General features: G+C 43.6%; 113 protein-coding genes, 1 tRNA gene, 1 rRNA gene, 1 other RNA gene and 2 pseudogenes (1 of these 118 cut by a window edge). 98 read left to right on the top strand and 20 right to left on the bottom strand.

The genetic code is table 11. The features are described 5' to 3' along the window. The 9 genes and pseudogenes from pbp2a to A3GY_RS0108580 form a co-directional block, all read left to right on the top strand. A pseudogene (gene pbp2a, locus A3GY_RS09815) lies at window positions 1-1560 on the top strand (penicillin-binding protein PBP2A) (its annotated part extends 525 nt beyond the left edge of the window); the annotation flags it as partial. 48 nt (window positions 1561-1608) lie between these two features. Further along, window positions 1609-1761: a 50S ribosomal protein L33 gene (gene rpmG / locus A3GY_RS10160; protein WP_081601045.1), complete on the top strand. Its 153-nt coding sequence runs from the start codon at window positions 1609-1611 to the stop codon at window positions 1759-1761. An 11-nt stretch (window positions 1762-1772) separates the two neighbouring features. Beyond that, window positions 1773-1949 (top strand): preprotein translocase subunit SecE, encoded by a 177-nt coding sequence (secE, locus tag A3GY_RS0108615; protein WP_018031004.1) that lies wholly within the window; start codon window positions 1773-1775, stop codon window positions 1947-1949. A 116-nt stretch (window positions 1950-2065) separates the two neighbouring features. Beyond that, window positions 2066-2605, top strand: a complete 540-nt coding sequence (gene nusG, locus A3GY_RS0108610; protein ID WP_018031003.1) for a transcription termination/antitermination protein NusG — start codon at window positions 2066-2068, stop codon at window positions 2603-2605. A gap of 141 nt (window positions 2606-2746) precedes the next feature. Then, complete coding sequence (locus tag A3GY_RS0108605; protein WP_018031002.1) at window positions 2747-4036, top strand: DUF3114 domain-containing protein; 1290 nt, start codon at window positions 2747-2749, stop codon at window positions 4034-4036. Next, window positions 4033-4641 carry a hypothetical protein gene (locus tag A3GY_RS0108600; RefSeq protein ID WP_018031001.1) on the top strand — a complete coding sequence of 203 codons (609 nt, stop codon included), beginning with the start codon at window positions 4033-4035 and terminating at the stop codon, window positions 4639-4641. The genes A3GY_RS0108605 and A3GY_RS0108600 overlap by 4 nt, the downstream gene beginning before the upstream one ends. Window positions 4642-4730: 89 nt before the next feature. Beyond that, a complete protein-coding gene (leuS, locus tag A3GY_RS0108595) occupies window positions 4731-7232 on the top strand; it encodes a leucine--tRNA ligase (RefSeq protein ID WP_018031000.1) in 2502 nt (833 codons plus the stop codon). A gap of 244 nt (window positions 7233-7476) precedes the next feature. Beyond that, window positions 7477-9081: a glycoside hydrolase family 13 protein gene (locus A3GY_RS0108585; RefSeq protein ID WP_018030998.1), complete on the top strand. Its 1605-nt coding sequence runs from the start codon at window positions 7477-7479 to the stop codon at window positions 9079-9081. Between the two features lie 131 nt (window positions 9082-9212). Further along, a complete protein-coding gene (locus A3GY_RS0108580) occupies window positions 9213-10007 on the top strand; it encodes a transporter substrate-binding domain-containing protein (RefSeq protein WP_018030997.1) in 795 nt (264 codons plus the stop codon). 67 nt (window positions 10008-10074) lie between these two features. Here the strand turns inward: A3GY_RS0108580 and A3GY_RS0108575 are convergent, their stop codons facing one another. Further along, window positions 10075-10281: a hypothetical protein gene (locus A3GY_RS0108575; RefSeq protein ID WP_018030996.1), complete on the bottom strand. Its 207-nt coding sequence runs from the start codon at window positions 10279-10281 to the stop codon at window positions 10075-10077. Between the two features lie 311 nt (window positions 10282-10592). Between A3GY_RS0108575 and A3GY_RS0108565 the strand changes: the two genes are divergently transcribed. From A3GY_RS0108565 to A3GY_RS0108525, 9 genes are all read left to right on the top strand, one after another. Continuing rightward, a complete protein-coding gene (locus tag A3GY_RS0108565) occupies window positions 10593-11420 on the top strand; it encodes an amino acid ABC transporter substrate-binding protein (protein WP_018030994.1) in 828 nt (275 codons plus the stop codon). Between the two features lie 141 nt (window positions 11421-11561). Further along, entirely contained in the window at window positions 11562-12404 is an 843-nt protein-coding gene (locus tag A3GY_RS0108560; protein ID WP_018030993.1) for a MetQ/NlpA family ABC transporter substrate-binding protein, read from the top strand. A 61-nt stretch (window positions 12405-12465) separates the two neighbouring features. After that, window positions 12466-13839, top strand: a complete 1374-nt coding sequence (locus tag A3GY_RS0108555) for a M20/M25/M40 family metallo-hydrolase (RefSeq protein WP_018030992.1) — start codon at window positions 12466-12468, stop codon at window positions 13837-13839. After that, window positions 13832-14896, top strand: coding sequence for a methionine ABC transporter ATP-binding protein (locus A3GY_RS0108550; protein ID WP_018030991.1), 1065 nt, complete (start codon window positions 13832-13834; stop codon window positions 14894-14896). The genes A3GY_RS0108555 and A3GY_RS0108550 overlap by 8 nt, the downstream gene beginning before the upstream one ends. 1 nt (window position 14897) lies before the next feature. Beyond that, entirely contained in the window at window positions 14898-15587 is a 690-nt protein-coding gene (locus A3GY_RS0108545) for a methionine ABC transporter permease (RefSeq protein ID WP_018030990.1), read from the top strand. A gap of 49 nt (window positions 15588-15636) precedes the next feature. Next, entirely contained in the window at window positions 15637-16482 is an 846-nt protein-coding gene (locus tag A3GY_RS0108540) for an SAM hydrolase/SAM-dependent halogenase family protein (protein WP_018030989.1), read from the top strand. A gap of 18 nt (window positions 16483-16500) precedes the next feature. Continuing rightward, window positions 16501-17046, top strand: coding sequence for an ECF-type riboflavin transporter substrate-binding protein (locus A3GY_RS0108535; RefSeq protein ID WP_018030988.1), 546 nt, complete (start codon window positions 16501-16503; stop codon window positions 17044-17046). A gap of 26 nt (window positions 17047-17072) precedes the next feature. Next, window positions 17073-18749: an ABC transporter ATP-binding protein gene (locus tag A3GY_RS0108530; RefSeq protein ID WP_018030987.1), complete on the top strand. Its 1677-nt coding sequence runs from the start codon at window positions 17073-17075 to the stop codon at window positions 18747-18749. Then, window positions 18742-19575 carry an energy-coupling factor transporter transmembrane component T family protein gene (locus tag A3GY_RS0108525; RefSeq protein WP_018030986.1) on the top strand — a complete coding sequence of 278 codons (834 nt, stop codon included), beginning with the start codon at window positions 18742-18744 and terminating at the stop codon, window positions 19573-19575. Before A3GY_RS0108530 ends, A3GY_RS0108525 begins: the two co-directional genes overlap by 8 nt. Before the next feature lie 30 nt (window positions 19576-19605). Here A3GY_RS0108525 and A3GY_RS0108520 read toward each other — a convergent pair whose 3' ends face one another. From A3GY_RS0108520 to rsmG, 3 genes are all read right to left on the bottom strand, one after another. Continuing rightward, on the bottom strand, window positions 19606-20277 hold the full coding sequence (locus tag A3GY_RS0108520) for a potassium channel family protein (RefSeq protein ID WP_018030985.1): 672 nt from the start codon (window positions 20275-20277) through the stop codon (window positions 19606-19608). A 17-nt stretch (window positions 20278-20294) separates the two neighbouring features. Continuing rightward, entirely contained in the window at window positions 20295-21674 is a 1380-nt protein-coding gene (locus A3GY_RS0108515; protein ID WP_018030984.1) for a TrkH family potassium uptake protein, read from the bottom strand. 75 nt (window positions 21675-21749) lie between these two features. Further along, window positions 21750-22466, bottom strand: coding sequence for a 16S rRNA (guanine(527)-N(7))-methyltransferase RsmG (rsmG, locus tag A3GY_RS0108510; protein WP_018030983.1), 717 nt, complete (start codon window positions 22464-22466; stop codon window positions 21750-21752). Between the two features lie 89 nt (window positions 22467-22555). Here rsmG and A3GY_RS0108505 point away from each other — a divergent pair, with 89 nt between their 5' ends. Further along, window positions 22556-23122: a LemA family protein gene (locus tag A3GY_RS0108505; protein WP_018030982.1), complete on the top strand. Its 567-nt coding sequence runs from the start codon at window positions 22556-22558 to the stop codon at window positions 23120-23122. Window position 23123: 1 nt separating this feature from the next. After that, complete coding sequence (gene htpX / locus A3GY_RS0108500) at window positions 23124-24023, top strand: zinc metalloprotease HtpX (RefSeq protein WP_018030981.1); 900 nt, start codon at window positions 23124-23126, stop codon at window positions 24021-24023. Between the two features lie 135 nt (window positions 24024-24158). On the opposite strand, the gene A3GY_RS0108495 is transcribed toward htpX, so the two are convergent. Further along, complete coding sequence (locus A3GY_RS0108495; protein WP_018030980.1) at window positions 24159-26768, bottom strand: FtsX-like permease family protein; 2610 nt, start codon at window positions 26766-26768, stop codon at window positions 24159-24161. Window positions 26769-26773: 5 nt separating this feature from the next. Beyond that, window positions 26774-27481 carry an ABC transporter ATP-binding protein gene (locus A3GY_RS0108490; protein WP_018030979.1) on the bottom strand — a complete coding sequence of 236 codons (708 nt, stop codon included), beginning with the start codon at window positions 27479-27481 and terminating at the stop codon, window positions 26774-26776. Between the two features lie 98 nt (window positions 27482-27579). Between A3GY_RS0108490 and A3GY_RS09810 the strand changes: the two are divergent. From A3GY_RS09810 to A3GY_RS0108440, 10 genes and pseudogenes are all read left to right on the top strand, one after another. Further along, window positions 27580-28131, top strand: a pseudogene (locus tag A3GY_RS09810) (TetR/AcrR family transcriptional regulator); the annotation flags it as partial. Window positions 28132-28149: 18 nt separating this feature from the next. After that, a complete protein-coding gene (locus A3GY_RS0108480) occupies window positions 28150-28692 on the top strand; it encodes a YceD family protein (RefSeq protein WP_026161998.1) in 543 nt (180 codons plus the stop codon). Window positions 28693-29017: 325 nt separating this feature from the next. Continuing rightward, on the top strand, window positions 29018-29707 hold the full coding sequence (locus A3GY_RS0108475; RefSeq protein WP_018030977.1) for a response regulator transcription factor: 690 nt from the start codon (window positions 29018-29020) through the stop codon (window positions 29705-29707). Window positions 29708-29803: 96 nt separating this feature from the next. Continuing rightward, window positions 29804-30298: a transcriptional regulator NrdR gene (nrdR, locus tag A3GY_RS0108470; protein ID WP_018030976.1), complete on the top strand. Its 495-nt coding sequence runs from the start codon at window positions 29804-29806 to the stop codon at window positions 30296-30298. After that, the gene (locus A3GY_RS0108465; protein ID WP_018030975.1) at window positions 30285-31448 is read left to right on the top strand and encodes a DnaD domain protein; all 1164 of its coding nucleotides are present in this window, start codon (window positions 30285-30287) and stop codon (window positions 31446-31448) included. Before nrdR ends, A3GY_RS0108465 begins: the two co-directional genes overlap by 14 nt. Further along, the gene (dnaI, locus tag A3GY_RS0108460) at window positions 31449-32354 is read left to right on the top strand and encodes a primosomal protein DnaI (protein WP_018030974.1); all 906 of its coding nucleotides are present in this window, start codon (window positions 31449-31451) and stop codon (window positions 32352-32354) included. It abuts the gene before it with no gap. Window positions 32355-32364: 10 nt separating this feature from the next. After that, window positions 32365-33675 carry a ribosome biogenesis GTPase Der gene (gene der / locus A3GY_RS0108455; RefSeq protein ID WP_018030973.1) on the top strand — a complete coding sequence of 437 codons (1311 nt, stop codon included), beginning with the start codon at window positions 32365-32367 and terminating at the stop codon, window positions 33673-33675. Between the two features lie 137 nt (window positions 33676-33812). Then, window positions 33813-34439: a hypothetical protein gene (locus A3GY_RS0108450; RefSeq protein ID WP_018030972.1), complete on the top strand. Its 627-nt coding sequence runs from the start codon at window positions 33813-33815 to the stop codon at window positions 34437-34439. Between the two features lie 109 nt (window positions 34440-34548). After that, a complete protein-coding gene (glpK, locus tag A3GY_RS0108445; RefSeq protein ID WP_018030971.1) occupies window positions 34549-36051 on the top strand; it encodes a glycerol kinase GlpK in 1503 nt (500 codons plus the stop codon). 128 nt (window positions 36052-36179) lie between these two features. Next, complete coding sequence (locus A3GY_RS0108440; protein ID WP_018030970.1) at window positions 36180-36422, top strand: hypothetical protein; 243 nt, start codon at window positions 36180-36182, stop codon at window positions 36420-36422. 122 nt (window positions 36423-36544) lie between these two features. On the opposite strand, the gene serS is transcribed toward A3GY_RS0108440, so the two are convergent. Further along, window positions 36545-37819 (bottom strand): serine--tRNA ligase, encoded by a 1275-nt coding sequence (serS, locus tag A3GY_RS0108435; protein ID WP_018030969.1) that lies wholly within the window; start codon window positions 37817-37819, stop codon window positions 36545-36547. Between the two features lie 329 nt (window positions 37820-38148). On the opposite strand from serS, the gene A3GY_RS0108430 reads away from it, so the two are divergent. Further along, window positions 38149-39240, top strand: coding sequence for an acyltransferase (locus A3GY_RS0108430; protein WP_018030968.1), 1092 nt, complete (start codon window positions 38149-38151; stop codon window positions 39238-39240). Window positions 39241-39249: 9 nt separating this feature from the next. On the opposite strand, the gene A3GY_RS0108425 is transcribed toward A3GY_RS0108430, so the two are convergent. The 5 genes from A3GY_RS0108425 to A3GY_RS0108405 all read right to left on the bottom strand — a co-directional run bounded on the left by A3GY_RS0108425 (window position 39250) and on the right by A3GY_RS0108405 (window position 43759). Continuing rightward, window positions 39250-39627, bottom strand: coding sequence for a DUF956 family protein (locus A3GY_RS0108425; protein ID WP_018030967.1), 378 nt, complete (start codon window positions 39625-39627; stop codon window positions 39250-39252). A 241-nt stretch (window positions 39628-39868) separates the two neighbouring features. Continuing rightward, the gene (locus A3GY_RS0108420) at window positions 39869-40780 is read right to left on the bottom strand and encodes a PTS system mannose/fructose/sorbose family transporter subunit IID (protein WP_018030966.1); all 912 of its coding nucleotides are present in this window, start codon (window positions 40778-40780) and stop codon (window positions 39869-39871) included. A gap of 15 nt (window positions 40781-40795) precedes the next feature. Further along, window positions 40796-41611 (bottom strand): PTS mannose/fructose/sorbose transporter subunit IIC, encoded by an 816-nt coding sequence (locus A3GY_RS0108415; RefSeq protein ID WP_018030965.1) that lies wholly within the window; start codon window positions 41609-41611, stop codon window positions 40796-40798. A gap of 31 nt (window positions 41612-41642) precedes the next feature. Next, complete coding sequence (locus tag A3GY_RS0108410; protein ID WP_018030964.1) at window positions 41643-42632, bottom strand: PTS sugar transporter subunit IIB; 990 nt, start codon at window positions 42630-42632, stop codon at window positions 41643-41645. Between the two features lie 314 nt (window positions 42633-42946). Continuing rightward, complete coding sequence (locus A3GY_RS0108405) at window positions 42947-43759, bottom strand: Cof-type HAD-IIB family hydrolase (RefSeq protein ID WP_026161992.1); 813 nt, start codon at window positions 43757-43759, stop codon at window positions 42947-42949. Between the two features lie 213 nt (window positions 43760-43972). Here A3GY_RS0108405 and A3GY_RS0108400 point away from each other — a divergent pair, with 213 nt between their 5' ends. The 4 genes from A3GY_RS0108400 (at window position 43973) to lytR (ending at window position 47663) form a co-directional block, all read left to right on the top strand. Continuing rightward, window positions 43973-45433 carry an NCS2 family permease gene (locus tag A3GY_RS0108400; protein ID WP_018030962.1) on the top strand — a complete coding sequence of 487 codons (1461 nt, stop codon included), beginning with the start codon at window positions 43973-43975 and terminating at the stop codon, window positions 45431-45433. A 111-nt stretch (window positions 45434-45544) separates the two neighbouring features. Continuing rightward, window positions 45545-45988, top strand: a complete 444-nt coding sequence (gene tsaE / locus A3GY_RS0108395) for a tRNA (adenosine(37)-N6)-threonylcarbamoyltransferase complex ATPase subunit type 1 TsaE (RefSeq protein WP_026161991.1) — start codon at window positions 45545-45547, stop codon at window positions 45986-45988. Then, complete coding sequence (locus tag A3GY_RS0108390) at window positions 45978-46502, top strand: GNAT family N-acetyltransferase (RefSeq protein ID WP_018030960.1); 525 nt, start codon at window positions 45978-45980, stop codon at window positions 46500-46502. The genes tsaE and A3GY_RS0108390 overlap by 11 nt, the downstream gene beginning before the upstream one ends. A 9-nt stretch (window positions 46503-46511) precedes the next feature. Further along, complete coding sequence (gene lytR, locus A3GY_RS0108385; RefSeq protein ID WP_026161989.1) at window positions 46512-47663, top strand: glycopolymer--peptidoglycan transferase LytR; 1152 nt, start codon at window positions 46512-46514, stop codon at window positions 47661-47663. A 25-nt stretch (window positions 47664-47688) separates the two neighbouring features. Here lytR and A3GY_RS0108380 read toward each other — a convergent pair whose 3' ends face one another. Both A3GY_RS0108380 and A3GY_RS0108375 read right to left on the bottom strand, forming a co-directional pair. Beyond that, window positions 47689-47994, bottom strand: a complete 306-nt coding sequence (locus tag A3GY_RS0108380) for a hypothetical protein (protein ID WP_018030958.1) — start codon at window positions 47992-47994, stop codon at window positions 47689-47691. Continuing rightward, on the bottom strand, window positions 47991-48410 hold the full coding sequence (locus tag A3GY_RS0108375) for an HIT family protein (RefSeq protein WP_018030957.1): 420 nt from the start codon (window positions 48408-48410) through the stop codon (window positions 47991-47993). The genes A3GY_RS0108380 and A3GY_RS0108375 overlap by 4 nt, the downstream gene beginning before the upstream one ends. Before the next feature lie 63 nt (window positions 48411-48473). Here A3GY_RS0108375 and A3GY_RS0108370 point away from each other — a divergent pair, with 63 nt between their 5' ends. The 16 genes from A3GY_RS0108370 to A3GY_RS0108295 all read left to right on the top strand — a co-directional run bounded on the left by A3GY_RS0108370 (window position 48474) and on the right by A3GY_RS0108295 (window position 62373). Further along, window positions 48474-49199, top strand: coding sequence for an ABC transporter ATP-binding protein (locus A3GY_RS0108370; protein ID WP_018030956.1), 726 nt, complete (start codon window positions 48474-48476; stop codon window positions 49197-49199). 5 nt (window positions 49200-49204) lie between these two features. After that, on the top strand, window positions 49205-50239 hold the full coding sequence (locus A3GY_RS0108365) for an ABC transporter permease (RefSeq protein ID WP_026161988.1): 1035 nt from the start codon (window positions 49205-49207) through the stop codon (window positions 50237-50239). A 58-nt stretch (window positions 50240-50297) separates the two neighbouring features. Next, entirely contained in the window at window positions 50298-51080 is a 783-nt protein-coding gene (gene ccrZ / locus A3GY_RS0108360) for a cell cycle regulator CcrZ (protein WP_018030954.1), read from the top strand. A gap of 9 nt (window positions 51081-51089) precedes the next feature. Further along, entirely contained in the window at window positions 51090-51725 is a 636-nt protein-coding gene (trmB, locus tag A3GY_RS0108355; RefSeq protein ID WP_018030953.1) for a tRNA (guanosine(46)-N7)-methyltransferase TrmB, read from the top strand. A 64-nt stretch (window positions 51726-51789) separates the two neighbouring features. After that, window positions 51790-51876, top strand: a tRNA-Ser gene (locus tag A3GY_RS0108350). A 222-nt stretch (window positions 51877-52098) separates the two neighbouring features. Next, the gene (rimP, locus tag A3GY_RS0108345; RefSeq protein ID WP_018030952.1) at window positions 52099-52575 is read left to right on the top strand and encodes a ribosome maturation factor RimP; all 477 of its coding nucleotides are present in this window, start codon (window positions 52099-52101) and stop codon (window positions 52573-52575) included. A 35-nt stretch (window positions 52576-52610) separates the two neighbouring features. Further along, window positions 52611-53798, top strand: a complete 1188-nt coding sequence (gene nusA, locus A3GY_RS0108340) for a transcription termination factor NusA (protein WP_018030951.1) — start codon at window positions 52611-52613, stop codon at window positions 53796-53798. Window positions 53799-53816: 18 nt separating this feature from the next. Continuing rightward, window positions 53817-54113 (top strand): RNase P modulator RnpM, encoded by a 297-nt coding sequence (gene rnpM / locus A3GY_RS0108335; protein ID WP_018030950.1) that lies wholly within the window; start codon window positions 53817-53819, stop codon window positions 54111-54113. Continuing rightward, entirely contained in the window at window positions 54106-54408 is a 303-nt protein-coding gene (locus A3GY_RS0108330) for a YlxQ-related RNA-binding protein (RefSeq protein WP_018030949.1), read from the top strand. Before rnpM ends, A3GY_RS0108330 begins: the two co-directional genes overlap by 8 nt. 18 nt (window positions 54409-54426) lie before the next feature. Then, window positions 54427-57150, top strand: coding sequence for a translation initiation factor IF-2 (gene infB, locus A3GY_RS0108325; RefSeq protein ID WP_018030948.1), 2724 nt, complete (start codon window positions 54427-54429; stop codon window positions 57148-57150). Between the two features lie 63 nt (window positions 57151-57213). Next, on the top strand, window positions 57214-57570 hold the full coding sequence (gene rbfA, locus A3GY_RS0108320) for a 30S ribosome-binding factor RbfA (protein WP_018030947.1): 357 nt from the start codon (window positions 57214-57216) through the stop codon (window positions 57568-57570). Between the two features lie 101 nt (window positions 57571-57671). After that, the gene (locus tag A3GY_RS0108315; protein WP_018030946.1) at window positions 57672-58109 is read left to right on the top strand and encodes a CopY/TcrY family copper transport repressor; all 438 of its coding nucleotides are present in this window, start codon (window positions 57672-57674) and stop codon (window positions 58107-58109) included. After that, the gene (locus tag A3GY_RS0108310; RefSeq protein ID WP_018030945.1) at window positions 58106-60334 is read left to right on the top strand and encodes a heavy metal translocating P-type ATPase; all 2229 of its coding nucleotides are present in this window, start codon (window positions 58106-58108) and stop codon (window positions 60332-60334) included. The genes A3GY_RS0108315 and A3GY_RS0108310 overlap by 4 nt, the downstream gene beginning before the upstream one ends. Window positions 60335-60347: 13 nt before the next feature. Further along, complete coding sequence (gene copZ / locus A3GY_RS0108305) at window positions 60348-60548, top strand: copper chaperone CopZ (protein WP_018030944.1); 201 nt, start codon at window positions 60348-60350, stop codon at window positions 60546-60548. A gap of 107 nt (window positions 60549-60655) precedes the next feature. Further along, window positions 60656-61489 (top strand): Cof-type HAD-IIB family hydrolase, encoded by an 834-nt coding sequence (locus A3GY_RS0108300; RefSeq protein ID WP_018030943.1) that lies wholly within the window; start codon window positions 60656-60658, stop codon window positions 61487-61489. Further along, entirely contained in the window at window positions 61486-62373 is an 888-nt protein-coding gene (locus A3GY_RS0108295; protein ID WP_018030942.1) for a Cof-type HAD-IIB family hydrolase, read from the top strand. The genes A3GY_RS0108300 and A3GY_RS0108295 overlap by 4 nt, the downstream gene beginning before the upstream one ends. Before the next feature lie 113 nt (window positions 62374-62486). Here A3GY_RS0108295 and A3GY_RS0108290 read toward each other — a convergent pair whose 3' ends face one another. Next, complete coding sequence (locus A3GY_RS0108290; RefSeq protein ID WP_018030941.1) at window positions 62487-63044, bottom strand: TetR-like C-terminal domain-containing protein; 558 nt, start codon at window positions 63042-63044, stop codon at window positions 62487-62489. Window positions 63045-63171: 127 nt separating this feature from the next. Between A3GY_RS0108290 and A3GY_RS0108285 the strand changes: the two genes are divergently transcribed. The 20 genes from A3GY_RS0108285 to nadE all read left to right on the top strand — a co-directional run bounded on the left by A3GY_RS0108285 (window position 63172) and on the right by nadE (window position 83585). Further along, window positions 63172-64017, top strand: coding sequence for a DegV family protein (locus A3GY_RS0108285; RefSeq protein WP_018030940.1), 846 nt, complete (start codon window positions 63172-63174; stop codon window positions 64015-64017). Window positions 64018-64176: 159 nt separating this feature from the next. Further along, window positions 64177-65325, top strand: a complete 1149-nt coding sequence (gene nagA / locus A3GY_RS0108280) for an N-acetylglucosamine-6-phosphate deacetylase (RefSeq protein WP_018030939.1) — start codon at window positions 64177-64179, stop codon at window positions 65323-65325. Between the two features lie 43 nt (window positions 65326-65368). Further along, window positions 65369-65779 (top strand): EVE domain-containing protein, encoded by a 411-nt coding sequence (locus tag A3GY_RS0108275; RefSeq protein ID WP_018030938.1) that lies wholly within the window; start codon window positions 65369-65371, stop codon window positions 65777-65779. Window positions 65780-66048: 269 nt separating this feature from the next. Beyond that, window positions 66049-66966 (top strand): glycine--tRNA ligase subunit alpha, encoded by a 918-nt coding sequence (glyQ, locus tag A3GY_RS0108270; RefSeq protein ID WP_018030937.1) that lies wholly within the window; start codon window positions 66049-66051, stop codon window positions 66964-66966. Continuing rightward, a complete protein-coding gene (glyS, locus tag A3GY_RS0108265; protein WP_018030936.1) occupies window positions 66966-69005 on the top strand; it encodes a glycine--tRNA ligase subunit beta in 2040 nt (679 codons plus the stop codon). Before glyQ ends, glyS begins: the two co-directional genes overlap by 1 nt. Window positions 69006-69015: 10 nt before the next feature. Then, complete coding sequence (locus A3GY_RS0108260; protein ID WP_018030935.1) at window positions 69016-69270, top strand: DUF896 family protein; 255 nt, start codon at window positions 69016-69018, stop codon at window positions 69268-69270. A 77-nt stretch (window positions 69271-69347) separates the two neighbouring features. After that, a complete protein-coding gene (proB, locus tag A3GY_RS0108255; protein WP_018030934.1) occupies window positions 69348-70148 on the top strand; it encodes a glutamate 5-kinase in 801 nt (266 codons plus the stop codon). 3 nt (window positions 70149-70151) lie between these two features. Further along, window positions 70152-71402: a glutamate-5-semialdehyde dehydrogenase gene (locus tag A3GY_RS0108250; RefSeq protein WP_018030933.1), complete on the top strand. Its 1251-nt coding sequence runs from the start codon at window positions 70152-70154 to the stop codon at window positions 71400-71402. A gap of 63 nt (window positions 71403-71465) precedes the next feature. After that, window positions 71466-72416, top strand: coding sequence for a 16S rRNA (cytosine(1402)-N(4))-methyltransferase RsmH (gene rsmH, locus A3GY_RS0108245; RefSeq protein ID WP_018030932.1), 951 nt, complete (start codon window positions 71466-71468; stop codon window positions 72414-72416). A gap of 8 nt (window positions 72417-72424) precedes the next feature. Beyond that, window positions 72425-72748 carry a cell division protein FtsL gene (ftsL, locus tag A3GY_RS0108240; RefSeq protein ID WP_018030931.1) on the top strand — a complete coding sequence of 108 codons (324 nt, stop codon included), beginning with the start codon at window positions 72425-72427 and terminating at the stop codon, window positions 72746-72748. A gap of 3 nt (window positions 72749-72751) precedes the next feature. Next, window positions 72752-74995 carry a penicillin-binding protein PBP2X gene (gene pbp2x / locus A3GY_RS0108235; RefSeq protein WP_018030930.1) on the top strand — a complete coding sequence of 748 codons (2244 nt, stop codon included), beginning with the start codon at window positions 72752-72754 and terminating at the stop codon, window positions 74993-74995. Window position 74996: 1 nt separating this feature from the next. Further along, complete coding sequence (gene mraY / locus A3GY_RS0108230) at window positions 74997-76016, top strand: phospho-N-acetylmuramoyl-pentapeptide-transferase (RefSeq protein ID WP_018030929.1); 1020 nt, start codon at window positions 74997-74999, stop codon at window positions 76014-76016. Between the two features lie 78 nt (window positions 76017-76094). Then, on the top strand, window positions 76095-77438 hold the full coding sequence (locus A3GY_RS0108225; RefSeq protein WP_018030928.1) for a DEAD/DEAH box helicase: 1344 nt from the start codon (window positions 76095-76097) through the stop codon (window positions 77436-77438). Window positions 77439-77567: 129 nt separating this feature from the next. Then, window positions 77568-78386, top strand: coding sequence for a transporter substrate-binding domain-containing protein (locus A3GY_RS0108220; protein ID WP_018030927.1), 819 nt, complete (start codon window positions 77568-77570; stop codon window positions 78384-78386). A gap of 18 nt (window positions 78387-78404) precedes the next feature. Beyond that, window positions 78405-79208 carry an amino acid ABC transporter permease gene (locus A3GY_RS0108215; protein WP_018030926.1) on the top strand — a complete coding sequence of 268 codons (804 nt, stop codon included), beginning with the start codon at window positions 78405-78407 and terminating at the stop codon, window positions 79206-79208. Beyond that, window positions 79208-79951 (top strand): amino acid ABC transporter ATP-binding protein, encoded by a 744-nt coding sequence (locus A3GY_RS0108210; RefSeq protein WP_018030925.1) that lies wholly within the window; start codon window positions 79208-79210, stop codon window positions 79949-79951. Before A3GY_RS0108215 ends, A3GY_RS0108210 begins: the two co-directional genes overlap by 1 nt. Window positions 79952-79997: 46 nt before the next feature. After that, window positions 79998-80222, top strand: a complete 225-nt coding sequence (locus tag A3GY_RS0108205; RefSeq protein ID WP_018030924.1) for a DUF4059 family protein — start codon at window positions 79998-80000, stop codon at window positions 80220-80222. 64 nt (window positions 80223-80286) lie between these two features. Beyond that, complete coding sequence (gene trxB, locus A3GY_RS0108200; protein WP_018030923.1) at window positions 80287-81201, top strand: thioredoxin-disulfide reductase; 915 nt, start codon at window positions 80287-80289, stop codon at window positions 81199-81201. Between the two features lie 102 nt (window positions 81202-81303). Continuing rightward, window positions 81304-82764 carry a nicotinate phosphoribosyltransferase gene (locus A3GY_RS0108195; protein ID WP_018030922.1) on the top strand — a complete coding sequence of 487 codons (1461 nt, stop codon included), beginning with the start codon at window positions 81304-81306 and terminating at the stop codon, window positions 82762-82764. Continuing rightward, complete coding sequence (nadE, locus tag A3GY_RS0108190) at window positions 82761-83585, top strand: ammonia-dependent NAD(+) synthetase (protein ID WP_018030921.1); 825 nt, start codon at window positions 82761-82763, stop codon at window positions 83583-83585. The genes A3GY_RS0108195 and nadE overlap by 4 nt, the downstream gene beginning before the upstream one ends. Window positions 83586-83722: 137 nt before the next feature. Here the strand turns inward: nadE and pbp1a are convergent, their stop codons facing one another. Then, complete coding sequence (gene pbp1a / locus A3GY_RS0108185) at window positions 83723-85948, bottom strand: penicillin-binding protein PBP1A (protein WP_018030920.1); 2226 nt, start codon at window positions 85946-85948, stop codon at window positions 83723-83725. After that, window positions 85932-86537: a Holliday junction resolvase RecU gene (gene recU / locus A3GY_RS0108180; RefSeq protein WP_018030919.1), complete on the bottom strand. Its 606-nt coding sequence runs from the start codon at window positions 86535-86537 to the stop codon at window positions 85932-85934. The genes pbp1a and recU overlap by 17 nt, the downstream gene beginning before the upstream one ends. Before the next feature lie 76 nt (window positions 86538-86613). On the opposite strand from recU, the gene A3GY_RS0108175 reads away from it, so the two are divergent. The 5 genes from A3GY_RS0108175 to A3GY_RS0108160 all read left to right on the top strand — a co-directional run bounded on the left by A3GY_RS0108175 (window position 86614) and on the right by A3GY_RS0108160 (window position 90706). Beyond that, complete coding sequence (locus tag A3GY_RS0108175; RefSeq protein WP_018030918.1) at window positions 86614-87135, top strand: SLOG family protein; 522 nt, start codon at window positions 86614-86616, stop codon at window positions 87133-87135. A 103-nt stretch (window positions 87136-87238) separates the two neighbouring features. Next, window positions 87239-87565: a cell division regulator GpsB gene (gpsB, locus tag A3GY_RS0108170; RefSeq protein ID WP_018030917.1), complete on the top strand. Its 327-nt coding sequence runs from the start codon at window positions 87239-87241 to the stop codon at window positions 87563-87565. Window positions 87566-87577: 12 nt separating this feature from the next. After that, window positions 87578-87938, top strand: an RNA gene (rnpB, locus tag A3GY_RS10155) — RNase P RNA component class B. 58 nt (window positions 87939-87996) lie between these two features. After that, window positions 87997-89148 (top strand): THUMP domain-containing class I SAM-dependent RNA methyltransferase, encoded by a 1152-nt coding sequence (locus A3GY_RS0108165; protein ID WP_018030916.1) that lies wholly within the window; start codon window positions 87997-87999, stop codon window positions 89146-89148. 13 nt (window positions 89149-89161) lie between these two features. Beyond that, on the top strand, window positions 89162-90706 hold the full coding sequence (locus A3GY_RS0108160; RefSeq protein ID WP_018030915.1) for a cell division site-positioning protein MapZ family protein: 1545 nt from the start codon (window positions 89162-89164) through the stop codon (window positions 90704-90706). 73 nt (window positions 90707-90779) lie between these two features. On the opposite strand, the gene A3GY_RS0108155 is transcribed toward A3GY_RS0108160, so the two are convergent. After that, window positions 90780-91262, bottom strand: a complete 483-nt coding sequence (locus tag A3GY_RS0108155) for an S-ribosylhomocysteine lyase (RefSeq protein ID WP_018030914.1) — start codon at window positions 91260-91262, stop codon at window positions 90780-90782. Between the two features lie 142 nt (window positions 91263-91404). Here A3GY_RS0108155 and A3GY_RS0108150 point away from each other — a divergent pair, with 142 nt between their 5' ends. The 13 genes from A3GY_RS0108150 to A3GY_RS0108090 all read left to right on the top strand — a co-directional run bounded on the left by A3GY_RS0108150 (window position 91405) and on the right by A3GY_RS0108090 (window position 105623). After that, window positions 91405-93012, top strand: a complete 1608-nt coding sequence (locus tag A3GY_RS0108150; RefSeq protein ID WP_018030913.1) for a ribonuclease Y — start codon at window positions 91405-91407, stop codon at window positions 93010-93012. Window positions 93013-93080: 68 nt separating this feature from the next. After that, the gene (gene gmk, locus A3GY_RS0108145; protein ID WP_018030912.1) at window positions 93081-93707 is read left to right on the top strand and encodes a guanylate kinase; all 627 of its coding nucleotides are present in this window, start codon (window positions 93081-93083) and stop codon (window positions 93705-93707) included. Between the two features lie 22 nt (window positions 93708-93729). Next, window positions 93730-94047, top strand: coding sequence for a DNA-directed RNA polymerase subunit omega (gene rpoZ / locus A3GY_RS0108140; protein WP_018030911.1), 318 nt, complete (start codon window positions 93730-93732; stop codon window positions 94045-94047). 39 nt (window positions 94048-94086) lie between these two features. Then, window positions 94087-96471: a primosomal protein N' gene (locus A3GY_RS0108135; protein WP_018030910.1), complete on the top strand. Its 2385-nt coding sequence runs from the start codon at window positions 94087-94089 to the stop codon at window positions 96469-96471. 60 nt (window positions 96472-96531) lie between these two features. Then, window positions 96532-97467, top strand: a complete 936-nt coding sequence (gene fmt, locus A3GY_RS0108130; protein WP_018030909.1) for a methionyl-tRNA formyltransferase — start codon at window positions 96532-96534, stop codon at window positions 97465-97467. Next, complete coding sequence (gene rsmB / locus A3GY_RS0108125; protein ID WP_018030908.1) at window positions 97457-98785, top strand: 16S rRNA (cytosine(967)-C(5))-methyltransferase RsmB; 1329 nt, start codon at window positions 97457-97459, stop codon at window positions 98783-98785. Before fmt ends, rsmB begins: the two co-directional genes overlap by 11 nt. 39 nt (window positions 98786-98824) lie before the next feature. Then, on the top strand, window positions 98825-99568 hold the full coding sequence (locus A3GY_RS0108120) for a Stp1/IreP family PP2C-type Ser/Thr phosphatase (protein WP_026161987.1): 744 nt from the start codon (window positions 98825-98827) through the stop codon (window positions 99566-99568). Further along, window positions 99565-101397: a Stk1 family PASTA domain-containing Ser/Thr kinase gene (gene pknB / locus A3GY_RS0108115; RefSeq protein ID WP_018030906.1), complete on the top strand. Its 1833-nt coding sequence runs from the start codon at window positions 99565-99567 to the stop codon at window positions 101395-101397. The genes A3GY_RS0108120 and pknB overlap by 4 nt, the downstream gene beginning before the upstream one ends. Before the next feature lie 104 nt (window positions 101398-101501). Next, on the top strand, window positions 101502-102200 hold the full coding sequence (liaF, locus tag A3GY_RS0108110; RefSeq protein ID WP_018030905.1) for a cell wall-active antibiotics response protein LiaF: 699 nt from the start codon (window positions 101502-101504) through the stop codon (window positions 102198-102200). Then, complete coding sequence (locus tag A3GY_RS0108105; RefSeq protein ID WP_018030904.1) at window positions 102197-103201, top strand: envelope stress sensor histidine kinase LiaS; 1005 nt, start codon at window positions 102197-102199, stop codon at window positions 103199-103201. The genes liaF and A3GY_RS0108105 overlap by 4 nt, the downstream gene beginning before the upstream one ends. Beyond that, window positions 103194-103835 carry a response regulator transcription factor gene (locus A3GY_RS0108100; protein WP_018030903.1) on the top strand — a complete coding sequence of 214 codons (642 nt, stop codon included), beginning with the start codon at window positions 103194-103196 and terminating at the stop codon, window positions 103833-103835. The genes A3GY_RS0108105 and A3GY_RS0108100 overlap by 8 nt, the downstream gene beginning before the upstream one ends. Before the next feature lie 34 nt (window positions 103836-103869). Next, a complete protein-coding gene (locus A3GY_RS0108095; RefSeq protein WP_018030902.1) occupies window positions 103870-105267 on the top strand; it encodes a Cof-type HAD-IIB family hydrolase in 1398 nt (465 codons plus the stop codon). Continuing rightward, on the top strand, window positions 105267-105623 hold the full coding sequence (locus A3GY_RS0108090; RefSeq protein ID WP_018030901.1) for a S1 RNA-binding domain-containing protein: 357 nt from the start codon (window positions 105267-105269) through the stop codon (window positions 105621-105623). The genes A3GY_RS0108095 and A3GY_RS0108090 overlap by 1 nt, the downstream gene beginning before the upstream one ends. Before the next feature lie 63 nt (window positions 105624-105686). Here A3GY_RS0108090 and cysK read toward each other — a convergent pair whose 3' ends face one another. Continuing rightward, window positions 105687-106613 carry a cysteine synthase A gene (gene cysK / locus A3GY_RS0108085; protein ID WP_018030900.1) on the bottom strand — a complete coding sequence of 309 codons (927 nt, stop codon included), beginning with the start codon at window positions 106611-106613 and terminating at the stop codon, window positions 105687-105689. 229 nt (window positions 106614-106842) lie between these two features. Between cysK and A3GY_RS0108080 the strand changes: the two genes are divergently transcribed. After that, a complete protein-coding gene (locus A3GY_RS0108080; protein ID WP_018030899.1) occupies window positions 106843-107046 on the top strand; it encodes a cold-shock protein in 204 nt (67 codons plus the stop codon). A 45-nt stretch (window positions 107047-107091) separates the two neighbouring features. On the opposite strand, the gene A3GY_RS0108075 is transcribed toward A3GY_RS0108080, so the two are convergent. Next, a complete protein-coding gene (locus tag A3GY_RS0108075; RefSeq protein ID WP_018030898.1) occupies window positions 107092-107721 on the bottom strand; it encodes a YigZ family protein in 630 nt (209 codons plus the stop codon). A gap of 66 nt (window positions 107722-107787) precedes the next feature. Here A3GY_RS0108075 and A3GY_RS0108070 point away from each other — a divergent pair, with 66 nt between their 5' ends. From A3GY_RS0108070 to A3GY_RS0108030, 8 genes are all read left to right on the top strand, one after another. After that, window positions 107788-109086 carry an ATP-dependent helicase ComFA gene (locus A3GY_RS0108070; RefSeq protein ID WP_018030897.1) on the top strand — a complete coding sequence of 433 codons (1299 nt, stop codon included), beginning with the start codon at window positions 107788-107790 and terminating at the stop codon, window positions 109084-109086. After that, window positions 109086-109748: a ComF family protein gene (locus tag A3GY_RS0108065; RefSeq protein ID WP_018030896.1), complete on the top strand. Its 663-nt coding sequence runs from the start codon at window positions 109086-109088 to the stop codon at window positions 109746-109748. Before A3GY_RS0108070 ends, A3GY_RS0108065 begins: the two co-directional genes overlap by 1 nt. Before the next feature lie 76 nt (window positions 109749-109824). Continuing rightward, complete coding sequence (hpf, locus tag A3GY_RS0108060; RefSeq protein ID WP_018030895.1) at window positions 109825-110376, top strand: ribosome hibernation-promoting factor, HPF/YfiA family; 552 nt, start codon at window positions 109825-109827, stop codon at window positions 110374-110376. 143 nt (window positions 110377-110519) lie between these two features. Continuing rightward, a complete protein-coding gene (locus tag A3GY_RS0108055) occupies window positions 110520-111650 on the top strand; it encodes a hypothetical protein (protein ID WP_018030894.1) in 1131 nt (376 codons plus the stop codon). A gap of 9 nt (window positions 111651-111659) precedes the next feature. Further along, the gene (locus A3GY_RS0108050) at window positions 111660-113321 is read left to right on the top strand and encodes a zinc ribbon domain-containing protein (protein ID WP_018030893.1); all 1662 of its coding nucleotides are present in this window, start codon (window positions 111660-111662) and stop codon (window positions 113319-113321) included. A 298-nt stretch (window positions 113322-113619) separates the two neighbouring features. After that, on the top strand, window positions 113620-114006 hold the full coding sequence (locus A3GY_RS0108045) for a hypothetical protein (RefSeq protein ID WP_018030892.1): 387 nt from the start codon (window positions 113620-113622) through the stop codon (window positions 114004-114006). Between the two features lie 55 nt (window positions 114007-114061). Further along, window positions 114062-114298 (top strand): hypothetical protein, encoded by a 237-nt coding sequence (locus tag A3GY_RS0108040; RefSeq protein WP_145980030.1) that lies wholly within the window; start codon window positions 114062-114064, stop codon window positions 114296-114298. 233 nt (window positions 114299-114531) lie between these two features. Further along, a 16S ribosomal RNA gene (locus A3GY_RS0108030) occupies window positions 114532-114679 on the top strand; the annotation flags it as partial.

The raw sequence follows: 114679 nt of genomic DNA, 5'->3' as shown, positions 1-114679 counted from the left end.
AATGGTGTTTGGGGGATTGAAGATGCCAGTCAAAAGTATTTTGGGGTATCTGCCAAGGATTTGACCTTGGATGAGGCCGCCACCTTAACTGGTATGTTGAAGGGGCCAGAGATTTACAATCCGCTTTATTCCATTGAAAATGCTACGAATCGACGTGATACTGTCCTTCAGGTAATGGTTGATGCGGGCAAGATTAGTCAGGCAGAAGCTGATGAGGCTAAATCTATTGGTATGGCCAATCGTCTTAGTGACACCTATGTTGCTAAGGATGATGATTACAAATACCCCTCCTATTTTGATGCGGTTATTAATGAAGCCAAGTCTGTTTATGGCTTGAGCGAGAAAGATATTGTAAATAACGGCTATAAAATTTATACCGAACTGGATCAAAATTACCAAAGCGGTATGCAGATTACCTTCGATGAGGACAGTCTCTTTCCAGTAGCAGAGGACGGAACAAGTGCTCAGGCCGCTAGTGTGGCTATGAATCCGAAAACGGGCGGTGTCAGAGGTTTAGTCGGTCGTGTCAATTCAACCGAGGATGTCACCTTTAGAAGTTTCAACTACGCTACACAGTCAAACCGAAGCCCGGGTTCTACCATAAAACCACTGGTTGTCTATACTCCGGCGGTTGCCTCAGGCTGGTCCATTGATAAACTGTTGCCCAACACCGTCCGTGACTTTGACGGCTACAAACCTAGTAATTATGGGGGGATTGAGACGGAAGATTTGCCCATGTATCAGGCTCTGGCTAATTCTTATAATGTTCCGGCCGTCTATACGCTGGACCAGCTGGGCATCAACAAAGCTTTTAGTTACGGGAAAAAATTTGGTCTGAATATGGACAATGTTCCTAAAGAACTCGGGGTCGCTCTGGGAGGCAGTGTCACCACCAACCCCTTAGAAATGGCTCAGGCCTATGCGACCTTTGCCAATGGAGGAATCATGCCTAAGGCTCATCTGATTAAGAGAATCGAAACTGCTAATGGTAAGGTTGTCAAAAAATTTACCCAAAATGCCAAACGGATTATCAGTCAGTCCGTTGCGAACAAAATGACCAGCATGATGCTGGGAACCTTCTCAAATGGTACAGGGGTTAATGCCAATGTCTACGGCTATACCTTGGCCGGAAAAACGGGAACAACTGAAACAGACTTCAATGCCAATTTAGCCAGCGATCAGTGGGTCATCGGCTATACACCCGATGTGGTCATCAGCCAGTGGGTCGGCTTTAACAAGACAGACGAAAGCCACTATCTGAGCGACTCCAGTGCAGGAACGGCCTCTTACATCTTTAGTACTCAGGCAAGCTATATCTTGCCTTATACAAAGGGAAGCCAATTTAAGGTGGAAAATGCCTATTCAGCAGACGGGATTGATTCGGTTTATAAACCGACTGACAGTTCCAGCCAGACCAACAGCGACTCCCAAAGCATTATTGACAGCATTCAAGAACAAGCCAATCAGGCAAAAAATGATATCCAAAAGGCCGTTGATGATTCAGGAATTGTTGATAAGGCCAAAGAGATCTGGGACGGGGTTGTGGATTACTTCAGATAGCTTGCAAGAAATTCTCAATCATGTTAGAATGGACTTTACGGAGGCAGTATGGCACAGAAAAAAGCAAGTCTAGCCTGTGCAGAGTGCGGATCGCGCAATTACTCGATTGGAGTCAGCAGCAATCCCAGACCCAAACGGCTGGAAGTTAATAAATATTGCAAATATTGCAAGCGATATACCTTGCATAAAGAAACACGATAGGAGAAGATAAGGTGAAGTTTATCGGAGGCGTTTTTACAGTTTTAAAAGAGACCACATGGCCGACGCGCAAGCAAGCATGGCATGATTTCATCTCGATTTTAGAGTATTCAGCCTTTTTTACCCTCTTGATTTATCTCTTTGATAAATTGCTGAGATTAGGTTTGGTTGATCTTTTGAACCGCTTTTAAGGAAAAAATAAATAAGGAGAGGGCTCGCCCTTTCCTTTTTTAGACTTTGTGATATAATAAAGACAAGAAAAACACCAAAAGCCAGCAAGGCTTTTTTATTGAGGAAAGGAAAGCAGATGTTAGATAGTTTTGATAAAGGTTGGTTTGTTCTGCAGACGTACTCTGGTTATGAAAATAAGGTTAAGGAGAATCTTTTACAGAGAGCGCAGACTTATAATATGCTGGAGAATATCCTACGGGTAGAAATTCCGACTCAGACGGTTAACGTGGAAAAAAACGGCAAGTCAAAAGAGATTGAGGAAAATCGTTTCCCAGGTTATGTTTTGGTTGAAATGGTTATGACGGATGAGGCTTGGTTTGTTGTTCGTAATACGCCAAACGTGACTGGTTTTGTCGGCTCACATGGTAACCGCTCAAAACCGACCCCTCTTCTTGAAGAGGAAATCCGGGCTATTTTGTTGTCTATGGGTCAAACGGTTGATGTGATTGACACCAATATTAAACCGGGTGATGTGGTTAGAATTATTGACGGTGCTTTCATGGGGCAAGAAGGGCGTGTCATCGAAATTGAAAATAATAAGGTGAAGATTATGATCAATATGTTTGGCAGTGAAACAGCCGCTGAATTAGAATTGTATCAGATTGCTGAACTATAAGGCCTAAAAGATAGGGCTGGACAGAAAGTCATTTAGAGACTTTTGTTCAGCCCTTTTTAGCTCTTCGGATAGCGAATCTGTTTTTTATCTGTTTTTTGACAGACGACATTTTTGCCGACCTCTTTTTGTTATAATAAGATTATGAAAAAGCGCAAGGTTTTCCTTATCATTCTAGCTTGTCTGATAGCGGCAGGCGGTTTATTGTCAGATGGAACGGTGCAGCAGATGGTAGCGGCATCTAAGCGTCAAAAGGCGCTCACGTTTCCTAGAGATACGGCTGCTTATATCAGAACCTTCCCCCAGCAGCTGACAGCAAAGCAGCAAACAGACTTAAAACTGATACTGGAGAAGGGAAGAGAAGAACTGAGGCAGAAAGGGTGGAGCGACCAGGCGATTGTTCAGGTATTGTGGGAGAAGCCTGATAAAAAGGTAGCCTCAAGTCAGCTTGGCCAGCTCTTCACCAAGCGTCTGACTGACAGTCAGCTTTTTGGAAGCAAAGTATTCCAAGCTTTATGGGGGATTGATGCTAAAAAACTGAAGCCGACCAATGCCAAACGTCTGCTAAAAATGGCTGTTACAACGGTTGCTCTGCCGGATGACTTATCCGGCACCAAAGAAGAAACCCAACAGCTGCTTAGCCGTTTTTCTAAAGAACTTAGCCCAGATGATTCTTTTTGGTCAGATTTTTCCAAGGCTGTCCGAGTCGCCTATCCTAAACTCAGTTTTGCCAAAGGCGGGGTTCTGGAGCGCAAGCTTCACCAGTTTCGCTATGTTATATCTGCTCAGCAGGCTCAGTGGGTTCGGGACAATTACCGAAAACAAGGCATGTCGGATGCTCAGGCTCTGGCACATCACATGAGGGATTTGGATGAGGCAAATACACTGTTAGAAAAGATAGGCGTCAGCAATTCGGACTATTATTACGACTACCAGTTTGGGGAGTCATCACGCCTGCATAATAAACTGGCAATTGATAGCCGAAATATCAACCGTGTTCAAAAATATCTTCCCGATGGCAAAAGACGGGTAAATTTTAAAATCGTGATGCATTTTTACACGGAGTTTATTCTGGATAATGAAGGGCATTTTGTCAATGAATTAGATCCTGAAGGGACAAATGAAAATGGCGTTATTAACGGTGCCAGCTTTAACTATGCCAGTGAGAACAACCGACAGCATCGTTATCTGGACGTCTATCCGACAAAGACACATGACCCTCAATTTAGGCGGAATTCCATGAAAAAAAATGGTATCGCCTATAAGGCTCCCAATAAGGTTGGGCAGCCGTTCTCAAAGAAGCGCCGGAGCAGCTGGACCGATAGTTATTTCAATAGCAAAGGTGTTTATGCGTTCAAGGGACGCAGTATGTATCAGAGTGTCAAAGCCGAGATTGAGGCCTATAAGAAATTAGTTGAAGGGAGCCAGTCATGACATCGAAACGAAAAACAGGGTGCTTAGCCATTTTTGCAGTTGTCTTGTTCTTATTTGGCGGTGCTGCCTATTGGATTTTGTGTTTTTCCGAAGAAAAGCCCGTATCATCACTAACCATTGGCAAGACTTATGACGCTTACGACAGGTTCAAACTCCTAAAAGACAACCGCTGGGTGATGCTGATTGATGACAGTGACTACACACAGCAAGAACTGGAAGATGCCCAGATCGATAATTATCCTGAAGAAGTCTACCCTAGCAAAATCTTTATTGAAGGAAGTTATGTTCGAAAAGGCGACAGCTATTATTTTAAACGCCTAAGGTCGGTAACGGTTAAATTTGCGTCTGTAAAGGCTGTGGATAACAAGGTCATCTTTGAAAAAAAGATTACCAAAGAGGAAGATCCTAATTTTATGGAGGAGCCACTTTTGGTTAAGTCGAAAGGAAAGATGATTTATCGGGATATGTCGACTGCGACCAACGAAGAAGGAGCCATTGAAAAAATGACCGAAGACATTGAGGTTTTGGAAGCTGATGAAGCCATTCCTTCTTCTATCGAAGCTTTTCTGAAAGCCTATACTTATAAGCCTAAAAGTAAAAGATAGGTGGTTTCACCTATCTTTCTTTAGAATTTTTTCAGTCCTAAAGCTAAAAAATGGTATAATAAAAACGATATTATATTTTGGAGAATCTAATGGTTTACTATAATCACAAAGCAATTGAGAAAAAATGGCAGAGCTTTTGGGCGGATCATCACACCTTTAAAACAGGAACAGATGCCTCAAAACCTAAGTTTTATGCCCTGGATATGTTCCCTTATCCATCTGGTGCGGGTCTGCACGTAGGCCATCCAGAGGGCTATACTGCGACCGACATCCTCAGCCGTTACAAGCGGGCCAAGGGATACAATGTCCTTCATCCCATGGGCTGGGATGCCTTTGGTCTGCCAGCGGAGCAGTACGCCATGGATACAGGCAATGACCCGGCAGACTTTACAGCCCAAAATATTGCTACTTTCAAGCGTCAGATTAACGCCCTTGGCTTTTCTTACGACTGGGACCGTGAAATCAACACAACAGACCCCAACTACTACAAGTGGACCCAGTGGATTTTCACCAAGCTCTATGAAAAGGGCCTGGCCTATGAAGCTGAAGTGCCTGTTAACTGGGTAGAGGAACTGGGAACAGCCATTGCTAATGAAGAGGTCCTTCCTGATGGAACCTCAGAGCGTGGTGGTTATCCCGTTGTCCGCAAGCCTATGCGCCAATGGATGCTGAAAATCACAGCCTATGCCGAGCGCCTGCTCAATGATTTGGAAGAAGTCGACTGGCCAGAGTCTATCAAGGACATGCAACGCAACTGGATTGGTAAGTCAACCGGTGCCAATGTCACCTTCAAAATCAAGGACACCGACAAGGACTTTACCGTCTTCACCACTCGTCCAGACACCCTTTTTGGGGCGACCTACGCTGTCTTGGCCCCTGAGCATGACTTGGTTGACAGCATTACCTCGCCAGACCAGGCAGAAGCAGTGGCCGACTACAAGCGCCAAGCCTCTCTCAAATCTGACCTGGCCCGTACAGACCTTGCCAAAGACAAGACAGGTGTCTGGACAGGAGCCTACGCTATCAACCCTGTCAATGGTAAAGAAATTCCAATTTGGATTGCCGACTATGTCCTAGCCAGCTACGGAACAGGTGCCATCATGGCCGTTCCTGCCCATGATGAGCGTGACTGGGAATTTGCCAAACAGTTTGATTTGGAGATCATTCCCGTTCTGGAAGGTGGCAATGTAGCAGAGGCGGCCTTCACAGAAGACGGTCCCCATATCAACTCAGACTTCCTAGATGGTCTCAACAAGGAAGATGCCATTGCCAAGATGGTGAGCTGGCTGGAAGAAAAGGACTTGGGTGAGGAAAAAATTTCCTACCGCCTCCGCGACTGGCTTTTCAGCCGCCAGCGTTATTGGGGTGAGCCCATTCCAATCATCCATTGGGAAGACGGGACATCCACAGCTGTTCCAGAAAATGAATTACCTCTGGTCTTGCCAAAGACCTCTGACATCAAGCCTTCAGGCACTGGTGAGTCGCCACTTGCCAACCTGACGGACTGGCTAGAAGTGACCCGCGAAGATGGGGTCAAGGGGCGTCGTGAGACCAACACCATGCCGCAATGGGCAGGATCAAGCTGGTACTACCTGCGCTATATCGATCCACACAACGACGAGAAATTGGCTGACGAAGACCTGCTTAAACAATGGCTGCCAGTTGACATCTATGTCGGCGGTGCCGAACATGCCGTTCTTCACCTCCTCTATGCTCGTTTCTGGCACAAGTTCCTCTATGATATCGGTGTCGTTCCAACCAAGGAACCCTTCCAAAAACTCTTTAACCAAGGGATGATTTTGGGAACCAGCTACCGTGATGGCCGTGGGGCTTTGGTTGCGACCGATAAGGTGGAAAAACGGGCTGGCTCCTTCTTCCATGTCGAAACTGGCGAAGAACTGGAACAGGCGCCAGCCAAGATGTCCAAATCCCTGAAAAACGTGGTCAATCCAGATGATGTTATCGACCAGTACGGAGCTGATACCCTGCGGGTTTATGAGATGTTCATGGGGCCGCTGGATGCGTCTATCGCTTGGTCTGAAGAAGGTTTGGAAGGGGCTCGTAAATTCCTCGATCGGGTTTACCGTCTTCTGACCAGCAAGGAGCTAATAGCAGAGAACAGTGGCAATTTGGACAAGGTTTACCATGAAACCGTCAAGACGGTGAGCGAGCACATCGAAGGGCTCAAATTCAATACCGCCATCGCCCAACTCATGGTCTTTGTCAATGCTGCCAACAAGGAAGACCAGCTCTATGTCGAATACGCCAAGGGCTTCATCCAGCTGCTGGCACCATTTGCCCCGCACTTGGGTGAGGAACTCTGGCAGATGGTAACAGGCAGTCAAGAGTCCATCTCTCATGTGGCGTGGCCAAGCTATGACGAAAGCAAGCTGGTAGAGGACGAAGTGGAGATTGTCCTCCAGATTAAAGGAAAAGTACGTGCAAAACTGCTGGTTCCTAAAGATGCCAACAAAGAAGACTTAGAAGCCATGGCTCTGGCAAATGAGAAAATCCAAGCTGAAATTGCTGGCAAGGATCTTGTGAAGGTGATTGTGGTTCCAAACAAACTCGTCAATATCGTTACCAAGTAACGAGTGTCTCGTTTGTTTGTCTATTTCCCACCTTTCACAGTTTATTCCCAGACTGTGGAGGATAAATCTATGAAAAGACAGTCTATCAAATGCTTCAAGGCCTTTCTGGCCGTGGCCGAGAATTGTCCGGTAAAAATAGCCGAAAGCTCGCCTTCGGGCGGCTTTCTTTTCAATATTTATGCAAGCGATTGCGTATACGCATGCGTTGAATACTTGAAGAAAGAATGATAAAGGAGTTTATATCATGCAGAAAAAATGGTGGCATCAAGCAACAGTCTACCAAATCTACCCACGCAGCTTCATGGATGCTAATGGAGATGGCATTGGCGATCTAAAAGGAATCCTTTCAAAGCTGGACTACTTAGAGAAACTTGGTATTACCGCCATTTGGCTGTCGCCGGTTTACCAGAGCCCCATGGATGATAATGGCTATGATATTTCAGATTATGAAGCTATCGCTGAGATTTTTGGCGATATGTCAGATATGGAAGAGCTGCTAAGAGAAGCTAAAAATAGAGGAATTGCCGTTATTATGGACTTGGTGGTCAATCATACTTCCGATGAACATGCTTGGTTTGTAGAGGCTAAAAAAGACCCGCAGAGTCCTAAGCGTGACTATTATATCTGGCGAGAGGAGAAAAACGATTTAGCATCAATCTTTGGTGGGTCAGCTTGGGAATACGACGTCTCATCTGGACAGTATTACCTTCATTTTTTTGGCCAAAAGCAGCCCGATCTCAACTGGGAGAATCAGGAACTGCGTCAAAAAATTTATGAGATGATGACATTTTGGATTGACAAGGGTATCAGCGGTTTTCGGATGGATGTGATTGACATGATTGGTAAGCTCCCTGACCAAAAAATTGGCAGCAATGGACCTAAACTCCATGATTATCTCCAAGAAATGCATCAGGCTAGCCTCCTTGACAAAGATTTAATGACCGTAGGCGAAACATGGGGAGCCAGTCCTGAGATTGCCAAGCTTTATTCGAAACAAGAGCGTCAGGAATTATCCATGGTTTTTCAGTTTGAGCATATCGGTTTGCAGCATAAGGAAGGTCAAAGCAAATGGGATGTCGTCAGTCTAGATGTTCCAAAGCTTAAGCAGGTCCTATCCAAATGGCAGACAGAACTTGGACTTGAGGACGGCTGGAACTCACTGTTTTGGAATAACCATGACCTCCCTAGGGTTCTCTCTATTTGGGGAAATACAGGCCAGTACCGCGAACAGTCTGCCAAGGCATTTGCCATTTTGCTGCATTTAATGAGAGGGACGCCATATATCTACCAAGGGGAGGAATTGGGGATGACCAATTTTCCTTTTGAGCATTTTCATCAACTGAATGATTTAGAAGCACTAAACTATATCAGGGAAGCACAGGCGCAAGGGACGTCAGACCAGACCATCTTAGACAGCATTCGAATGGTCGGCCGTGATAACGCCAGAACCCCAATGCAGTGGGATAGCAGCAGCAATGCTGGTTTTAGTGTCGGTCAGCCTTGGCTGCCTGTCAACCCCAACTATCAAACCATCAATGCTCAGGCTGCTTTGGAGGATCCCAACTCGATCTTTTATACCTATCAAAAGCTTATTTCCTTGAGGAAAGACTGTGACTGGCTGATCGATGCCGACTATCAGCTCTTAGAAACAGCAGATGCCGTTTTTGCCTATCTGCGCCAGACAGCAGAGGAGAGTTATTTGATTGCCGTTAATCTCTCTGATACGCCGCAGCCTTTTTCAGCTGCTTTTGCCATCAAAGAAACAGTAATTGCTAATTGCACCACACCAAAAACCCTAAACAATATGGTTTTGGGGCCGTGGGATGCGTTTTGCCTTAAGGTGGATTAAACGTTCTCTTGCTATCATGAGCTGGTAAAAGCCTTTTACTGATAAGATTTTCCTATGACGATGATAGAAAAAAGCTATTATCCAAAGTCTTTGAAAGATGATAAGATAGATCTAATCAGTAGGAGGTTGGTATGAAAAAAGTTATGGTTTTAGGGTTAACAACCCTATCATTGGTTGTTTTTCCACATGTTGTGGCAGCTCAGGAAAAGGAGACTGTCGTGGCGACAGCAGGCGACATCAAGCCCTTTTCTTATGAAAACGGTGGCAAATTAACCGGCTATGATATTGAAGTGCTCAAGGCTGCCGATAAGTATATGACAAATTACCGTTTTTCCTTTAAGAAAACAGCTTGGGAGAGCATTTTTGTCGGACTAGACAGCGGTCACTACCAGGTAGCAGCCAATAACCTCAGTTATACCGAGGCGCGTGCGACAAAATACCGTTACTCTCTTCCCATAGCAGCTAACCCGCTAGTGCTGGTTGTTCCAGAAGGATCTGACATCAAATCGCTCGATAACATCGGTGGTCGAACCACTCAGGATGATACAGGAACATCGACGGCTAAGCTGGTGGAGGACTGGAATAAAGAACACAGTAGTAAACCGTCGAAAATCACCTATTCCGGTGAAGATGTCTCCAAACGTCTCCTTGATTTGGAGAATGGGGAATTTGATTATTTGATTTTTGATAAAATTTCCGTTGAGACTATTATCAAGCAAAAAAATCTTGACTTAAAGGTACTGAAACTCGATCTCTCTGCCAATCCGAATAATTACATTATCTTTTCTTCTGACAGCGGAAAATTGCAAAAAGAATTTGATAAAGCCCTAAAAAAACTCTATCAGACTGGCCGTTTGAAGAAACTCAGTCAGAAATATCTAGGTGGCAGTTATCTCCCCAGTAAAAAGGAGTTAGGGCTTAACTAAAGCAGTACGTCTATTAAAACAAAAGCCCCTTTTTCTGCTTAAGCAAAAAGGGGCTTGTTCATTATTTTTACTTGTCATCGGAAGACTTGTCGTCTTGAAGCCAGTCATGGTACTTTTCAACCAGGTTGACTGCCATCTGTGAGACGAAGGCAAAAGAGAAAGCATCTGACCCTTCCAGCTCCGTTTCAGAAAGTTCGATTTTCGTTTCATCGTAAATCTGCCTAAGACTGTCTTCGGATAAGGTTTGTTTGAAGGCTTCAAATTCTTTGTTCATACGCGGACCTCTTCTCGTTTATCTTACTTTTATTATAATCCATTAATCTCCAAAAAGCTATTCCAAAGAGGCTTTCCTTTTGAGGACTTTTTGCCAAATTCAGTCCTAAGACCGATGCCTCACTCCCAAAGAAGAGGTATACTATAACCATTCCTAAAACTTTTCTTTTTCAATAAAACCAGCTGGCAGTTCCAACTGCCAGCTGGTTTTTTGTTCTGATAGAAATTGCCTATCACTTGATAGGAATAATCTAATAGGCAAGGTCTGAAATTAGTGATAAGATAGTAACATCACATCCTTGGAGGACGATTATGAAATTGAAAACAATAGTCAAAGTGGGGAGCTTAGCGCTTTTATCAGCTTTGGCAGTGACAGCAGTCACTTCTAAAAACGAAGCTAGTGCGGCTTCTAAAAAAGAAACAGTTACGCTGGCGACCGTTGGAACGACCAAACCCTTTTCTTATGAAAAAGATGGCAAATTGACCGGCTATGACATTGAAGTAGCACGTGCGGTCTTTAAAGGCTCTAGCAAGTACAAGCTGAAAATTCAAAAAACCAGCTGGACCAGTGTTTTTTCAGGTCTGGACAGTGACAAGTTCCAGATTGGGGCTAATAATATCAGTTACAGTGAAGAGCGCGCAGCTAAGTACCTCTACTCTAACCCAACAGCAACCAATCCTCTGGTTTTAGCTGTGAATAAGGATTCAAAGATTAAATCTTTTGATGATATCGCTGGTAAATCAACTCAAGTGGTTCAGGGAACTTCAACGGCTAAGCTGCTGGAAGACTACAACAAAGAACATCCGGATGCTAAAACAGAAATCAATTACACCAGTGAAGAAATTGGTCCAATGCTACTTAATGTTGATAACGGGAAGTATGACTACAAGATTTTCGAAACGCAGACGATTAAGACCATCGTTAAAGAGCAAGGTTTGGACAATATCAAGATTCGCGAGCTCGACCTGGACAGCAATGACAAACCTTACGTCTACTTTGTTTTTGCCCAAGATCAAAAAGACTTGCAGACCTTTGTTAATAAGCGCATAAAAACACTTTATGATAACGGTACATTGGAAAAACTGTCTAAGAAGTTCTTAGATGGCAGCTATCTTCCTGACAAGGCAGATATCAAATAAAAAAATCAGGCTTGCCTGATTTTTTTAGAAGTTGGTGTTATAGTTATAAACTATAACGACGTCTGTGTAATAACAATTTGAAAAGACAAACTTCTTATGAGAGAATAATAGCATTGAAAAAAGAAAGTAGGACTTAAATAAATGAAATTGAAAAAATGGTTAGGTTTGGGTGTCTTGGCACTCGCAGCGGGTGTTTTCTTGACAGCCTGTGGTCAAAATGATTCAAAGAATACCCTGACAGTTGGTGTGATGACTATGACCGATTCCGATGAGAAGCGTTGGGATAAGATTCAGGAACTTCTTGAGAAAGATAATATCAAACTGAAATTTAAGCAGTTTACCGATTATTCTCAGCCGAATAAAGCTCTGAAGAACGGTGATATTGATATTAACGCTTTCCAGCATTATAATTTCCTGAATAACTGGAATAAAGAAAACAAAGCCGATTTGGTAACGATTGCTGAAACTTATATCAGTCCCATCCATCTTTTCTCAGGTACCGAGGCTGGTAAGGCTAAATACACAAAGGTTTCTCAATTACCTGAAGGTGCACAAATTGCGGTTCCAAATGATGCGACAAACGAAAGCCGTGCCCTCTTTGTCCTTCAGGCAGCTGGCTTAATTAAACTGAATGTTTCTGGTGATGCTCTGGCGACCAAGGCTAATATCACATCAAATCCGAAAAATCTGGATATTAAAGAAGTTGATGCCAGTCAGACAGCGCGTGCGCTTTCTTCAGCAGATGCTGCAATTGTTAATAACAGCTATGCTGTACCAGCTAAAATTGACTACAAAACCTCTCTTTACGAAGAGAAGGTTGATGACAGTTCTAAACAATGGATTAACGTCATTGCAGGTCAAAAGGACTGGAAAAAATCAGATAAGGCCGCAGCGATTAAGAAGTTGGTAAAAGCCTACCACACCGATGCGGTTAAAAAAGTGATTAAAGAAACATCAGACGATATTGATCAACCCGTTTGGTAAACAATAAAACAAGACGAGGGCGTGTGTCAGCACGCCGTTTTGTCTTTTAGGAGAGGAAGTCATGGCGTTTTTAAGCGAAAAGGAACTGATTAAAGCCTTTAGAGATGACGAGATTGCTCAGCATTATTTTGAGGTTTTGCGCCATCTCATTTCAAAAAAATCGATTTTTGCTCAACAGGTGGGGCTCCAAGAGGTTGCAGCCTATTTAGGAGAGACCTTTGCAAATGCTGGAGCGGAAGTGACCATTGATGAGACCTATGAGGCCCCTTTTGTCATCGCTAAGTTTAAGAGTCCCAAACCAGATGCCAAGACGATTATCTTTTACAATCATTATGATACCGTACCAGCAGATGATGATCAGGTCTGGACCAATGATCCTTTTACATTGACGGTTCGAAAAGGCTATATGTATGGCCGGGGTGTTGATGATGATAAGGGGCACATTACTGCCCGCCTGACAGCTGTTCGCAAATACCTGCGCCAGATTGGTGACTTACCTGTCAATATTACCTTTATCATGGAAGGGGCAGAAGAGTCAGCCTCTACTGATTTGGAGAAATACTTGGCTAAATACAGAGACCGTTTGCTGCCTGCAGACTTGCTGATTTGGGAGCAGGGCACAAAGAATATTCTGGGACAGCTGGAAGTTACGGGAGGTAATAAGGGAATTATCACTTTTGACCTGTCTGTGTCCAGTGCAGAAGTAGATATTCACTCCAAATTTGGTGCCGTCATCGAATCGGCATCATGGTATCTGCTAAATGCGATATCAAGTATGAGAGCCGCAGACGGTCGTATCCTCATTGATGGTATCTATGACCAGGTCATTCAGCCAAATGAACGTGAACTGGAGCTGGTTGATAAATATGCTCTGGAAAATAGTGACAGTTTGCGAAGATTATACGACCTCAGACTGCCTAGCCTCAAGAAGGACAGGAAAGCCTTCCTCAGAACCTATTTCTTTGAACCAGCTCTTTCTATTGAGGGACTTTCCTCAGGTTATCAGGGGCAGGGGGTCAAAACGATTCTGCCTGCGACAGCCAAGGCTAAAATGGAGATGCGGCTTGTGCCGGGTCTGAGTCCTCGGTATGTCTTTGAAAAAATCAACAGTCATCTGCGACGTCATGGTTTTGAAAAAGTCAAGGTGACTTATACCTTAGGGGAGGAATCTTATCGCAGCGATATGAGTCATCCGGCTATTCTGAACGTGATTCAGTTAGCGGAGCGGTTCTACCGTCCAGGTGTTTCCGTGCTTCCGACGGCAGCTGGTACTGGCCCTATGCACATGGTTTATGAGGCCTTAAAAGTCCCTATGCTGGCCTTTGGTTTGGGTAACCCTAACAGCCGTGATCATGGTGGGGATGAAAATGTCAGCCTAGCTGACTACTATACCCATATTGAGTTAATTAAGGAGTTAATAAAAACGTATGAGTAAAGCGATTATCGAATTAAATCATATTGATATCACCTTCCATCAGAAAAATCGTGTCATTGAAGCGGTCAAGGATGTCACTCTCCATATTCAGCAGGGGGATATTTACGGCATCGTCGGTTATTCGGGCGCCGGAAAATCAACTCTGGTCCGTGTCATCAATCTGCTTCAGACCCCAACAGATGGCCGTGTTTTAGTGGATGGGGATACGACCTTTGCTGATCGCAAGGTTCAGCTGACCAGTGAGGAATTGCGTCAGAAACGTCGTCAAATTGGCATGATTTTCCAGCACTTCAATCTGATGGCCCAAAAAACAGCTCGTGAAAACGTGGCCTTTGCCTTGCGCCATTCGGGTCTCTCTAAGGAAGACAAAGAGAAAAAAGTAACTGAACTCTTAGAGCTGGTTGGTCTGTCAGACCGTGCGGAAAATTACCCTGCTCAGCTGTCAGGGGGACAGAAACAGCGGGTGGCGATTGCGCGTGCTCTGGCCAATGACCCCAAAATTTTAATTTCAGATGAAGCAACTTCAGCCCTTGATCCAAAGACAACCAAGCAAATTTTAGCGCTTTTGCAAGAGCTAAACCAGAAGCTAGGTCTGACCATTGTCATGATTACCCATGAGATGCAGATTGTCAAGGATATTTGTAATCGGGTGGCTGTTATGCAAGATGGCCGTTTGATTGAGGAAGGTTCGATTTTGGATATTTTCTCCAACCCTGTTCAGCCTCTGACGCAGGACTTCATTACAACGGCGACGGGAATTGATGAAGCCCTATCTAAGATTGAAGAGCAAGATCTGGTGAAAAACCTGCCGGCCAGCAGCCTTCTGGTTCAGCTTAAATATGCAGGTTCATCAACTGATGAACCCATTCTTAACCAGATTTACAGCCGCCATCAGGTGACAACCAATATTCTATATGGCAATATTGAAATTTTGGAAGAAACCCCAGTTGGTGAGATGATTGTTGTCCTTGACGGAAACCGCCAAGGACTTGAGGCGGCTTTACAGGAACTGAAAGCCTCTAACCTGCAAGTAAAAATACTAAAGGAGGGCGTATAAGATGGATGTGATTAAAGAATACCTTCCTAATGTCTATGAATTAGGACTTTTTGGAGATACTGGCTGGCTGACAGCTTTGGGGAGCACCCTTTATATGACCATTGTGCCTTTCCTTATTGGCGGAGCCGTTGGTCTGATCTTTGGTCTGCTTTTGGTGCTTATGGGACCAGGCGGTGTTATTGAAAATAAACCAGTTGCTTGGGTAATTGACAAGGTGACATCGACGTTCAGAGCCATTCCTTTTGTTATTTTAATCGCTGTTCTAGCGCCGCTAACTTATCTTATCCTTCAGGACAATTTGGGGGCGACAGCCGCTCTAGTTCCTCTCTCATTTGCGACCTTTCCTTTTTTTGCTCGTCAGGTTCAAGTGGTCTTTTCCGAATTGGATCGCGGAGTGATTGAGGCGGCTCAGGCTTCAGGCGCAACTTTTTGGGATATTGTCAAAGTCTATCTTGGTGAAGGTCTGCCGGATCTTATTCGCGTATCAACGGTGACCTTGATTTCCCTTGTTGGTGAGACGGCCATGGCTGGGGCTATCGGTGCCGGCGGTCTGGGGAATATAGCTATTTCTTATGGTTATAACCGTTTCAACAATGATGTGACTTGGGTGGCTACTTTTATCATTCTTCTTTTGATTTTTACTATTCAGTTTGCCGGAGATGCTCTGACCCGTAGAATCAGTCATAAGTAAAAAGGATGCTTTTAAGCATCTCAATCAACAGAAAGGTTATTTGCTTTAAATGAGTCATAATTTACTCGTCTTACAGTCAGATTTTGGTCTGGTGGATGGTGCGGTTTCAGCGATGATTGGGGTCGCCCTTCAGGAAGAGCCCACCTTAGTTATTCATCATCTGACACACGATATCACTCCTTACAACATTTTTGAGGGTTCCTACCGTCTTTTTCAGACGGTAGAATATTGGCCCGAAGGCACAACCTTTGTTTCAGTGGTTGATCCTGGGGTAGGTTCTTCCCGCAAGAGCGTTGTTGCTCTAACCCAAAAAAATCAGTATATTGTCACACCAGATAATGGAACACTGTCTTATATCAAAAAGCATGTCGGTATTAAGGCTGTTCGGGAGATTTCGGAGGTTAAAAATCGTCGAGACAATACCGAGCTGTCTTATACCTTCCACGGCCGTGATGTTTATGCATTTACAGGAGCTAAACTGGCTAGTGGGCATATTAGTTTTGAAGATGTCGGGCCGGAATTGTCAGTTGATGCAATTGTTGAGTTGCCAGTAGTGGAGACAGTCCTTGAGGACAATTTAGTTCGCGGAGCGGTAGATATCTTAGATGTCCGCTTTGGTTCCCTCTGGACCTCCATTACCCGAGAAGAGTTTTATTCGCTGGAACCTCAGTTCGGTGATCGTTATGAGGTGACTATCTTCAACAATGATATGCTGGTTTACCAGAATCAGGTGACTTACGGCAAGTCTTTTGCGGATGTCCGCATTGGCCAGCCGCTCATCTATATCAACTCACTTTATCGCGTTGGTCTAGCCATCAATCAGGGCTCCTTTGCCAAAGCCTATAATGTCGGTGTCGGACCACAATGGCATCTTGAAATCAAAAAAATAAACTAAGAGGAGAAAGAGAACATCATGAAAAATAATACGATTAGATCGGTTGTTGCAACAGGTATCGGAGCTGCCCTTTTTGTCATTATTGGCATGTTTATCAGTATTCCGCTGTTTTCAAATACGAGCATTCAGCTGCAATATGCTGTCCAAGCCCTTTTTGCAGTCCTTTTTGGACCAGGTGTCGGGTTTTTTGTTGGTTTTATCGGACATGCGTTAAAAGATTTTATTCAATTTGGATCGCCATGGTGGTCTTGGGTTGTTTCAAGCGGTCTTGTCGGACTTTTTATCGGATTGGCCAGCAAGCGATTTAAGGTCGACAAAGGTCTTTTTGCCACTAAGGATGTGGTTACCTTTAATATTGTTCAGATCTTGGCTAATCTTTTGGCCTGGGGAGTCATCTCGCCGCTTGGTGATATCCTGATTTATAGTGAGCCAGCCAATAAGGTCTTTATTCAAGGCCTCATTGCAACCTTGGCTAACGCTATTACGATTGGAATTGGGGGGACTCTCTTAATTCTGATTTATGCTAAAACACGCACTCAGTCCAACAGTCTTTCCAAAGACTAAGAGATTTCAGAAACTAGAGAAAAACGATGACCTCCTTTATTGAATTACAGGATTTTTCTTTCAAATACGATGCCCAGGCTGAACCCACACTCAAACAGATCAACTTGCAGATTGATAGGGGACAAAAAGTTTTAATCATTGGGCCATCAGGCTCAGGTAAATCGACCTTGGCACATTGTCTGAATGGTCTGATTCCAAACACCTATCCCGGCCAGCAGACAGGAACTCTCACAATAGGCGGGAAAGAGTCCTTTAACCGATCGATCTATGAGAAATCAAACTTAGTGTCAACGGTTCTTCAGGATCCGGATGGCCAATTCATTGGCTTGACGGTTGCAGAAGATGTTGCTTTTGCTTTAGAGAATGACTGTCTGGAGCAGGCTGAAATGTCTGAAAAAGTCAAAGACTGGGCTCAGCGTTTGGCGCTTAGCAGCTTTTTGAAGCACCGACCTCAAGATTTGTCTGGCGGTCAGAAACAGCGCGTTAGTTTGGCAGGGGTCTTGATTGATGAAAGTCCGATTTTACTCTTTGATGAGCCGTTGGCTAATCTGGATCCGAAGTCAGGTCAGGAAACGGTCGATTTGATTGATAAGATTCATCAGGAAGAAGGAACGACCACGATTATTGTAGAGCATCGTTTAGAAGATGTTCTTTATCGGTCGGTAGACAAGATTATTCTTATTAATGACGGGCATCTTCTTTTTGATGGCAGTCCAGATGAGCTATTGAAAACCAAGTTGCTGGCTGAAAATGGTATCCGTGAACCTCTCTACCTCACTGTTTTACGACAGCTAGGCTTTGATCTGGAAAAGGCGCAAAACTTAGCTGATTTGTCGCGGCTGAATCTCTCAGAGGTAAACTTTCAAGCTCAGTATCAAAAGTCTCAGACAAGAAAAGATGCCCCGATCTTGGAAGTCTCGAATCTCCATTTTGGTTACCAGGAGCATGCGCCTATTCTTAGAGATCTTTCCCTATCCATTCATCGGGGAGAGCGTATCGCCATCGTTGGAAAGAATGGGGCTGGGAAGTCTACGCTGGCAAAATGCCTCTGTCAATTTCTGGAGCATAGCGGTCAGCTTCATTATTTAGGAAAAGATATTAGTCAGGACTCCATCAAAGAGCGTTCAGAGCGCATAGGCTATGTGCTGCAGAATCCTAACCAGATGATCAGTCAGCCTATGATTTTTGATGAAGTTGCGTTGGGGCTGCGGCTTCGCGGTGTCTCAGAAGAGGAGATTGGCAGGCGAGTAGAGGCTGTTCTTAAAACCTGCGGGCTTTTTGAGTTTCGGAAATGGCCGATCTCAGCCCTTTCCTTCGGACAGAAAAAAAGGGTAACAATTGCTTCTATTTTAGTCTTGAATCCGGGTATCATCCTGCTTGATGAACCAACAGCAGGTCAGGACAAGAAACATTATACGGAGATTATGAGTTTTCTTGATGAGCTTAATCAGCAGGGGCACACGATTGTCATGATTACACATGATATGCAGCTCATGTTGGAGTATTCGGATCGAGCTCTTGTCATTGATCAGGGACAGGTCATAGCTGATCTGCCACCGATTGAATTATTTAGCCAAACAGCTATTTTAAAGCAGGCAAATTTGAAGCAGACCAGTCTTTTTGAACTGGCTGAAAAGTTAGCTGTTGATCCCAAGGCCCTAACAGATTATTATATTCAGATTGGAGGGCTTCTTCATGGCTAAAGGTTTTATTGGTTTTCAGGATGGACAAGGTTTCCTTTATAGTCTGTCTGGAGCTAGCAAGTTGATTTTCTTTCTGCTGGTTTCTATTGCCTGCATGACCACTTACGATACGCGTCTGATTGCTGCGGTGGGGCTTTTTTCGCTCTTCTTATTTAAACAAGCAGGTATTCACTTCCGACAAGTCTTTTTTGCACTGACTTTTGTTGCTGTATTTGCACTTTTAAATTTAATCGTGGTTTACCTGTTTGCTCCTGGTTATGGGGAACAGATTTATGGTCATAAGACCATTTTGCTAGATGGAGTGGGGCCTTTTTATGTAACCAGTCAGGAGTTGTTTTACCTCTTGAATTTACTCTTAAAATATTTCTGTACAGTTCCTCTGGCCCTTCTCTTTTTAATGACGACCAATCCCAGTCAGTTTGCGTCCAGCCTTAACCAAATCGGCCTGTCTTATCGGGTGGCCTATGCTGTAAGTTTGACCCTGCGTTATATTCCTGATGTGCAGGAAGAATTTGTGATGATTAGGACGTCCCAAGAGGCACGTGGGTTGGAGCTGTCTGCCAAAGCCAATCTTTTTCAGCGGATTAAGGGAAACCTTCAAATCATTGTCCCTTTAATTTTTAGTTCTTTGGAGCGGATTGATGTGGTTTCAACAGCGATGGAGCTTCGCCGTTTCGGAAAAAACAAGAAGCGAACCTGGTATAGCAGACAAGACTTCAAGGTCTCAGATTACGTGGTTATCAGTTTAGCAGTTGCGATTTTTTTGCTCAGTTTGATGTTATTAGTTCTTAACGAGGGGCGTTTCTATAATCCTTGGCAATCTTAAAAGCCGTTCTGAAACAAGAACGGCTTTTACCTATCTAAAATAACCCAAATAATCAAATTTTTCAAAGGTTTGAGAGCTTGAGACAGCTACCAAGATGCTGTCTTCTATTAAAGGTGCTTCAATAGGGATATTGGTGGTCAGAGGTTCTCCTTTGGAGGACCGAATACCAATAAGATTGAGGTCAAATTTGGAGCGGATATCCAAATCTTTGATGGATCTACCTACCCAGGCCTTAGGAACCTTGAATTCGATAACAGAGATATCCCCTTCCAGATAATAGATATCACCGATGGATTGGCGAAGCAGGCTTGAAGCCAAGTTCTTACCGGATTCACGTTCGGGAGAGATGACGTGATCGGCTCCGACAGCGTAAAGGACTTCTTCGAAGGTACTGCTGCGTGCCTTGGTTACAATGTGGGGGATTTTTAATTTTTTACAGTTGCGGACAGCCAGAACGGAACTTTCAAGGTTGTTCCCTGTTGCAATGACAACGGCATCACACTGGTCGATCCCCGCCTTTTCAAGAAGTTCTAAGTCGGTAATATCACCGATAACAGCTTTACTGACAAGGTCAGCAATCTCGGTAACATTGTCTTCTTTGCTGTCAATAACGATAACCTCTTGACCAAACTGGCTCAACTCTTCGGCGACGGTTTGGCCGAAGATTCCCAGTCCTAACACACCAATTATTTTTGTTTTCATGATTTAATGCTCCTTTCTTAGGCAATTGTTAAATCAGTTTCGGCATAGCGAATGTTTTTTTCCGGTTTGTTCAGTAAACTCAATAAAACAGTGATGGGGCCGACCCGGCCAAAGAACATGAGGGCCATGATAATGAAACGGCCTGCAGTGGAAAGGTTGGGCGTCACATCCATCGAAACCCCCACCGTTGCCAGAGCGCTGATGGCTTCAAAAAGCAAGGAGAAGCTGTCAAGTTTGGGTTCGGTGATCAGAAGCAGGAAATAACCAGACAGCAAGGCCAAGAAAAAGAAAATTAAGATCGTCAGTGTCTGTCTGATAAGGGCTTGTGGAATTGATCGGTTTCTAAAAACGACCTGTTTTTGTCCCTTTAGTTCGGACTTAAAGAGCAGAAAAATCAGGGCTGCTACGGTCACCTTGATACCACCAGCGGTTCCTCCGGGAGCACCACCGATAATCATTTGCAGCATATAAAGAAGATTGGTACTCTTGTTGGCGGCTTGATAATCAATCGTAGCAAAGCCTGCGGTTCGCATGGTAACAGACTGGAAGAAGCTCACCATACCTTGCTGAAAAGGATTCAGACGAGCTAAGGTGCCAGGATTGTTCAGCTCCAGCAGCCAGCCGGAGACTGTCCCCAGAAGCAGAATAGTCGCAGTTGTGTAAAGCACCAACCGTGTGTGAATGCTCAACGGTTGGAAGGCCAGTTTAAAATGGCGAGGCTTTTCAAGCCAATAAGCTTTGAAGCGTCGGACAAGATCTAGCCAGTTGGCAAAGCCCAGACCGCCTGCAATGATAAGAAAGGCAACCGTGATATTGACGATAGGATTGGTAGCATAAGCGGTTAGACTCGTGGTACTGAAATTGTCAAAACCAGCATTACAAAAGGCCGATACCGCTAGAAAAAGACTGTTAAAAATACCGTGTCCCCAGCCAAAGCGAGGGATAAAATCAATCATGAGGATTAAGGCTGCCACTCCCTCTAGACAGAAAGTTAGCTTATAAATGAAAAAAAGATAGGGGCGCAAGCCGCTGCTATTGCTCCTGCTTAAGGCTGACTGAAGCAGGGACTGGTCAGACAAGGTCATTTTTTGTTTGAGGCTGTAGTAACTGAGTGAAACCAAGGTTACCAAGCCCAGTCCTCCAATCTGCATGAGCAGCATGGCCGTCAGCTGCCCCAAACCATTGTAGGCCTGACTGACAGGAACAACCGATAAGCCTGTTACACAAACCATCGAAACAGTATTAAAAAGATGGTCCAAATAAGTGGTAGCAGGAGCATTGCTATTGTGCATCAAGGGCAGAGAAAGGAGGAGGCTTCCGATTAAGATAACCAGCAAAAAGCTGGCGCTCAGCTGCTGGGTGACGGTTAGTTTACGTCTTGAAATGCTTTCGATCATATTTATCTCCTGAAATCAACTAGCCTTATCATAGCAAAAACCAGTAAAAAGACCAACTCCCAAGGGTTGGTTCTGTTATGACAAGGGTTTCTTATTAGGCAATCCGGCCTTGCGAGGGTACTTGTTGGGGGTTTCTTTTTTCTTGCTGACGAGTGTGAGATTGCGGGAGTCTCCATTGGGAAGCTGGTAATCCAGACTTGTTTCGACTTTTGCAAAGAGGGTTTGCAACGCTGGCTGAGCTTCTTGGAGTTCGTCTTCGGCAGCGCTGGCTTTAAGCGCAATGAGCTGACCGCCTACTTTTAAAAATGGAATGGTTAGCTCGGCCAAGACCTGCATACGGGCAACAGCTCTGGCGGTTACCAGATCAAATTGTCCTCTGAAAGCCTTATTCTGGCCGTAATCTTCAGCGCGTCCATGATAAAAGGCAACACCGTCAAGTTCAAGCTCCTCAGCCAGGTGTTTCAAGAAGGTGATTCGTTTATTGAGAGAGTCAATAATGGTGACCTTCAATTGAGGAAAAAGAATCTTCATAGGCAGACTGGGAAAGCCGGCACCGGCTCCAATATCGAGCAATTTGAGATTTTGATCTTGGAGATGTCCCTGAAGAATAGGGGCAACCGAGTCGTAAAAATGTTTGAGGTAAACCTCATTCTTATCCGTAATTGCGGTTAGATTGATCTTTTGATTCCATTGGACCAAAAGGTGAAAATAGGTCTCAAAGGCCTGTTTTTGTTTTTCAGTTAGTACAATGCCTTGTGCAGCTAAGGCCTGATAAAATTCTTGGGGGGTCATGGGCTCTCCTTCTCTAATCATCATTTATTCTAACATAAAAGCTTAATTTCTGATATAATAGAAACAAGAATTTGAAGGAGAGAATCTTTATGGTATGGATTTTGTTAATTATAGTGATTGCTTTGATTGGCTGGGTTATTTTGGCCTACAATGGCTTGGTGAGAAGCCGCATGCAGACTCAGGAGTCTTGGAGTCAGATTGATGTTCAGCTCAAACGCCGAAATGACCTGATTCCTAATCTAATCGAAACGGTCAAGGGATATGGAAAATATGAGCAAGAAACCTTGGAAAAAGTAACCAGCCTCCGCCAGCAGGTGGCTAATGCTTCCACCCCTCAGGAAGCGATGGTTGCTTCGGATGCGCTTAGCAGACAGGTTGCAGGTATCTTTGCTGTTGCAGAGAGTTACCCAGATCTGAAAGCCAATGCTAATTATCTGAAACTACAAGAAGAATTGACCAATACTGAAAATAAAATTTCCTATTCCCGTCAGTTATTTAACTCAACAACAGCTAATTACAATGTGAAATTGGAAACTTTCCCGAGCAGCATTGTTGGAAAATTGTTTAACTTCCAGCCGAGCAAATTTTTGGAAACACCTGCCGAAGAAAAGGCTGTTCCCAAAGTGGACTTTGGAGCAAATGGCTTAGGAGACTGATATGCTGTTTGAACAAATTGCAAGTAATAAGCGCAGGACTGTCCTGCTCTTATTACTTTTCTTTCTGCTTTTAGGAGCTATCGGGGCAGCTGTTGGCTATCTTTGGCTGAATAATTGGATTGGAGGGCTGCTGATTGCCCTTATTATTGGCAGCATCTACGCCATCAGTATGATTTTTCAGTCAACCAATGTCATTATGTCCATGAACAATGCGCGTGAAGTAACAGCAGAGGAAATGCCTGATTATTACCATATTGTCGAGGATATGGCAATGGTGGCCCAGATTCCTATGCCGCGTGTTTTTGTGATTGAGGATCCATCTCTGAATGCTTTTGCAACAGGATCCAACCCCGGCAATGCCGCTGTTGCGGCAACAACAGGCCTTTTAGCGGTTATGAACCGGGAAGAATTAGAAGGGGTTGTGGGTCACGAAATCAGCCATATCAGAAATTATGACATTCGGATTTCGACGATTGCGGTTGCCCTAGCTAGTGCGATCACCCTTATTTCTAGTATTGGAGGGCGCATGCTCTGGTTTGGCGGCGGCAGCAGACGCCGTTCGGACGATGATGAAGGCGGAGATTATCTGCAAATTATCCTCCTGATTTTGTCACTGCTGGCGATTATCCTTGCTCCTTTGGCAGCCAGTCTAGTTCAGCTGGCCATTTCACGCCAGAGGGAATATCTGGCAGATGCCAGTTCTGTTGAATTAACCCGTAATCCTCAGGGAATGATTTCGGCACTTTCTAAATTAGAACAGTCAGAGCCCATGCGGCAACCGGTTGATGATGCCAGTGCAGCGCTCTTTATCAATGATCCTAAGAAAAAATCGGGATTTAAATCACTCTTTTTTACCCATCCGCCGATTGCCGATAGGATTGAGCGTTTGAGACAGATGTAAAAGGCGATATCAAAAAAGAGAGTGGGACAAAATCGATTAATCGTCATGAAATGGCGATTTCGATTATGGATCCCACCCCGCACAGTTTAATTAGAAGAGTTTGAGACTTGTGTCCCAAACTCTTTTGATTTAGGTTTAATCAACAGATTTTAGCGCTTCTAGCATATCAATACGCTTAATGTGCCGATTCATAATCGCCATCACGATGAAACTAAAGAGAATAACGGCAACTGTTGAAATGAGTATATTTGTCCAAGTAATCCCAGGAATTGAGAAGATATGTTCTGGCGGGATAACCGTCATGACATATTTATGAAGGAAGTAGCCTAATCCAATTCCTAGAAGAATGCCGATGGCTGTTAGCAGGAAAGTCTCTTTAAAGACATAGAGCAGGGTTTCTTTTTGATAAAAACCAAGCACCTTGATAGTGGCCAACTCCTTTTCACGCTCAGCCACATTGATGCTGGTGAGGGTATAAAGAACGATATAGACCAGTAAGATGGAGACAAACACAATGATGAGGATGATATTGGTCAGCCCGCCCAGAAAGTCACTGACTGTTTGACGGATAACCTTACTTTGGACAACTGTCAGACTGGCATCATTCTGATTAAGTTTCTTGGCCAAGGTTTCAGCATTTTCCTTTGTTTTTAGAAGGTAGGCATTGCTCTGGTAAGCAGTTCCAAAAACCTTTTGATAGTAAGTTGGCGTCATATAAATCATATGTCCGACATAATTGCTGGTGATAGAGCTGACCTTAATATGATAGGATTTGCCTTGACTGTCTTTAATGGTAAGGTAGTCTCCTTGCTCAAGGTTGAAGGCTTGTGTCAGCTTTTTGGAAAGAATAGCCCCGTCATTGGTCAGACGGTGATCTAGCTGAATGTCGTTTTTAAAATCCTTGCCCACAAAGAGTTGGATGGACTGACTGTCTAAGAGCTCATCGGATTTAGCGCTGACCGTCTCATAACGGATGCTTGTCTGGCTACTTGAGTGTGTCTTAACTAGATTTTGATAAGAAGACAGACTCTTAGAGTCGGGGTTATAGACAGCAATCATATCATAGGTTGAAATCGTTTCGTACTGTCTATGAGGCAATTCAATCAGACTGTCTCGGATACCGATACCCAGAATTAACAGAGAAATGGATCCCATAACCCCAAAGATGGTCATAAACATTCGAGATTTATAGCGAAATGCATTACGAAGGGTGACCTTATTGGAAAAGGATAAGTGCTTCCAAATCAAAGGAATACGTTCGAGTAAGATTGTATTGGTGACAGCAGGAGGCTTCGGCAGCATCAGGTCAGCAGGTTTCTCCTTCAGCTCTTTTTTGGCTGCCAAGTAGGCCGCCAGAAGAGTACTCATAAGAGCCAGTCCTAAAGAAATAAGCAGGAGAGGGATATTGTAAACAATCGTCATTTTGCCGAGTTGGTAGGAGCCATCCGCAAAGATGCTATAGATACGATTCGGGAGGAAGTAGATTCCCAGCAGACTCCCGCCAACAGTCCCTACCAGAGCTGATAAGGTACTGTAAAGGGTAAATTCTCCCATAACTTCCTTCTTGTAGAAGCCCAAAGCTCGGAGAGTTCCCATTTCAGTTCGTTTTTCAGCGACCATTCGTCTCATAGTGGTAAAGGAAACCATGAGGGAAATCGCAAAGAAAATAACAGGAAGAACCAGAGCTAACGCATCCATCCGTGTAGCTGAGCTGCCATAGTCGGAATAACCATGGGCGAAATCAGAGCGCTCTTGGGCGCTTACTTGGATGAGACTAACTTGCTTTTTCTTTTGAGCAAGGTCTGATTTGGCTTCAACTAATTCTGTTTTTGCCTGAGACAGCTGAGCAGCTTGCTTGCTTAAACGGCTCTCTTGGTCAGCCAACTGGGCTTGTAGCTCAGGGGAAGCTGCCGCAGCCTGTTTTGCTGCTTGGAGCTGTTCTTGAGCGGTTTTCACTGTTTCTTCCTGTTGAGCCAAGGTCTTTTCGCTGCTGACTAACTTTTCTTCGGCAGCAGTGATGTCTGTTAAGGATTTGTCCTGCTTAGCTTGTGTCAGCTGGCGCGTAATCTTCTGTACCTTTTCTAAATCGGCGTAGGCGGCATTAGAATACTCTTGAGTATAAGCAGATAAGTTCTGCGTGTTGGTAAAGGTTAAGCGGGCGAGGTTATCAGAGACCGTCATATTGGAACTTGGGACAATAGCGAAATAAGACAGTGTCCCATCTCCTACGTTGGTCTGCCCTAGAGATGTTCGCGACATAAATTCAGAAGAGCGGACAATACCGACAACGGTCAGCTTTTTGACCTTCAGGTCATCACTGGTAATGCTTATCGTATCCCCGATTTTCTGATTGAGCTGCTCTCCAATAGCTATTTCATTGTTTGTCTGAGGCAGCCGTCCCTGAACCAGTTTGGCTTTAGAAATGGTTTTTGGAGTGCTGATGACACGGATGCCCTTGCCTGATAAGACGGCATCAATTTGTTTGCCGTAAGTAATCTCTTTCAGATTGGCCACTTGTTCAAGTCGTTTCTTATCGCTATTACTGAAAGAAGTCGTCGTTTCTACTTGAATGTCAGCCAAATTCTCCTGTTTAAAACGATCAATGACGGTTTGCCGCATATCAGGGCCTGCAGAAAAGAGACCGACAAAAACAAAAATGGCTAACATAATTAAAAGAGTAACAGAGAGAAAGCGAGCCCAGGACCTCTGAAAGGTTCGTCTGATATTTTTCTTCATTGTTTTCATAAGACTTACCACTCCAAATCTTTGACAGGAATAGGCTTATCGTTGCGATAGTCTTCTTTGATTTGACCATCTGAAACCTCAATCACATGGTCGGCCATAGGCTTGATCAGCGAGTTATGCGTCACAATAATCACGTTCTTGCCGCTTGTTCGCACGTAATCTTGGAAGAGCTGAAGGATTTGTTTGCCAGTCTTATAGTCTAGGGCACCTGTCGGTTCATCTGCTAAGAGCAGTTTGGGATTTTTGGCCATGGCTCGGGCAATCGAAACCCGCTGCTGTTCTCCGCCGGACATTTGAGCCGGAAAGTTATGGAGACGTCGCCTAAGCCCGACGTTTTTCAGCATTTCTTCTGGGCTTAGTGAATCGTGGACAACCTCACTTGCCAATTCAACGTTCTCAAGAGCTGTTAAATTGGGAACTAAGTTGTAGAACTGAAAAACAAAGCCGACATCCAGGCGGCGGTAGGTCGTCAGTTCTCGGCTGCTTAAGGTCGTCAGGTTTTTATCGCCGACGAGAACTTGTCCGCGGGTCGCTTGGTCCATTCCGCCAAGAATATTGAGGAGGGTCGATTTACCCGCGCCAGAATTACCAACCATAATGGTCAGCTCGCCTTTTTGGATATCAAAGTTAATGTTATTATTGGCACGAACTTCATCTTCTCGTCCTTCATTGTAGATTTTATAGACGTCTTTTAAGGAAATCAGATTTGACATTTAAAACTCCTTTTGTTAAGTTATGGATAGATTATACTATACAGACTGTTCATTTCAATGAACAAAAATAGACATTGTGTTCATTTGAGGGGGGGCTTATGACAGGCTATCAAACAAAAAGGAAGAATACCAAAACCTATTTACGGGAAGCTTTTTTTTCGCTTTTAGAAGAAAGGCCTATCAATCAAGTGACCGTCTCGGCCTTGACGAAGAAGGCAGGTATTTCTAGGGGGACCTTCTACCTTCATTATCTGGATATCAATGATTTTATTCAATCTATTAAGTCGGAGATTTATTCGGTCATTGAAGAGCACCTTCAAGACGACCTCTTCCATGATGCAGAGCTGTCCAAGCTCACTTTTTTGATTGACTATGTGGAAGACACCTTTGCAGTTTTTAAAGCCCTGATTGGAAAAAATGGGGATAAGGCATTTGAAGCCTATTTAATCAGAGCCATCAAACGCTTTATTTTAGGTCATGCGAAGGTGAGCTATCAGGATAAGACAATCCCTGAAACTTATGTCATTGATATCCTAACCATGAGTGTCATTGCCATTATTTATACTTGGCTTGATGAGGAAAATCCAAGGACAAGTCGGGAAATTATTGATATAATTGTTAAAACGAGGACCTTGTCGCCTGCGGATTTATATAGAAGGGAAAGTGTAATGTATACTTTAAATGAGATTAGAAAAGCATCGGATGGTATTTTGTTTGATGACACCTTTGATCTTGAGGCTGCCTTGAGGGAGCGCAATCCTGAGATTTTAGGCCTTGAAGGGCTAGAGGCCAAGGGAAAAGTAGTCTATGATGACGGTTTTTATGTGCTAGACTATTACTTGACCTATACCATTACCCTACCTTCAAGTCGTTCTTTAGAGCCAGTTCAGCGTTCGGAGCAGCTAATGGTTGAGGAAGTCTTTATTGAAAGCCAAGATGTGTCAGCTAAGAAAGACCTAGTGGAGGAGGAACTGGTCATTATTTTAGAGGATCCAGTGATTGATTTAAAAGAGAGTATCCTTGACAATATCCTATTAAATATTCCTTTGAAAGTTCTAACGCCTGATGAAGAAGCCAATGAAGAGCTGCCGTCGGGGAAAGACTGGCAAATTATCAGTCAGGCCCAGTATGAAGAACTGAAAGAGAAGAACAAGGAAGCAGAGAATCCTTTTGCAGCCTTGTCTAATTTATTTGACGATGAAAACCAATAGTAACATAGCATGTTGCTATTGGTTTTTTTGTTAAAGCATCTTCCAATGTAAAATAATTTCTGACTTCAAATTTATTTGTTAACCTTTTTTAATAATCAATAAAAATGCTTCGACAACGTATAATTATTTCTCACGCCTTTCACTAATAAGAAATTCTGATGAGAGGTCAAAAGTCCTTGGAAATCTTGGTTTTAAGGGCTTCTTCTTATTCGTTATATAACTGTAATAAACTTGTTATCTCTGTTTCACCTACAAATTATAGATTTTTTATAGAATAGTGTAAACATTAGAAAATATTTATTGTATGGCTATATAGGGGTTTTTTATGACAAAGAAGATTTTGATTATTGAGGATGAAAAGAATCTGGCTCGGTTTGTATCGCTGGAGTTACAACATGAAGGATATGAGGTCGATGTGGAGCATAATGGGCGCACAGGTCTCGAAAAAGCATTAGAAAAAGACTATGATTTGATTTTACTGGATTTAATGTTGCCCGAAATGGACGGCTATGAGGTGACCCGCCGTCTTTTCCTGGAAAAGACAACATACTTAATCATGATGACTGCCCGTGATTCAGTCATGGATATTGTAGCTGGTCTTGACCGTGGCGCAGATGGTTATATCGTTAAACCCTTTGCTATTGAAGAGCTTTTAGCCAGAGTTCGTGCGACTTTCCGCCGTCAAGATATGGAAAAAGCCAAACGTCTGCCACGCGGGGAAAATACTTACCGTGACCTGCAATTAGACCCGCAGAATCGAGCGGCTATTCGTGACGGGGAGACCATTCCTTTAACCAAACGTGAGTTTGATCTACTCAACGCTTTGCTGTCCAACATTAACCAAGTCATGACCCGAGAAGATTTGCTGGAGCATGTCTGGAAATATGAGCAAGAAACTGAAACTAATGTGGTTGATGTCTACATCCGCTATCTCCGCGGCAAGATTGATGTTCCTGGAAAGGAAAGCTACATTCAAACGGTTCGCGGTATGGGTTATGTGATTCGTGAAAAATAACGTTATCTTATGAGGGCACGCAATCTGCGTGCTTTTGTTATGAACTAAAGTATGATAAAATAAAGTATTAAGAAAAGCTAGAAATGAGGTGTTTTCATGCGTTGTCCTAAGTGTAACTATTTAAAATCCAGCGTGATTGACAGTCGTCAGGCCGAAGAAGGAACGACTATCAGACGCCGACGTGAGTGTGAACAATGTCAGACACGCTTTACCACCTTTGAGAGAATTGAGGAGCTGCCCCTGCTTGTGGTCAAAAAAGATGGCACCCGAGAACAGTTTTCAAGGGATAAGATTTTTAACGGTATTATTCGCAGTGCCCAAAAACGCCCAGTTTCAAGTTCTGCTATTGAAAAAGTTGTCGGGGATATTGAACGTCGCATCAGAAGTGACTACGACAGCGAGGTATCCAGTGAGGTGATTGGCAATCTAGTGATGGATGAGCTGGCTGAACTTGATGAGATTACCTATGTGCGCTTTGCCAGTGTCTATCGCAGTTTTAAAGATGTAGACGAGATTGAGGCCCTTTTGCAGCAGATTACACAGCGGGTGAGAAGTAAGAAAAAAGGTAAGTTGGACCATGAAGCCGATTGATGAATTTTTTTATTGCCGGCAAAACTATTTAACGCCGGACACCTCAAGTCTGATGCGCTTTTATTATCCTCTGATGGGAGATGGGGATCTGGGGCTTTATCTCTATTTCGCATCATTCTTTGATAACGGCAGCCAGCGCCACAAGTTCAGTGAGATTCTGAATCATATGCAGTTTGGGATGCAGGCCTTTGAAGCGTCATTAGCCAGGCTGACTGCTCTAGATCTTGTGGCTTTTTATCGCCAGCAAGGCGTCTACCTTATCCAGCTGAAACCGCCCCTGCCGGCAAAGGATTTTCTAGCTAATCCTGTTTATAGCCGGCAGTTAGAGCAAAAGATCGGTCAGGTTGCGTTGGGTTACTTGGCTCTGGAAGATTTATCTCAGGCAGAGGATCTTTCCAAGGATTTTTCAGAGGTCTTTGGAGGGGGTCGGCAGCTGAATCCTAAACAGGCTCCCAGCAGTAAGACCCAATTTGATTTAGACAGCTTTAAAAACCGCATGACGAGTGACGGTCTGCGTTTTTCTGATCCGACCAAGGATGTTTTGGGACTTAATCAGCTTTCTGAACAGTATCACCTGTCTTGGTATGACACTTATCTATTGGCAAAGGAAACCGCCCATCGGGGCGTCATTTCCTTGTCTAGAATGCGGGCGAAAAAAGAACAGCCGCAAGCAGCTTCTGGTTCACAGTCATTCTCGCCAGAAGAACTAGCAATCATTCAGGAGGCCAAGGGCAGTAAAGCCGAGCATTATTTGGCGAATATTAAGAAACTGCGCCATGCTACGATTACAGCAGATGAACGTCAATTATTGGATGATTTAGCTGAGATGTCTTTTTTAGATGAGGTCATCAATATGATGGTTCTATATACTGTCAACAAGAGCAAATCGGCTAATCTGAACAAAACTTACCTGATGAAAGTGGCTAATGATTTTGCTTATCAGGGTGTTTCAAGTGCAGAAGCGGCTCTTGAAAAAATGCGTTCTTTCAAAGAACCGCAGAAGAAAGCTTCAAAAAGCCGTCAACCTAAGAGCAACGTACCTGAATGGAGTAATCAAGAGTATAAAAACGAGACCAGTGCAGAAGAACAGGCTCGCTTAGAGGCGATTAAGCGCCAGACATTAGAACGCTTAAGAAAGGGGGAAGAATAGATGGATAGAATAGGACAAACCTTGGCCCAAAAAGCGGCAGGCCGCCCTTCTTTGAATCCAGATGAGCTGATGAAGGTTATCCTGGCTGACCAGGAAGTCGCAGACTTTATCACCAGTCATCAGCTGACCCAGAATCAAATTAAAATCAGCCTTCCTAAATTTAACCAGTACATTAATGAACGTTCCCGCTTTCAAAATCATGACCAAGCCTACATCGCAAAAGGCTACGAGCCCATCTTGGTGATGAATGAAGGCTTCGCGGATGTCTCTTATTTAGAAACCAAGGAGTTGATTGAAAGTCAAAAGAAACAGGCGATATCTGACCGGATCAATCTTGTCAGCCTGCCACGGTCTTATAAGCATATTTCTTTTGATGATATTAACCTAGATGATGTCAAGCGCCTGGATGTCTTTCAGGCTATCGTGGACTTTGTCGGCAATTACCCCACTCCCGAGCAAAAGGGGCTTTATCTTTATGGGGATATGGGTGTCGGTAAGTCCTACATGATGGCGGCGATGGCTCACGAACTCTCTGAGAAAAAGGGAGTGTCAACCACCTTGCTGCATTTCCCGAGTTTTACTATTGACGTCAAAAATGCCATCAATACCGGAACGGTTAAGGATGAGATTGATGCTGTCAAGAAGGCAGAAGTCCTCATCTTGGATGATATCGGTGCCGAACAGAGTACTTCTTGGATTCGCGATGAGGTGCTGCAGGTTATCCTTCAGTATCGAATGTTAGAGGAGCTGCCGACTTTCTTTACCTCTAATTACAGTTTCAAGGATTTAGAAGCCAAGTTAGCCAATATCAAGGGCAGTGATGAGAGCTGGCAGGCCAAACGGGTTATGGAACGGATTCGTTTCTTGGCCCAAGAAATTCACCTCCAAGGTGAAAATAGAAGATAAAGGAGATCCAATGGCTTTACCAACAGTTGCTATTGTCGGCCGTCCGAATGTCGGCAAATCAACACTTTTTAATCGTATTGCTGGTGAGCGCATTTCCATTGTAGAAGATGTTGAAGGGGTCACTCGCGACCGTATCTACACCAATGCTGAATGGCTGAACCGGTCATTTTCGATTATTGATACAGGTGGTATCGACGATGTCGATGCCCCTTTTATGGAACAAATCAAACATCAGGCAGACATTGCCATGACCGAGGCAGATGTCATTGTTTTTGTGGTGTCTGCGAAAGAGGGGGTTACGGATGCGGATGAATATGTCGCTAAAATTCTCTATCGGACGCATAAGCCTGTTATTTTAGCGGTTAATAAGGTTGATAACCCTGAGATGCGCAATGAGATTTACGATTTCTATGCGCTTGGCTTGGGAGATCCTTATCCTGTTTCTTCCGTACATGGTATGGGAACTGGAGATGTCCTCGATGCGATTGTGGAAAATCTGCCAACCGAATCAGAAGAAGAAAATCCTGATATCATCAGGTTCTCTCTGATTGGACGTCCAAATGTCGGCAAATCCAGCCTGATCAATGCGATTTTGGGAGAAGATCGGGTGATTGCAAGTCCCTTGGCAGGAACGACACGCGATGCGATTGATACACATTTTACCGATGATGAGGGGCAGGAGTTTACCATGATTGATACAGCAGGTCTGCGTAAGTCTGGTAAAATCTATGAAAATACGGAAAAATACTCGGTCATGCGCTCTATGCGGGCAATTGACCGTTCAGACATTGTCTTGATGGTGTTAAATGCCGAAGAAGGTATCCGGGAATACGATAAACGTATTGCTGGCTTTGCCCATGAGGCAGGTAAAGGTATGATCATTGTGGTGAATAAGTGGGATATGCTTGAAAAAGACAACCACACGGTAGCCAAATGGGAAGCCGATATCCGCGACCATTTCCAATATATTCCCTATGCTCCCATTATTTTTGTATCAGCAGTTACTAAACAGCGGCTCAATAAACTGCCTCAACTGATTAAACAAATCAGCCAGAGTCAGAACACCCGTATCCCGTCAGCGGTTCTTAATGATGTGATTATGGATGCTGTCGCTATCAATCCCACACCAACGGACAAGGGCAAACGTCTCAAGATTTTTTATGCGACTCAGGTCGCTGTCAAACCGCCAACTTTCATTGTTTTTGTCAATGAAGAAGAGCTGATGCACTTCTCTTACCTGCGTTTCTTGGAAAATCAGATCCGTGAGGCCTTCGTTTTTGAAGGAACGCCTATTAAGCTAATTGCCAGAAAGAGAAAGTAGTTCAAAACAGCTGGATCAACAAGAGCGGCGCTTAGCTTCGCCTGTCTGTGCAGTATGTTTAAATCTGATCAAAAATGAAAGGCCCGATCAGGGCTTTTTCTGCTAATCGTAACTATGGAGATAGAAAAGAGGTCACTATGTATCAATCCCTGAGATCTTATCTGCCCCAAGAAGGCAGGAGTTATTTGAAACCTGAAAAAGCCGGTCCTTTGGAAGAGGAAATGCGCCATTTGAAAAAGCTAGGTCAGGCTGCGCGTATAGAATTTACAGCGATTGTCGAGATGTTGGCTCCTAAGATTGCTCCGCTTGAAAAGACCCGAATCAGTCATTGGGCCAGTCAAGCACAGGTCTTAAGGCCTCATTTTTGGTGTTATTTTAAAAGTCCAGAAGATGCTGCAGATGATGTTGCCATGGCTGTCAGAATGTATGGGACGGCAGAGCAGTTTGGTATTTCTGTTGAAGTTAGCTTTATAGAGCGTAAAAAATCAGATCAGACCCTGCGTAAGCAAGCTAGGGTGCTGGATCTCCCGATAGCCAATCCGCTTTATTATCGCGTTCAGGAAAAGGATGAGATGTATTGTCTGGAAGGAACGGAAGCTAATCGCCAGCTTTTACGACAAAAACTGGCCGCTCAGGAAATCAGAAAGGTCTTGGTAAAATGGGATTTGCCAGTAACGGATAACCTTTCTTGGGAAGAGCTGACCGATCAGCTAGCGACTGGATTTGAGCGTCTGAAACCTTATTATGTTCAAGCGAAAGGTTAGGACGATGATAAGGGGGCAGAGGCTTAAAATATTTTGAAAGGGGACTCTTGCTTGTGAAATTATCAATGTCGGGTTATAATAATTGTAAACGCTATCAAAGGAGAAAGTCATGTCTGAAAAGTATATTTTAGCGATTGATGAGGGAACGACTTCAACGCGGGCAATTCTCTTTAATCAGAAGGCTGAGAAAGTTTATGAGGCTCAAAAAGAATTTCCTCAGTATTTTCCAGAGCCTGGATGGGTGGAACATGATGCCAATGAGATTTGGAATGCCGTCCAGTCAACGCTGGCAACCCTTTTTATTGAATCAGGTGTTAAACCGCATCAGGTTGCAGGGATTGGGATTACCAATCAGCGGGAAACGACAGTTATTTGGGATAAAAAGACAGGACTTCCCATCTATCACGCCATTGTCTGGCAGTCACGTCAGTCAAGCCCGATTGCTGATCAATTGGTGACGGAAGGTCACAAAGACATTCTTCATCAGAAGACAGGCCTCATCGTAGATGCTTATTTTTCGGCAACTAAAATTCGCTGGCTCTTAGATCAGGTGCCGGATGCCCAAGAACGAGCTGAAAAGGGAGAACTCCTCTTTGGTACCATTGATACCTGGCTCTTATGGAAGCTGACTGGGGGTAAGGTTCACGCGACAGACTATTCAAATGCCAGCCGAACGATGCTCTTTAACATTCATGATCTCAGCTGGGACCAAGACATCTTAGATCTTTTGAATATTCCTTCTACCCTTCTGCCCGAGGTTCGCTCTAATTCCGAAATCTATGGCGAAACGGTACCCTTCCACTTCTTTGGCAGTCGTGTCCCAATTTCAGGCATGGCAGGAGACCAGCAGGCGGCCCTTTTTGGTCAGCTGGCCTTTGAGGAAGGAGCTGTCAAAAACACCTATGGGACGGGCGCTTTTATTGTCATGAACATTGGTGATAAACCGATTCGGTCTGACCATAACCTGCTGACCACTATTGGCTATGTCATTGATGGCAAGGTAACCTATGCCTTGGAGGGTTCCGTTTTTGTGGCAGGGTCGGCACTTCAGTGGTTGCGCGATAAAGTGCATTTGCTGTCTTCGGCACCTGAATCTGAAGCAGCAGCAATACGGTCACAAAGTGATAATGAAGTTTATTTGGTTCCGGCCTTTACAGGCCTCGGGGCGCCTTACTGGGACAGTCGGGCTAGAGGCGCAGTCTTTGGATTAACCAGAGGAACAACAGATGATGATATCATTAAAGCTACTCTACAGTCTCTTGCCTACCAGACACGTGATGTCATTGAGACGATGCAGAAAGATACAAAAATAAGAATTCCTCTCTTGAAAGTAGATGGCGGAGCCGCGATGAACCAATACCTAATGCAGTTTCAGGCAGATTTATTGGCGATCCCGCTTGAAAGAGCAGCCAATCTTGAGTCAACCGCTCTGGGAGCGGCTTTCTTAGCAGGTCTTGCAGTAGGATATTGGCAGAGTAAGGATCAGCTTGCCCAGCTCTTCTCAGATGGTCAGCACTTTGATGTGCTGATGGACGACAAAGAGCGGGAAAAACTATATCAGGGCTGGCGAAATGCTGTTGCAGCAACCCAGTATTTTGCACGATTGGATTGAAGTGAGAAAGTCTTTGGCAAGGTAGTACTTAAGGTCTTATAAGCACCAGTTGATCTATGATTGGCAATGTTGAAATTGGATTTTAGAGGGTTATCAGCTACACTTCATGGCTTGAAAAGGAGAACAAAATGAAATCGTTTTTTAAAAAATCAGAAACTGCTTATGCCCCTTTCTTTCGAGTTTGTTTTTACCTATCGCTGGGTTTAATGGTTGTTGGTCTTTTACTGGGCCTCTACACTAGCCTCGTCTATAAAGTTCCTTTTTGGAATAAGACAAGCTGGGGATTGATTGGTCAATTTTTAGTTGTCCTGTTTTTTGTCTCTGTGGATCGACTAGAGGATAGGTACAGAAAAGGCAAGAATGACAAATAAAGGGATATGTTCAATTGAAATAGGGCTGTCTTGAATAAAGACGAGTTGACGATTAACTGAGGCTTCAAGGACTTAGATGAATTTATCAAAAAAGCTGGGACTTTTGTCCCAGCTTTTTGGTATTAAGGTTCGATACGTTCGAGTCCGCCCAGATAAGGCCGAAGCACCTGAGGAATAGTGACGGAGCCGTCTTCGTTTTGGTAATTTTCCAGAATTGCAGCAACCGTCCGACCAACAGCAAGACCTGAGCCGTTTAGTGTGTGGAGCAGTTTGACCTTATCATCAGCTTCATCACGGTAACGGATTTGTGCACGGCGGGCTTGGAAATCCTCCGTATTGGAACAGCTTGAGATTTCGCGATACGTTTCTTGAGCAGGAATCCAAACTTCCAAATCATAGGTCTTGGCGGCTGAAAAGCCCATATCGCCTGTACAAAGTGTTATCACACGATAAGGCAATTCCAGTTTTTGAAGAATATGTTCAGCATTGGCCGTCATTTTTTCCAATTCGTCATAAGAGTCTTCTGGTTTGGCAAACTTGATCATCTCAACCTTGTGGAATTGGTGGAGACGAATGAGACCGCGCGTGTCTCGTCCTGCAGAGCCAGCTTCGGAGCGAAAAGAAGGACTCATAGCCGTAAAGGAGATTGGCAAGTCTTTGCCCTCAAGGATTTCTCCGCGATAGTAGTTAGTCAGAGGAACTTCGGCTGTCGGGATGAGGACATAGTCGGTGTCAGCCAATTCAAAGGTATCTTCCTTGAACTTAGGGTATTGACCAGTTCCAAACATAGACTCATGATTCACCATGTAAGGAGGAATCACTTCGGTATAGCCTTCCTTTGCGTGTTCATTCAACATAAAGTTATAGAGGGCGCGTTCGAGACGGGCACCGACTCCCTTGTAGAAGAGGAAGCGAGATCCGGTCACTTTGGCGCCTCGCTCCCAGTCCAAAATCCCCAAATCTTCCCCTAAGTCCCAATGCGCTTTGGGCTGGAAAGTAAAATCGCGTGGCTCTCCCCAGCGGCGAATTTCAACATTATCATCCTCATCGGCACCGATAGGCACACTGTCGTGAGGGGTGTTGGGAAGACCGGTAACGATAGCTGTTAATTCCTGGTCAATTTCGGCTAATTCAGCATCCAAATCCTTAATAGCCGCCGCCAGTTTTTGCATGGCAGCAATTTGTTGGGAAGCATCTTCTTTTTGACGCTTTGCCTGGGCGATGGCAGCAGAAGCAGTATTGCGTTCGGCTTTAGCAGCTTCTGTCTTGATCAAAAGCTCACGCCTTCTGTGATCAAGTTCCTGCAATTCTAAAAGTGTCTTTTGCGCAACTCCTCGGTTGGCTAGTTTTTGAGCAACGGTCTCAAAATCACTGCGGATACGTTTCATGTCTAACATCAGTAATACCTCCAAATAAAAAACAGAATATGATATGCTGGAGCGCTCCGGCGCGGTTCCATCCAGCTTCACATTCTGTGCCCTTAATTGTTTATGTGTTATTAGATTCACGGTAGAATTTCAACTGTTGTCCATATCTGCTTGCAGCAACCGCAGACTTTCTGAAAAAGAGCAACCGTCTACTTATCCGTTGGATTTATTATACAAAAAAATGATGGGTTTGTAAATGCTATTGCCATTTTACAATTTTAAAACAGACTTTAACAAATTCATCTCATTTTGGTGAAAACGTCTCTTTCTTAATATGAATATGATAAGATTAGTGGGATATGATAACAACTACTAATGATGCTAAAAAAGACACGAATCCCTATAATCCAGGTGTTGATTTTCTTAGAATTTTTGCCATGTTCATGATTGTTGTCACTCATGTTCTAGGAAAGGGAGGGATCCGATCCAGTGTTGCCGGCGATCCAGATCCCCATTTTCTGATTACATGGGCTATTCAGGTAGCTGCTTATGGTGCGGTTAACTGCTACGCCTTGATTAGCGGTTATGTCAGCGTGAATTCCAACTATCGTTATTCTAAGTGCCTCACTCTGTGGCTGCAAGTTTTCTTTTATACTTTTGGTTTCACAGTCTTTTTTTCCTTGCTGCAAAAGCCAGTGACCTACCATGACTGGGTGGAGGCTATCTTTCCTGTTATTACTGGGGAGTATTGGTATATCACCGCTTATTTTGGTGTTTTGGTCTTTATGCCTTTTCTAAATTTGGGGCTTTCTAAGCTAAAAACCAAAGATTTGAAGCAGCTTGTTATCTTTGCTATTATCTTTTTTTCTGTACTCCCCGCTCTCTTTAATACTAAAGTTGACGAGTTCTCCTTTGCGAAAGGCTTCAGTATGAATTGGCTCATCGTCCTTTATATCATAGGTGCTTATCTGAGGCGCTTGGATTTGAAACGCGTCTTTAAAAAAAGGACGCTCTTACTGCTGGCCCTGTCTTCAATGACCGTAACTTTTTTTGCGAAATTCCTAATTGGTGATATTTGGTATTGGTATACATCGCCCAGCCTTTTAGCTGCTGCCTTGTCTGTTTTTATTTTCTTTGCGACTCTGGATATTAAATCGGATAGCCGTCTGATGGCTGTCATCAAGTTTCTGGCACCGGCTACGTTAGGGGTCTACCTCTTTCACCTAAATCCTCTAATGGTTCGGTTTGTCATTCGAGACGGTTTTGTCTCGTTTGTTGACGCTCCAATTTGGCTATTTCCTTTCTTAATTTTGGGAACTGCCCTTCTGATTTATTTCCTTTCGACTGTGGTGGAACTTTTACGGATGCGACTGTTCAAGACGCTTAAAATCGGGCAGCTGGCTCAAAAGCTAGATAACATTCTCCCCTTTGGTATCTATACAAAATCATAAAAAGCAGGTTTAATCCTGCTTTTTATTTTTTTTAGGCTTAAAAAATCGCCCCACTTGCTGTATCAAAGTCGGTAATTTGACAACCTTGTCATTGCCAATGGTTTCTCTGGCGATTTTTAAAATCTTTCCCGAATCTTTAGAGGCAAATAAAAATTTTCCCTTATCGGTGAAGATTTCAAAATGTCGGCTGACTTTTTTGCCAGAAACGTTAGCGCCGATCTGGTTGATGGATTCCCAAGGGATTTGAATGAAATCTTCAACATTAGCATCTGCGTAAAACTCTAGCGCCCTATTGCCAACAAGAAATTTTCCGACTTTTCCTCCTATGCCCAGATAAGAAACGCCGGTTGTCTGGAAGCTGACAGTTGTGTTTAAAGATTGTGCCATAATGTCTCCTTATTTCTAACCATATTTATTATATCAGAAAAATCCTATCTTGGATAAGGGAGTCAGCATTTTTTGGTCCAAGCTATTGTTGAAACGATCAAAAGGCAAAATCAGGCAGCAGGCTATTCTGCCACCTAATTGGTTTTTCGCTTACTCATCTTAATCAAAAAAACACAGCCCTTTAAACCTATCAAACGAGGATTAGAGGGGCTGTGTTTTGACTTAGAAGAAAGAAACTTTCTTACATAATACCTGCTAAACGAGCAAGGATACCTACTGCGAATAGAGCAATGATGATAGTGATTGGAGAAACTTTCTTTTTAAGCAGCCACATACATAGGAAGGTTAAGAGCAGTCCCATGAGGCCAGGAATGAGAGCGTCCAGCTGACCTTGGAGTGTTTGAGTTTGATACTTATCAAGACTCATGCCACCAAGTGCCTGACCGAGGATACCTTTTAACTCAGCTCCGGTCACACTGCCTTTTGGAAAGACGACATAAGCCCCTTCTGACAGCTGTTTGGCAGGAAGGTTCACGGTAAAGTTAATTGATACCCAGCGCTGAACCAAAACGGCTAAGATAAACATACCAAGGATAGAAGCCCCTTTGGTAATGTCTTGCAAGATACCGCCGGACATATCCTTTGTGATTTCAGAACCAGCCTTATAGCCGAACTCTTGTGTGTACCACAAGAAAGCCATACGGATGAGGTTCCAGCCAAAGAAGAAGATGAGCGGTCCGACAATGTTTCCGGTTTGTGCGAGAGAAGCTCCCAGAGCCCCTAAGATAGGACGAATAGTGAACCAGAAGACAGGATCTCCGATACCTGCAAGAGGTCCCATCATACCGATTTTCACCCCTTGAATGGCAGCGTCATCAATCTCAGCTCCATTAGCTTTTTCTTCCTCTAGGGCTAGGGTTACCCCAAGGATAGGGGCAGCGACATAAGGGTGGGTATTGAAGAATTCGAGGTGACGCTCAAGGGCAGCGGCCTGATCTTCTTTAGTGGTGTATAGTTTTTTAATTGCTGGGATTAAAGCATAAGCCCAACCCAAGTTTTGCATACGTTCATAGTTCCATGACCCTTGGAGGAAAGTTGAACGCCACCATACTTTTTGGCGGTCTGATTTTGAAAGTGTTAATTTTTCAGCCATGTTAATTCTCCTCTCTTAGTAGTCTTCTAGAATATCGCCGATTGGATCTCCGGAACCTGATGAAGAACCACCATTACCAGAACCGCCTTTTTTAGAAAGGTTGATGTAGATAAGGGCGATTGCAACTCCGACAACCCCAAGAGCGATAAGTGTCAATTCAGTCAAGGCTGCGAATACAAAACCAAGAGCGAAGAATGGCCATACTTCACGAGTAGCCATCATATTGATAACCATTGCATAACCTACGGCAACCACCATAGCACCGCCGACCTGCATACCGCCGTTGAGCCAATCTGGCATGAGACCGAGAATGTCTTTTACAACCTGGGCAGGAACAGCCAGAAGAAGTGCAGCCGGAACGGCAATCCGCAGACCTTGAAGAAGGAGTGCTGTAAAGTGAGCGCGTTCGACTGCTTTGAAGTTGCCATCTTTAGCAGCATTATCAGCTGTATGCACGAGGGCAACAGAGAGTGTCCGAACAATCATGGTTAGGAAAAGTCCTGCAACAGCAAGCGGAATAGCAGTTGAGTAAGCGAAGGTAATCCCTTTAGTAGTAAAGTCGCCTCCCTTAACCATGATGATAGCAGCGGCAACAGATGCAAGAGCCGCATCTGGGGCAACCGCAGCACCGATATTAGCCCATCCAAGTGCGACCATTTGAAGAGTTCCGCCTAAGATGATACCGGCTTCTAAGTGACCGGTAACGAGACCGATTAAGGTACAAGCCACTAAGGGTTGATGAAATTGGAATTGGTCCAAGATACCTTCAAGTCCAGCAAGGAAGGCAACAACAACGACCAAGACCGCAGAAATAATATTAATATCTGACATGTTATAATCCTTTCGTTTTCATAATGACGACCTATTGAACGTTTGCTTTTTTAATCAATTCAAACAAGTCTTTTTGAGAGTCGTTTGGTACTTTACGGACGTCGAATTTAACGCCTAAATCACGCAATTTTTCAAAGGTTGCCACATCGTCTTTGTCCATAGACAGAACGTTGTTAACCATTGTTTTACCGGTTGAGTGAGCCATAGAACCAATGTTCAGTTCTGTAATTGGCACGCCGCCTTCAATCGCTTCGAGAGCTTCTTGAGGTGTTTCAAACAGGATAAGTGCATGTGTGTTACCAAAACGAGGGTCTTTGGCCGCCTCGATGAGTTTCTTAATTGGAACAACATTAGCTTTGACATTTCCTGGTGCAGCCTGCTTAATTAAGCCTTTACGCAAATCATCCGCTGCGACCTTATCAGAGGCAACGATGATGCGGTCTGCCTTAGAGGCAGGTGTCCAGTTGGTTGCTACCTGGCCATGAAGTAGACGTGTGTCCACACGAGCCAGATTGATTTTAAGTTTGCCATCTCCGATGACTGTGCCTTCTGGGATAGCCCCTTGGGGTGCAGCCGTTTCTTTAGCAGCAGGCGCTGCTTCTTCTGGTTGAAGTGCTTCAGGAAGGACTTTGATGCCCTCCTTAGCCTCCTTGATAATATTTGCCGCTACTTTATCCACACCAGCAGTCGCATCCATCATGCGTTCTGTATAGCTTTGGATAAGCATGGGCAAATTGAGACCTGTGATGATGGCAAACTTACGGTCAGGGTTTTCCTCCATGACACGGCTTGCTTGGTTGAAAGGCGAACCGCTCCAAAGGTCAGCCAAAACCAGAATTTCATCATCAGCATCGAAGGCAGCAATGGCGTCATTGAACTTAGCATACAAATCATCTGGACCTTCACTTGGCATAAAAGTAACAACTTGTACTTTCTCTTGTTCACCGAAGATCATAGAACCAGACTGATGAATGCCAGCAGCAAATTCACCATGGCTTGCGATAACGATTCCGATACCCATTCTTGTTCTTCCTCCTTTAATTTATTTCTTTTTTAAGCTGAAAAAGAATAATCTCCATGCCAAAGGCCAATTCTTTTCCCTCTTAAAAAGATTAAGAACAACTATATTGTAAAACGTTTCCATTAAAAAAGCAATAGGTCTTGAAAATCTTTGTGGAAAAAGATTTTTTCTTTCAGAAATGGATGACAGCGCCTTCCTTTATGAGTGGCTTGGAAAGCCGATGTCAAGCGGATGTGGGGGTCGGAGAGGTTTTGTTTTTTATTTTACTATTATAAAATTCTAATCAAAAAGAACCTCAGGTTCTTCTGAAGTTCTTATAATAGTAATCGCTCAAGTTCTTTCGCCACGCCATCGTGGTTGTTATCAAACTGAGTTTGTCTGTCAGCGTAAGGCAGCAGAAGTTGGCTGGCGTTTTTCATGGCATAACCGATTGAAGCAAAAGCCAGCATTTGAGTGTCGTTGTGTTCATCTCCAAATGCAATCAAATCATCTTGCGAGAAATTGAGGCTTTTGAGCAGGTGTTTGAGAGCATAGGCTTTATTGACACCTTTAGGGGCAAATTCCAGAATATTCATAGGGCCGCCCCAGGTACTGATTTCCATGCCATTTTTAAAAAAGGCCCGCATCTCATCGGTGAGCTGATATTTGTTTTTCGCCCGAGTCTGCATCAGCAAAGCCAAAGGATCCTTAGTGATCTTTTGAGGCTCCAGTCGCATGTCATCGGTTATGGAAGCCACACCAAATAATTCGGGTTTAATAGCCTGCCGATGGCTGAAAGTCAGGTAAAAATTTTTGCGGTATTCGCTGGCAATAAAATCCACTTCAAATTCTTTTTGACAGTCCAAAACCTCAAAAAGGTATTTTTTATCAATATAAGCACGGTGTTCACCCGACCACTTTTTTTCTGGAATATGGGTCAGAGAACCATTGAAATTAATCATGGGGGTTTGCAGGCCTAGGATTTTATAATATTCTAGGGCCATGCGATAAGGGCGTCCAGTCGCAATCACGACTAAGTGACCTTGTTTCATTACTTGCTGTATGGTCTGAATGGTATAGTCAGAAATGGTGTTGTCGCTTTTGAGCAGGGTCCCATCTAAATCAAGGGCAATCACTTTTTTGTTCATAAGATGATTATACAGAAAAAAAACTCTGTAAACAAGATGAAACCTTGTTTGTCTAGAGATGATAAGGTTTGAGAAAGGGAGGGAGTCTATCCAAGTCCCATTTGGGAGTATGTTTTTTATAGACGGATAAAAATCAGCCAAAAGACTTGAAAGATGAACTTTTTTAATCTATAATGGTTTTATTGTTCGGAAAAAGGAGAATAAAACATCGAAATGGAAACGTTTTTTAAATTAAAAGAGAACAAGACGACTGTTCGCAGAGAAATCATTGCTGGCTTAACAACCTTCTTTGCCATGTCTTATATCTTGTTTGTCAACCCTAGTATCTTGAGTATTGCGGGTATGCCTTCTCAGGCAGTCTTTTTAGCCACGATCATTGCATCGGCGATTTCAACCTTGGTTATGGGACTATTTGCTAATGTTCCCTATGCTCTAGCTCCGGGAATGGGGCTCAATGCTTTCTTTACGTTTACGGTGGTTATCGGTTTGGGCTTTACTTGGCAGGAGGCCCTGGCTATGGTTTTTATCTGTGGCCTGTTTAATATTTTTATTACAGTGACGAAAGTCAGAAAAAGTATCATTCATGCGATTCCCGTAAGCCTCCAGCATGCGATTGGCGGGGGGATTGGTATCTTTGTGGCCTATCTTGGTTTTAAAAATGCCAACATGATTACTTTTTCAACATCGGCAGAAAATATTATTTCCGTCAACGGAGTCGCTCCGGCAGATGCAACTGCCAAGACGTTTGCCAAGGGGGTTTCCTCAGTAGTGGGGAATGGCGGGGTTGTCCCAGCCATTACGAATTTTGCTAATCCAGCTGTTCTTTTAGCTGTTATTGGTTTGATTATTACCGCTGTCTTGGTTATCAAACAGGTTCGTGGTGCAATTTTGATTGGTATCATCGCAACGACAGTTCTGGGGATTCCGATGGGCGTGGTTGATTTATCAACGGTCGATTGGTCTCAAAACCATCTAGGCTCTGCCTTTAAAGAACTAGGTGTCACTTTTCTGGCAGCCTTTGGCGGGATGAAGTCCCTCTTTAGCGATTCTAGTCGTCTTCCTCTCGTGTTAATGACTATTTTTGCCTTCAGTTTATCAGATACTTTCGATACCTTGGGGACTTTCATTGGAACCGGCCGTAAAACAGGGATTTTCTCAGAAGCAGATGAACGTGCTTTGGAAGAAGGGAAAGGATTTGATTCCAAAATGGACAGAGCCCTTTTCGCCGATGCTATCGGAACCTCAATTGGAGCTATCTTTGGAACGTCAAATACCACGACCTATGTTGAGAGTGCGGCAGGTATTTCAGCAGGGGGACGTACAGGTCTGACCGCCGTTACAACTGCAGTTCTCTTTCTTCTGTCGACCGTTTTGGTGCCTTTAGTCGGTGTTGTTCCTGCAGAGGCAACAGCGCCAGCTTTAATTGTTGTAGGGGTTATGATGCTTTCATCATTCTTAGATGTTAAATGGGATAATTTTGAGGAAGCCCTGCCTTGCTTCTTTGCGGGTATGTTTATGGGGCTCTGCTACAGTATTTCTTACGGTATTGCAGCGGCCTTTATCTTCTACTGTTTGGTGAAAGTGGTCAAAGGAAAAGCCAAAGAGATTCATCCGATTCTCTGGGCGGCAACTGCCCTCTTCATTCTCAACTTTATTATTTTAGCTATTATATAGAATGAAATGTAAATCAAGAGAAAGCTGGGGAACTCAGCTTTCTCTTTTTTGATAAAGATAATTCCATTAAAATCTGACAAAATAAAAGCAGGGTATGGTATAATAATGTCTATGTACAGTCAAAACGAAAGACAGCTTATGGCTATCGGTCAGCAACTGGGCCAAAAACTCCAAAGACAGGATGTTTTAGTGCTGACAGGAGATCTTGGGGCGGGAAAAACAACCCTGACAAAAGGGATTGCTAAGGGCTTAGGCGTTGCTCAAATGGTTAAAAGTCCAACCTACACCATTGTCCGACAATATGAGGGGAGACTTCCGCTCTATCACTTAGATGTTTATCGCATCGGGGACGATCCTGATTCTATTGACTTGGATGATTTTCTCTTTGGTGATGGAGTTACTGTCATTGAGTGGGGGGAGCTCTTAAAAGAGGAATTGCCGGATGACTATTTGGAAGTTGTCCTTAGCCGGGAACAAGATGGACGTCGTTTGACTTTCAAGCCCAGTGGTCCAAGGTCTAGACAGTTATTTGAGGATTTTTGCCGTGAAGATTGAACAGGAAGTCTTTTTTCAAGAGGCTAGGTCAGAAGATGCGGAGGGCTTCATTGCCTTGCTTCATCGAGGGGCCGAAGATTCTGATTTTTTAATCCTTGATCAGGATTATTTTGCTGGTCAAGAGGCTGCCCTGGGACAGGTTTTCGACAATAGTTTTCAAACTTCGGGTAGCTTTTATCTGTTGGCCAAGATTGGTCAAAAACCGATTGGTGCCTTGACCATTAAGGCTGATGCCCATCCCAGAATGAATCATATTGGTGACCTTTTTATGCTAGTAGCGAAAGACTACTGGAATCAAGGGATTGGTCAGATTCTGCTGGAAGAAGGGATCCGATGGGCAGAAGAAACAGCGTCTATCCGTCGGTTAGAGTTGACTGTACAAAAACGTAACAGCCCTGCTGTTCACCTTTATGAAAAGTTTGGTTTTGAGATAGAAGGCACTAAGCAACGCGGTGCAAAAACAAAAGATGGAGAATTTCTTGACGTTTACCTGATGGGAAAACTGATTGACTGAATAAAACAAATGAGAATTGGTAGAAAAATAACATTAATGCTGGGGGCGATCCTCATCACAACTGTCATTGCATTAGGCGTTTATGCCAACCGGATTTTTAGCTTTTCATTGGATGAATTTTCAAAAACGTATAAAAATTTAAACACATCAACTAAGGAAAGTGACTCGATCGAAAAAAGCAAACCTTTTTCGATTCTTCTCATGGGGGTTGACACGGGGTCGGCTGATCGCACCTCTAAATGGGAGGGAAATAGCGACACCATGATTTTAGTGACGGTTAATCCTAAAACAAAGAAAACAACCATGACCAGCCTTGAGCGAGATATTTTGGTCCAATTATCTGGTCCTGAAAGCAATGCTGAGACGGGTTATCAAGCCAAACTCAATGCTGCTTATGCTTCTGGGGGGGCTCAGATGGCCATTATGACCGTACAGGAAATGCTTGATATTACCATTGATAATTATATGCTTATCAATATGGAGGGGCTCGTACAGCTCGTTGATGCGGTAGGCGGTATTACGGTCACCAATAATTTTGACTATGCCATTTCGATTGAGGAGAACGAACCTGCCTATACGGCTAAGGTGGAACCTGGGACACATAAAATCAATGGGGAGCAGGCGCTTGTCTATTCGCGGATGCGCTATGACGACCCAGAAGGCGATTACGGACGCCAAAAACGCCAGAGAGAAGTTATTCAGAAGGTTATGGAGAAGCTCTTGGCACTTGACAGCGTCAGCAAATACAAGAAAATCCTTTCTGCTGTCAGCAAAAATATCCAGACAGATATTAAAATCACTGGCAGCACCATTCCTAAACTGATGGGATATGCTGACACCGTTAAAAATATTAAGAGTTACCAGCTTAAGGGAGAAGACGCAACCCTTAATGGGGGGTCTTATCAAATGGTCACTAGTGAGCAGATGCTTAAGGTGCAAAACCGGATTAAGAAACAGTTAGGATTGGAGACAGTAACAGCTGACAGTTTAAAAACAACAGCCGTGCTTTATGAAACATTTTATGGAAGCGTGGACAGCAGTGGATCAACAGCTTATTCTGACAGTAGCACCTATGATGCCGGTACTTATTCAGATTCGGGAACATACTCAAGCGATACTTATAATCAAGGCAGTTATCAGGCACCCGCAGCTGGTTACTGATAAAAAACCTGAGACCAAATCGGTCTCAGGTTTTTGAGTTTTCTGATGTTTGATATTTAGCCAGACGCTCTTGGATGTCTCTAAGAACGGGTTTGTTTTCTTGTTGAAAAATCCGAAATTGATAAGCTAAGTCTTCCATTATCGCATTCGTCTTTTCTTTTTGCTCGTTGATGACTTGCAAATTGGCTTTGATTTTATGGACTTCCTTTTTGGCTAAATCAAGTCTTTCCTTGCTTTCACGAAAACCAGCTCTGAGTTGTTGGCGGTTCTGATAGAGGCTGTAAGTTCCTGCCCCAATCAGGCCAAATAGGATAAGATGACGAAGTTTCATGCTTCAACCTCCTTGGCAATACGCTGAGCTAGCTGCCCTAGGGCCTCAAAATCAGGTGCGTGGCTCACAAAATGAATATCCAGTTCATCCCCATCAAGATAGCGAGGTAGCAAGTGAATATGGGCGTGAAAGACAGTTTGTCCGGCAGCTTCTTCATTATTGTTGACAATATTTAAGCCATCAGCCTGGGTAGCTGTTTTGACGGCGCGAGCTAACTTAGGCAGGCGGGAAAAAAGTGTGGCAGCCTTCTGCTCAGAGAGATCTAAGGTATTACGGACGTGTTCTTTAGGGATTAGCAGGGTATGTCCTTTTGTTGCCTGAGAGATGTCCAGAAAAGCCAGCACCTCATCGTCTTCATAGATTTTCGATGAAGGAATATCACCAGCGATTATCTTGCAAAAAATACAGTCATCCATAAAAATCACCTTCTTAGCTTGTTTTTGTTATAATATAGTATATCAAATGGAGAGAGAATCGTCATGCTAAAGATAGAAAATCTGACAGGCGGCTATGTCAATGTCCCTGTTCTTAAACATATCAGTTTTGAGGTCAATGATGGTGAACTGGTTGGTCTCATTGGTCTTAACGGAGCAGGTAAGTCGACAACCATTAATGAAATTATCGGCCTTCTAACCCCTTATCAAGGCCAGATTTGTATAGATGGCTTGCGGCTGGAAGATGATTTGGAAGCCTATCGCCGAAAAATCGGCTTTATTCCCGAAACGCCCAGTCTCTATGAAGAACTGACTCTGCGGGAACACCTTGAAACAGTCGCTATGGCCTATGACCTTGATCAGGAGGCCGCCTTTGAGCGTGCAGAAGGCCTTCTGAGTCTTTTTCGTCTGGATGATAAACTGGACTGGTTTCCTAGCCGGTTTTCTAAAGGGATGAAACAAAAAGTGATGATTATCTGCGCCTTTATTGTGGATCCCTCCCTATTCATCATTGATGAACCATTCTTGGGACTGGACCCTCTGGCAATTGCTGACTTAACGGATTTGTTGGCGCAAGAAAAGGCAAAAGGGAAGTCTATCTTGATGTCAACTCATGTCCTGGATTCAGCTGAGAAAATGTGTGACCGTTTTGTCATTTTACATCAGGGGCAGGTGAGGGCCCAGGGGACTTTGACTGACTTGAGACAGGTTTTTGGGGATGATGAGGCAAGTCTCAATGACATTTACATGGCTTTGACCAAAGAGGACTAGTGCAGATGAAAAAGATGTTTAAAAAGAGGCGCCATCGCTTTGCTGTCCGCTGTCAAAAATACCTGCGCTATGTTTTCAATGATCATTTTGTGCTGGTCTTAGTTTTTTTAATGGGCTTTGTCATGGTTCAGTACAGCCAGCTTTTAAAGCATTTCCCTGCTAATCCTTGGCCGATTAGCTTGGCTGTATCGGGTATTCTCCTCATTTTTTTAGTTGTGGGCCGTGTCGCAACATATCTTGAAGAGCCAGATAAATTGTTTTTATTAAGTCAAGAACAGGCTGTTTTAGAGGAGTTGACGCTGGCTAAAAAACGGTCCTTTAGCTTTTGGTCTGGTGTGCAGGCATTGATTTGGCTTGCTTTATTGCCCCTTTTTTTAAAGTTAGGTCTCTCTTCTTGGATGGTGCTGCTGTTATTTGCGCTGTCTTTGCTGGTTCGCTGGATGCTACTCTCTAAAAAAGTGCGGTCGCTTCAGGAGAATGATCGATTAAATTGGACGGCGGCAATCAGTCTTGAACAGCAGCGTCAGCAGACTATTTTGAAATTCTTTTCTCTCTTTACCAATGTGAAAGGCATATCAACTAGTGTCAAACGCAGGGCATATCTTGATAGACTGACGGGTTTACTGAAAAAAGAATCGGCATCTGTCTGGACCAATCTTTACTTGCGTGCTTTTTTACGGGGCGGTGATTACCTAAGTCTCAGCTTGCGTTTGTTGGGTCTGAGTATCTTGGTTTTGGTGAGTATTCGCAACCCTCTTATGTCAGCTGCTCTGGCGGTTTTGTTTAACTATCTTTTACTCTTTCAGCTTCTGAGCCTCTATCATCACTATGACTATCAATACTTGACCAATCTATTTCCGGTGGATAAAGGCCTGAAACAGAAAAACCTACTGTCTTTCCTGCAAAAATTAAGTTACCTGATGCTACTTGTGGAACTTCTTTTTTCTTGGTCTTGGGAAAAGATGGGAATTTTGGCAATCGGCACTTTGCTGATCAGTCAGCTTTATTTACGATACAAAGTAAAGAAGATGATTGACTAAGTTTCTTAAAACAAGTAAAATAGGACTAAGTGATTTCAGATGAAAAGGAGGGGAACGTGTGACACAATCAGATAAAGATTTAAGCCTGACACCCCTAAAAGGAAAGAGCGGTCAAGCCTTTATTGGAACCTATCCTAATGGTGATCGTGTTTTTATTAAAATCAATACAGCCCCTATTTTAGCAGCTCTGGCAAAAGAGCAGATTGCTCCCCAGCTGCTTTGGGCTAAGCGTCTTGGCAACGGCGATATGATGAGTGCGCAAGAATGGCTTGATGGCCGCCTATTGACAAGGGCTGATATGACCAGTAAGCAGATTGTTCAGATTCTGCAACAGATGCACAAATCCAAACCGCTGGTGAATCAGCTGCTTCAGCTCAACTACAAGGTGGAGGAACCTTATGATTTGTTGGTTGACTGGGAGCGAAGCGTTCCTTATCAGCTAGCTGAAAATGATTACCTTCAGTCAGTCGTCAAGCAGATGAAACGAGAGTTGCCAGACTTTAAGAAAGATCAGGCGACAATTGTTCACGGTGATGTTCGGCATAGTAACTGGATTGTGACAACGAGCGGTATGATTTATTTGGTAGACTGGGATTCAGTCCGTGTGACGGATCGGATGTATGACGTGGCTCATATCCTAAGCCATTATATTCCCCGTTCTTACTGGAATGATTGGCTGACCTATTATGGTTATAAGACGAATGAAAAAGTCTTATCAAAAATAAAATGGTTTGGGCAGTTATCCTACCTGTCTCAGATTTTGAAATACTACGAAAATCGCGATATGGCGAATGTTAACCAAGAAATCTACGAATTACGAAAATTCAGGGCTTCTTTTTAGAAAGTAAAGATGAGAGTTAGAAAGCGTAAAGGGGCTGAAGAATACCTTGAGAATAACCCCCACTATGTTATTTTAGAGCCGGAAAAGGTCAAAGGACATTGGCGGGAGCTATTTGCTAATACCAATCCTATTCATATTGAAGTGGGTTCGGGAAAGGGACGGTTTATTACTGGTATGGCTCAAGCCCATCCAGAGATCAATTATATTGCCATTGATATGCAGGTATCGGTCCTCAGTCATGCCTTGGATAAGGTTTTGGAAAGTCAGCTGCCGAATGTCCGGCTGCTTTTAGTTGATGGTTCGAGTCTGACCAACTATTTTGAGGCGGGAGAAATTGATCTGGTCTACTTGAATTTTTCGGATCCCTGGCCTAAGAAAAAGCATGAAAAACGCCGTCTGACCTATAAGACCTTTTTAGAGACCTATCAGCAGATTCTGCCGCCAGAAGGAGAAATTCATTTCAAGACAGATAATAGAGGGCTCTTCGAATATAGTCTGGCCAGTTTTTCTCAGTATGGCATGATCTTAAAGCGGGTTTGGTTGGACCTTCATGCCAGTGACTTTGAGGATAATGTGATGACAGAATACGAAGAAAAATTTTCTGCCAAGGGTCAGGTGATTTACCGAGTTGAGGCAAAGTTCTAGAAGGGTTTGCCCATTTGTTCGGATTATGATATGATGAATGAGCTGAGTTTTATCTCAGTTTTATGGAGAGGTCGCATAGTGGCCGAGTGCGCACGCTTGGAAAGCGTGTAGTCCTTAACGGGGCTCGGGGGTTCGAATCCCCTCCTCTCCTTGGATGGTACAGGAAAAATGTTTCTCGATTAGAGAAACATTTTTAGTCTTTTGATGTGTCATGAACCCTAGCCAAAGGCTCACATTTGCATTTTTCAAAGATTATGTTATAATAGTAACAAATAATACAGAAAGGGGCGAAGTTGTAACTTCGCCTCTTGCGTGTTTAAATAAAATGAATAGCGGAGAGATCTTTATGATCTAGCAAAGATAAGGAGGGAAAATGAGTCGAACAAGCATTGTTGAGAGTGTCAGAGCTCTCATTGAACCGGCGGTTCCAAAACCATTTGAATTAGTCGATATTGAGTATGAAAAGATGGGGAGCGATTATGTTCTTAGTGTTTTGGTAGATAAACCCGGGGGCATTACCGTCGAAGAGACAGCAGACTTAACAGATGTTATCAGTCCACTTCTGGATACTATTGAGCCGGATCCATTTCCAGATCAGTATATGCTAGAGGTGTCTAGTCCAGGTTTAGAGCGTCCTTTAAAGACAAAAGAAAGTCTTCTTCAGGCTGTTGGTCAGTACATTAATGTCAGCCTTTATCAAGCGATTGATAAAAGCAAGGTTTTTGAAGGTGATTTGACGGCCTTTGATGGCGAGAACTTAACGCTAACGTATTTGGACAAGACGCGGCAAAAGACCGTCACCATTCCCTACAAGACAGTTGCTAAAGCGCGTCTTGCTGTAAAAATTTAGAAAGGAAATTCTTTGCAGAGCAAAGAAAAAAGAGAATGAGCAAAGAAATGCTAGAAGCCTTCCGCGTGCTGGAAGAAGAAAAACACATCAACAAAGAAGATATTATTGAAACGGTCAAAGAATCTTTAAAGTCAGCCTATAAGCGCCGCTATGGCCAATCTGAAAGTGCTGAAGTTGAATTCAACGAAAAGACCGGTGACTTTCAGGTGTATACTGTCCGCGAAGTGGTTGAAGAGGTTTTTGACAGCCGTCTTGAGATTAGCCTTAAGGATGCGCATGCAATCAGCACCGCTTATGAGCTTGGGGATAAGATCCGTTTTGAAGAAGCACCTAAGGAGTTTGGGCGTGTTGCGGCACAGTCAGCTAAGCAGACCATTATGGAAAAGATGCGCCGTCAGACACGCGAAATCCTCTATACAGAGTACAAACAGCGTGAAAGTGAGATTATGACAGGAACGGTTGAGCGTTTTGACGATCGTTTTATCTATGTCAATCTTGGTTCCATTGAAGCGCAATTATCACGTCAGGACCAGATTCCGGGCGAAACCTTTGCTTCCCATGACCGTATAGAAGTTTATGTCTACAAGGTTGAGAATAACCCTAAAGGAGTTAATGTCTTTGTCAGCCGTAGCCATCCAGAGTTTATCAAACGGATTATGGAACAAGAAATTCCAGAAGTTTTTGATGGAACGGTAGAAATCATGAGTGTCTCTCGTGAAGCAGGTGACCGCAGCAAGGTTGCCGTACGCAGTCATAACCCTAACGTAGATGCGATTGGAACGATTGTCGGCCGCAAAGGGGCTAACATCAAGAAAGTTATCAGCAAATTCCATCCGAAACGCTTGGATGCCAAGACGGGTCTCCTAGTACCTGTGGAGGAAAATATCGACGTTATCCAATGGGTAGAGGATCCTGCCGAATACATTTACAATGCGATTGCTCCTGCAGAAGTTGACCTTGTTCTCTTTGATCCAGAAGATGAGAAAAAGGCAACAGTGGTTGTACCGGATAATAAATTATCATTGGCAATTGGACGTCGCGGACAAAATGTGCGTCTGGCCGCTCATCTGACAGGCTATCGGATTGACATTAAATCTGCCACAGAGTTTGAAGCTATGGAAGCAGAATGGGATGCCTTAGAAGAAGCTGCAGCCCTTGAAGCAGAAGAACTATCAGAAGATAATCAATATGCTGAGGATATTCTTTCTGAAGAGCAAGACTAAGAAAGTCGGAGGTGTTTGATGGCTAAAACACGAAAAATACCTTTAAGAAAATCAGTTGTTTCAGGAGAAGTTATTGATAAACGGGACTTGCTGCGTATTGTTAAGACTAAAGAAGGGGAGATTTTTATTGACCCGACAGGAAAACAAAACGGACGCGGGGCCTATATCAAGCTTGACAATAAAGAAGCAGCAGAGGCTAAGAAGAAAAAAGTGTTTAACCGGAGTTTTTCAATGGATGTTCCGGAAACCTTTTACGACGAATTGATTGCCTTTGTTGATCATAAGGTCAAAAGAAGAGAGTTGGGTCTTGAATAAAAAAGAAAGATTGTCAAATCTGCTGGGACTTGCCCAAAAAGCAGGAAAAATTATTTCGGGTGAAGAGTTGACCATTAAGGCCATCCAGTCTCGTCAGGCCAAACTGATTTTTCTCTCGCAGGATGCAGGCCCGAATTTGACCAAGAAAATAACTGATAAAAGTAACTATTACAATATAAAAGTCTCCACAGTGTTTTCAACACTGGAATTAAGTGCCGCTATCGGACGCAGCCGTAAAGTGCTGGCTGTAACGGACACTGGATTTTCAAAGAAAATGAGGACTCTTATGGACTAAGGAATAGGAGGACAAGATTTGTCTAAGAAAAGATTATATGAAATTGCCAAAGAATTAGGCAAGGAAAGTAAAGAGATTGTCGATAAGGCTAAAGAACTAGGGCTTGACGTCAAAAGTCACGCATCAAGTGTGGAGGAAAGTGCGGCACAAAAAATCCGCGATAGCTTTTCTCAGCCAGCGGCTAAAAGTGCCTCTCAGTCAGCGTCGGCTCCAAAGCCAGCACTGGCAGAAAACAAACCTTTTGCTGATGCTCCTCAAAATACGGCTGCTGACAAGGCAGTACAGGCGCCAGCTGCCAAAAAGCCTTTAAGGCCAAGACCACAGATGCGAAACTTTAAAGCTGAACGTGAAGCTAAAGCGAAAGCCGAAGCTGAACGACGCAAACAGCAGGGAGACCACCGTCAGAGAACGAATGACCGTCGTCCGTCAAATCGTCCAAGTTATCAGGATAAAGATCAGTATCAAAACCGAAGATCACAGACGGATAATCGTCAGGATGGACGCCATCAGGCGGCCAATCGCTCGCAAAATGCAGCTGACAACCGCTCCAATCAGGCGGGTGGCCGTATTGATTTCAAAGCGAGGGCAGCTGCCTTAAAAGCAGAGCAAAATGCGGAATATTCTCGCCAGAGTGAGACACGTTTCCACGAGGCCCAAGAAGCAAAGCGTCAAGCAGAACGTGAACGAGCAGAATCAAGACAGGCTAAAGAAAGAAATCAAGCGGCTGCGGCAGCTCCAAGTAAACCTGCCGCTACTGATACGCGTCGTAAAAAACAAAACCGTCCAGAGAAGACCCGTGACTTTGCGCACGAAAATGAAGATGGGCCAAAACAAGCAAAAAATAAGAAAAGTCGGAATAACCAAAACCAAGTGAGAAATCAAAGAAATAGTAACTGGAACACTAATAAAAAGAATAAAAAAGGCAAAAATAACCGGACTGCTGCGGCACCAAAACCAGTTACGGAACGTAAATTCCATGAATTGCCAAAAGAGTTCGAATACACTGAAGGCATGACAGTTGCTGAAATTGCGAAACGCATTAAACGCGAACCAGCAGAAATTGTTAAAAAACTCTTTATGATGGGAGTTATGGCAACTCAGAACCAGTCTCTGGATGCCGATACTATTGAACTGCTCATGGTGGATTATGGTATCGAAGCACATCAAAAGGTTGAAGTTGATAATGCTGATATTGAACGTTTCTTCGCCGAAGATGGCTACCTCAATCCGGACAAAATGGTTGAGCGCGCTCCTGTCGTTACCATCATGGGACACGTTGACCACGGGAAAACGACCCTTCTGGATACGCTTCGCAATTCCCGTGTCGCTACCGGAGAGGCAGGCGGCATCACCCAGCATATCGGAGCCTATCAGATTGAAGAGGGTGGCAAGAAGATTACCTTCCTAGATACTCCAGGACATGCGGCCTTCACCAGTATGCGTGCGCGCGGCGCTTCGGTCACAGATATCACGATTCTGATTGTTGCGGCTGATGACGGTGTGATGCCTCAGACCATTGAAGCCATCAACCACTCTAAGGCTGCGTATGTTCCCATCATTGTAGCCATCAATAAAATTGATAAGCCGGGTGCTAATCCTGAGCGTGTCATTGGTGAGTTGGCTGAACATGGTGTTATCTCAACAGCCTGGGGCGGAGACTCTGAGTTTGTTGAAATTTCAGCCAAATTTGGTCAGAATATTGATGAACTCCTAGAGACTGTTCTCTTGGTTGCTGAAATCCAGGAACTCAAGGCCGATCCAACTGTTCGTGCGATTGGTACCGTTATTGAAGCCCGTCTGGATAAAGGAAAAGGGGCTGTTGCAACCCTCCTTGTTCAACAGGGAACTCTTAATGTGCATGACCCAATTGTTGTGGGCAACACCTTTGGTCGTGTTCGTGCCATGACCAATGACCTAGGCCGCCGGATTAAGGTTGCTGAACCGTCAACACCGGTTTCAATTACCGGTTTGAATGAAACGCCGATGGCTGGTGACCATTTTGCCGTCTATGAAGATGAAAAAGCTGCGCGTGCGGCTGGTGAAGAGCGTGCCAAACGTGCCCTTCTGAAACAGCGTCAGAACACTCAGCGGGTCAGCCTGGAAAATCTCTTCGACACCCTCAAGGCAGGGGAAGTCAAGTCTGTTAATGTGATTATTAAGGCTGATGTGCAGGGGTCGGTTGAAGCTCTGGCCGCTTCTTTACTGAAGATTGAAGTAGAAGGGGTTAAGGTAAATGTTGTCCACTCCGCTGTTGGTGCTATTAATGAGTCAGATATCACACTGGCAGAGGCCTCAAATGCCATCATCATTGGTTTCAATGTACGTCCTACGCCTCAAGCTCGTCAGCAGGCTGAGACTGACGAGGTAGAAATTCGTCTGCACAGTATCATTTATAAAGTGATTGAAGAGGTAGAGGATGCCATGAAGGGAATGCTTGACCCAGAATTCGAAGAAAAAATTATTGGGGAAGCTATTATCCGAGAAACCTTCAAAGTCTCTAAAGTGGGTACCATTGGTGGCTTTATGGTTCTGAACGGTAAGGTGACACGTGATTCCAGCGTTCGTGTTATTCGTGATGGTGTGGTGATTTTTGATGGCAAATTAGCCAGCCTGAAACATTATAAGGACGATGTTAAGGAAGTCGGCAATGCTCAAGAAGGCGGACTGATGATTGAAAACTATAATGACCTTCAGGTAGATGATACGATTGAAGCTTATGTTCTCGAGGAAATTAAACGCTGAGTTCAGGTGATTTCTATCGAGAATCGTGTTTAGCCTTATGGGAGACCCATAGAAAGGAAATCTATGTCACATTTTCGAGTTGATCGTGTTGGAATGGAAATCAAACGCGAAGTTAATGAAATCTTGCAAAAAAAGGTCCGTGATCCGAGAGTCGCAGGCGTCACCATCACAGATGTTCAGATGCTGGGCGATTTATCTGTGGCGAAGGTCTACTACAGTGTCATGAGTGACCTTGCTTCAGACAATCAGAAAGCCCAAGAGGGTTTGACCAAGGCTAAAGGAACAATCAAACGTGAACTTGGCAAGAATCTTCAGATGTATAAAATTCCTGATTTGACATTTATCAAGGACGAGTCGATTACCTATGGAAATAAGATTGATCAAATGCTCCGTGACTTGGAGAAAAAGAATCAGGACTAAAAAAGAAGTTTTTAAACTTCTTTTTTAATTGTCTATATATTGACAATTGTAGACAAAAGTTTTAAAATAGATTTACAAATGTCGTCGAAAGGAGTTCTAGTATGGGAATTTCACAAGCGGAGTGGGAGGTTATGCGGGTTTTTTGGGCCTTGGGCGAAGCTAGCAGCAGCCAGGTCATTGCGGTTTTAAACCAGAAAAATAACTGGTCGCCTTCAACTGTTAAGACCCTCATTGCGAGACTTGTTGAGAAAGGCTGTTTGGGTAGTCAGCGCCACGGGAAAAAGTTCCTCTATCGTTCCTTAATTGAGGAAGATAGGGCCTTGGAAGAAGAGGTGTCAGATCTTTTTGCCAGGATCTGCGTCCGTAAGCATAAAACGCTTTTGGCGGAACTGATTCAAAAAACACCGATGACAAGAGCAGATATTGCCTCTTTGGAGAGGTTGCTGTCCAGCAAAAAAGATAAGGCTGTAGCATCTGTCTCTTGTGACTGTATTCCGGGTCAATGCACCTGCTCTCATCATTTGGAGGTGACCTCATGAGTGAAAAAGTTTTTATGATTGACGGCATGACCTGTGCTTCCTGTGCACTTACCGTAGAAAAGGCTGTCAAAAAGCTGGACGGTGTGAACCAGGCTGCTGTTAACCTGACGACTGAGAAAATGACGATCGATTTTGACCAGTCTAAACTGGGTTCAGAAGCAATCGAAAGAGCGGTTGCTCAAGCGGGTTATCAGGCCAAGCTCATTACAGCTGGCAGCCAGACCAGTCAGAAAGAGCGAGAGGAAGATAAACTTGCCCAAATGACACGGCGCTTGTTTGCCTCCCTTATTTTTACCCTTCCGCTTTTTTATGCTGCTATGGGACCTATGATTGGCCTCTCTCTGCCCTCTTTTTTAGACCCGAATGAATCGCCACTTAACTACGCTCTTTTCTTGCTGTTTCTGACCATTCCGGTGATTGTCATCAATCGAGCCTTTTACCTGAATGGATTTAGGGCACTTTTTAGACGGCATCCTAATATGGACTCCTTGGTGGCTTTAGCGACCAGCGCTGCCTTTTTATACAGCCTTTATGGGACCTACCATATTTATTTGGGACACCACCACCACGTGCATGCGCTCTATTATGAATCGGTGGGAGTTATTCTGACGCTTATCACTTTGGGAAAATATTTGGAAAGTTTGTCTCGAGGCAGGACATCCGATGCACTCAAAAAGCTGATTTCTCTATCTGCCAAGGAGGCTAGAGTGATTAGAGCGGGGCAAGAAAGCATGCTGCCTATTGAAACCGTTGAGTTAGGAGATATTATCTTGGTGAAGCCAGGAGAAAAGATTCCGCTTGATGGACTTGTTCTTTCAGGGAGTTCTTCAGTTGATGAGTCCATGCTGACTGGGGAGGCTATCCCAGTTGAGAAAGACAAAGACAGCCATGTTTTTGGAGGCTCTATCAATGGGCAGGGAAGTTTCCGCTTCAAAGCTGAGAAAGTAGGCAATGAAACCCTTTTGGCGCAAATTATAAAGCTTGTTGAAGAGGCTCAGCAGACCAAGGCTCCGATCGCTAAAATTGCAGACAAAGTCTCTGGACTTTTTGTTCCGGTGGTTATCGTCTTGGCGCTTTTAACAGGCTTGTTTTGGTTCTTTATCATGGGAGAAAACTTGACTTTCTCGATGACGGCTGCCGTTGCAGTTTTGGTCATTGCCTGTCCTTGTGCTCTAGGCTTGGCAACCCCGACCGCGATTATGGTTGGTACAGGCCGTGCAGCTGAGAATGGTATCCTTTTTAAGCGGGGCGATATTTTAGAAATGGCGCAGGAAGTGGATACCATTGTTTTTGATAAGACGGGAACCATTACCCAGGGACGCCCTCAGCTTGCTCAGATTTTTTCTTATGACCAGGAGGTCAATCTTTTGCAGCTGGCTGCTTCTTTAGAAACCTTATCAGAACATCCCTTAAGTCAGGCTATTGTTGCGGCTGCAAAAGAAGAGAGGCTTGATTTATGGCCTGTCAAGCATTTTAAGTCCTTGACAGGGTATGGATTAGAAGGGGTGGTTCAAGGACGGCAACTCTTAATTGGCAATGATAAGTTGTTGTTAAGAGAGGGGATCTCTCTTCAGAGAGCTCAGTCAGATTTTGCAGCAGCCACTGCTCGGGGAGAAACCCCAGTCTTTATTGCTGCAGATCGAGAGTTAATTGGGCTCGTGACTCTTGCTGACCGTCTAAAGGATGACAGCAAGGAAATGCTTGCTGAACTGCAAAAAATGGGATTTGAACTCGTTATGTTAACAGGGGATAACGAGCAGACTGCACAGGCGATTGCCAAAGAAGCTGGCATTCCTCATCTTGTCAGTCAGCTGCTGCCGCACGAAAAGTCACAAGTCATTTCAGATTTGCAGGCGCAAGGAAAGAAGGTGGCCATGGTTGGTGATGGGATCAATGATGCACCAGCGTTAGCAACAGCCGATATCGGTATTTCCATGGGCTCAGGGACAGATATTGCCATAGAGTCAGCGGATATTGTTCTGATGAAACCAGCTATGCTGGATGTGATCAAGATGCTGAAAATTAGCCGTGCGACCATTAAGAACATTAAAGAAAACCTTTTTTGGGCCTTTATCTACAATATTTTGTCTATCCCTATTGCTATGGGCGTTCTTCATCTTTTCGGCGGTCCTTTATTGGATCCCATGATTGCTGGGCTGGCCATGAGTTTTAGCTCAGTATCAGTCGTGCTCAACGCCCTTCGTCTCAAAATCATGTCATTATAAGAGGAGGAATCTTATGGAAAAAACCTATGCCATTAGCGGCCTTAAATGCCAAGGCTGTGCTGATAATGTTACCGAGCGGTTTTCAGCTTTAAAAAAAGTTGAAAACGTTACTGTTGACCTAGAGCAGTCCCTAGTAACCATTACAGGCAATCCCAGCAAATGGTCGCTTAAGCGAGCCCTAAAGGGAAGTCCGTATAAGCTAGGCTCAGAATGATAGACAGCTGTCCAGAACTTTTTCTGGACTTTTTAAATCTCAGATTGGTAAATGCCTCCGATTATGTTAGACTAAAGATAAGAGTTTAATGAGCGTTAGGAGAGACCATGATCAAAATGATTGCTATTGATTTGGATGGCACTTTGCTTAATCGTCACAAAAAAATCCCTGCCGAGAACATCAAAGCCATTCAGAAGGCTGCCCAAGAAGGCATTAAGATTGTTCTGTGTACGGGACGGCCGCAATCAGGAGTTGAACCTTATTTTAAGGATCTGGATTTGGGGCATCAGGCTGAATACGCTGTTTTAAACAATGGCTGTTCGACCCATCAGATTGAAAAAGGAAAGTGGGAGCTTCTGAGCTACCATGAGCTAAGTCTTGATGACATCCAAGGCCTAGAGCGTCTTATCGCACAAAACCATCAGATTGAACTGACCTTGACCGAAGCCAATCATTTTTTGGTTATGGGGCAAAGTGTTTCCGATCTCGTTGCTTATGATGCCAGTCTCGTATTTACAAAAGCCAAGCCCATTTCGTTCAAAGGCTTAAAAGCCTTGAAAACACCTATTTTTCAGGCCATGTATATGGGAGAAGAGGCTAATCTGGATCAATTTGAGCGGTCGGTTGACGACAGGCTGTCCAGCCAATTCAGCACGGTCAGAAGTCAGTCTTATCTCTATGAGGTGATGCCTAAGGGGATTACAAAAGCCAGTGGCCTAAAAGCTTTGGCTGAACATTTGCTGATTAATCCTCGAGACATCATGGCTATTGGAGATGCACCTAACGATCTTGAAATGCTGAGTTTTGCCGGTCTGAGTGTTGCTATGGGCAATGCCAGTGAATCAATCCGACAAGCAGCCGATAAAGTCTCTTTGACTAATGACGAAGCAGGTGTTGCTTACGCTATTGAGACATGGGCTTTGGGGAGTAATGATGTATGACGCAGGATATTCGCTTAATTGCTATTGATTTGGATGGGACACTGCTGGATTCGGATAAAAGGATTCCGCCGCGTAATATTGAAGCCATCAGGCGGGCTGCCCGAGAAGGGGTCAAAATTGTTCTCTGTTCAGGCCGCCCTGTTATGGGAATCAAGCCCTATTTTCAAGAACTCGGACTTGGTGGAGAGGAGTTTGTTATAGGCAATAATGGCTGCACCACTTACCAGACAGAAGGCTGGCAGCTTTTTGACTATCATGACTTAACCAAAGATCAACTGCAGATGCTCTATGACAATTGGCAGCAGTCTCCTCAGCCGAGTCTAGTCTTTATGACACCAACGACCATGTATGTTATTGGGGATGAGGTCTCTGATATTGTGGCTAGAGACGCTGAGACGGCCTTTCATCAGGCGAAAGCCGTTAGTTTTGAGGAATTGATCAGGCAGACGGAACCTGTCTTGCTGGGGTTGTTTATGGATCACTCCCAACCTTTGGATGGTTTTCAGGAAAAAGCTGAGCCGCTCCTGTCCCAGCATTTTCATACAGTCAGAGGCTTAGACTATGTCTTTGAAGCGATGCCGTTTGGTGTCAACAAGGCTTCAAGCCTCAATCGGTTGGCAGATAGGCTGGGGATTCATGCGGGTCAGGTCATGGCTTTGGGGGATGCCAGCAATGACATCGAGATGCTGACCTATGCCGGTCTTGGAGTAGCCATGGGCAATGCTGATGGTCAAACAAAAGAGCTGGCCGATGCCATAACAGCCAACAATGACCAGGCAGGAGTCGCACTTGCCATTGAAAAATATGTCTTAAAAAATGGGAGTGGGAAAGAACTCGACAAGTCGAAAAAGAGTTCGTTTTCCCACCCCCGCACAGTTGATTAGGTCAGATTTGGAGTGTGAGACACGAACAAATCTGCCAATCAACCACTGCGTCAAGATATTATCACGAACTCCAAAAAAGGGGTTGGACTTATTGCCCAGCCTCATTTTAGATATTACGGTAAAAGAGGCAGGTCAATATGAGCCATTTCCTCCTCAGGAATAATCATGCCATCACGAATCCACTTGGATAAAACCGAGATAACAGCACTAGCCCAAAATGTATTAACATAGTCTGCTAAGATTCTCTGTTTACGTCTTTGATAGCGCTCCAGTCCTTCTGTGACAATATCCTTGAGCCACTGGTCAAAATGACTGTGTTTGGCTAGGTGAAGCAGCTCTTTTTGCTGTCTGACTTGGCTGAAAAGAAAATGCCAAGCTTGATATCTTTCCTTAATGGGGTGAAAACGCTGAAGCCCTTTGACAATTTTTAAAACGTTCTTCTTCAAGAGCTTTTTAAGTAGTTCGTCCTTGCTGTGGTAGTGGCGATAAAAGGCATTTCGTGAAACACCAACTTTCAGGACTAGTTCGGAAATCGAAATGTCAGATAGCTTCTTTTGCTGCAACAAAAAAAGCAGGGCTGTCTCCAAAGATTCCTTGGTAATGAGATGGGCTTCCCAATTCGCTTTTTGTAGATTTTTTAGAGAAGCTTCCGCCATTTTGCGTTCTGCCATGACACTCCTTCCTTTCATGTGACAGCTGACAAGTCTCTTTTAATTGGCTTATCATTCTATGATATAATTTTAGGAGAAAGTGGTTTGCTTGTCAAACTAAAAATAAGTAGATATTTTGGAGGATGACATGGCTTGGAAAATTGTAGCAGATTCTGGCTGTGACCTTAAAGAAATCCCTAATCTGGCTCCAGATACCAGTTATGAACGTGTGCCTTTGACGATTCAAGTCGGCAATCAAGTGTTTGTAGACGATTTGGAGTTGGATATTGATAACATGATGGTGACCATGTATGCGTCTTCGGCTGCTGCAAGCTCTGCTTGTCCTAACCCAGATGCCTATGCGAAAGCCTATCAATCCGCTGATAAGTTATTTGTTTTAACGATTACAGGTACTCTTTCGGGCAGCCAGAACAGTGCTCAGCTGGCTAAACAATTTTTATTAGAAAGGTACCCCGATAAGCAGATTCATGTCATTGATACCTTGTCAGCAGGGGGAGAGATTGATTTATTGGTTTTAGAGTTAAACCGATTGATTGGTTTAGGCCTGTCTTTTGAAGAGATTGTGGAGCGCATCTCTACATATCAGGAAAAAACCAAACTGCTCTTTGTCTTAGCCAAGGTGGATAATTTGGTTAAGAATGGTCGCCTTAGTAAATTGGTCGGTAAGGTCGTTGGATTTTTAAATATTCGGATGGTAGGAGAAGCCAGCTCTCAAGGGACGCTTGAACTCTTGCAGAAAGCGAGAGGGCAAAAAAGTGCCGTCGCAGCAACTTTCTCTGAAATGCAAAAGGCAGGCTATGCAGGCGGTAAGGTTGTCATCGCGCATTCCAACAATCCTAAAATTTGTCAGCAACTTGATGGGGTCATTAAGGCACAGTTTCCGCAGGCAGATATTAGTGTAATGAAAACGTCGGGTCTCTGCAGTTTTTATGCAGAGGATGGCGGTATTTTGTTAGGCTATGAAACGGCATAAGTCAGCCTAATTCAGAAATAGATACAACAGCAAGGATTTCCTTGCTGTTTTTTAGTGTTAGACCTAGTAGGCCTGAAAAAACGGCATAAAATGGTATATACCATTTACAAAAGAAGAACTTTTTACTATAATGAAAGGTGAGAAATGGAGGCGTTTGACATGACAACTTACATTAAAGCTGATGCTTTTTATTATCCTCATCATGTTGAAAAAGGAGGTTATTTGGAGATTATTGATGAGCAGTTTGGCGACTGGGTGCCACAGGTTTCCAAACAGGATAAGGTGATTGACTATAGCGGCTATTCGCTTGCGCCAGGCTTGGTGGATACCCATATTCACGGCTACGGTGGGGCTGATGTGATGGACAATCGTCCGGAGTCTCTGGAAACCATTAGCAGAGGTCTGCTCGAAACGGGAGTGACGAGTTTTTTGCCGACAACCTTAACCTCTTCTTTTGAGGCTTTGAATGCAGTCTGCCACACAACAGCTGCTTTTGCTGGTCAGGAAACAGGTGCCCGTATACAGGGTCTGTATTTTGAAGGCCCTTATTTCACCGAAAAGTATAAGGGGGCTCAAAATCCTTCTTATATGCATGATCCCTCAATTGCTGAATTAGACCAGTGGTATGAGAGTTCTAAGGGACTCTTGTGTAAATTGGCCTTAGCGCCTGAGAGGCCAGGTGCGGCAGATTTTATCCGGTATTGTCGGCATAAGGGCATTGTCCTTGCTCTGGGGCATTCAGATGCGACACATGAACAAGCTATCAAAGCGGTAGAAGCAGGTGCCAGTGTATGGGTCCATGCCTATAATGGTATGAGAGGGCTTAACCACCGTGAGCCGGGTATGCTAGGAGCTGTCTATACTATTCCGGATACCTATGCTGAGCTCATTTGTGATGGTCACCATGTCTCACCGCCGGCCTGTCAAATTCTTCTGCGCCAAAAAGGGCACGAGCATATTGCCTTAATTACCGATTGTATGAGTGCAGGGGGATTGTCCGATGGCAGCTATATGTTGGGCGAATTTCCAGTGGTGGTTGAAAAGGGGACAGCCAGACTGCAAGATAGTGGGAATCTAGCAGGGTCTGTCTTAAAACTTAAGGATAGCCTCAAGAATGTTATTGACTGGGGATTGGCCGATAAAGCGCAAGCCATCAATATGGCCAGTTTGATTCCGGCAAAATCAGTTGGCATTGATGATCGATGTGGTCAGATTAAAAAAGGACATCCAGCTGATTTTATCATCTTGGATGAGGCGATGAACCTTAAAGCAACTTATTTAGGAGGACAGGCAGTCTATCAAGCTTGAAAATAAGTGATTGGCCGTTTCAGCTGATGGCAGGAGGACATGAATGGTTAAATTTTGGGTCGGAGTCGTTTCGGAAAATCACGTCAAACGTGGCGTTGAAGGTGGTTTTTGCCAGGTCTGCCACGGCAAGGGCGGACCTCTTAAACGGATGAAGAAGGGAGACTATCTGCTTTATTACAGTCCAAAGGTGGCTCTAGATTCTGATCAAAAACTGCAGGCTTTTACAGCCGTCGGGAAAATGAAGGATGACAGGGTTTATCAGTTTGAGATGGCGCCGGATTTTATTCCTTTCAGAAGAGATGTAGAGTATTACAACTATGTCCGACCTTGCCCAATCGAAGTGGCCAGACAGCATCCAGATTGGAAAAACTATGCCAGTCAGTTGCGCTATGGACATTTTGAAGTCAGTCGAGATTTCTTTCTGTATGTTTTTAATGATATGAAGATAGACTAGTCCTAGACAGCCACCTCATTTTCTGCTATAATACCCCTTAAGAAAGAAAGTCTTGTGGCGTTTCTGCAGCGAGCCTGAGAGAGTGCAAGTCAGGTGAAACAAGATAAGAAACTGGCGCTTTCTCTTGGTGATGACCAAGTTAATGATGAATAAATGAAGTGAAAAATTAGGGTGGAACCGCGTCTCTACGCCCCTATGTCAACTGGCATGGGTGTAGAAGACGGGTTCCGTTTTTATATCCTGTCAACATCAACTAAAAGGAGAACGACATGTCTAAAAAACTAACCTTCCAAGAAATTATTTTAACCCTGCAACAATTCTGGAATGACCAGGGCTGTATGCTCATGCAGGCCTATGACAATGAAAAGGGAGCTGGGACTATGAGTCCTTATACGTTCCTGCGGGCCATTGGACCAGAGCCGTGGAATGCCGCCTATGTAGAGCCTTCCCGCCGTCCTGCCGATGGCCGTTATGGTGAGAACCCCAACCGTCTTTATCAGCATCACCAGTTTCAGGTGGTCATGAAACCCAGCCCGTCAAACATTCAGGAACTCTATCTTCAAAGTTTGGAAGTGCTAGGCATCAATCCTTTAGAGCATGACATTCGTTTTGTTGAGGACAACTGGGAAAACCCGTCAACAGGGTCTGCGGGTCTGGGCTGGGAAGTCTGGCTGGACGGGATGGAGATTACCCAATTTACCTATTTCCAGCAAGTTGGGGGTTTAGCAACTCAGCCCGTCACAGCCGAGGTTACTTACGGCTTGGAACGTCTGGCTTCTTATATTCAGGAAGTGGACTCGGTATATGAAATTGAGTGGTCGCCAGGAGTCAAATATGGCGAAATTTTCAAGCAGCCAGAATTTGAGCATTCCAAATACAGTTTTGAAGTCAGCAATCAGGAAATGCTGCTTGAGAATTTTGAAAAATACGAAGCAGAAGCTAAGCGCTGCTTAGAGGGAGCTTTGGTTCACCCAGCTTATGACTATGTGCTGAAATGTTCCCATACCTTTAATCTATTGGATGCCCGTGGTGCTGTTTCGGTAACTGAGCGGGCTGGCTATATTGCCCGTATTCGAAATTTGGCGCGTGAGGTTGCCAAAACCTTTGTGGCTGAACGCAGACGACTGGGCTATCCTCTCTTAGATGAAGCCAGCAGGAAAGAGCTTTTGGCAAAGGAGGCTGAATAATGACGAAACATTTATTGATTGAACTTGGATTAGAAGAAATGCCGGCCTATGTGGTCAAACCCAGCAGCAAGCAATTACGTCAAAAAATGGGGCAATTTTTGGAAGAAAATCGCCTTGATTTTGACAAGATTGAAGTCTTTTCAACGCCCCGCCGTCTGGCGGTCCGCGTTGTCAATTTAGCCGATCATCAAAGGGATTATTCAGAAGACTTTAAAGGGCCTGCTAAAAAAATCGCGCTAGATGCTGACGGTAATTTTACCAAGGCAGCCCAGGGATTTGTCCGTGGTAAGGGCTTGACGACCGATGCGATTGAGTTTAGAGAGGTTAACGGCGAGGAATACGTCTACGTTACCAAAAATGAAGCAGGAAAACCGGTTCAAGAAGTACTCACAGGTGTTGTAGACGTGCTTAAATCCTTAAACTTCCCAGTCAATATGCACTGGGCCAATCACACCTTTGAATACATTCGACCTGTTCATACCTTGGTTGCTTTGTTAGATGATCAGGCCCTTGATTTGGAGTTTTTGGATATCAAATCCAGTCGTATCAGCCGCGGACATCGTTTCTTGGGACAGGAAACAGAAATCAAATCTGCAGCCTCCTATGAGGATGACCTGCGCGCGGAATTTGTTTTGGCGGACGCTCAGGAACGTGAAAACTTGATTATCGACCAAATTCGTGAACTCGAAGAAAGCCACAAGGTCTCTGTCGAAATCGATGAGGAGTTGCTGGATGAAGTTTTAAATTTGGTTGAGTATCCTACCGCCTTTATGGGGAGTTTTGATCGTAAGTATCTTGATATCCCAGAAGAAGTTTTGGTGACTTCGATGAAGTCTCACCAGCGTTACTTTGTTGTCCGTGATCACGAAGGGAACTTGCTGCCAAATTTCGTTTCAGTCCGAAACGGTAATGACGCCTTCCTTGAAAACGTGATTAAAGGAAATGAGAAGGTGCTTTTGGCCCGTCTGGAAGACGGGGAGTTTTTCTGGCGTGAAGATCAGAAGCTGCAAATCATGGACTTGGTTGACAAGTTAAAAGCGGTCACTTTCCATGAAAAAATCGGTTCTCTTTATGAACACATGATGCGGACAAAGGCGATTGCTGTCTATCTTGGGCAAGAATCAGGTCTGTCTAGCGAAGAACTTCATCAGGTTGAGCGGGCAGCTAATATCTATAAGTTTGATCTTCTGACCGGTATGGTTGGTGAGTTTGATGAACTCCAGGGAATCATGGGAGAAAAATACGCTCTTTTAGCGGGCGAGAATTCAGCTGTCGCTGCTGCTGTCCGTGAACACTACCTGCCAACAAGTGCTGAAGGAGAGCTGCCTGACAGCAAGGTAGGCGCTATTTTGGCAATTGCTGATAAGTTGGATACCCTCCTATCTTTCTTCTCGGTGGGGCTTATACCAAGTGGTTCCAACGACCCTTATGCGCTTCGCCGTGCAACTCAGGGGATTGTCCGTATCCTTGATAAATTTGGCTGGGAAATTCCCCTAGATCAGCTGATTGCTAATCTTTATCAGCTGCCATTTGACAGCCTGACTTATGAGAATCAGCCTGAAGTCATGGCTTTCCTGAGAGCGCGTGTGGCGAAGATGATTGATGGTGATGTTCCTAAAGATATTCGAGACGCTGTCTTAGACAGCAGCACATATGTGGTTCGTCTTGAAATTGAAGCTGCCAATGCTCTGGCTGACAAGGCCAAAGATCCAGACTTTAAAGCATCTGTTGAGAGTTTGGCCCGTGTCTTTAACCTAGCCAAGAAGCTGGAGGCGGAAGCTGCTGTTGATCCGGGTCTTTTTGAGAATGAGTACGAGCAGGAGTTGTTCAATCTCGTTGAAGAGCTGCATTTTACAGAAGAAATGGCTGATAATCTTGATCGTCTATTTGCACTCAGTCCAGCTATTGACAGTTTCTTTGACAATACAATGGTGATGACAGAGGACTTGCTTCTTCAAAAAAATCGTCTCTCTCTGTTAAAAACCTTGATGACTAAGGCTCAGTCAATCGCTGCCTTTGACGAAATTAATACGAAATAGGAGAAGCTTTATGGAACAAGCCAAAATTGACCGCATCAATGAATTGGCCCGCAAGAAAAAAACAGAAGGGCTGACCGGTGAAGAAAAAGTCGAACAGGCCAAATTGCGTGAAGAATATATTGAAGGCTACCGCCGCAGTGTCCGTCACCATATTGAAGGTCTCAAAATTGTAGATGAAGAAGGGAAAGATATTACCCCAGAAAAACTCAAAGAAGTTCAGCGCCAAAAAGGCATTCACGGCCGAAAGCCAGGTGATAAGAGTTGATTTAAAAGCCTCTTCCGTTTAGAAGGGGCTTTTCGATTATTGGGCAGAAAGGACTATTTTATGCTATAATGATTCCCATGAAACGTAATTTTGAACATGTAAAGCGGATTGTGATTAAAGTGGGGACAAGTACGCTGGTCCTTCCAAACGGTAAAATAAATTTATCAACACTAGATAGCCTGGCTTTTGTCATCTCAAACTTGATGAATCAGGGACTAGATGTCATTCTCGTTTCTTCGGGAGCTATGGGGTTTGGTCTGAATGTGTTGAATTTGGATAAGAGACCGGGAGAAATTGCCCGTCAGCAGGCCGTCTCAAGTGTGGGGCAGGTCTCCATGATGAGCCTTTATTCCCAGATTTTCTCCCATTACCAGACCCAAGTGTCTCAGATTCTTCTCACACGAGATGTGGTTGTCTATCCAGAGAGTCTTGCCAATGTCACCAATGCTTTTGAGGCCCTTTTATCCATGGGGATTGTACCGATTGTAAATGAAAATGATGCGGTCAGCATTGATGAGATGGATCACCTGACTAAATTTGGGGACAATGACCGTTTGTCTGCGATTGTTGCTGAGATTACACAGAGCGATCTTCTCATTATGTTATCGGACATTGACGGTCTTTTTGATAAAAATCCAACCATCTACGACGATGCCAAACTGCGTCAGCATGTTTCAGAATTGACCGAAGAGATTTTAGAATCTGCTGGGGGTGTCGGCAGTAAATTTGGAACCGGCGGTATGATGAGCAAACTGAAATCAGCCCAGATGATTTTTGATAACGATGGGCAGATGATTCTCATGAATGGTGCCAACCCAAGAGATATTTTACAGGCCCTTGACGGAAAAAACATCGGAACCTTATTTTCAAAGGAGTAGCTTATGACTTATATTGATGATTTAGGAAAACATGCTAAAAAAGCAGGTCAGCGGTTAGCAAAACTTGGAACAGCTGAAAAAAACAAAGCCCTGCTGGCTGTAGCAGACGCTTTGGAGAAAGAGACCGCCTTTCTTTTAGCTGAAAATGCCAAAGATATTGCGGCAGCCAAAGACCATGGTATTTCTGATATTATGGTGGATCGGCTGCGACTGGATGAGACAAGGCTGGCAGATATTGCTTCTGCGGTCCGTGATGTGGCTGATCTTGAAGATCCCATCGGTCAGGTTGTGCGTGGTTACACCAATCTGGATGGCCTTAAGATTATTCAAAAAAGGGTCCCTCTGGGGGTCATTGCCATGATTTTTGAGAGCCGGCCCAATGTCTCTGTGGACGCATTTAGCCTAGCCTTTAAGACAGGCAACAGCATTATCCTGCGTGGCGGCCGTGATGCAATTCATTCCAATACCGCTCTGGTCAAGGTTATCCGTCAGGCACTGGCAGAAGAGCATTATGATCCAGATGTGGTTCAATTAGTGGAGGATACCAGCCATGCTGTTGCTGAAGAATTGATGCAGGCCGTTGACTATGTCGATGTTTTGATTCCTAGAGGAAGCGCCAGACTAATCCAGACAGTCAAATCCAAATCAAAAGTGCCTGTCATTGAAACAGGTGCCGGCAATGTCCACATCTATGTTGATCAATCAGCTGACTTAGAGATGGCTGTTCAGATTGTCATTAACGCTAAGACTCAGCGGCCAAGTGTGTGTAATGCCGCAGAAAGTTTAGTGGTTCATGAAAAGATTGCCAATGTCTTTCTGCCTAAGCTGGAGCGGGCTCTGGCAGAGGTGCAGCCTGTGGCATTTCGAGCAGACGAGCGGGCGCATGAGATTTTTGAACAGTCTGTTTTGGCCGAGCCAGAAGACTTTGCAGCTGAATTCTTAGATTATGTGATGTCCGTTAAGGTGGTCGATAGTGTAGAAGAGGCCATTTCATGGATCAATACCTATTCAACCCATCATTCAGAAAGTATTGTGACCAAAGATATTGATGCGGCAGAACGTTTCCAAGATGAAGTGGATTCTGCGGCGGTCTATGTCAATGCTTCAACGCGGTTTACAGATGGTTTTGTTTTTGGGCTGGGTGCTGAAATTGGGATTTCTACTCAGAAAATGCATGCCCGCGGGCCAATGGGGCTTGAAGCGCTGACCAGCACGAAGTTTTATATCAATGGCAGCGGTCAGATTAGAGAATAGAGAGGGACACTCTCTATTCTTTTTTGGTTTATTATCCTTCAAAAATATGATAAAATGAAACCTATGACCAATGACTTTTACCATACGACGGTTCTGCTTCATGAAACCGTGGATTCTCTTAACCTTAAACCCGATGGTATCTATGTTGATGCCACTCTGGGCGGGGCAGGCCACAGTGAGTATCTCTTGTCTCAGTTGAGTGACAGAGGACATCTTTATTGCTTTGATCAGGATCATCGGGCGATTAATAATGCCCAGAAGCGCCTTGAGGCTTATGTGGCTCGCGGTCAAGTGACGTTTATCAAGGACAACTTTAGGAATCTCAAGGAGCGGCTAGCTGAGCAGGGGGTTACTGAAATTGACGGTATTCTTTACGATCTGGGAGTTTCCAGTCCTCAGCTAGATGAAAGAGAACGCGGCTTTTCTTATAAAAAAGATGCGCCTCTGGATATGCGAATGGATCAGGAGGCGAACTTAACCGCCTATGATGTGGTGAACACTTACAATTACCATGATTTGGTCAGAATTTTCTTTAAATACGGTGAAGACAAGTTTTCCAAACAAATTGCTCGGAAAATTGAAGACGTCAGAAAGGTCAAGCCAATTGAAACCACCACTGAGCTGGCCGATATTATTAAGTCAGCCAAACCGGCCAAGGAACTCAAGAAAAAGGGGCACCCGGCCAAACAGATTTTTCAAGCTATCCGTATCGAGGTTAATGATGAATTGAAAGCGGCAGAAGAGTCGCTGTCACAGGCAATGGATTTGCTGGCTCTTGGTGGCCGTGTGTCTGTTATTACCTTTCATTCCTTAGAAGATCGCTTGACCAAGCAGCTTTTTAAAGAAAGAACCACTCTGGATGTGCCAAAGGGCCTGCCTTTTATACCAGAAGATTTAGAACCAAAATATGCCTTAGTTAACCGTAAACCCATTTTGCCGAGTCCAGAAGAAGTGGCCGCCAATCATCGTGCCCACTCAGCTAAACTACGGGTCATTAAAAAAATTCGAAATTAGAGAAGCCAATGACAAATGAAAAACGCAGCGAAGCCATTTCGCAAGCTTTGCAAAAAAGAATCCGAACGTTTACCCGCCTGGAAAAGGCTTTTTATGGTGCCTTGATTATTACGGCCATTGTGATTGCTATCGGAATCATCAATTTACAAAGCCGAAACTTGCAAGTCCAGCAAGAAATCAGCCGTTTAAACAGTAAAATTAACGATGAAGAGACAGCCTATGATAATGCTAAACAAGAGGTCAATGAACTGAGCCGTTATAGCCGCATCACGGACATTGCCAAAAATGGCGGCCTGTCATCGCAAAGCAATAATATTCAAAAGGTGGAGTAGCCTATGCGAACCTTTATGAAATCCTTTTTAGACTATGTTGTGGGTGACCGCAGGACACCTCAGAAAAACAGGGAGCGCGTGGGACAAAATTTAATGATTTTGTCTGTCTTTATCTTCTTTGTCTTTATCATCAACTTTATCATTATTATTGGCAGTGACAGCAAGTTTGGGGTCGATCTCTCCAAAGGTGCCTCTTCGGTTTATCAGACCGTCCATACCGTTCAGGCTAGAAGGGGAACCATTTACGATAGAAACGGCAATCCCATCGCAGAAGATTCGACGACTTACAGTATCTATGCCGTCATCAATAAGTCTTATGTATCCACCTCAGGTGAAAAACTTTATGTCCAATCCAGCCAGTTTGATCAGGTGGCTGATATTTTTAGTCAGCATCTGGGGATGGATAAGAACTACGTTCTCAGCCAGCTAAAGCAAAAAAAATTAAGCCAGGTTTCCTTTGGGACACAGGGCTCCAATATTTCTTACAGTACCATGACGACTGTCAAAGATGCCTTAGCATCTGCCCATATCAATGGGGTTGACTTTACCACCAGTCCTGGACGGATGTACCCTAATGGGGTGTTTGCTTCGCAGTTTATTGGCTTAGCTCAGGTCAAGGAAAATAAAGACGGCACCAAGAGTTTAGTCGGTGCCACAGGAATGGAAGCCTCCCTAGACGCTATTTTATCCGGGAAAGATGGTCAGGTGACTTATCAGAAAGATAAAAATGGCAATACCCTTTTAGGAACGGCAACCACAATTAAAAAAGCTGAAAACGGTAAGGATGTCTACACAACTTTATCTGCGCCTATTCAGACCTACTTAGAACGCCAAATGGATATTTTCCAAGAAAAAGCCAAAGGTGTTCAGGCCAGTGCAACGCTTGTCAACGCTAAAACGGGTGAGATTTTAGCAACGACCCAGCGCCCTAGCTTTGATTCTGATACCAAGGCAGGTTTAGATGCCGAAGGCTTTACCTGGCAGAATGTGCTTTACCAAACGAATTACGAGCCAGGATCAACCATGAAGGTGATGACCCTAGCTTCGGCCATTGATAAGGGCGTGTTTAATCCCAATGAGGCCTACGACAGTTCTGGTCTGACGATTGCGGATGCCACCATTAAAGACTGGGACGTCAATGAAGGTCTGACAACGGGTCAGTATCTGACCTATGCCCAAGGTTTTGCCCATTCCAGTAACGTTGGGATGACCTATCTTGAACAAAAGATGGGCAATGAGACCTGGTTAAATTACCTGAATAAATTCCGTTTTGGTTTTCCAACTCGTTTTGGTATGGGCAGTGAAGCCTCAGGTCTTTTGCCTTCAGACAATATTGTGACGATTGCCATGAGTTCCTTTGGTCAAGGGATCGGTGTCACCCAGACCCAAATGTTAAGAGCTTTTTCTGCGATTTCTAATGACGGTGTGATGCTAGAGCCCCAATTTATCAGCAAGATATATGACCCTAATACCGACACTTCACGTTCAGCCAAAAAAGAGGTTGTTGGCAATCCTGTCTCTAAAAAAGCAGCGACAGAAACTCGCCAATACATGGTCACCGTTGGGACAGATCCTTATTATGGAACCCTTAATAGTAATGGATCACCGGTAATTCAGGTCGGCAACCAGTCAGTTGCAGTCAAGTCAGGAACAGCTCAGATTGCTGCTGAAGACGGTTCAGGCTATTTAACGGGTAGCCATGACTATATCTATTCCGTAGTGGCTATGGTACCATCCGAAAATCCCGACTTTATGATGTATGTGACCCTCCAGCAGCCTGAGAGCTTCAGCATGACCTATTGGCAGGATGTGGTAAATCCTGTACTAGAAGAAGCAACTCTGATGAAAGACACTCTGCTAGAACCAGCAGCCAATCCGCTGAAATCACAGACAAAATTTGCCATGCCGGATATTGTCGGTAAAAGTCCTGGCGATTCAGCTGACCAGCTGCGGCAAAATTTAGTTCAGCCAATCATTTTGGGAAGCGGCAGTAAAATTACCAAAACGTCAGTTGCAAAAGGGAAGAATCTCAAGGAAAATCAACAAATCCTCCTTTTGACCAGCAATTTTGAAACGGTGCCCGATATGTATGGATGGACTAAGAAGAACGTTGAGACTTTCGCTAAATGGACCAACATCAAGATTACCTATAAAGGGCAAAAATCAGGGCGAGTGACCAAACAAAACGTTGAAGTTGGCAAAAAGCTCAATAGTATCAAGAAAATGACAATTACATTAGGAGAATAAGATGTTAACCAGTATATTTATCGCGGGGCTGTTCGCTTTTGCCTTATCGATCATCCTCATGCCCTTTTTCATTCGTTTTTATCAGATGAAAAAGATCAGCGGTCAGCAGATGCATGAAGACGTTAAGCAACATTTGGCCAAAGCAGGAACACCGACCATGGGAGGAACAGTCTTTTTGGCAGTTGCCCTCCTCGTTTCTCTGATTATGGCTCTTTTTCCTTATTTTCAGTATGGTCCTGCTATTGGTTCGACAATAGCGACCTTATCTGTCCTTTTTATCTATGGAACCATTGGCTTTTTGGATGATTTTTTGAAAATTTTCAGAAAAATCAATGAAGGACTGACAGCTTCTCAAAAAATGACCCTCCAGATTATCGGTGGACTTGTCTTTTATTTTGTACATGTTCGCCCCAGCGGAACAGATGCCTTAAATTTTTTTGGTTTACATCTTCATTTGGGTATCTTCTATGTTTTCTTTGTTCTTTTTTGGGTGGTCGGCTTTTCCAATGCGGTTAACCTGACAGATGGTATTGATGGCTTAGCCTCGATCTCTGTGGTCATTAGCTTAGCTACCTATGGCATCATCGCTTATCAGCAACGGCAATTTGATGTGCTGTCTATTATTGTGGTGATGATTGGAGCCCTTCTTGGTTTCTTTATCTATAATCGCAAGCCAGCCAAGGTATTTATGGGAGATGTCGGCAGTCTGGCGCTAGGAGCCTTATTGGCTACCATTTCCATCACTCTCCGCCAAGAGTGGACCTTGATTTTGGTTGGTATCGTTTATGTTTTAGAAACCTCATCTGTCATGCTGCAGGTCTTCTACTTTAAGTGGACCAAGCGAAAGACGGGCGAAGGACAGCGTATCTTCCGGATGACACCTTACCATCACCACTTGGAACTCGGTGGACTTGGATTTGGAGACAGCTCTACTCGCTGGTCTGAATGGCAAGTTGATTTCTTTCTGTGGGGTCTGGGACTCCTTGGAAGTCTCTTGACGCTGGTGATTTTATATGTCTAACAAAACGGCAGTTTTCTGCTGTTTTTGCTTTTTTAGAAAGTTTAATGCTATAATGGGTAAGATAGATTAGAGGTAAATATGACATTCAATGATTATCAATTTAAAGAGTATATCCATCAGGCCTTGGCCGCTGCTAACTTTGAAAGACCAACTCCTGTTCAGGAGAAACTAATTCCTGTGGTCCTATCCGGACGAGATCTGGTCGGTGAATCCAAGACGGGTTCGGGCAAGACCCATACTTTTTTGATACCAATTTTCCAAATGCTGGATGAAACGGCAGATCAGGTGCAGGCAGTCATTACGGCACCGTCACGAGAGCTAGCGACGCAGATTTATCAGGCGGCTCGTCAGATTGCAGGGCATTCCGAGACAGACCTACGAGTGGTTAACTATGTGGGAGGTACTGATAAGACTCGTCAGATGGACAAGCTTCAGTCCAATCAGCCTCATATCGTTATCGGGACACCAGGACGTATTTATGATTTGGTCAAGTCAGGTTCTTTGGACATTCATAAGGCGAAGGCCTTTGTGGTTGATGAAGCAGACATGACGCTGGATATGGGCTTCTTAGAGACCGTGGATAAGATTGCGGCGACTTTGCCCCGCAAAGTACAGATTTTGGTCTTCTCAGCGACTATTCCACAAAAATTACAACCCTTTTTGAAAAAATACTTATCCACTCCAGTCATTGAACAAATCAAGACTAAAACGGTCATTTCAGATACTATTGAAAACTGGCTGATTTCCACCAAGGGTCGAGACAAAAATGCTCAAATTTTAGAGATGACCAAGCTCATGCAGCCTTATTTGGCCATGATTTTTGTCAATACGAAGGCGCGTGCAGATGAGCTCCATAGCTATCTGACGGCTAATGGTTTGCGGGTAGCCAAAATCCATGGTGACATTCCTCCGCGGGAGCGTAAGCGTATTATGAGCCAGGTGAAAAATCTGGAATTCCAATACATCGTGGCAACGGATCTAGCTGCGCGTGGGATTGATATCGAAGGAGTCAGCCATGTCATCAATGACGCCATTCCTCAGGATTTGTCCTTCTTTGTTCATCGTGTGGGACGTACGGGAAGAAATGGGCTGACAGGAACGGCGATTACCCTCTATCAACCAAGTGATGACTCTGATATTCGAGAACTGGAAAAAATGGGGATTGCCTTCCTTCCAAAACTCATCAAAAATGGTGAGTTTCAGGACACTTACGACCGTGACAGGCGTGCTAATCGTGAAAAAAGTCAGGAAAAACTTGATTTGGAAATGATTGGCTTGGTCAAAAAGAAAAAGAGAAAAATCAAGCCCGGCTATAAAAAGAAGATTAAATGGGCAGTGGATGAAAAACGCCGAAAAACCAAACGGATTGAAGCCCGTGCCCGAGGCAGGGCTGAGCGTAAAGCCCGAAAACAGGAATTCTAAAGCAGTGATTGTTTACAGTCACTGCTTTTTTGTGATAGGGAAATATTATCACAGTGATAAGAAATAACTATTATACAGCTTATGGCTATCGTGATAAACTGAAGTATAAAACGATTTTAGGAGAAAATAATGACAAAAAGCAACTATAAATGGCTAAGTCTGCTTGCCCTGTTTATCTCGGCTTTATGGCTGACACGGCCAGTCCAAGCAGCCTCTAAAACAACCATCACATTGGCAACGGACTCAGATACAGCACCTTTTACCTATAAAAAAGATGGCAAATTTGCCGGTTATGATATTGAAGTGGTGAAGGCTATTTTTAAAGGGTCTAAGGACTATAAAGTCAAATACGAGACCGTCCCTTTCTCTTCAATTTTGACTGGGATTGACGCTGGGCGTTACCAGCTTTCTGCTAACAACCTCAATTATAACGAAGAAAGAGCTGAAAAATATCTCTTTTCAGACCCTATCTCCAAATCCAATTATGCCATTGCCAGTAAGGCTGGAAAACTGAACAGTTTGAGTGAGCTGTCAGGAAAAACAGTTGAAGTTTACGCAGGCTCTAATTATGCTGGTATTTTAGAAGACTGGAATAAGGCAAATGCTGATAAAGAAGCTATTGACATTAAGTACGTTGCCAATTCGGTCACTCTGGCACAGCGATTGCAAAATGTCGAAGCAGGCAAGATTGATTTTCTGCTCTATGATGCCATCTCTCTCAAAACCGTCATTAAAGATCAGGGAATAAACCTTAAGGTTGCTGATGTCACCGATAAAGTCGGCGGTGATAAGGATGGCTTAGAATATATCTTATTTGCTAAAGACGATGAGGGGAAAAAACTCCAAGCCTTCGTGAATAAACGCATTAAGGTCCTGAAAAAGGATGGAACGCTCAAAAAACTCAGTAAAAAATACTTCGGCGGCGACTTTGTATCTTCGTTGAAGTAGGTCTAGAAAAGGAACATTATGTCGCTTTATGTATTATCGACAGGTTGGTATGACAACTTTGTCGCACTATTTCCGGAAGGTAAACTATTCAGTTGGCGTTCGGTCTTCGATGCCATTCCTTCCATTCTTGAAAAACTACCAACGACCCTGCTCTTAACTCTGGGAGGGTCCGTTTTTGGTCTTATTCTGGCCATGCTCTTTGCCATTGTGAAAATCAATAGAGTCAAGGTGCTGTATCCGATTCAAGCGGCCTTCGTCTCTTTTTTGCGAGGCACACCAATCTTGGTTCAGCTCATGCTGACTTATTACGGGATTCCCTTGGCTCTCAAGGCCTTAAACCAAAAAACAGGTCTGGAATTAAATATCAATGCCATTCCAGCATCTGTTTTTGCCATCACAGCCTTTGCCTTTAACGAGGCAGCCTATACCAGTGAAACGATTCGGGCGGCCATTCAGTCTGTCAGCGCAGGGGAAATTGAAGCTGCTAAGAGCTTGGGTATGACCAATGCTCAAATTTACCGCCGCGTCATCATCCCCAATGCAGCCGTGGTGGCAACGCCAACTCTGATAAACACCCTAATTGGTCTGACGAAGGGAACTTCTCTAGCCTTTAATGCTGGTATTGTGGAGATGTTTGCGCAGGCTCAAATTTTGGGGGGCTCTGACTACCGTTATTTTGAACGTTTTATCTCCGTTGCCTTAGTCTACTGGGCAGTCAGTATCGTGATCGAACAAGTCGGTCGGCTCATTGAAAAGAAAATGGAAATTGCCTCACCCGCTAATATTGTTCAAGATACAGCAGTGGAAGGAGGGGTTCGCTAATGATTCGCATTTCGCATTTGAGCAAGGCTTTTTCGGGACAAAAAGTTCTTGATAACCTTGATTTAGAAATTGAAAAAGGAGATGTTGTTGCCTTGGTCGGGGCTTCGGGTGCCGGAAAATCAACGTTTCTGCGCAGCCTGAATTATTTGGAGGAGCCTGATTCAGGAACGATTGAAATCGATGACTTCAAGGTTGATTTTCAAGAGATCAGTAAGGAAGAGGTTCTCATTCTTCGCCGCAAGCTGGCCATGGTTTTCCAGCAATTTAATCTTTTTGAACGCCGAACAGCCTTAGACAATGTCAAAGAGGGGTTGAAGATTGTCAAAAAACTTTCTGATGATGAGGCCACAAAGATTGCTAGGGAAGAGTTAGCCAAAGTTGGCCTTTCCGATCGAGAAAATCATTACCCAAGACATCTATCAGGCGGTCAAAAACAAAGGGTTGCCCTGGCGCGAGCCTTAGCAATGAAGCCAGATGTTCTCTTGCTTGATGAGCCGACTTCTGCTCTTGATCCAGAGCTTGTGGGAGAAGTTGAAAAGTCTATTGCCCAGGCTGCTCAGTCTGGACAGACCATGGTTTTGGTCAGTCATGATATGGCTTTTGTCCGCCAAGTGGCTGATAAAGTTCTCTTTCTTGAAAAGGGGCATATCTTGGAAGAGGGAAGCCCTGACCAGCTCTTCAATCATCCTAAGGAAGAACGGACACGTGAATTTTTTGCCAGTTACAAAAAGAGCTTTATCTGATATAATAAAAGTACTCCTAAGGGAGTACTTTTAGTTTGGTGGTCATATGTTAGTAGAAATTTTTAAATTATATTTGCAAGGATTAATCTTATCCAGCCTGACAGTCCTCTTGATTTCTGCAGCCTGGATTTTTTATCGGGCTTTAAGAAGGAAGGATAAGACGTCCAAGGAACGACTGTCTATCTTATACGAAGCCCTCTTAATGGATTTAGTGACTATTCCCATCTTGGCTTTTGCTTATATGGCGATTATTTTGATGTTACAAGCGTAAGAGTGGAAAAATCATTGTATTTTTTTTAGAATAAGGAACAGAAATAGTAAAAGAAGGATAAATTATGTACGATACCATCATTATTGGGGCAGGGCCAGCTGGTATGACAGCGGCTCTTTATGCAGCTAGAAGCAACCTCAAAGTAGCCACTCTGGAACAAGGTGCACCTGGCGGCCAGATGAATAATACCGCCGATATTGAAAATTACCCAGGCTATGACATGATTTCTGGACCGGAATTGTCTATGAAGATGTTTGAACCCCTTGAAAAACTTGGAGTGGAAAACCTCTATGGAATTGTTTCGAAGATTGAAGAAGATGGCCCAATCAAAAAGGTGATTACAGATGATCAGGTTTATGAAGCGAAGACCGTTATTTTAGCGACTGGAGCCAAGCATCGCCATCTAGGTGTTCCAGGGGAAGAAACATACAGCAGCCGTGGTGTCTCTTATTGTGCGGTCTGTGACGGTGCTTTTTTCCGAGATCAGGAACTTTTAGTAGTTGGCGGTGGAGATTCAGCTGTTGAAGAAGCATTGTTTCTAACACAGTTTGCTAAGAAAGTGACCATTGTGCATCGTCGGGATGAATTACGTGCTCAAAAAGTATTACAAGAACGGGCCTTTGCTCATGACAAGATTGATTTCATTTGGGACTCCGTCGTGAAAGAAATCAAGGGTGATGACAATAAGGTGACCAGTGTTGATTTTGAAAATCTTAAAACAGGTCAAATCAGCAATCAAGCCTTCGGAGGTGTGTTTGTTTACGTAGGACTTGATCCTGTTTCTTCTATGGTTGAGGACCTAGGTATCACAGATGACGATGGCTGGGTACCAACGGATGATCATATGAGAACTTCTCTTTCTGGACTTTTTGCGGTGGGAGATGTCCGTCAAAAGGATCTCCGTCAAATCACAACGGCTGTTGGTGATGGTGCGACAGCTGCTCAGGAAGCTTACCACTACATTGTCGACCATTTTTAAAAACATGAAAGGAGAAGCCAGAAGGCTTCTTTTCTTTGAGATATTATCCTGTCAGTAGTCAAAAATGTGGTATAATAAAGGCATTATATCAAAGGAGAAATCATGTATTCAGATGATAGTTTAAGCCTGCATACCGATTTATATCAAATTAACATGATGCAGGTCTATTTTAACAAAGGGATTCATCAGAAAAAAGCGGTATTTGAAGCCTATTTCCGTAAAGAGCCATTTGAAAATGGCTATGCGGTTTTTGCAGGGCTTGAAAGGCTGGTTCATTACTTAAAGAACCTCACTTTTTCTGAAACAGATCTTGCTTATCTGCAGGATTTGGGTTATCCAGAAGATTTTCTAGCCTATTTAAAGGACTTGCGCCTGGAATTAAGTGTGAAATCCGCACAAGAAGGTGACTTGGTATTTGCTAATGAACCCATTGTTCAGGTAGAAGGTCCCTTGGCTCAATGTCAGCTGGTTGAAACCGCTTTGCTAAATATTATCAATTTCCAGACCCTGATTGCCACCAAGGCTGCCCGTATTAGGTCAGTCATTGAAGATGAGCCTCTTTTGGAATTTGGCAGCCGACGCGCTCAGGAAATGGATGCTGCCATTTGGGGGACAAGGGCAGCTGTTATTGGTGGGGCAGATGCTACCAGTAATGTCCGAGCGGGTAAGATTTTCGGTATTCCAGTTTCAGGGACCCATGCCCATTCATTGGTACAGGTCTATGGAAATGATTATGAAGCCTTTAAGGCTTACGCAGCCACTCATAAAGATTGTGTCTTCTTGGTGGACACCTATGACACATTGCGTTTAGGAGTGCCGGCAGCTATTCGTGTGGCCAAGGAGCTGGGTGATCAGATTAATTTTTTAGGGGTTCGCATTGATTCTGGAGATATGGCCTACCTATCCAAAAAGGTACGCAAACAGCTGGATGCCGCAGGTTTTACAGAAGCTAAAATTTACGCATCCAACGATTTGGATGAGAATACCATTCTCAATCTTAAGATGCAAAAAGCTAAAATTGATGTCTGGGGGGTTGGAACAAAACTGATTACAGCCTATGATCAGCCTGCCTTAGGAGCTGTTTATAAGATTGTATCCATTGAAGATGATCATGGCATCATGCAGGATACCATCAAATTGTCCAATAATGCTGAAAAGGTATCAACCCCCGGAAAAAAACAAGTCTGGCGGATTACCAGCAAGGCGAAAGGGAAGTCAGAAGGTGACTATATCACCTTTACAGATGTGGATGTCAATGATTTAGACGAACTTTATATGTTCCATCCGGTCTACACTTATATCAATAAAACGGTGAAAGACTTTGCCGCTGTTCCTCTCCTAGTGGATATTTTTGATCAAGGCGAATTAGTCTATGACCTGCCGAGCTTAGACAGCATCAGAGCTTATGCCAAAAAAGAGTTAGACAACCTCTGGGACGAGTATAGACGTGTTCTCAATCCTCAGGATTACCCTGTTGATTTAGCTAAGGACGTCTGGGATAATAAGATGAATCTGATTGATCGCATCCGTAAGGAGTCTTATCAAAAAGGAGAGGTCAAATGAGTTTACAAGAAAGTATAATTAAGGCATTAGGTGTTCAGCCGACCATTAATCCTGAGGAAGAAATCCGAAAATCGGTTGATTTTCTGAAAAACTACTTGAAAAAACATCCTTTTCTTAAAACCTTGGTCTTAGGGATTTCAGGAGGGCAGGACTCCAGTTTGGCTGGTCGTTTAGCCCAAATTGCCGCAGCAGAAATGCGCCAAGAAACTGGCGATTTGTCCTACCAGTTCATCGCCGTCCGTCTTCCTTATGGTATTCAAGCAGATGAAGTGGATGCGCAAAGAGCGTTAGCCTTTATCAAGCCGGACAAGAGTCTCACCGTTAATATTAAACCTGCCGTAGATGGTCAGGTTGAGGCTTTGGAGGAAGCGGGTGTTTCTGTCTCTGACTTTAACAAGGGCAATATTAAAGCGCGGCAGCGTATGATTACCCAATATGCCATTGCTGGCGAATACAGGGGTGCGGTCATTGGTACCGATCATGCTGCGGAAAACATTACAGGCTTTTTCACGAAATTTGGCGACGGTGGGGCTGATATTTTGCCGCTTTTCCGTTTAAATAAGCGACAAGGGAAACAACTCTTGGCACAATTGGGTGCTGATAAAGCCATTTACGAGAAAGTGCCGACAGCGGACTTAGAAGACGGTAAGCCAGGCTTAGCAGATGAAGTGGCTCTCGGCGTAACTTACGCAGATATTGATGACTACTTAGAAGGGCGGCCGATTAGTCCAAAAGCACAGGAAACCATTGAAAATTGGTGGAAGAAGACGGAACATAAACGCCATCTGCCCATCACCATCTTTGATGATTTTTGGAAATAACAAAGAGAAGTGGAATAAGGATTTCCAATAAAGCGTGTATCAAAGAGTTGGTGCTGCATGATAAAAAGAGTTTGAGACAAAAATCTCAAACTCTTTTTGTATGTGGATTACTAAGATAGCGGGAAGCAAAGTTTTTCTTATTCCCCGTTATCACTTGTTTCTGATGATGCTGCAGCTTCAGTTGTCTGACTGTTACTGTCTTGATTGCTGCTGTTATTATTGGTTTCACTGGAATCGTTCGATGCCTGTGTGCTATCATTATTATTGTTGCTGCTATCGTCAGAACTATCTGATGACGTTGCTGCTGTCGTACTGCTGTAGTTACCGCCTGCGTATTTAGAATTTGAACCGGAAGAACCGTCAAGGTAGAGGTAGGATCCGCTGCGGTACAGGCCGTCAGGCATTGTCCAATCGGTGCTGACGCCACCCGTCAAGTGTAACATCATTGTCCGATAAACCTGAGCAGCAATGTTGAGGGAATCCCCGTAAACGGGGTGAAGCCGATCCTTGTAACCTGTCCAGACAGCCATCGCATACTGTGATGTGTAGCCGACAAAGTTTTCATCTGGTGCAATTGTTCCCAAGCTATACGGATTGAGACCATATTTCTCAGAGATTTTAGGCAACTCGTCATCGGTATAGTTAGAAGTACCTGTTTTACCAGCTTGATAAAGACCCGAAATTTGTGCTTGCGTCCCAGTACCATAAGTGAGGACGGTTTTTAGCATATCGGTCATCATATAAGCTGTTGTTTCTTTCATTGCTCGGCTGCCCTGAGCATCATAAGTCTCAGTGGTGCCGTCCTTAAATTCAATTTTGTTGACATACTGAGGCTTATAGTAGGTACCGCCATTAGCAAAGGCAGCAAAGGCGATTGCCATTTTTTCACTACTTGCGCCATATTTTTGGCTGCTGCTGGAATTGTTACTAGAGATGGCATTTGAGTAATTCATCTCAGGGTAATCAATGCCTAAACCGCTTAAATAGTTTTTGGCGTTGTCGAGACCGGCAGCTTCAAGGGCACGGACAGCAGGGACGTTACGAGACTGCTGAATGGCAGTTTGCATCGTCATCCAGCCATTATACCTGCGGTCCCAGTTATAAAGCTGAGTAGTTGTGCCAGGCCAGTAGTAAACAGAGTCGTTTAACATCTGAGCTGTTGTTGTAAAGGCACCTGTTTCAATAGCTGGGCCGTAGGCCGAAATAGGCTTCATTGTAGAACCCCAGTCTCGGTCGGTTAGGACAGCCTGGTTGGTACCGAAGGAAACGTTGGTATCTTGATTTCTGCTACCGAGCTGAGCAATCACTTTACCGTTGGTGACATCGACAACGGTTGAAGCGACTTGGAAGTCACTGTCAGGGTAAGCGATGTATTGGTCGCTGTTATAAATATCCCATAGATACTGCTGGGCATCGGCATTAACATTGGTATAAACTTTCATGCCAGCAGAGAAGATGTCTTGACCAGTCCGTGATTTAACTTCGGCAATAACCTGTTTAAGGTAATTATCCATATACTTAGGATAACTTGAGGATTCTTTAAGTTCTTGTAAGCCATCAGTAATCGGCACTTGAATGGCTTCGTCGTATTCCGCCTTGGAGATTTTTTTATAGCGATACATTTGCTTTAAGACAGTATCACGGCGTGTTTTGGCGGCATCAGGATGAACGTAAGGGTCATACTGGCTAGGTGCTTGAGGAATCCCAGCCAAGAGAGCCAGTTGGGCGATGGATAAATCTTTTAAATCCTTAGCAAAGTAAGACTTGGCTGCGGTCTTCATCCCATAATTCCCATTTCCCATGTAGACTTTATTAATATAGAAGGTTAAGATTTCTTCTTTGGTATATTTTCTTTCCATCTGCAGAGCCAACCATGCCTCTTGAGCTTTACGCTTTAAGGTTTGATCGGATTTTTTGGTAGAGAAATAAGCCAGTTTTATCAACTGCTGGTCAAGAGTTGATCCCCCTTGAGTCGAGTCGCTGAATGCATTTTTCCAAGCAGCTCCGATAATACGGTAGATATCCACACCACGGTGTTTGAAGAAGCGATGGTCTTCGATAGAGGTGATAGCGTTGACCAGATTCAGAGGAACATTGTCAGAAGAAACACTTTCACGTTTTTCTGCACCTAAATCGGCAATCAGATTATTGCTGCTGTCATAAACGAGGCTGGAGTTGGTTGCTTTTAGTTTACTTTCAGATAACTTTGGTGTACTACTCACATAGTAAGCGAATAAGAGGCCGCCGACTACTACTGCCAAGATCACAAGACTAGCAAGCGCGCCTGCAAGGTATTTTAAAACTGTTAAGAAGAATTTTTTGTCGAATTTAATATTCTTTAATTGATCAAATTTGATTGTCATCACCGCCTAAAAAATTTTTTTCAATAATGTCTAAGTAAGGAACCTGAGGAAAAACGGACTCAGCAACTGGGTAACCATTTTTTTTGATATAATCAAGTGGCATTGATTTTCCGCCTCGATCGATTTGATAGAAAGCAATTAAATCGGCCGCAGGGAGAAGGTAGGTTTCTCTTAGTGTTGAGAAGTGCAAGAGAACAAAGCAAATTCCGTTTTGACTCAGAACGCTGGCCATATGCTCAATCTGGTGAGCATGAAAATTTTTCATTGGCATTGCTGTTTTCTGACGGGTCTCTTTAGCTTCAAAATCAATGTAATGCCCTTTGTAAACCCCAGAGTAATCTGTCGTTGAGGCTTGTCTGAAATAGGCTTCAACAATCTTGGCTCGGCTCCTCTTAGGGTAGTCAACCTTGACGATTTGGACGGGGGTTGGTTTTTTGTGAATCACAGCAATCTGCCGAGACAAATAGTAGTCGTTGGTAGCATTGATCGCTGTTTCAAAAGACATTCCGCGATTAGCGAAGTTAATGGTTTTAGCTTCGGAAAATACTTTATTTTGTTTACGAATTAAGTTATGAGGGTAGTTAACCATAGAACTCCTAACTTTGTAATAAGTAATAAATAAAACACTATCCATTATACCATATTTTTAAAAAGGACAACAGTTTATGTCAACAATTCTTATTACAGACTACAAAAGTTTTGAATTAGGGATTTTCCAGGATAAAGACCCTAAAATAGAAGTCATCAAGAAAGCGATTAGGCGGGATATGGTCCGGATGCTGGAAGCTGGTGCAGACTGGTTTATCTTTTTGGGGAATTTAGGTTTTGAATTCTGGGCTCTGGAGGTTGCCAAAGAACTGCAAGAAGACTATGATGTCATGCTGGCAACTATTTTCGCCTTCGAAAATCAGGGGGAGAATTGGAATGAGACCAATCAGGAAAAGTTAGACCAGTTCAAGCAAGTTGATTTTATCAAATATAGCTTTAAGGATTATCAAAATCCGTCGCAATTCCGACAATACAACCAATTTTTAATCTCGAATTCCGATGGCGCCTATCTTTTCTACGATGAAGAAAATGAGACTAATATTAAATTTATATATCAATTAATGAAGGAAAAAGACAATTATTTTATCAATCAATTACGCTTTGAAGACTTAAATGACATCGCTCAAGACGAGGGCTAATGATTGCACAAAAGACTTGATTTTTAATTTTTTTTTAGGTATGATAATCAAGGTAGGATGGTTTTGACCAGTCCTTAAAGAATGATGAGTTTGGAGAAAACGAATGCCAACAGTTATGTATACCCCTAAAGATATTTTTGATCAAGAATTTAAAACCAGTATGCGCGGCTATGACAAAAAAGAAGTTGACGAATTTTTGGATGATGTCATTAAAGATTATGAGATTTTTGCTTCAACTATTGAGGAGCTCCGTAAGGAAAATGCCCGCTTAAAGGAAGAAGCGCAAAAAGCGCCGGCAGCTTCTAGGCCAGCAAGCCCAGCGGCTTCTAGCAGTTCATCAATCGCAGCGACAACAGCTACGAATTTTGATATCTTAAAACGGATCAGTCGCTTGGAAAAAGAAGTTTTTGGCAAGCAGATTATTGAGTAAAAGAATGGTGCAATTTTTGGATAATCGCATGGGATAACCATGAGGAAAGTCCATGCTAGCACTGGCTGTGATGCCGGTAGTGTTTGTGCTAGACGAAAAAATAAGTCTAGGGACATGGTGACATGTTACGGCGGATAAAATGACTAAGTCTTCTGATAGGTCAGAGTTATCCTGAAAGTGCCACAGTGACGTAGTTTTTATGGAAACGTAAAAAGTGGAACGCGGTAAACCCCTCAAGCTAGCAACCCAAACTTTGGTCGGGGCATGGGAAAGCTGGAAACGAACAGTCTTTCCTGACTGCATAAGCAGTAGACAGATGATTATCGAAGGCGGCAGAGCCTAGTGTCGCTGGAACAAAACATGGCTTATAGAAAATTGCATAATAGGTTAGCTAGCGTAGGCTAGCTTTTGTTTTCAACAAAAGAGGAATTATGAAAAACGAATTGAAATTAGTGGCAACTGCAGCGGCTGGGCTCGAATCGGTGGTGGGCCGAGAAATACGAAATCTAGGGATTGACTGCCAAGTTGAGAATGGCCGCGTGCTCTTTTCAGGCGATACGAAGACGATTATTGAAACCAATCTATGGCTGCGTTCGGCTGACCGCATCAAAATAATGGTCGGAGAATTTCCTGCGAAAACCTTTGAAGATCTATTTCAAGGTGTTTTTGCTCTGGATTGGGAAAATTATATTCCTTTAGGTTGCCGTTTTCCTGTCGCTAAGGCTAAATGCGTTAAATCCAAACTGCACAATGAACCCAGCGTGCAGGCCATTAGTAAAAAGGCTATTGTCAAAAAATTACAGCAGCATTTTCATCGTCCCGAGCATGTGCCATTGGTGGAAAATGGTCCAGAATTCAAGATTGAGATTGCCATTTTAAAGGATAAAGCCAGAGTCATGATTGATACGACCGGTTCCAGTCTTTTTAAACGCGGCTATCGAACCGATAAGGGCGGAGCTCCTATCAAAGAGAATATGGCTGCGGCGATTATCGAGCTTAGTAACTGGTTCCCCGATAAACCCTTTATTGATCCGACTTGCGGTTCGGGTACCTTTTGTATTGAGGCCGCTATGATAGGAAAAAACATAGCTCCGGGACTCAAGCGGAACTTTGATTTTGAAGCCTGGCCTTGGGTGGATAGTGAATTGATTCAAGCGGTGAGAAATGAAGCTCTTGCAGCGATTGACGAGTCTGTCGAGCTTGATATTTCTGGTTATGACATTGATGGCCGTATGATTGCGATTGCCCAGAAGAATGTCCAAGAGGCTGGACTTGAAGATGTTATCAAATTGAAACAAATGCGGCTGCAAGACTTAAAAACCAGCAAAATAAATGGTGTGATTATTTCAAACCCGCCTTATGGAGAGAGACTTCTTGATGACAAAGCGGTAGACATTTTGTATAATGAAATGGGTCAAACCTTTGCTCCTTTAAAGACTTGGAGCAAATTTATTTTGACGAGCGATGAACAGTTTGAAACGAAATATGGACAAGTCGCAGATAAAAAACGAAAATTATACAATGGAACCTTGAAAGTAGACCTCTATCAGTACTATGGTCAGCGGGTCAAGCGTTCTCAATAGAGAGGAATAGAAAGTGTCTGAAGAACAAAAAAGCCCCCTTGAAACGGAAGAAAACCTAGATTTTAAAGATGCTAAGGATTTGACTGTCGGAGAAGCTGTGCGAAAAGATTCGGAGCTTAAGGCAGGAGTGACAGATGAGGACGGAGTGCTGGATAAGTATATCAAGCAGCACCGTGAGGAGGTTGCTTCTCAAAAATTTGATACGAAAACACAGGAGCTGGACACGAAAGCTTTAGATGATTTTATCAAAAAACAGCGTGAAGAACTGGAAAATACAGGGCTGATTGAATCCGAGGAAAAAAGTGAGCCGGCAGCCAATCAACCAGCTGACTTGGGAGAAACGATTGTAGCGCCTGCGATTGAACCAGACTCTCAAACGGAGTCTGCTTTTGAAGATGTTGTTTTGGAGCCACAAGAAACCCAATCAAGTCTAACAGAGGCAGAGGACAGCACACGGCCAGACAGTGAATTCTCACGTGTTGATTATAGTGACTTTGATGGCGAGCTTGATGAGGAAGAAAAAAGACCTTTCTATAAGAGAAAGGGCGTTATCCTAGGACTTTTGGCAACTCTTGTTCTTGCTATCGGGGGTCTCATTTTTGGACTTAATCGTCAAAATAGTCAAACGACTACGACCACGACAACAACCAGCAGTTCCAGTAAGACATCGGCTAAAGCCAACTCACAATCCTTTAAGAAATCATATGCAGCTTTCTTTACGGATTCTGAGAAAACCAAATTAAAAAATAGTGCTTTTGCTAATCTACCGAGTCTTGAAAAGATCTTAAATAAGTTAAAAAATACCAGCTATTATACAAATGCTAAAAAACAATACGACAGCTTGAAACGTCAGATTGCTGCAATCAATTTGGTTAATGGTAAGTTTAAGACCAATGCGATTGTGGATGGTGAGCAAAAGACAGCAACAGTCAAAGACGACGCTAATTTTGATGACATTTCAGATGACGATTTAAATACTGGCAATGCCACTTTAGATGCGCTTCTGAAATCAGTCGTGGCAGATGGCCGTCAGCAGCTAGCAGACAAGGCAGCTAATGCCTCATCTTCAGGAGCTGGTTCGTCAGCATCATCTGATACAGCCACTTCATCAGATTCGGCCAACGCATCATCAGGAAGTTCATCATCGCAGGCTTCTGGATCAGATACCAGTGCAAGTTCATCATCGTCTGCTAATCAGGGATCATCTGGCAGCTCAGCAGCCATCGTAGGTGCTTCTGGCTATGGTATTTCCAGCTACAATCCAGCCACTCTGCAAAGAGACCGCAGCCGTGTTCCTTATAACGATGCTATGATTGCAGACAGCAATAATCCAGCTTGGACCTTTAACCCTGGAGTTCTAGAAAAAATTGTTGCCACTTCACAAGCGCGCGGCTATATTACAGGAAATGATTATATCCTTGAAAAAGTTAATATTATCAATGGCAATGGCTATTATAATATGTTTAAGCCTGACGGAACCTATCTTTTCTCTATCAACTGTAAGACAGGTTACTTTGTTGGAAATGCCTCAGGAAATTCTGACAGTTTGGATTATTAGGTCAAAGAACCATCAAGAAAAAGCCTCAAGGCTTTTTCTTTTTATTATGCGCGGGAAAAAGGTTTGGCTGTCCCTAGACTAGATGTCTTTCAAAAGCGTTATCCGAAATACCCTGCTCTAAGATTAGTTTAGCCCATTCTTTGGCTGAGAAGAGGCTGTGGTCTTTATAATTGCCGCAGGATTCAATTGTTGTTCCTGGTACGTCTTCCCAAGAGGTAACAGTCGCAATTTCTTCGAGACTGGCTTTAATGACCTTGGCGATGTCGTTTGCTGTAGGCTGTCCCCACATAATCATATGAAAACCGGTACGGCAGCCGAAAGGGGAACAGTCAATAAGCCCATCAATACGCTCGCGAATCAGCTGCGCCAGCAGGTGCTCGATCGTGTGCAGACCGGCAGTTGGGATAGCATCTTCATTTGGCTGAACCAAGCGAATATCAAAATTGGTAATGATGTCGCCTTTAGGGCCGCTTTCCTCTGAAATTAACCGGACATAAGGTGCTTTTACAATGGTGTGGTCCAGCTCAAAGCTCTCTACAGTAACGTCTTTAGGCATAAAAAATCTCCTTTTCTTTTTATTTATCATAACATATTTAAGGATAAAATGTGTTCATTTTTAGATTGTGAAAATCTCCTTTTTATGGTACACTATATGGTGGACTTTCTATTGAAATCCAATAAAAAATTGAGGTAAAAACATGGGAAATATGATTATTGGTCTTGTTTTTGCACTCATTGGTTTGGTTATAGGTTATGTGGTTGTTTCGGCGAAAATGAAATCCGCTAAAGATACTGCAGAACTGACTCTTTTAAACGCTGAACAGGAGGCTGTCAATGCGAGAAGCAAGGCTGAGGCTGAAGCTGAGCATATTAGAACGACAGCTGAGCGTGAGAGCAAGGCCCATAAAAAGGAATTGCTTTTAGAGGCGAAAGAAGAGGCTAGAAAATATCGTGAAGAGATTGAAAAAGAATTTAAGTCTGAAAGACAAGAGTTGAAACAGATGGAAACACGCTTAACAGAGCGTGCTTCTTCTCTTGACCGTAAAGATGAGAATCTAGCAAGTAAAGAAAAAATGCTCGATAGTAAAGAGCAGAGTCTAACCGATAAATCTAGACATATTGATGAGCGTGAAGAACAAGTATCACAGTTAGAACTGAAAAAAACTGAGGAACTTGAGAAAGTAGCATCATTGACACAGGATGAGGCTCGCAATATCATCCTGTCAGATACGGAAAAGAAACTGACACATGAAATTGCAAGCCGTATCAAAGAAGCCGATCGTGAAGTTAAAGATCGCGTTGATAAAAATGCAAAAAATCTGCTTGCCCAAGCCATGCAGCGTTTGGCTGGCGATTATGTGACGGAACAGACCATTACAAGTGTTCATCTACCAGATGACAATATGAAGGGACGGATTATCGGTCGCGAAGGCCGTAATATCCGAACACTGGAAAGTTTGACAGGGATTGATATTATCATCGATGATACACCTGAAGTAGTGGTGCTTTCAGGCTTTGATCCTATCCGTCGTGAGATCGCCAGAATGACTCTGGAAGCCCTTATTCAAGATGGTCGTATCCATCCTGCCCGTATCGAAGAACTGGTTGAGAAAAATCGTTTGGAAATGGATAATCGTATTCGTGAATACGGTGAAGCAGCTGCTTTTGAGATAGGGGCACCTAATCTGCATCCAGACCTGATTAAGCTGATGGGCCGTCTGCAGTTTAGAACCTCTTATGGACAAAATGTGTTGCGCCACTCGGTCGAGGTTGGTAAATTAGCTGGTCTTCTGGCAAGTGAGCTGGGTGAAAATGTTGATTTGGCAAGACGTGCAGGCTTCCTCCATGATATGGGGAAAGCCATTGACCGTGAAGTTGAGGGCAGCCACGTTGAAATCGGAACAGAATTTGCTCGTAAGTATAAAGAGCATCCTATTGTTGTTAATACGATTGCCAGCCACCATGGTGATGTTGAGGCCGAATCGGTCATTGCTGTCTTGGTAGCTACCGCAGATGCCTTGAGTTCAGCCCGTCCTGGTGCTCGAAATGAGTCTATGGAAAACTACATTAAGCGGCTTCGTGACCTTGAGGAGATTGCAACGAGTTTTGAAGGTGTTCAGAACAGTTTTGCCCTGCAGGCTGGACGCGAAATTCGTATCATGGTTCAGCCACAGAAAATTTCAGATGATCAGGTGACGATTTTGGCACATGATGTTCGTGAGAAAATTGAAAATAATTTAGATTATCCGGGTAACATTAAAGTGACCGTTATCCGTGAGCTGCGTGCGGTTGACTACGCAAAATAAGACAGAATCCGCTTGATTATCAAGTGGATTTTTGTTACTATAGAAAAAGAAAATTTAAGGAGCGAGATATGTCTGAACGTGGCTTACTAATCGTTTTTTCAGGTCCTTCTGGGGTTGGAAAAGGAACGGTTAGGCAGGAAATTTTTTCAACACCCAACCATAAGTTTGAATACTCGGTATCAATGACGACTCGTCCGCAGCGCCCGGGAGAGGTTGATGGGGTTGATTATTTTTTTCGGACACGGGAAGAATTTGAAGACCTGATTAAAAAAGGTCAGATGCTTGAATACGCTGAATATGTCGGCAATTATTACGGCACGCCGCTCTCTTATGTTAATGAAACCCTTGATAAAGGGATTGATGTTTTTCTGGAAATTGAAGTTCAGGGTGCTCTGCAGGTGAAAAAGAAAGTTCCGGACGGTGTTTTTATTTTCCTGACACCACCAGACTTAGAAGAATTGCAGGATCGTCTGGTTGGGAGAGGTACAGACAGCCAAGAAGTTATCGCCCAGCGTATTGAACGTGCCAAGGAAGAAATTGCTTTGATGCGAGAGTATGATTATGCCGTTGTGAATGATCAGGTTCCTCTGGCAGCTGAGCGGGTTAAGCGGATTATTGAGACAGAACATTTTCGGGTTGAGCGTGTCATCGGCCGTTACGATAAGATGATCAACGAAAAGCTGTCCGTCAGATAAAAGTTAGAAAAGAGAAAAAGCGATGATGTTAAAACCTTCGATTGATACTTTACTGGATAAAGTACCATCCAAATATTCCCTTGTCATTTTACAAGCCAAGCGTGCTCATGAGTTGGAAGCTGGGGCTAATCCGACGCAGAATTTTTCATCGGTCAAATCGACCCTTCAGGCACTTGAAGAAATCGAGTCGGGCAATGTGGTTATCCACCCAGATCCAGCAGCCAAGCGGGCTTCTGTTCGGGCTCGTATTGAAGCTGAGCGCTTAGCCAAGGAAGAAGAAGAACGTAAAATCAAAGAGCAGATTGCTAAAGAAAAAGAAGAAGAAGGAGAAAAAATCTAGGGTTGTTATCAATCTTAGATTTTTCATATTGAGGTTTTTATGGGACAGATTGCTCAAGTGATTGTTGATATACCTTTGATGCAGACAGATAGGCCCTTTTCCTATGCTGTTCCCGAACAGCTGAGCGGGCAGCTTCAGCCGGGATCGCGGGTTCATGTTCCTTTTGGAAAAGGAAACAGGCTCATGCAGGGCTTTGTTCTATCCCTGCATGAAGGGGATACTGAGGCTTTAAAGGCAGTTGCTGACAGCTTGGATTTTGAACCTGTTCTGAATGAGGAACAGCTTGACTTAGCTAATCAGATGCGAAAGACGGTTTTTTCCTACAAGATTTCTATCCTAAAATCCATGGTCCCCAACTTGCTGAATTCAGAATACGATAAACTGCTTAAGCCGAAAGACACTCTATCTGTGGCCGACAGAGAAAGCATTTTTACTTCCAAGACCGAAATGGTTTTTTCAAAACTCCGTCCAGAACAGCAGGAAAAGGCAAGGCTCCTTGTTCAGCAGGATAAGATAGAGGTAACCTATCTTGCCAGAGATAAAAAAACGGTGAAAAAGGAGAAACATTATCAAGTCAATCAGGAAAAACTCCAGCAAGTTGAGATTAGCAGCAGGGCTAAAAAACGTCAGGCGCTGAAGTCTTTTTTGCAGGAGCATCCGCAAGAGGGGCTTTTGTCAGGTTTATACCAGCAGTTTTCCAGAGAACAGGTTAAATTTTTTATAGAAGCTGGAGCTGTAAGCCTTTTTGAAGTGGAGCTGAGCCGCACAGCGGCCTATTTTGATGAAGTCCAAAAAACAGATGCACTGTCTTTAAATAAGGAACAAGAAGCTATTGTAAACCAATTAACGGCAGCTATTGGAAAATCAGACACTCCTTATTTGCTAGAAGGAATTACCGGAAGCGGGAAGACCGAAGTTTACTTGCAGCTGATTGACAAGGTTTTGGAATTGGGAAAGACCGCTATTGTTTTGGTACCGGAGATTTCCCTAACCCCGCAAATGACGCATCGTTTTATTTCTCGTTTTGGCCATCGGGTTGCGATTATGCATTCAGGTTTGTCGGATGGGGAAAAATTTGATGAATGGCGGAAGATTAAATCTGGTCAGGCCAGAGTTGTTGTTGGCGCGAGATCGGCTATTTTTGCGCCTTTGGAAAATATTGGTGCAATTATTATTGATGAAGAGCATGAGGCTAGCTATAAACAGGAGTCAAATCCTCGCTACCATGCGAGAGATGTGGCACTTTTGAGAGCAAAGCATCACAAGGCAGTTCTTTTATTGGGGAGTGCGACACCTAGTATTGAGAGTCGGGCGCGTGCCAGCCGGGATGTTTATCATTTTTTGCAGTTAAAACACCGCGCCAATCCCAGAGCTAAGATTCCCCAAGTGGAGATTCTTGATTTTAGGGATTATATCGGTAAGCAAACGTCAACTAATTTTACGCCAGTCTTGGTGGCGAAGATTAAGGAACGGTTAGAGCGCAAAGAACAAGTTGTTCTGATGCTTAATCGCAGAGGCTATTCCAGTTTTATCATGTGCCGCGAGTGCGGCTATGTGGATCAATGTCCGAATTGTGATATTTCCTTGACCTTGCATATGGACACAAAGACCATGAATTGCCATTACTGCGGTTTTTCCAAATTGATTCCCAGAAACTGTCCTAATTGTCAAAGCGCCAGTATTCGATATTATGGTACAGGGACTCAAAAGGCCTACGATGAGCTTATGGAATTAGTTCCTCAAGCTAGGGTTTTGCGCATGGATGTGGATACGACCCGCAAAAAAGGGGCTCACCAGAAAATCCTTGATCAATTTGGCCGACATGAGGCTGATATTTTGTTGGGCACTCAGATGATTGCCAAAGGCCTTGATTTTCCTGATGTCACCTTGGTAGGGGTCTTAAATGCAGATACTTCCTTGAATCTGCCTGATTTTCGTTCTAGTGAGAGAACCTTTCAGCTCCTGACCCAAGTGGCTGGTCGAGCCGGCCGAGCTGATAAACCAGGGGAGGTTTTGATTCAGACCTATAACCCTAATCACTATGCGATTCAATTGGCCAAAGAGCAGGATTATGAGGCCTTTTATCGCTATGAAATGGGGATTCGCCGTCAGTTATCCTATCCCCCCTATTATTTTACGGTAGGGTTAACCCTTTCGCACAAGGACGAAGCTTTTCTCGTCCGAAAGGCCTATGATGTTTTGGGCATGCTGAAGCAAGATCTGTCGGATAAGGTGACATTTTTAGGGCCAACGGCTAAGCCCGTTGCAAGGACACATAACCTTTATCATTATCAGATTATTATTAAATACCGTTTTGAAGAGCGCTTGGAAGCTAGTCTTAATCAAGTTTTAGATTGGACACAGGAAAAAGAGAATAGGGAGCTGCGCTTGAGTATTGATCAAGAGCCGCAAAGTTTCATGTGAGCAACTTAAGTTTGCTGTAAGCTTGTCTATGCTATAATGAAGTCAACAACGAGGTGGAAAATGACAAAACTAATTTTTATGGGAACGCCTGATTTTTCAGCGACCGTTTTAAAAGGCTTGCTAGAGGACGGGGACTATGACATTGTAGCCGTCGTCACTCAGCCCGACAGGGCTGTTGGGCGGAAAAAAGAAATTCGGCAAACGCCTGTGAAGGAGCTTGCTTTGGCGGCAAATCTGCCCGTTTATCAACCTGAAAAACTCTCCGGCAGCCAAGAACTTCAAGAGTTGATGGCGTTAGCAGCAGATGGGATTGTCACCGCAGCCTTTGGGCAGTTTCTTCCTGAAAAGCTGCTGCAGTCCGTTGATTTTGCCCTTAATGTTCATGCCTCACTTCTGCCTAAATACCGAGGCGGAGCTCCGATTCATTATGCCTTAATCAATGGTGATCAAGAAGCCGGGGTTACCATTATGGAAATGGTGAAACAGATGGATGCCGGAGACATGGTGGCCAAGGCTTCCATTGCCATTGAGGAGAGCGACAATGTAGGAACGCTGTTTGAAAAGTTGGCTCTTGTTGGCCGAGACTTGTTGTTAGAAAGTCTTCCCAAATACCTAGCGGGTGAGATTGTGCCTCAGGCTCAAGACGAGAGTCAGGCAACATTTTCACCGAATATCACTCCAGAAGAAGAACGCATTGATTGGGAGAAGTCAGCCAGAGAAATTTTTAATCAGGTTCGTGGAATGAATCCGTGGCCGGTTGCCCATACTTTTCTTGAGGGGCAGCGCTTTAAGATTTATCAGCTGAGAGAAGTTCCAGGTCAAGGTGAGCCTGGCCAGATTATTGCAAAGACCAAGAAAGAATTGATTCTGGCGGCTGGTCAGGGAGCGGTCTCTCTAGAGCAGGTTCAGCCAGCAGGGAAGCCGAGGATGGCCATTGGAGATTTTTTAAATGGCATGGGGCGTCAGCTGCAGATAGGTGACTTCTTTGGAAAATAGACAGCAGTGGCAGGAGACAGCCCGAGGCGGTGCCTTGATGGTCTTGGAGTCTGTTTTGAATGAGGGGGCGTATTCCAATATCGCCTTAAACAACTATTTAAAAAAATACCGTCTGTCTCTTGCTGATAAAAAATTATTGACGGAAATTGTTTACGGAACTGTCGCTAGAAAAATCAGTTTAGAATGGTATGCCGCTCATTTTATCAAAGACAGAGAGCAGTTGGAACCTTGGCTGTATCATTTGCTGCTTCTCAGTTTGTACCAGCTGCTCTATTTGGATCATATTCCAGACCACGCCGTTGTTGATGACGCGGTCGAGTTAGCAAAGTGGAAGGGTAAACATAGAGGGCAGGATAAGTGGATCAATGCTGTTTTACGTTCTTTTCTGCGTGCAGGTACTCCGGATACAGCTAGTATCAAACGGCAGAACAAACGCTTATCAATTGATTATTCCCTGCCTGTTTGGCTGGTCAGAAAACTCATTAATCAGTTTGGTGAAGAGAGAGCTATAAATCTCTTTAAGAGTCTTTTAGAGCGCAGCAAGTCCAGTATCAGAGTAACTGATCCGTCTAGACTTGAAGAGATTCAGCAAGAAACAAAGACCAAAAGATCCGTACTGTCACCAGTCGGTCTGGTTAAGGCCTCGGGTCATTTTGCTTCAAGTCCTCTTTTTGATGCCGGCTTGATTACGATTCAGGATGAGACCAGTCAACTGGTAGCCCCGACCTTGGCTATTCGGGGAGACGAAACAATCTTGGATGCCTGTGCGGCGCCCGGAGGTAAGACGGTTCACATGGCGTCCTATCTGACCAGCGGGAGTATCGTAGCTTTAGACTTATATGATCATAAGTTAAAGCTGATTGAAGATAATGCTCAGCGCTTGGGGCTGACTGACAAGATTACAACGCAAAAGGCGGATGCCCGTCAGGCTCATCACCTTTTTCCGGCTGATTCATTTGACAAGATTCTTGTAGATGCTCCGTGCTCAGGTTTTGGTCTGATGCGGCGAAAACCCGACATCAGATATAATAAGGAAGGACAAGATCTTGAAAAACTTCAAAGTATTCAGCTGGCGATCTTGGACAGTGTTTGTCAAACGATACGAAAAGGTGGTATAATAACATACAGTACGTGTACCATTTTTGAAGAAGAAAACCAGATGGTACTTCAACAATTTTTGGATCGACATCCAAATTTTGAACAGGTCAAATTAAACCATACACAGGCTGATATTGTGAAGGATGGCTATCTTGTTGTAACACCAGAACAATATCAGACAGACGGCTTTTTTATCGGTCAGGTAAGACGCTTGTCATAGTGTTTAGGAGGAGGCTGGCACTTGTCAGACAAAAAACAGATGAAAATTGCACTTTTAACGGATATCGGGCAGAAACGTTCGAATAACCAAGATTTTATTAATAAATTTGATAACCGAGCAGGCGTTACCTTAATCGTTTTAGCAGACGGTATGGGTGGACATCGTGCAGGAAATATTGCCAGTGAGCTGACGGTTACTGACTTAGGTCGAGAGTGGGTTAATTCTGATTTGACGGAATTAAGTCAGATGAGAGATTGGCTGGTTACTCATATCAGTCAAGTCAACCAAAAGGTTTATGAGTTGGGTCAAACAGAAGATTTCCATGGGATGGGGACCACCATTGAGGCTTTGATTTTAGTTGATAATAATATCATCTTTGCTCATATTGGCGATTCAAGGATTGGATTGGTTCACGAAGGTGCTTACCTCCAGCTGACGAGCGACCATTCCTTGGTCAATGAATTGGTCAAGGCGGGGCAGCTGACACCTGAAGAAGCAGCCAACCATCCGCAACGCAACATCATCACACAATCGATTGGTCAGGCTGGACCTATTGAACCAGATCTAGGCATTCAGACATTGGATGCTGGGGATTATTTGATTGTCAACAGTGATGGGTTAACGAATATGATTTCAAATGATATTATTGTTGCCACATTAGAAACAGCTGACTTAAGTTTGGATGATAAGGCCAAGCGTCTTGTTGAGCTGGCGAATGAGGCGGGCGGTCTTGATAACATCACGGTAGCCCTTGTTCATGCCGAAAGTGAGGAAACGGAATGATTCAGATTGGCAAGTTATTTGCTGGTCGTTATCGCATTCTCCAATCGGTCGGACGGGGTGGTATGGCGGATGTTTATTTAGCTCAGGACTTGATTATTGATAATGAAGAAGTGGCCATTAAGGTTCTGCGGACCAATTATCAGACGGATCAGGTGGCTGTCGCACGTTTTCAGAGAGAAGCGCGTGCGATGGCAGAGCTGAACCATCCTAATATTGTCTCTATCCGAGACATTGGAGAAGAGGACGGACAGCAATTCCTAGTGATGGAATACGTTGACGGTGCGGATTTGAAGAAGTACATTCAGGATCACGCTCCTCTATCAAATGTTGAAGTCATCAGAATTATGGGTGAGGTTTTGTCGGCGATGACTTTAGCTCATCAAAAAGGCATTATTCATCGCGATTTAAAACCTCAAAATGTCCTGCTAACCAAGGATGGGACAGCTAAAGTGACAGACTTTGGTATTGCTGTTGCTTTTGCGGAGACCAGTCTGACACAGACGAACTCCATGTTAGGTTCCGTTCATTATTTATCACCAGAGCAGGCCAGAGGCTCTAAGGCAACCGTTCAAAGTGACATCTATGCCATGGGGATTATGCTCTTTGAGATGCTGACAGGAGAAATTCCTTATGATGGTGATAGTGCGGTCACGATTGCTTTACAGCACTTTCAAAAGCCGCTCCCATCAATTAGGAGTATTAATCGGAATGTGCCTCAGGCTCTGGAGAATGTTGTCATCAGAGCGACAGCTAAAAAACTGAGCGATCGTTATCAGACGACGGGTCAGATGACTAAAGATTTGATGTCATCTCTTCAAGCCGATCGTGCCAATGAACAAAAACTGGTCTTTAGTGATCCTTCGGATACTAAACCTCTTCCGAAAATCACAGCTTCGACAGCTGCAGCGGCTAAACAGGCCGCTAAAACAGATCAGAAGCCTAAGGAAGCCACAAAACCGGCTGCACCAAAGCCAACTAAAAAACCGAAGAAGAAAAAGCGGTTCTTATCACTCTTCCTGAAAATCTTCTTCTTATTGGTGATGCTAGGCATCGGTTTTCTGGCTTACTCTATCTTAGCTAGGCCGGGAGCTGTGTCTGTTCCTGATGTGACAGGAAAAAGCCTTGCGGCAGCTAAAACCACGCTTACAGATGCTGGGCTGAAGGTTGGTACAGTCACTAAGGTTGAAGACAGCACCGTAGAGGTGGGCAAGGTGGTTAGAACAGATCCAAGTGCTGGCAGCCAAAAACGTGAAGGATCCAAAGTTAATATCTATATCTCCAAGGCCAAAAGCTTTACGATGGCTAATTACGTTGGTCAGGATTATCAGACGGCGGTTGATGATCTTGTTAACAATTACGGTGTTTCATCAGATATGATTACCATCAAGCGTGTTGAATCGTCTACATACAGTGACGGTCAGGTTATCAGTCAGACACCTAAGTCTGGTAAGACCTACAGTTTAAGCAGTAATAAGAAAATAACGTTGCGTGTTGCCTCAACAGAGTCAACGACGATGCCAAACTTGACAGGTTTAACCTACAGAGAAGCGGTTGCTACCCTGACGAACTTAGGTGTCGATGAGTCTCGAATTAAGGCTTACAATGTTGCGGGAACAACTCTTATTTCATCGCCATCAGCAACCGCTATTTTGGCAGGGCAAAAGCCTTATTATGGCTCTAGTCTTAGCCTGACTTCGAGTGATGATGTCATTCTCTACTTGGAAACAGAAACCACTTCAGAGGAGGGGCAGTCCTCTAATACAACAGAAGCGACAACTTCCAATCCATCAACAGAAACAACGACAAGTGAAGCGACATCGTCTAACTGATAAAAGAATCCTTAGGGGTTCTTTTTTAGTGGGGAAGCAGGTGAAATTTCTCTTATTTTTTGGTACAATGACAGATAATTATTGACGAAAATGACAGGTAAGCTATGCGAAAATTTCAATTGTTTCTAGTTGTGGAAACCATCTTGGTGGCTTTGGCGTTTATGACCATCTTAGCCAGCGATATTTCCAGTTTTGTTTTGATTTTAGTCATTACGTTACTGGCTTTACGTTACTATAGTCTGGGAAGTAAAAACAACTTCTTGCTGACAACCAGCCTGCTCTTACTGTTTTTGATTTTTATGCTCAATCCTTATATGATTGCAGCCGTTTTGGTGGGAATATTATATGTTATGATTAACCACTTTGCGCAGGTCAAAAAGAAAAATCGCTATGCTCTGATTAGTTTTCAGGAAAATGATATGGATGTCAATCTGAAGCCCCAACCTTGGATAGGCAATAACGATTATTTAACAAGAGATTCTTATGCCTTTGACGACATCAATTTGATTCGTCTGAGCGGAGGAGATACTATTGATTTAAGCAAAGTGATTATCAGAGGACATGATAATCTGATCATAATCCGAAAAGTGTACGGTCCTACAAAGATTTTGGTACCCATTGATGTTGCCGTGAAACTAGACGTTTCCAGTATCTACGGCAGCGTTCGTTTCTTGGACTCTCCTGAATATGATTTGCGAAATGAGGCCATCAAGTACATTCAGGACGATAGTGAGTCAGCCATGAAATCAGTTAAAATTGTGGTTAATATTATTGCTGGCTCGGTGGAGGTGAAGCGCATATGAAAAAACATATTATAGCTCTGATTTTTCTCTATGCCACCGTCACGATTTTCTCCATTAGCTATGTGATTGTTACCAGTCTCAATCTTGATTTGCCCCGTCTTTTGAGCAATTGGCAGGTTTTGAACCAATTTTTATTTTCCCTGCTGTCAACCCTAGTGTCTCTAACCTTTCTTTTGATCTTGGTCTGGATGATCTTGGATGACAACAGCAAGCGTCATCTCAATCAAAATATCCGACGGATTTTAGACAACAAACCCATCACTCACCAAGACAATACGGAACTTGGGAAGAATGTGATGCGGCTGTCCCATAAAATGCAGCAGCTGACCAACAGCCTTCAAAATACAGATAACGCCTATCTGGAAAATCGTCAGGAAATCATCAAGAAGGAGCGGAAACGAATTGCCAGAGACCTGCATGATACTGTCAGCCAGGAACTCTTTGCCTCTTCGATGATTTTATCTGGGGTGTCTCATAATTTGGACCAGTTGGAAAAGAATCAGCTGCAAACCCAACTTTTAGCGGTTGAAGAAATGCTTATGAATGCCCAAAATGATTTGCGGATTCTTTTGCTTCACCTGCGTCCGACGGAATTAGAAGGACGGACCTTGTCAGAAGGCTTGTCAATGATTCTCAAAGAATTGGTAGACAAGAGCAATATCAAAGTGACCTATCGGGAAGATATCGGCAGCCTTCCTAAGACCATTGAAAGCCACTTCTTTCGGATTGCTCAAGAATTTATTAGTAATACCTTGAAACATGCCAAGGCCAAGCATTTAGAAGTTTATTTATATCAAAGAGAAAATGAAGTGGCCTTTAAAATGATTGATGATGGGCTGGGTTTTGATATGGATACGGTTCGCGAACTGAGCTATGGTCTTAAAAATATCGAGGATCGGGTCAATGATTTAGCGGGAACGGTGACCTTCATCAGCGCTCCCAATCAAGGGGTTGTTATGGATATTCATGTTCCCATTTTAGAAGGAGAAGGAAATGAGTAAAACAAGTGTGATATTAGTTGATGACCATGAGATGGTTCGGCTGGGCTTGAAGAGCTTTTTGAATTTGCAGACAGATATTGATGTTATTGGAGAAGCTGGTGACGGCCGTCAGGGAATTGATTTGGCTTTAAGTCTTAAACCCGATGTGGTGGTTATGGATTTAGTGATGCCGGAAATGGACGGCGTGGAGGCGACCCTAACCATTTTAAAAGAATGGAAAGCAGCTAAAATCCTTGTTTTGACCAGCTATCTCGATAATGAAAAAATCTACCCTGTTATTAAGGCGGGGGCAAAGGGCTATATGCTGAAGACTTCCAATGCTGCTGAAATCCTTAATGCTATCCGAAAGGTAGCCAAGGGGGAGCTGGCAATCGAGACAGAAGTGGATCAAAAAATAAAACATCATGACAGTCATCCCAACCTGCATGACGATCTAACCGCTCGGGAACGAGATATTTTGGGTCTTCTTGCCAAAGGTTACGATAATCAGACTATCGCAGATGAGCTCTTCATTTCGCTGAAGACGGTTAAGACCCATGTGTCTAATATCCTGTCAAAACTTGAGGTTGATGATCGCACACAGGCCGTTGTCTACGCCTTTCAGCATCACTTGGTTCCACAAGAAGACAATTAAGTGCTATAATAGAGGAAGTAAACGAGAGGTGAGTATGGACGCAAAAACGAATTACAAGGCCAAGAAGATTAAGGCAGTCTTTTTTGATATTGACGATACCTTGAGAATCAAAGATACGGGTTACATGCCGAAATCTGTAAAAACAGCATTTGCAGCTTTAAAGAAAAAAGGAATCTTGACAGGCATAGCTTCTGGGCGCGCTCCTTATGGTGTAGTACCGGAAATTCGGGCCCTTGAACCAGATTTTTTAGTGACGATCAATGGGGCTTACGTTTTTGACAACAAAGGGAACAGCCTTTACAGTGATGCCCTGCCTCTGGAGGTCATTGAAAAATATGTGGCTTGGTGTCAGGAAGTGGGGATTGAGTACGGTTTTGCCGGAAGTGAGAAAGCAGCGGTTTCTAAACGAGCTCCTCTGGTCGATGATGCTCTAGGGCCAGTGTATGGTGAGTGTGATGCAGATCCTGAGTTTTATAAAGAGAATGCCGTTTATCACATGTGGACTTTTGAAACGGCTGGCGACAGTTTGCAGCTGTCGAAGGACTTGCAGAAAGATGTCCGTCTGGTCAGGTGGCACCCCAATTCGTCTGATGTTGTTAAAAACGGCATTTCTAAGGCATCCGGTCTAGGTCATGTCCTAGATAAGGTGGGTTTGGCACCTGAAAATGTCCTTGTATTTGGCGATGGTCCAAATGATATGGAAATTTTTGATTATGCCGGTCTGGCGGTAGCCATGGGAAATGGTGTTGATGAATTAAAAGCAAAAGCAGATTTTGTCACAAAAAGAGTAGAAGAAGATGGCATTTTATATGCCTTGGAGGAATTAGGATTGGTAGAAAAAGAAGTGCATTTTCCACAATTGGATTTAGAAAAGACCGAAGGGCCAGTTGCCACCATTAAGACTAACCATGGTGATATGACTCTCAAGCTTTTCCCTGAACAAGCACCTAAGACGGTCGCTAATTTCATTGCCCTTGCTAAGGATGGTTATTATGACGGGGTTATTTTCCATCGTGTCATTAAAGATTTTATGATTCAAGGTGGCGATCCGACCGGTACCGGTATGGGCGGCGAATCTATCTATGGTGATAAGTTTGAGGATGAATTTTCAGAAGAACTCTATAACCTGCGCGGTGCGCTTTCAATGGCGAATGCCGGCCCAAATACCAATGGCAGTCAGTTTTTCCTTGTCCAGAACCAAGCTTTTCCGTACAGCGCGAAAGAATTGGAACGTGGTGGCTGGCCAAAGGAAATTGCTGAGGCCTACACTAAAGGCGGCACCCCTCACCTCGACCGCCGACATACTGTCTTTGGTCATTTAGTTAATCAGGAATCTTTTGCTGTTTTAGACCAGATTGCTGCTGTTGAGACGGGTTCAGCTGATAAACCTGTTGATGATGTCATCATTGAAAGTATCGTCATTGCAGACTGATGAAAATAGGGCAAAAAATACAAGGAACCATTACAGCGATTAAACCCTACGGAGCTTTTGTTTCGTTAGAGGATGGGACAACTGGTCTCATTCATATTTCTGAAATCAAGACAGGCTATATTGACAATATTTATCAAGCCTTGTCCGTCGGTCAAGATGTTTTGGTTCAAGTTATGGATTATGACGAGTACAGCCACAAAGCCAGTCTGTCTCTGAGAACTTTAGAAGAAGAAAAGCGTCACTATCAGCACCGCCATCGCTTCTCTAATAACCGTTTGAACATTGGCTTTAAGCCTTTAGAAGAAGAACTTCCTGTCTGGATTGACGAAAGCCTAGCCTTTCTTCGTAAGGAATGAGCATTCTCTTTGATAGGGTAACTAGACCATACAAAAAAACCTGCTTAGCAGGTTTTTTTGTGATTAGTCAAAATCATAAAGAGCCGTTGACAGATAGCGTTCGCCGTTATCGGCAGCAATCGCCAAGACTTTTTTGCCTTTCCCCAGTTTTTTAGCGACTTCAATAGCAGCCCATACCGCTGCAGAAGCTGAAATGCCGATGAGGAACCCTTCTTGGCCTCCGAAATCTCTTCCTGTGGCAAGCGCATCATCAGATTTAACACGAATAATCTCATCATAAGAATCTGTATCCAGGGCAACTGGAATGAAACCGGTTGAAATACCTTGAATTTTATGAGGTCCAGGTTTATCACCGGAAAGAACTGCAGATTCATCAGCCTCAAGTCCATAAATTTTGATTGCAGGATTATCCTTCCTCAGTACATGGGATACCCCTGTTATCGTACCACCTGTACCGATACCGGCAACAAAAGCATCAAGACCGTGTGATCCGAAAGCTTCCAAAATTTCAGGACCGGTTGTCAATTCATGGATTTCAGGATTAGCTGGATTGTCAAATTGAAGTGGCACCCAACCGCCGATTTCCTCAGCAATTTCGTGGGCTTTGTCAATAGCCCCTTTTGTACCGGCGCTGCCCGGTGTCAGAACTAATTCTGCTCCATAAGCTTTTATCAGCTTTTGGCGCTCAACACTCATGGTTTCCGGCATGGTGATAATCACCTTGTAACCTTTGGCGGCTCCTACCCAGGAAAGCCCAATACCAGTATTGCCGCTGGTTGGCTCAACAATGGTATCACCTGGTTTAATAAGACCGCGCTTTTCGGCGTTTTCAATCATGTTGAGGGCAATACGATCCTTGACAGAAGAACCGGGGTTGAAGGCCTCTAATTTGAGGTAAACATCAGCGGCATCATCAGGTACCAGACGATTCAATTTGACGATTGGTGTGTTTCCAATCAACTCAGTAATACTGTTATAAATTTTTGACATAGGGGTTTTTCTCCTTAAAAATACTATGTTACCAGTATAGGCCGAAGAGGAGACGATGTAAAATACATATTTCTTATCACGGTGATAATGAAAGCCTATCACCACCTTTTGATTGACGAAGATGATAGATTGTGTTACCATGAGACAGTAGATTTATTCGGAGTTATTTTTGTGTTTTATCATCTTTACCTGTCTAATTTACAAATCTCATTAGAAAGGAAACAGATGTATGACACAAGGTACAGTTAAATGGTTTAATCAAGAAAAAGGTTTTGGTTTCATCACTGCTGAGAACGGCACAGATGTTTTTGCACATTTTTCAGCCATTCAGGCAGATGGTTTCAAAACACTTGATGAAGGACAAAAAGTTACTTTCGACATTGAAGAGGGCGCTCGTGGACCTCAAGCCGTAAACATTATTAAAAATGCTTAATTAACTTAATTAAAAAGAAGCTGGGACAAATTACCCAGCTTCTTTTTAATTTACAGGGACTTCCACTAACTGACTCTCTGTCAGCTGATAAGTGATTTTTCCTTGATAAAAGTCCTCCAGTTCTTGCAAGATGAGTGCCAGTTTTTCCGGATCGGCAAAAACGGTCGATGTCACCCGAGTGCCAAAGTCTGTCTGATGTTCCTTTAAGGCTTGTCTTTCCAGAAAATTGGAGAACGTTTGGTATTGGGAATAGGTTAAGTCAATTTGAACGCCTCTTTGTTCCTTGATGGTCACGAGTCCGATTTCGTTTAGATGATGTGCGACGCTACTGGAATAGGCTCTAATTAAGCCGCCTGTACCAAGCTTAATACCCCCAAAATAGCGCGTTACGACAGCAACAATATTGGTTAGTTCGTTTTTTTCAAGAACAGTCAGCATAGGGATACCGGCGGTTCCGCTTGGTTCACCGTCATCGCTGGAGCGTTTAATGCTGCTGTCCTCGCCTATAATCATAGCAGAGCAGGAGTGATTAGCTTTATAATGTTCTTTCTTGATTTTAGCAATAAAATCTCGACCTTCCTCTTCAGAGTAAATACGCTTTGTTTGGCAGATAAAACGTGATTTTTTGATGACGTCCTGAGTCAGGCCATCTTTGGCAATTGTCCGATAGTTCATAGAAAAAGTGTACACATTTTTAAGATAAGTTGCAAGTTCTCTGGTTATATTGCGAATAAGAAAGTGATGGAAAGACTAGAACAGTATTGTGGACGACTGCTGACCGCTGATCAGCTTCCGGCAGCCTACCATGAATTGGCACAAAAGATGCCGGCAATGACGAAAAAATCAGGTCATTTTTTCTGTAATCGCTGTGCCGGTCAGGTAGAAAACACACACCGTTTGCCTGATGGCAGTTTCTATTGCAGAGCCTGCCTTGTTTTTGGTCGTCTGACCAGTAAGGATAGTCTCTATTGGCTAGAGCAAAAAGCTTTTCCAGCCCAGCAGGCGCTTTTATGGGAGGGGCAGTTAACCGCTTTTCAGCAGGAAGTATCCGATGCGCTGTTGGCGGGTATTCAGGAAAAAACGGATTTGTTGGTTCACGCCGTAACAGGTGCTGGTAAAACAGAAATGATATATGAGACGATTGCCCATGTCGTTAGCCAAGGAGGGTCTGTCGCTCTAGCCAGTCCTAGAATCGATGTTTGTTTAGAACTGCATCGGCGGCTGCAAAAAGATTTTGCCTGTCCGATTTCTCTGCTCCATGGTCAATCAGAAGCCTATGAGAGGGCTCCCTTGCTGATTGCAACAACACATCAGTTAATCAAATTTTATCAGGCTTTTGATCTTTTAATCATTGATGAAGTTGATGCCTTTCCTTTTGTGGACAATCCGATGCTTTATCATGCGCTCAACCAATCCCTTAAAACGGATGGGGTTAAAATTTTTCTGACGGCCACCTCAACACAAGAACTAGATAGGCAGGTCAAAAAAGGTCAGCTAAAGAAAATCAACTTAGCCAGACGCTTTCATGCGAATCCCCTTGTTGTTCCGAAGACGGTCTGGCTCCCGTCACTAATTCCCGGTCTGAAAAAGAGGCGCCTCCCAAAAACCTTGTTGAAGAGACTGCAGGTGCAGAGAAAGACAGGTTTTCCCTTATTGCTTTTCTTTCCAAATATTGACCGAGGACAAGCGTTTGCTGAATGTCTGCAAGAATTCCTGCCCAATGACAAAATCGCCTTTGTCTCAAGTCGAACAGAAAGTCGCCTGGACAAGGTAGAAGCTTTCCGAAAAAAGGAAATTGATATTTTAGTCTCCACCACTATATTGGAGCGTGGAGTGACCTTTCCCTGTGTTGATGTCTTTGTTTTGGAGGCTAACCATCGTCTGTTCACAAAATCAGCCTTAGTTCAGATTTCAGGCCGTACCGGCCGGTCTATTGAAAGACCGACAGGTGAGCTTTTGTTTTTTCACGATGGGCTTACCACAGCCATTCAACAAACGATTTCAGAAATTAAAGAGATGAATCGAAGAGGAGGGTTTTAGTGTCCTGTCTTCTCTGCTCAGAGCTTGTTCAAAAAAATTATCGATTTTTAGACATTATTCTTTTAAAACGAATTGATTCTCTGATATGTTCGGGCTGTCAGTCCTCTTTTTCGAGAATTAGTCTCGATCACTGTAAACAGTGTTTCAAAGAAGCTGTGTCAGGCATCTGTCAAGACTGTCTTTATTGGAGAAATAAGGGTCAGACGGTCAGTCATCAGGCCTTGTATGTTTATAATCAGGCCATGAAAGATTATTTTAGCCGTTATAAATTTCAGGGAGATTATTGCTTAAGATCGGTTTTTGCAAAAGATATCAGAGTTGCTTTATTGGCTTACCGCGATTACAGCCTTGTTCCTATCCCTCTCAGTCAGATAAGCCTGAAAGAAAGAGGTTTTAATCAAGTTCAGGCTTTCTTGGACGAAGCCAAACTTCCCTACCATAATCTTCTTGAAAAAAGAGCTTCGGAAAAGCAATCCAGTAAAGACCGCCAGAGCCGCCTTGCTACTCAGCAGCTCTTTACCTTAAAAGCAAGAGCCAAACTCCCTCAAAAAATTTGTCTGGTAGATGATATTTATACCACGGGAACGACAATCCAGCTAGCGAAACAACTATTGTATGAAAATGGCGTGAAAACCATTGTTTCTTTTTCTTTGGCCCGCTAATTAAATCCTTGCAAATTTTCATGAAAGCGGTATAATATTATTAAAGAAAGCGCTTAGCTTAGAAAAGAGGTATTTTATGATTAAATATAGCATTCGAGGCGAAAACATCGAAGTAACAGAAGCTATCCGTTCTTATGTCGAAAACAAGATTAGCAAGATTGAGAAATATTTTAACGAGGATCAAGAATTAGACGCTCGTGTTAATCTCAAAGTCTACCGTGAAAAAACGGCTAAAGTGGAAGTGACCATTTTACTAGGCTCCATGACCTTGCGGGCAGAAGATGTGTCGCAAGATATGTACGGTTCAGTTGACTTGGTTGTGGACAAAATTGAACGTCAAATTCGTAAGAACAAAACCAAAATTGCTAAAAAACATCGTGAAAAAGTACCTGCTGCACATGTCTTTACAACAGAGTTTGAAGCGGAAGAAGTTGATGAAGAAGCTGTTTCTTCCCGTGTCGTCAGAACCAAAAACATCACTTTAAAACCAATGGACGTTGAAGAAGCTCTTTTACAAATGGAATTGCTAGGGCACGACTTCTTTATCTACACAGATGCAAATGATAATACCACCAATGTCCTATACCGCCGTGAAGATGGTGAGTTGGGTGTCATTGAAGCAAAATAATAACTGTTAAAGTAGACTAAAAAGGAGCAAGAAAGATTACTTTCTTGCTCCTTTTGTTCTCTCAAAACCTTGTCAGAATAGGAATTACATGGTATAATGTTTCTTGTTTGTAACATTTTTAATTTATTTGTAAGGATATTGACATGAACCGAGAAGACTGGTTAGATTATTTTGAGGCCATCAACGGCAGAACACCTTCTGCTGCGGAAATAGCAGAGGCATTAGCAGCAAATGAATTTCAGGACTATGATGTCACAAATATTGAAAATGAGGACAAGGGTTCCCAAGTATTTGATACAGTAGAGGACTCAGGTGCTGTCAGCACAAATTCGCAGCTTGAAAAGATTGAGGGTCAAAATCCGGACTTCCAGACTGCATCAGCTTACCCTTATGCCAATGAAGTGTTTTCACCAGCAGAGCAACAGTCTGGTTCAGAAAATCAAGCCTTGGCCGATTTTAAGGTGAAGGGAAAGAATTATTTTGTTTGGTTTATGGATCAATTAAAAGCTCCCCAGATAAAAACGCAGGCTTCTTACCTTGTATATGGCCTAATAACACTTGCTTTAGCAGCTTTATTTTTGGCATGGGGCTATGTTAACTATATTCATCGTATCTTCACATCAGTAATCAATATGACGATTAGCGGCGAGAGTCTCAAACTACAGCAGCCAGAACTCTTTTCAACACTTGAAGATGTTGTGGACAGCAGCTTTGGATTTACTAAGGTAATCTCTGTAAGCCTTATTATTTTAGTGGCTTATCTTCTGATCTCCGGAATTCCTTCTCTTATCCATAAAGTTACATCTAAATCTCAGACGAAATTGACAGAGTTGGTAGGCCAGGTGTTGTCTTTTACGCCTCTTTTAGCAGTGATTAATTTATTAGCTTTAGCAGTGAGTTTTATGGCGCCCAATAAATTAGTTGTCTATAATCAATATTCTGGTTCAATCTTATCTTCCATCTCATCAATAGGCAGCGATCCCCTCACAGCCCTCGCTTACCTTGTGAACCTAATCAAAAAAATCCCAGCAGTTACCTCTGCGAAGACAGTTTTGATCTACTTGGTTTTATTTAGCATTGTTGGTTTGGCGATTTTGTTAGTCGTTTATCTAGGAAATGTCAAGAGCTCGTTTGGCTATCTTAATCATTTCTACGTTTCATTGATAGCCTTATTTATCTTTGTCGTTATTATTTATGTTCTTGATAAGACACTTCTATCTTCTTTCCTTTCAGGAATAGAAAATTTTCAAACTTCATTAAAAGAGTTATACTAGGGTGATTAAATGGCAAGTAAAGAAAAGTGGACGGAATTATTTGAAAAAGTTATTGGTCGTAAGCCAAGCCCTCAAGAGTTTCTTGAAGGGAAAAAGACTGATTTTGATTTAAAGAAAATTAAGGAAATAGCCGGTCAGAAGCCACAAGAAGCTAATGCCCTGTATAATGTTGCTGACGAAGCAGATCTGCCAGAAGACGGTTCTCTAGAGCCGCAAGCAGAGAATTTGCCATCACCAACCGCTGATCAATCATCCAAAGAGCAATGGCTGGCTGCCTTTGAAAAGTATATTGGCCGTAAACCAAGTCCCCAGGAATTTGTTGTTGGTAAGACGCATCAATATGACTTAACCACAATTAATCAATTTTTGGAGACATCAAAAAAGCCAAAATCAACTCCCAAATTAGTTAAGCAACCGATGTCAATATGGAAAAAACTAGGCATTGCCGCGGGTGTTTTGGGGGCTATTCTAGTCTTGATAGGCTATCTGTATGGTAGTCAGTATTATTCTCGTCAGGCAGTTGCAGAACGCTACTTAGACGTCTCTAAATCAAGTTTTGATAAGTCGTTGGAATATCAAATTTGGAGCGATACAGGAAAGCCTATTAAAAAATCAGAATTGACCTATCGGAATCCAAAGGATAAAACAAACGTAACCATGTCTGACCTGATGACCTCTGATCAAATGCGCAATGCAGGCAGGAAATTCCTTATTTTTCCAGATTGGAAAGTTGTTGTGACACCAGTAACGGCTCAGGTTTCAATCAACACCAAGGGTCTTGACTTCTATGTTAATGATAAAAAAGTGGCGACAACAACAAGTGACTCTTATCAGAAAAAACTGACAGGTCTCTATCCAGGAAACTATACTTTTTTAGCCAAAGGGAAAGTCTCCAATCAAACAGTTGAAATTTCCTCTGCCGAGGAACTTACGGATGATACTACTATCAAATTAAATGTTAAGTATCTCAGTTTTAAGGTTACCAGTAATTTGACTGACGGTGATCTATATGTGGGAAGTCGAAAGATTGGGACGCTGAAAGATGGAAAGTATGACGTCTCGAAACTGGCAGTAACGGATTCAGCTTCAGTATATGTTCAAAAGTCTTTTAAAGATAAAGGCTCCTTAAAATCACAAACAGAAGCCATCGAAAATGTTAGCGATGGAGCTACCTTGAATTTAGATGCAGAAGGCGTTTTAGACCGTGATACAGCAGATAGTCTGGTTACAGCAGCCTATAGCAAACTTCAAGACTATGCCTATGATAACACGACACCCGATAATTTGGATGATATCTTTACTGGAGGGAATAAAAACCCATTTTACGCCGATGTCACCAATACGATTGATACGAATACCATCGGTGCTAAAAATCGAAGCGCAGATTCGATTACTTTTTCTGACATTGATGTGAGCAAAGTCACGCAAGTTGGCCCGACGACTTACCATTTGGAGTTTACGGTCATGTATGACTTCTACTATGCTTATAGCTCGAAACATAAAACTTCAGGAGATATCAAGCAGAAATTGTCGTGGTCAGCTGTTGTTGAATACGTAGGTGACGATAATAACGGCGACAGTAGTTACTATTATAATAATTATTCGGATTACCGAATAACATCAGGTAATGGTGCATCTAGTGTCATTTCTACTGAGGATACTGTTGACTAATAGTTAGGCTTTACCAAAAGGTAAAGCCTAGTTTGTTTTACGAAAAGGAGCAATCAGGAGGATGACGTCAGATGTAGAAACGTTACCGTCTACTAAGGGGGGCGTGTTCCAATTGAGAAATTTCAATTAGAGACCTTTGAGTTTACAAAAATAGCCTTAGAACATCAAGGGTTAGTTTTGTTTGGTCATGCTTGTGTCTATGTAGCTCCATTCATTCTCATCTTACGTTTTAAGAAGGAGTCATCTTGCAGAACGCTTTGGTCAGTGGCTTTTAACCAGTGACTATGGAAAAGACAGCATGGTTGTTAATGAGCAGTTTGATGGCATTATCAATCTAGGTTCTAACAGTCCGGGTTTTTGGGAAGTTGAGACTAACGACGGGCCTCTTCTTACCCGTTTGGTCGATTGGTATGAAGGTGATATTGCTGAAATCTCTGACAATACCTTTATAAAAGGGAAAGAAAGCCCAAAGATATGCAGACAGCTTATCAAAAATTGTCACAAGATTTTTCTAGCAGGAGTGAAGCTAAGGCAAGTGATGAAACCACAACTAAAAGTTCATCCTCTGCATCTAAAGCCTCAGGAGATTCCATTTTTCCCCAGAACTTCTTGGTCTTTGGAAAGGAAAATCTCAACAGGCAGACGCTATTGCTTTAGTTATATCGGAAGACGGAACAGTATCTGAAACAACAACCTTTAATCATCAGTATAATGGTGCTGTTGAAACAAATAGCGCAAAAGTGTCACAACTAGAAAAAGTGGGCGAAAACACCTACTGTTATGCCGACTATATAACGGAATCTGAACCCTTCATCCCTGGGGTAACAGGTCTAGGAGGAGCAGGTTTTAAAATAGCACTTGGCTTTAAATTGGAGGGGGATAAATACTATCCTATTCAATGGACAAGTGCAATGAATGAAGAGTTTGATTATAGTCAAAGCAAAGGTTTTTGTTTTTCGCTAACTAAGGAAAAATAAGACTATTTCTGGAAAGAGCTGTGAAATTTTGCAGCTTTTTTATTATTTTTCAAAAAAGAAGAAAAAAGAGTTGACAATCCATCTGCTGTTTTGCTATACTTTAAAAGTTGCCGCTAAAAGCGGTCAGCCCTTTGACAACTGAACAAGACGTTAAGTGCGGGTTACGGAAGTAACCTGTCAATGAAGAAACAATAAAACGGAAGAGCTAGTGATAGCTTGAGTTTGATCAACTTTTATCAGAGAGTTTGATCCTGGCTCAGGACGAACGCTGGCGGCGTGCCTAATACATGCAAGTGGAACGCATGATGGATACCGGAGCTTGCTCCACCATTCATCATGAGTCGCGAACGGGTGAGTAACGCGTAGGTAACCTGCCTTTTA

The organism is Streptococcus ferus DSM 20646 (assembly GCF_000372425.1).
GTDB lineage: Bacteria > Bacillota > Bacilli > Lactobacillales > Streptococcaceae > Streptococcus > Streptococcus ferus.
This window is presented reverse-complemented; position numbering and strand designations above follow the sequence as displayed.

Bases quoted from the DNA above. Each gene is read 5' to 3' on its own strand.
- rpmG (WP_081601045.1), top strand. From the start codon at position 1,609: ATGGCACAGAAAAAAGCAAGTCTAGCCTGTGCAGAGTGCGGATCGCGC.
- nusG (WP_018031003.1), top strand. From the start codon at position 2,066: ATGTTAGATAGTTTTGATAAAGGTTGGTTTGTTCTGCAGACGTACTCT.
- A3GY_RS0108605 (WP_018031002.1), top strand. From the start codon at position 2,747: ATGAAAAAGCGCAAGGTTTTCCTTATCATTCTAGCTTGTCTGATAGCG.
- A3GY_RS0108600 (WP_018031001.1), top strand. From the start codon at position 4,033: ATGACATCGAAACGAAAAACAGGGTGCTTAGCCATTTTTGCAGTTGTC.
- leuS (WP_018031000.1), top strand. From the start codon at position 4,731: ATGGTTTACTATAATCACAAAGCAATTGAGAAAAAATGGCAGAGCTTT.
- A3GY_RS0108585 (WP_018030998.1), top strand. From the start codon at position 7,477: ATGCAGAAAAAATGGTGGCATCAAGCAACAGTCTACCAAATCTACCCA.
- A3GY_RS0108580 (WP_018030997.1), top strand. From the start codon at position 9,213: ATGAAAAAAGTTATGGTTTTAGGGTTAACAACCCTATCATTGGTTGTT.
- A3GY_RS0108575 (WP_018030996.1), bottom strand. From the start codon at position 10,281: ATGAACAAAGAATTTGAAGCCTTCAAACAAACCTTATCCGAAGACAGT.
- A3GY_RS0108565 (WP_018030994.1), top strand. From the start codon at position 10,593: ATGAAATTGAAAACAATAGTCAAAGTGGGGAGCTTAGCGCTTTTATCA.
- A3GY_RS0108560 (WP_018030993.1), top strand. From the start codon at position 11,562: ATGAAATTGAAAAAATGGTTAGGTTTGGGTGTCTTGGCACTCGCAGCG.
- A3GY_RS0108555 (WP_018030992.1), top strand. From the start codon at position 12,466: ATGGCGTTTTTAAGCGAAAAGGAACTGATTAAAGCCTTTAGAGATGAC.
- A3GY_RS0108550 (WP_018030991.1), top strand. From the start codon at position 13,832: ATGAGTAAAGCGATTATCGAATTAAATCATATTGATATCACCTTCCAT.
- A3GY_RS0108545 (WP_018030990.1), top strand. From the start codon at position 14,898: ATGGATGTGATTAAAGAATACCTTCCTAATGTCTATGAATTAGGACTT.
- A3GY_RS0108540 (WP_018030989.1), top strand. From the start codon at position 15,637: ATGAGTCATAATTTACTCGTCTTACAGTCAGATTTTGGTCTGGTGGAT.
- A3GY_RS0108535 (WP_018030988.1), top strand. From the start codon at position 16,501: ATGAAAAATAATACGATTAGATCGGTTGTTGCAACAGGTATCGGAGCT.
- A3GY_RS0108530 (WP_018030987.1), top strand. From the start codon at position 17,073: ATGACCTCCTTTATTGAATTACAGGATTTTTCTTTCAAATACGATGCC.
- A3GY_RS0108525 (WP_018030986.1), top strand. From the start codon at position 18,742: ATGGCTAAAGGTTTTATTGGTTTTCAGGATGGACAAGGTTTCCTTTAT.
- A3GY_RS0108520 (WP_018030985.1), bottom strand. From the start codon at position 20,277: ATGAAAACAAAAATAATTGGTGTGTTAGGACTGGGAATCTTCGGCCAA.
- A3GY_RS0108515 (WP_018030984.1), bottom strand. From the start codon at position 21,674: ATGATCGAAAGCATTTCAAGACGTAAACTAACCGTCACCCAGCAGCTG.
- rsmG (WP_018030983.1), bottom strand. From the start codon at position 22,466: ATGACCCCCCAAGAATTTTATCAGGCCTTAGCTGCACAAGGCATTGTA.
- A3GY_RS0108505 (WP_018030982.1), top strand. From the start codon at position 22,556: ATGGTATGGATTTTGTTAATTATAGTGATTGCTTTGATTGGCTGGGTT.
- htpX (WP_018030981.1), top strand. From the start codon at position 23,124: ATGCTGTTTGAACAAATTGCAAGTAATAAGCGCAGGACTGTCCTGCTC.
- A3GY_RS0108495 (WP_018030980.1), bottom strand. From the start codon at position 26,768: ATGAAAACAATGAAGAAAAATATCAGACGAACCTTTCAGAGGTCCTGG.
- A3GY_RS0108490 (WP_018030979.1), bottom strand. From the start codon at position 27,481: ATGTCAAATCTGATTTCCTTAAAAGACGTCTATAAAATCTACAATGAA.
- A3GY_RS0108480 (WP_026161998.1), top strand. From the start codon at position 28,150: ATGTATACTTTAAATGAGATTAGAAAAGCATCGGATGGTATTTTGTTT.
- A3GY_RS0108475 (WP_018030977.1), top strand. From the start codon at position 29,018: ATGACAAAGAAGATTTTGATTATTGAGGATGAAAAGAATCTGGCTCGG.
- nrdR (WP_018030976.1), top strand. From the start codon at position 29,804: ATGCGTTGTCCTAAGTGTAACTATTTAAAATCCAGCGTGATTGACAGT.
- A3GY_RS0108465 (WP_018030975.1), top strand. From the start codon at position 30,285: ATGAAGCCGATTGATGAATTTTTTTATTGCCGGCAAAACTATTTAACG.
- dnaI (WP_018030974.1), top strand. From the start codon at position 31,449: ATGGATAGAATAGGACAAACCTTGGCCCAAAAAGCGGCAGGCCGCCCT.
- der (WP_018030973.1), top strand. From the start codon at position 32,365: ATGGCTTTACCAACAGTTGCTATTGTCGGCCGTCCGAATGTCGGCAAA.
- A3GY_RS0108450 (WP_018030972.1), top strand. From the start codon at position 33,813: ATGTATCAATCCCTGAGATCTTATCTGCCCCAAGAAGGCAGGAGTTAT.
- glpK (WP_018030971.1), top strand. From the start codon at position 34,549: ATGTCTGAAAAGTATATTTTAGCGATTGATGAGGGAACGACTTCAACG.
- A3GY_RS0108440 (WP_018030970.1), top strand. From the start codon at position 36,180: ATGAAATCGTTTTTTAAAAAATCAGAAACTGCTTATGCCCCTTTCTTT.
- serS (WP_018030969.1), bottom strand. From the start codon at position 37,819: ATGTTAGACATGAAACGTATCCGCAGTGATTTTGAGACCGTTGCTCAA.
- A3GY_RS0108430 (WP_018030968.1), top strand. From the start codon at position 38,149: ATGATAACAACTACTAATGATGCTAAAAAAGACACGAATCCCTATAAT.
- A3GY_RS0108425 (WP_018030967.1), bottom strand. From the start codon at position 39,627: ATGGCACAATCTTTAAACACAACTGTCAGCTTCCAGACAACCGGCGTT.
- A3GY_RS0108420 (WP_018030966.1), bottom strand. From the start codon at position 40,780: ATGGCTGAAAAATTAACACTTTCAAAATCAGACCGCCAAAAAGTATGG.
- A3GY_RS0108415 (WP_018030965.1), bottom strand. From the start codon at position 41,611: ATGTCAGATATTAATATTATTTCTGCGGTCTTGGTCGTTGTTGTTGCC.
- A3GY_RS0108410 (WP_018030964.1), bottom strand. From the start codon at position 42,632: ATGGGTATCGGAATCGTTATCGCAAGCCATGGTGAATTTGCTGCTGGC.
- A3GY_RS0108405 (WP_026161992.1), bottom strand. From the start codon at position 43,759: ATGAACAAAAAAGTGATTGCCCTTGATTTAGATGGGACCCTGCTCAAA.
- A3GY_RS0108400 (WP_018030962.1), top strand. From the start codon at position 43,973: ATGGAAACGTTTTTTAAATTAAAAGAGAACAAGACGACTGTTCGCAGA.
- tsaE (WP_026161991.1), top strand. From the start codon at position 45,545: ATGTACAGTCAAAACGAAAGACAGCTTATGGCTATCGGTCAGCAACTG.
- lytR (WP_026161989.1), top strand. From the start codon at position 46,512: ATGAGAATTGGTAGAAAAATAACATTAATGCTGGGGGCGATCCTCATC.
- A3GY_RS0108380 (WP_018030958.1), bottom strand. From the start codon at position 47,994: ATGAAACTTCGTCATCTTATCCTATTTGGCCTGATTGGGGCAGGAACT.
- A3GY_RS0108375 (WP_018030957.1), bottom strand. From the start codon at position 48,410: ATGGATGACTGTATTTTTTGCAAGATAATCGCTGGTGATATTCCTTCA.
- A3GY_RS0108370 (WP_018030956.1), top strand. From the start codon at position 48,474: ATGCTAAAGATAGAAAATCTGACAGGCGGCTATGTCAATGTCCCTGTT.
- A3GY_RS0108365 (WP_026161988.1), top strand. From the start codon at position 49,205: ATGAAAAAGATGTTTAAAAAGAGGCGCCATCGCTTTGCTGTCCGCTGT.
- trmB (WP_018030953.1), top strand. From the start codon at position 51,090: ATGAGAGTTAGAAAGCGTAAAGGGGCTGAAGAATACCTTGAGAATAAC.
- rimP (WP_018030952.1), top strand. From the start codon at position 52,099: ATGAGTCGAACAAGCATTGTTGAGAGTGTCAGAGCTCTCATTGAACCG.
- nusA (WP_018030951.1), top strand. From the start codon at position 52,611: ATGAGCAAAGAAATGCTAGAAGCCTTCCGCGTGCTGGAAGAAGAAAAA.
- rnpM (WP_018030950.1), top strand. From the start codon at position 53,817: ATGGCTAAAACACGAAAAATACCTTTAAGAAAATCAGTTGTTTCAGGA.
- rbfA (WP_018030947.1), top strand. From the start codon at position 57,214: ATGTCACATTTTCGAGTTGATCGTGTTGGAATGGAAATCAAACGCGAA.
- A3GY_RS0108315 (WP_018030946.1), top strand. From the start codon at position 57,672: ATGGGAATTTCACAAGCGGAGTGGGAGGTTATGCGGGTTTTTTGGGCC.
- A3GY_RS0108310 (WP_018030945.1), top strand. From the start codon at position 58,106: ATGAGTGAAAAAGTTTTTATGATTGACGGCATGACCTGTGCTTCCTGT.
- copZ (WP_018030944.1), top strand. From the start codon at position 60,348: ATGGAAAAAACCTATGCCATTAGCGGCCTTAAATGCCAAGGCTGTGCT.
- A3GY_RS0108300 (WP_018030943.1), top strand. From the start codon at position 60,656: ATGATCAAAATGATTGCTATTGATTTGGATGGCACTTTGCTTAATCGT.
- A3GY_RS0108295 (WP_018030942.1), top strand. From the start codon at position 61,486: ATGACGCAGGATATTCGCTTAATTGCTATTGATTTGGATGGGACACTG.
- A3GY_RS0108290 (WP_018030941.1), bottom strand. From the start codon at position 63,044: ATGGCAGAACGCAAAATGGCGGAAGCTTCTCTAAAAAATCTACAAAAA.
- A3GY_RS0108285 (WP_018030940.1), top strand. From the start codon at position 63,172: ATGGCTTGGAAAATTGTAGCAGATTCTGGCTGTGACCTTAAAGAAATC.
- nagA (WP_018030939.1), top strand. From the start codon at position 64,177: ATGACAACTTACATTAAAGCTGATGCTTTTTATTATCCTCATCATGTT.
- A3GY_RS0108275 (WP_018030938.1), top strand. From the start codon at position 65,369: ATGGTTAAATTTTGGGTCGGAGTCGTTTCGGAAAATCACGTCAAACGT.
- glyQ (WP_018030937.1), top strand. From the start codon at position 66,049: ATGTCTAAAAAACTAACCTTCCAAGAAATTATTTTAACCCTGCAACAA.
- glyS (WP_018030936.1), top strand. From the start codon at position 66,966: ATGACGAAACATTTATTGATTGAACTTGGATTAGAAGAAATGCCGGCC.
- A3GY_RS0108260 (WP_018030935.1), top strand. From the start codon at position 69,016: ATGGAACAAGCCAAAATTGACCGCATCAATGAATTGGCCCGCAAGAAA.
- proB (WP_018030934.1), top strand. From the start codon at position 69,348: ATGAAACGTAATTTTGAACATGTAAAGCGGATTGTGATTAAAGTGGGG.
- A3GY_RS0108250 (WP_018030933.1), top strand. From the start codon at position 70,152: ATGACTTATATTGATGATTTAGGAAAACATGCTAAAAAAGCAGGTCAG.
- rsmH (WP_018030932.1), top strand. From the start codon at position 71,466: ATGACCAATGACTTTTACCATACGACGGTTCTGCTTCATGAAACCGTG.
- ftsL (WP_018030931.1), top strand. From the start codon at position 72,425: ATGACAAATGAAAAACGCAGCGAAGCCATTTCGCAAGCTTTGCAAAAA.
- pbp2x (WP_018030930.1), top strand. From the start codon at position 72,752: ATGCGAACCTTTATGAAATCCTTTTTAGACTATGTTGTGGGTGACCGC.
- mraY (WP_018030929.1), top strand. From the start codon at position 74,997: ATGTTAACCAGTATATTTATCGCGGGGCTGTTCGCTTTTGCCTTATCG.
- A3GY_RS0108225 (WP_018030928.1), top strand. From the start codon at position 76,095: ATGACATTCAATGATTATCAATTTAAAGAGTATATCCATCAGGCCTTG.
- A3GY_RS0108220 (WP_018030927.1), top strand. From the start codon at position 77,568: ATGACAAAAAGCAACTATAAATGGCTAAGTCTGCTTGCCCTGTTTATC.
- A3GY_RS0108215 (WP_018030926.1), top strand. From the start codon at position 78,405: ATGTCGCTTTATGTATTATCGACAGGTTGGTATGACAACTTTGTCGCA.
- A3GY_RS0108210 (WP_018030925.1), top strand. From the start codon at position 79,208: ATGATTCGCATTTCGCATTTGAGCAAGGCTTTTTCGGGACAAAAAGTT.
- A3GY_RS0108205 (WP_018030924.1), top strand. From the start codon at position 79,998: ATGTTAGTAGAAATTTTTAAATTATATTTGCAAGGATTAATCTTATCC.
- trxB (WP_018030923.1), top strand. From the start codon at position 80,287: ATGTACGATACCATCATTATTGGGGCAGGGCCAGCTGGTATGACAGCG.
- A3GY_RS0108195 (WP_018030922.1), top strand. From the start codon at position 81,304: ATGTATTCAGATGATAGTTTAAGCCTGCATACCGATTTATATCAAATT.
- nadE (WP_018030921.1), top strand. From the start codon at position 82,761: ATGAGTTTACAAGAAAGTATAATTAAGGCATTAGGTGTTCAGCCGACC.
- pbp1a (WP_018030920.1), bottom strand. From the start codon at position 85,948: ATGACAATCAAATTTGATCAATTAAAGAATATTAAATTCGACAAAAAA.
- recU (WP_018030919.1), bottom strand. From the start codon at position 86,537: ATGGTTAACTACCCTCATAACTTAATTCGTAAACAAAATAAAGTATTT.
- A3GY_RS0108175 (WP_018030918.1), top strand. From the start codon at position 86,614: ATGTCAACAATTCTTATTACAGACTACAAAAGTTTTGAATTAGGGATT.
- gpsB (WP_018030917.1), top strand. From the start codon at position 87,239: ATGCCAACAGTTATGTATACCCCTAAAGATATTTTTGATCAAGAATTT.
- A3GY_RS0108165 (WP_018030916.1), top strand. From the start codon at position 87,997: ATGAAAAACGAATTGAAATTAGTGGCAACTGCAGCGGCTGGGCTCGAA.
- A3GY_RS0108155 (WP_018030914.1), bottom strand. From the start codon at position 91,262: ATGCCTAAAGACGTTACTGTAGAGAGCTTTGAGCTGGACCACACCATT.
- A3GY_RS0108150 (WP_018030913.1), top strand. From the start codon at position 91,405: ATGGGAAATATGATTATTGGTCTTGTTTTTGCACTCATTGGTTTGGTT.
- gmk (WP_018030912.1), top strand. From the start codon at position 93,081: ATGTCTGAACGTGGCTTACTAATCGTTTTTTCAGGTCCTTCTGGGGTT.
- rpoZ (WP_018030911.1), top strand. From the start codon at position 93,730: ATGATGTTAAAACCTTCGATTGATACTTTACTGGATAAAGTACCATCC.
- A3GY_RS0108135 (WP_018030910.1), top strand. From the start codon at position 94,087: ATGGGACAGATTGCTCAAGTGATTGTTGATATACCTTTGATGCAGACA.
- fmt (WP_018030909.1), top strand. From the start codon at position 96,532: ATGACAAAACTAATTTTTATGGGAACGCCTGATTTTTCAGCGACCGTT.
- A3GY_RS0108120 (WP_026161987.1), top strand. From the start codon at position 98,825: ATGAAAATTGCACTTTTAACGGATATCGGGCAGAAACGTTCGAATAAC.
- pknB (WP_018030906.1), top strand. From the start codon at position 99,565: ATGATTCAGATTGGCAAGTTATTTGCTGGTCGTTATCGCATTCTCCAA.
- liaF (WP_018030905.1), top strand. From the start codon at position 101,502: ATGCGAAAATTTCAATTGTTTCTAGTTGTGGAAACCATCTTGGTGGCT.
- A3GY_RS0108105 (WP_018030904.1), top strand. From the start codon at position 102,197: ATGAAAAAACATATTATAGCTCTGATTTTTCTCTATGCCACCGTCACG.
- A3GY_RS0108100 (WP_018030903.1), top strand. From the start codon at position 103,194: ATGAGTAAAACAAGTGTGATATTAGTTGATGACCATGAGATGGTTCGG.
- A3GY_RS0108095 (WP_018030902.1), top strand. From the start codon at position 103,870: ATGGACGCAAAAACGAATTACAAGGCCAAGAAGATTAAGGCAGTCTTT.
- A3GY_RS0108090 (WP_018030901.1), top strand. From the start codon at position 105,267: ATGAAAATAGGGCAAAAAATACAAGGAACCATTACAGCGATTAAACCC.
- cysK (WP_018030900.1), bottom strand. From the start codon at position 106,613: ATGTCAAAAATTTATAACAGTATTACTGAGTTGATTGGAAACACACCA.
- A3GY_RS0108080 (WP_018030899.1), top strand. From the start codon at position 106,843: ATGACACAAGGTACAGTTAAATGGTTTAATCAAGAAAAAGGTTTTGGT.
- A3GY_RS0108075 (WP_018030898.1), bottom strand. From the start codon at position 107,721: ATGAACTATCGGACAATTGCCAAAGATGGCCTGACTCAGGACGTCATC.
- A3GY_RS0108070 (WP_018030897.1), top strand. From the start codon at position 107,788: ATGGAAAGACTAGAACAGTATTGTGGACGACTGCTGACCGCTGATCAG.
- hpf (WP_018030895.1), top strand. From the start codon at position 109,825: ATGATTAAATATAGCATTCGAGGCGAAAACATCGAAGTAACAGAAGCT.
- A3GY_RS0108055 (WP_018030894.1), top strand. From the start codon at position 110,520: ATGAACCGAGAAGACTGGTTAGATTATTTTGAGGCCATCAACGGCAGA.
- A3GY_RS0108050 (WP_018030893.1), top strand. From the start codon at position 111,660: ATGGCAAGTAAAGAAAAGTGGACGGAATTATTTGAAAAAGTTATTGGT.
- A3GY_RS0108045 (WP_018030892.1), top strand. From the start codon at position 113,620: ATGGTTGTTAATGAGCAGTTTGATGGCATTATCAATCTAGGTTCTAAC.